The following is a 111,733-nucleotide window of genomic DNA, read 5'->3' as shown; positions in this document are numbered from 1 at the left end:
GTGTTACTCACCCGTTCGCCACTCGAGTACCCCGAAGGGCCTTTCCGTTCGACTTGCATGTGTTAAGCACGCCGCCAGCGTTCGTCCTGAGCCAGAATCAAACTCTCCAAACAAAGACAACCCACACCCCGCAAGGCGCAGGTGGAATCCGAATCAGAAAAATTCGACCAAGCAACCAGTCAAAACTGGCAATATAAAACAACGACCACCCTCACCAAAGGAAGACGGGGAGTCCCCCACGAGGATGGCCAAAAACAACAAACAAAAACCACCAAACACACTATTGAGTTCTCAAACAACACACCCGGATTTTCAGGCAACCCTGCCAAGATACTTGATCCTGGCGGCTTCGTCAATCCTCGTCCTGCCGGTCTAGGACCGGGGCCGTAGGCACTGAATAGAGACTACATCCCCGATGCCCATACGCCAAAACCGCACGCCAGAGGGCAGTTTTGGCCGAAAAGCTATGCCACGCGCTCGATTTCGGCCCCCAGGGCGACCAGGTTCTCCACGAACAGGGGATACCCGCGATCGATGTGGAAGACGTCGTGCACCTCGGTGTCGCCGTCGGCGACGAGTCCGGCCAGCACCAGGCCGGCGCCAGCACGAATGTCCGAGGCCCACACCGGCGCACTCGACAACTGGGGGATGCCGCGGACCACCGCGTGGTGACCGTCGGTCCGCGCGTCGGCGCCCAGGCGGATCATCTCCTCCACGAAACGGAACCGCGCCTCGAACACGTTCTCGGTGATCATCGACGTCCCGTCGGCGATGCACGCCAAGCCGATCGCCATGGGCTGCAGGTCCGTCGGAAACCCGGGGAACGGAAGCGTCGCCATGTTCACCGCCTTGGGCCGCTCGTACTGCACGATCCGGAAACCGTCGTCGTGCTGCGTCACCGTGGCGCCCGCATCGTGCAGCTTGTGCAGCACCAGCTGCAGATGTTGCGGATCCACCCCGGTCACCGAGATGTCGCCCCGGGTCATCGCGGCCGCGATCCCCCACGTCGCCGCGACGATGCGATCACCGATCACGCGGTGTTCGGTGGGGTACAGCCGGTCGACCCCGGTGATGGTCATCGTCGGCGACCCGGCGCCCGAGATCTGCGCGCCCATCTGGTTCAGCATCGTGCAGAGGTCGACGACGTCGGGCTCGCGAGCCGCGTTGTGGATCGTCGTCACGCCTTCGGCGAGCACGGCCGCCATGAGGATGTTCTCGGTGGCACCCACCGACGGGAACTCCAACTGGATCTCCGCGCCGCGCAGATGGTCGGCGTCGGCCACGACGCACCCGTGTTCGATGTTGCAGCGGGCCCCCAGCTGTCGCAGGCCGGCCTGGTGCATGTCGAGGGGCCGCGATCCGATCGCGTCACCCCCCGGTAGCGCAACCTTGGCCTTCTTGCACCGCCCCACCAGGGGACCCAGCACGCACACCGACGCTCGGAATTGCCGGACGGCGGCGAAGTCGGCGTCGTACTTCAGCTCGTCGGGCGAAGTGATCCGTACGGTGTCGCCCTCGATGTCCACCGTGGCGCCCAACCCGCGGAGCACCTCGGCCATCAGCGGAACGTCCAGGATGTCGGGAGAGTTCGTGATGGTGCTGGTGCCCTCGGCCAACAGCGCCGCGGCCATCAACTTCAGCACGCTGTTCTTGGCACCGCCGACGGCAACTTCGCCCGCTAACCGGGTACCACCGGTCACTACGAATCGCTCGCTCACGCGACCAAGTCTAAACAGCGCAGCCCAGCTCGAATCGTTTCCGCCAGTCAGCCCGGTACGGTTCTGGCATGGGAGTCCACCTCACCCGCATCTACACCCGTACCGGCGACGACGGATCGACCGGGCTGAGCGACTTCAGCAGGGTCTCCAAGAACGACCCCCGCCTGGAGGCCTACGCAGATTGCGACGAAGCGAACGCGGCGATCGGTGTCGCCGTGTCGCTGGGCTCCCCCGACGACCGACTCCTCGTCGTCTTGCGTCAGATCCAGAATGACCTCTTCGACGCCGGTGCGGACCTCTCCACCCCGGTCGTCGAGAATCCCGAGTACCCGCCGTTGCGGGTGACGCAGGAGTACGTCGACCGACTGGAATCGTGGTGCGACGAGTTCAACGAATCGCTGCCCGCGCTGAATTCGTTCATCCTGCCCGGTGGCACCGCGTTGTCGGCGCTGCTGCACGTCGCGCGGACGGTCACCCGGCGCGCGGAGCGTTCGGCGTGGCGGGCGCTCGACGCGCACGGCGAGTCGGTGAGCGTGCTGCCCGCCAAGTACCTCAACCGGCTCTCGGATCTGCTCTTCATTTTGTCGCGGGTCGCGAACCCCGAGGGTGACGTGCTGTGGCAGCCGGGCGGCGCAAACGCCTAACTCTGCCGCCGGCGGGCGCGCGGCGACGGCCGCGACTCCAGCCAGGAGGTGAACGCGGTCAGTGCGCCGCGGTCCAACGCGATCTCATAGCCTCGTCGACTGTCGGCGCCAGTGTCGCGGATTTCGAGCACCACGATCTCACCGCTCATGATGTCGAATTCGTCGCCACGCGGGGGCCGCCGGGACACCACTTCGATGCCCCGTCGGGACAGCCGTCGATCGGGCCACCACCGCAGGCTCGACAGCCGATAGAACCCGGCTTCGCCGCCGCGGTAGCGCACCACTCCGTGCCGCCAACCGTGGCCGCCTATCGCGGGGACGTCGCGCAGGATGGCGGCAGAGCCGCCCACCTGGCGCAACTTCCACAACCGGTAGGTCAGCGCGGCGACGACCAGCAACAACACACCGACCAGCGCGACCATGGTGATCATGGACGCGCTCACGCCGAATCAGTCCAGCTCGCCGAGGGCGCGCAGCCGCGCCCTACCCCACGCCGCCGTCCGCTCGTCGTCGGATTCCGAGTCCTGCTTGGCTTCGTCGGCGTTGATCTCCGACTCCAGTTGCGCGTTCTCCACCAGGATTCGGACGGCCTCGTCGGTGACGGAGAGGAATCCACCGTCCACCGCGATGCGGAGGTCGTCCTCGCCCTCCCGCTCGACACGCACGATGGCGTCGTCGACCAGTTGGGCTACGAGCGGGATGTGCCGGGGCAGGATGCCGATTTCGCCGGCCGTGGTGCGGGTGAACACGAATGTCGCGTCACCCGACCACAACTCGCGCTCGACGGCCACGATCTCGACGTGGATCTCAGAAGCCATGAATTACAGCTTCGCGCCGAACGACTCGGCCTTCTTGGCCAAGTCGTCGAGACCGCCGATGAGGAAGAACGCCTGCTCGGGCAGGTGGTCGAACTCACCCTTGGTCAGCTTGTCGAAGGCCTCGATGGTCTCCTTCAGCGGCACGGTCGAGCCAGGCTGACCGGTGAACTGCTCGGCTGCCATCATGTTCTGGCTCAGGAAGCGCTCGATGCGACGCGCCCGGTTGACCAGCTGCTTGTCCTCCTCGGCCAGTTCGTCGACGCCGAGGATCGCGATGATGTCCTGAAGGTCCTTGTAGCGCTGCAGAACTCGGATGACCTCCTGCGCGACGCGGTAGTGCTCGTCACCGACCACGGCCGGGTCGAGGATCGTCGAGCTGGACGCCAGCGGATCCACCGCGGGGAAGATGCCCTTGGAGAACACCGCACGGGAAAGCTCCGTCGTGGCGTCCAAGTGCGCGAACGTGGTGGCCGGGGCCGGGTCGGTGTAGTCGTCGGCGGGCACGTAGACGGCCTGCATCGAGGTGATCGAGTGACCACGGGTCGAGGTGATGCGCTCCTGGAGCTCACCCATCTCGTCGGCCAGCGTCGGCTGGTACCCCACGGCGGACGGCATGCGGCCGAGCAGCGTGGACACCTCGGAGCCGGCCTGCGTAAACCGGAAGATGTTGTCGATGAACAACAACACGTCCTGGTTCTGCTCGTCGCGGAAGTACTCCGCCATGGTCAGCGCCGACAGGGCGACGCGCATACGCGTGCCTGGCGGCTCGTCCATCTGACCGAACACCAAGGCCGTGTCCTTGAGGACGTCGGCGTCGGCGAGCTCGACCCAGAGGTCGTTGCCCTCACGGGTGCGCTCCCCCACGCCGGCGAACACCGAGGTGCCACCGAAGTTGCGGGCGATGCGGTTGATCATCTCCTGGATGAGCACGGTCTTGCCGACGCCGGCACCACCGAACAGGGCGATCTTTCCGCCACGCACGTACGGGGTGAGGAGGTCGACGACCTTGAGACCCGTCTCGAGCATCTCGGTCTTGGGCTCGAGCTCGGAGAATGGCGGCGGGTTGCGGTGGATCGACCAGTGGTCGAAGTCCGTGCCGTAGCCCGGATCGTCCAGGCAGTCGCCGAGCGCGTTGAAAACGTGACCCTTGACGCCGTCGCCGACGGGGACCGAGATCGACCTGCCGGTGTCGGTCACCTCGACGCCGCGCACCAAGCCGTCGGTGGGCTGCATCGAGATTGTGCGCACCAGGTTGTCACCGAGGTGCTGGGCGACCTCGAGCGTCAGCGTCTTGGCCATCTGCTCGTAGGTGATCTCCGCGTGCAGCGCGTTGAACAGCTCGGGCACCGAGCCACGGGGAAACTCAATGTCGACGACCGGGCCGGTGATGCGGACCACGCGACCAGCGGTCTTGGAATCTTCTGCGGTGGCAGTCATTGTCTCTTCGCTTCTCTTCGCTTCCGGGGTTTTGGGATCGAGGGCTACTTGGCGTCGGCGAGCGCGTTGGCGCCACCGACGATCTCGCTGATTTCCTGGGTGATCTGGGCCTGACGCTCACGGTTGGCTTCCAGCGTCAACGCCTTGATCAGATCGTCGGCATTGTCGGTCGCCGACTTCATGGCCCGGCGCCGCGACGCGGACTCGGAGGCCGCCGCCTCCAGCAGGGCCGAGTACACGCGGGTGGCGATATAGCGCGGCAACAGTGCGTCGAACAGGTTCTCGGCATTCGGTTCGAAGGAGAACAGCGTCCGCGGACCGTCGTCGGAGTCCTCTCCGACGTAGTCGATCACCATCGGGGCGACCCGCAACGCCGCGGCCGACTGCGAGAGCATCGACTTGAACTGCGTGAAGACGATGTGGATCTCGTCGACGCCCAGAATGCCATCGTCGCCGGCGTTCTCGTCGTCGTCGTCGACCCCGGCCATGAAGGCCGACACGAGCACGTCCGCGATCTCACGGGCTTGCTCGTAGGTCGGCCGCTCGGAGAAGCCGGTCCAGGATTCCTTCACCTCACGCTGACGGAAGCTGTAGTAGCCCAGCGCCTTTCGGCCCACCGCGTAGATGACGGGGGTCTTGCCCTCCTCCCGCAGCAGTGCGAAGAGTTCTTCGGACTGCCGCAGGACGTTGGCGTTGTAGGCGCCGCAAAGACCACGGTCGGAGGACACGACGAGCACCGCTGCGCGCTTGGGCGACTCACGCTCGACGAGCAGCGGGTGGTCCAGCGCACTGGCACCCGCGAGCTCGGTGAGCATGTTGGTGATTTCTTCCGAGTACGGCCGAGCCGCCTCGACGCGCGCCTGCGCCTTGGCGATTCGCGACGTGGCGATCAACTCCTGGGCCTTGGTGATCTTCTTGATCGACCCGGCGGAGCGGATGCGCCCGCGTAGCTCGCGCAGTGTGGCTGCCATGTCTGCTTCCTAGTTCTTCTTCGGCGCCGGCTTGCGGACCTTGACCGATTCCTTCTCGACGTCTTCTTCGTCCATCGCCTCGGTGTCGGCTTCGTTCACCGCGACGGAGCTGCCGTCGGTGGCGGCGAACCCCTTCTTGAACTCGTTGACGATCTCGGTCAGCTTGTCCTGCGCCTCTTCGGGGAACTTCTTGGTTTCCCGGATGCCGTCGTAGATGTCGCCGTGGCTCGCCTTGACGTGCTCGAGGAACTCGGCCTCGAAGCGCTGCACGTCTTCAACGGGCACCGAGTCGAGATGGCCCTTGGTGCCCAGGAAGATCGCGAGGACCTGCTCCTCGACCGACAGCGGGCTGTACTGCGGCTGCTTGAGCAGCTCGACCAGCCGACTGCCGCGCTCGAGCTGGGCCTTCGACGTCGGGTCGAGGTCCGAGGCGAAGGCCGCGAAGGACTCCAGCTCGCGGTACTGCGACAGGTCCAATCGCAGCGAACCCGCGACCTCCTTCATCGCCTTGATCTGGGCCGCACCGCCGACGCGCGACACCGACACACCGACGTTGATGGCCGGTCGCACGCCCTGGTTGAACAGGTCGGACTCCAGGAAGCACTGGCCGTCGGTGATCGAGATGACGTTGGTCGGGATGAACGCCGAGATGTCGTTGGCCTTGGTCTCGATGATCGGCAGCCCGGTCATCGATCCACCGCCCAGCTCGTCGGACAGCTTGGCGCACCGCTCCAGCAGGCGCGAGTGCAGGTAGAAGACGTCGCCGGGGAACGCCTCGCGGCCCGGCGGGCGGCGCAGCAGCAGCGAGATGGCGCGGTAGGCGTCGGCCTGCTTCGACAGATCGTCGAAGACGATGAGGACGTGCTTGCCGTCGTACATCCAGTGCTGGCCGATGGCCGAACCGGTGTACGGTGCGAGCCACTTGAAGCCGGCCGGGTCTGACGCCGGGGCCGCGACGATGGTGGTGTACTCCATCGCGCCGCCGTCTTCGAGAGCGCGCTTCACGCTGGCGATCGTGGTGCCCTTCTGGCCGATCGCGACGTACACGCAGCGCACCTGCTGCTTGGGGTCGCCGGTCGCCCAGGCTTCGCGCTGGTTGAGGATCGTGTCGACCGCGACGGCCGTCTTGCCCGTCTTGCGGTCGCCGATGATCAGCTGACGCTGGCCGCGACCGATGGGGGTCATCGCGTCGATGGCCTTGATGCCGGTCTGCAACGGCTCCTCGACGCCCTGGCGCTGAACCACCGACGGCGCCTGAAGTTCGAGCGCACGGCGGACGTCGGTCTGGATGTCGCCCTGCCCGTCGATCGGCTGACCCAGCGGGTTCACCACGCGGCCCAGGAAGCCGTCACCCACGGGCACCGACAGCACCTCGCCGGTGCGCTTGACCTGCTGGCCCTGTTCGATCTTCTCGAACTCACCGAGGATGACCGCGCCGATGCTGTGCTCGTCGAGGTTCAGCGCGACGCCGAGCACGCCGCCGGGGAACTCGAGGAGCTCCTGGGTCATGACCGAGGGCAGGCCCTCGACGTGGGCGATGCCGTCGCCGGCGTCGATGACCGTGCCGATCTCTTCGCGCTCGGTGTCGGCGGAGAACGAGGTTACGTACTCCTCGACGGCACCTTCGATGTCAGCAGCGGAGATTGTCAACTCTGCCATGTTCTGGTCTTCCTACCTCTTGATTGGATTGTGGTTGTCACAGGGCGTCGATTCCTCGCGCAAGCGCTCGTCAGTCGGGCAGCTGGGTCTGAGCGGCCGCCAGCCGGGATGCGATGGAGCCGTCGATCACCTCGTCGCCAACGGTGATCGACAGACCACCGAGCACTTCGGGATCGACGTTGAGCTGGACCGCCACCGGGTGTCCGTAGATGCGGGTCAGCAGTTCGCCGAGCCGGTTGCGCTGGGCATCGGTCAGCTCGGAGGCCGCACTGACGTGGGCGACCACTTCGCCGCGCCGGGCCACGGCCAGTTCGGCGAGGTCCACCACGGCCTCGTCGGCACGTTCCCCGCGCAGGTGACGGATCGTCTGCGTCAGCAGGGCGGCGGCAGTGCCGTCGACTCCCGATCCGTCGACGATCTTGTTCAGCAGCGCGAGTCGACCGTCCAGCGGAGTCGTGTAGTCACTCAGCAGGGCCGTCAGACGCGGTTCGCCGTCCAGCACCCGGCCGAATCGGAACAGTTGCTCCTCGACCTCGTCGACCTGGTTCTCGATCTCGGCACGCTTGAGCAGCGCCAGCCGAGCCAAGTGTTCGATGCCGTCGACGAAGTCCGCCTCCGCCGACCACCGCTGTGACACGGCGGTCCGCAGGAGCTTCAGCGTGTGTTCGTCCACCTTGTCCGCGAACAACCGGTCGACCAGACGCACCTTGGCGTCGGCGTCGTCGTTGTGCTCGGTGAGGTGCCTGGTGAGGGTTGGCTCGGCGACCAGCACGCCCACCACGGCGGAGAGTTCGTCGGCCACGGTCGTCAGACCCTCGGGCTGCAGGTCGGCCGCGACGTCGTCGAACGCCTTCGTGAGTTCCTCGAAGGCCGCACGGCTGGCGGCGCGAAGCCGGGCCGAGACACCCGTCTCGATGGTCACCGAGGACGGTGCCATCTGGTCGAGTTCGTCGAGGAACCGGTCCACCGTCGCCGACTGGGCGGCTGGGTCGGCCACGTGGGCTCGCACCAGCTCGTCGGCCTTGTCGACCGACTCCTTGCCGAGGCCCTGCCGCAGCTGCCGGATGAGCTGCTGCCGCATGAGCTGAACCTGTTGTGCGCCTTGGGCTTTGAGGCGCTCGGCTTCGACGACCGCTTGATCCTCGAGCTGGCTGACGATGCGTTCTGAGTCCTGCCGAGCCTCGTCGGTCACCTTGGACGCCTGCGCCTCGGCGTCCTTGAGCGCCTTGGCGTGCATGGCGTCGGCTTCGGCGAGTTTCTTCGCCGCCGCCTCACTTTCGGCGAGCGCGGTGCGTACGGCGTCCTGTTGCTTCTGCATCAGCGCCTTCACCGGTGGCACGACGTAGCGCCACAGGATGAAGACGATGACCGCGAAACCGATCAGCTGACCGATGAATGTCGACATTTAGCGGCTCCCGCCTGAATTCACGTCCACGCCGAGGATGCGACTCGCCAGCGTGGCCGACAGGCCGTCGACCGACGAGTCGAGCGTGGCTTGAGTCGACGAGCGTTGTTCGGACAGTTGTTGGTCCGCCTCTCGCACCGTCTCGGCAACCTCTCCGCTGGCCTCGGCCCGCTTCTCCTCGATCACCGCACGGCCGGCCGTGCGGGCCTCGTCGCGAATCGACGACGCCTCGGTGCGGGCTCCGGCCATCTTCTCGTCGTAGTCGGCTTGTGCCGCCGCGACCTGCTCGGCCGACTTGCGGCTGTCTGCGGCGGTCTTGGCCAGCATCGCCTCCCGCTCGGCGAGAACCTTGCTGATCGGTGGCACAACCCATTTCGTGATCACGCCGAGCACGATCAAGAAGATGATCAGAATGACGAAGAAGGTGCCGTTGGGGATGAGGAAGTTGTTGCCCCCACCCTCACCGCCCTCCGCCGCCAAGATGTTGATGCCGTCCGCAAGGACAGTCGAACCGAGTTCACCCATGCCGACGGACTACGACAGACCCGGCGTGGCGAAGACGAACAGCGCCATGAAGGCCAGGTTGATGAAGTACGCGGCCTCGACGAGACCGACGGTGATGAAGAACGGCGTGAACAGGCGTCCCTGCGCCTCGGGCTGCCGGGCGATGCCGGAGATCAGTGCGTTACCGGCGATACCGTCGCCGATACCCGCGCCGATGGCGCCGCCACCCATGATCAGTCCACCGCCGATGAGAGCACCGGCCGTGATGAGGGCGTTTGGATCCATTCCTTTTTCCTCCTTGTGAGCTGGTGGGGGTTGCCACCAGGACTGCTGGTCCTACGGGGTCGAGCTGGCTAGTGGTGCGCTTTCTCGTTGTCGTCTTCGTGGTCGTGGTCGAGCTCCATCGACTGGCTGAAGTACAGAATCGTCAGCAGCGCGAAGATGAAGGCCTGAATCAGACCGACGAAGAGGTCGAACGTCTTCCAGATGGCATTGGGTGCCCACTGGATGTACCAGGGGAACATCGCGATGAGCGCCACGAGGATGCCACCGGCGAAGATGTTGCCGAAGAGTCGCAGTGCCAACGAGATTGGCTTGGCCAGCTCTTCGATGATGTTGATCGGCGCCATCAGCGTGACGTGGCCCTTGACCAACTTCTTGGCGTGACCCCAGGCGCCGCGGCGCCAGACGCCTGCCGCGTTGTAGCAGATGAAGACGAAGGCTGCCAGCGCCAACACGTAGTTGATGTCCGCCGCGGGTGCCTTGATCAGTTCTCCTGCGGCACCGTCGGAGCCGCCGTACTGCACGGGCAGCACCGCGAGCCAGTTCGAGATCAAGATGAACACGAAGATGGTGACGGCGAGAGGAAGCACGAACGGCGCGATCTTCATGCCGATCGCGGCCTCGACCTGCTGACGCATCTGGATGGTGATGGCCTCGAAGAACAGCTGCACACCGCCGGGCACGCCGGTCGAGGTCACCTTGGACTTGAGGAAGAACGCGAGCGCGATCACGATCACCGCGGCGATCAGCGTCGAGATGATGGTGTCACCGTTGAACGTCATGCCCAGGAACTGGAACACGTATTCGTGGGTTCCGACGTGAATCGGGGCTCCACCCTCGGCGGCGAGGAAGGTCTCATTCATTGCCGTCTGCTCAATCCTTCGATTCCGATGCGGGCATTGCTGCGACGTCGAGTCCGCTCGAGCGGATCTTCTTCATGACGGGGATGCTCGTGCTCATGACGAGCACGGCCTGGAAGATCGCGAGGCCGAATAGCACGCCGAGTCCGTCGTTGTTCTTGAACACCGTCTTGGCGCCGATGGAGATCGTCAGCGCGATGGCGGTGATGACCAGCAGGCGCATGGCCGAGTTGACGGCCATCTTCTTCTTCAAGGGATGGTCCGAGGCGGTGATCGACTCGACGGCCTTGCGTACCAGCAGAGCGTTGACCAGACCGAGACCGAGGCCGACGCCGAAGAAGACACCGAACAGGACGTGACCGGTGAAGGCGGAGGCGGCGACGGCGAGTGCGGTGAGCGCCACGCACACGATCAACAGTCGAACCGGACGAAACGCCACGGATGGGAACACCAACGGCGCGTCCTGCGCTGGCGTCGTCACTGACTCACCTCAATCCACGCTCTCACGGAAGCTGTCCCCTTTGACGAGCAATGATCCGGCGCGTGCCCGACGAGCGTATCGGAGGGCGGTGGTCGCGCTGGAATCACCCAAGGGGTTGCTCCCTTTGTCGGTCGTACATCGGCATCGAACGGCGCTTTCACACCGCCGGGCCGGGCCGGCAACCCGCGAGGTCTTTCGGGTTCTGGCAGTACCGTATCACATGGTAGGCACCCTAAAACGGGGTCCTACTACTTTGCGTCGTACCACTCAGTCTGATAGCTGGCTGGGAGCTCCGCGGCTTCTCCGCAGGAGCGGGATGAGCGTGATGACGACCGCCACGACGATTGCCGCGAGCATCACCGCACCGGTGTACCGCGGGTCGAAGAAGATCGTGCTGGCGGCCCCGAGCGCGACGATGCCGACCCACATGTAGATCAGCAGGACGACCCGGCGGTGCGAATGACCGATCTGCAGGAGCCGATGGTGCAGGTGCATCTTGTCGGGACTGAACGGACTGCGGCCCGCACGCGTGCGTCGCACGATGGCCAGCAACATGTCCAGCGCCGGCACGAACATCACCGCCACCACCAGAAGGAACGGCGAGAGCAACGCGAAGACGTCGCGTGCGCCGTAGGCGTTCTGTGAGATCGGCCCGGCGGCGGTGGTCGACGCCGCCGCCAGCATCAGCCCGATCAGCATCGAGCCGGAATCGCCCATGAAGATCTTGGCCGGGTGGAAGTTGTGCGGCAGGAAGCCGAGACAGGCGCCGGCCAGCACTACGGAGATCACCGCGGGCGGGTAGAACAGCACGTCACCGCCGTGGTCGCGAAGCAACCCGACCGAGAAGATGCAGATCGCCGCGGCCGTGATGAGGCCGAGCCCGGCGGCGAGACCGTCCAGCCCGTCGACGAAGTTCATCGCGTTGACGATCGACACCGTCAGCGCCAGCGTCAGCAGGATCGACGTCACCTGGTCGAGCACGATGGTGCCCACGCCGCCGATCGGGATGTAGAGCACGCTCCACGCCACGCCCATGGTCACCAGGACGCTGGCCGCGGTGATCTGGCCGGCGAACTTGGTCAGCGCGTCCAGACCCCAGCGGTCGTCGATCAGTCCGATCACCATGATCAGTCCGCCCGCGACGACGACGGCGGGCATGCCCGACGAGTACACGAACCCGCGGTTGAGGGCGGGCAGCTGGGAGGCCAGAAGGACCGCCGCGACGACGCCGACGTACATCGCCAGGCCGCCCATTCGTGGTGTCGGTTGAACGTGGACGTCGCGCTGGCGGGGATAGGCAACCGCGCCGAAGCGGGTGGCCAGCGTGCGCACCCACCCCGTGGCGAAGTACGTGATGATCGCCGCGGTGAGGCCGACGAGGGCGAGCTCCCGCAACGGGACGCCGGCACCGCGGTCCGACAACGCGAGCAGGCCTTCCACGCGCTGAAATGTACTGGACCTACCTGAGACCTAGGTCGGCGTCACGCCCGTCAGGGTCTCGGCGTCGACGCCCAGCACCGTCGCGATGCTGGCCGCGGAGACCGGTCCCTCTCGCAGAATCCGAGGTTGGGCGCCGGTCAGGTCGACGATCGTGGACGCTGCGCCGTTGGCCGACGGACCTGCTTCCAGGTACACCTCGACCAGGTCGCCGAGTTGATCGCGGGCGTCGGCGGCGGTCACGGCGGCGGGCCGACCGGAGATGTTGGCGCTGGAGACCGCCATGGGTCCGACCTCGCGAAGCAGCTCGATGGCGACGGGGTGCAGCGGCATCCGCAACATCACCGTGCCCTGTGCGTCGCCCAGGTCCCATTGCAGGGAGGGGGCCTGTTGCACGACGAGGCTCAGCGCCCCCGGCCAGAACGCGCGGATGAGTTCGCGGGCCGAGTCGGGGACGGAGTACACCAGGCCGTCGATGGTGTGCCAGGACCCGACGAGGACCGGCACCGGCATGTCGCGACCTCGGCCCTTGGCGGCCAGCAAGGCGGCGACGGCGGTGCCGTCGAAAGCATCGGCACCGATCCCGTAGACCGTGTCGGTGGGCAGCACCACGAGGCGGCCGCCCTTCAACGCGCTGATCGCCGAGGCGACCCCTCGCGCCCGCTGGGTCTCGTCCGCGCAGTCGAACGTCTCACTCATGCGCGATCCCGCTCCGCTTCTCGCTCGTCACTCATGCGCGATCCCGCTCCGCTTCTCGCTCGTCACTCATGCGCGATCCCGCTCCGCTTCTCGCTCGTCACTCATGATCCCTAGCCTGAACCCTTCCTCCTCGCCGTGACGAACCGGGGCCGCCCGGCGAGATCCCGCCGCGACGTCACGTCGCAGAACGCCCCGGATCGTTCGAACAGCGCGACGGTCGTCGCCGCCGTCTCGTCGTCGTGCTCGACGCCGACGTGGGCACCGGGGCGCAGCAGCCGGGCCGCCAGGGCCACGATCGGCTCGATGATTCGCATGCCGTCCGGGCCGCCGAAGAGAGCGTGGGCCGGGTCGTGGTCGGCGACTTCGGGATCGAGCTCGGCGCCCTCGGGGATGTACGGGGGGTTTGACACCAGGAGGTCGACGGTGCCGTCCCGATCGGTCAGCAGGCCCGGGTCCGTGACGTCGGCGTGCAGGAGTTCGACGTCGAGCCCCGTGACGTTGCGCCGGGCGTAGGTCAGCGCGTCGGCCGAGTCCTCGACGGCGACGACGTGGGCCGTGGGCGTCGCATCGGCCAGTGCTGCGGCCAACGCCCCGGACCCGGTGCACAGGTCCACGATGACGGGCGCAGCCGGAAGTGGTTGCTTGCATGCCCATTCCAGCAGCGCCTCGGTCTCGGGCCGCGGAATGAAGACCCCGGGGCCGACGGCGAGCAGCAGCGGGCCGAACGCGGCGGTGGAGGTGAGGTGTTGCAACGGGATTCGACGAGCGCGCGCGTCGACGACGGCACGGTAGTCGTCGTAGAACCCCTCGTCGGGATCCTGGAACCGAAGCAACCCGCGGTCCACTCCGGCGACGTGTGCGGCGAGCAGCTCGGCGTCGACGTATGCGCTGTCGACTCCTGCGTGGGCGAGCGTGCGTGCCGCGTCGTCGATGGCCCGCCGCAGACGCGTCATGTCTCTTGAAGCCTGGCTTGTCTGTCGGCAGCGGCCAGTGCGTCGAACATCGGGTCCAGATCCCCGTCCAGTACCTGGTCGAGGTTGTGCGCCTTGAAGCCCACCCGGTGGTCGGTGATCCGATTCTCGGGGAAGTTGTAGGTCCGGATGCGTTCGCTGCGGTCGACGGTGCGGATCTGGCTGGCACGGTCGGCCGACGCGTCGGCGGAGGCTTGTTCCTCGGCGAGGGCCTGCAGCCGGGCGGCGAGCACGACCATCGCGCGGGCCTTGTTCTGCAGCTGCGACCGCTCGTTCTGGCACGTGACCACGATGCCGGTGGGCAGGTGGGTGATGCGGACCGCCGAGTCGGTCGTGTTGACGCCCTGTCCGCCCTTGCCGGAGGACCGGTACACGTCGACGCGGAGGTCGGACTCGTCGATCTGGACGGCCTCGACGTCTTCGGGCTCGGGGTAGACCAGGACGCCGGCCGCCGAGGTGTGGACACGTCCCTGGGACTCGGTGACGGGGACGCGCTGGACGCGATGCACCCCACCTTCGAACTTGAGACGCGACCAGACGCCGTCCGCGGCGTCACCCTTGCTGGCGATGGTCAACGTGGCGTCCTTGTAACCGCCGAGGTCGGAGAACGTCTCGTCGAGCACGGTCACGTTCCAGCCGTGCCGCTCGGCGTACCGGATGTACATTCGCGCGAGGTCGGCGGCGAACAGTGCGGACTCCTCGCCGCCCTCCCCCGACTTCACCTCCATCACGACGTCGTCGGCGTCGTGGGGATCGCGGGGAGCCAGCAGATCGCTGAGCTGTTGCTCGAGTTCGGCGACGCGCGTGGTCAGCTCCGGCACCTCGGCGGCGAAGGACGAGTCCTCTGCCGCGAGCTCCTTGGCGGCCTCCAGATCACCGCGCGCCGTCTCCAACTTGCGATGGGTCGCGACGATGGGCGCCAGCTGCGCGAAACGACGGCCGACCCTGCGGGCCGCGCCGGCGTCGGCGTGCAGTGCCGGATCCGAGAGTTGGGTCTCGAGGTCGGCGTGCTCGGCGAGGAGCGCGTCGACCCTCGTCGCCGAATCGGTGGCCGCCATCGTGTCCTCTCTCCTTCGAACGTGACCGGAAACGCAATCGGCGCCCTATCCCGTCGACGAATGCGACAGGACGGGCGCCGATCGTTCGGCTACTTGTCGGCGGCAGCCTTGTCGGCGGCACCGGCGCGCTTGCCGTAGCGCTTCTCGAAGCGCGCCACACGACCACCGGAGTCGAGGATCTTCTGCTTACCGGTGTAGAAGGGGTGGCACTGGGAGCAGACCTCGACCACGATGTGGCCGCTCTCCTTGGTGCTCCGAGTCTGGAAGCTGTTTCCACAGCCGCAGACCACGGACGTCTCTACGTAGTTGGGGTGAATGCCCGATTTCATGATGGTCCTCTTCGTATCGTTGGCCGCCGGGTCGCCCGAGATCCTGACCTGAGTCTCTGGACGTGAACCGGAACCGAGGGGTCGACGGACGATTATGCCAGGTCAGCCGTCAGAGTCATAAACGCGCGCGCACCGGGCCCTATTCCGCCGACGTCAGCGGTCCACCGGGACGACGGGCGCGAAGCCGGTGCGGTCCCGTCGCCACAGCACGCGACCCGTCGGGTCGACGCCGAGGGCGACCAACTCGCGCTTGAGGATCTTGTTGGTCGCCGTGCTCGGCAGGTCTTCGGCGATCCAGACGTACCGGGGCCACGCCTTCGGCGACAGGTCCGGCTGAACGGCGAGGAACGCCTCGAACTCCTCTGGCCTCAGATCGGCCCCGTCGCGCAGGACCAACGCGACCATCACCTGGTCGCCCACGTGTTCGTCGGGCACGGGGTAGACCGCTACCCGACTGATGACGTTGAGCCGCAACAGAATTCGCTCAATGGGTGCGGACGTCAAGTTCTCGCCGTCGACGCGCATCCAGTCGCCCGTGCGCCCGGCGAGGTAGATCCACCCGTCGGCGTCGCGATAGGCCAGGTCTCCCGACCAGTACATGCCGTGGCGCAACCGCTGGTCGGTGGCACCGGGGTCGTTGTAGTACCCCCGGAACAGCCCACTGCCGGTCGTGTTGACCAACTCCCCCGTCGCGTCGTCGGCGTTGACCAACGCGCCGGTGTCGTCGAACCGGGCCACCGCGCACTCGGTGACCGTCTCCGGGTCGTAGACGGCCACCCCGGGGAAGCCCTGGCCGATCGACCCAGGGGGACACCCGTCGGGCCGGGTGATGATCACCGCCGTCTCGGTCGACCCGAAGCCGTCCCAGACGGCACAACCGAAGCGTCGCCCGAACTCCTCGATGTCGCGGTCGGCCGCCTCGTTGCCGAAGGCGACGCGCAACGTGTTGTCGTGGTCGTCGGCGCCCTCGGGCGTGGCCAGGATGTAGGCCAGGGGCTTGCCGACGTAGTTCATGTAGGTGACCCCGTGGCGGCGCACATCGGCCAGGAATCGCGAGGCCGAGAAGGTGGCCGGGACCATGGCCGCACCCGCACCGACGGCCACGCTCCACCCGGCGTACACCGCGTTGGAGTGAAACAGCGGCATCGCCAGGTAACAGACGTCAGAGTCGTCGACGCCGAAGCGCTGCACCAGTGCGCTGCCCGCGAACAGGACCATCGCGTGCGGCACTTCGACGGCCTTCGGTTCACCACTTGTGCCCGAGGTGAAGATCATCATGAAGGTGTCGTCGGGACCGACCTCCCGGTGTGGCACCAGCGCAGGCGCGGCGCTCACCCGCTCGGTCCACTGCGCGTCGTCGACGTCCAGCACCACCACGCCGGGCAGTTCGAGACCGTCGAGCAGGCCCCGGTGCGACGCGTCGGTGAGCAGCAGTTGGCAGTCGACGCGCGCGACGTCACGGGCGAGTGCGTCGCCGCGGCGCGTGGTGTTGACGCCGCACAGCGTGTAGCCGCCCAGCGCCGCGGCCGCCAGCGCGGTCAGCATGCCCGGGGTGTTGCCCATGAGCGTGCCGACGTGCATCGGCCGTGACGGGTCGGTCTCGGCGATCACGGCGGCGGCATGGCCGCTCGCGGCGGCGACGTGCTCGCGCCAGGTGCACACCCGATCGCCGTACTTGACGGCGATCGTGTCGAGGTCGGCCCGGGTTCGCAGGAGTCCTTGCAGTGTCTCCGCCATCGTTGGCTACCTCGATCCGTGTGTGAACAGAAACAAAGATGTGTCTACTGCCGACCGGCGCCAACGGTACCGTCTGCCACCGGGCAGAATGCACTGGTCTCACCCATTGGTCACGAAGAGAACAGGAGCCCCGCCGTTGACGAGCGCCACCGCACCCCGGCCGGCAGCCAAGAGCGTCCGGGACCGGCTGATCGACGCGGCTGAGGTGTGCCTGCGCAACAAGGGGATTCGGTCGACGACGGTGTCCGAGGTGGCCGAAGTTGCCGGGGTGTCGCGCGGGTGGTTGTACCGACACTTCCCCGACAAGAACGCGTTGCTCGGAGCGGCGATCGTGCGGCTCAACGAGGCCTACTGGTCCGATTCGCACGCGATGCTGGAACGCATCGAGGGGCTCGACGCACAGATCGCCGCGGGCATCCGGCACGGGCGTACCGCCTACGCCGATCCGGGCGCCATCCTGATGAAGCTTCGCATGGAGGAACCCGAGGAGTTCGCCGCGTGCGCAGGCGCAGGCGTCCAGGGTCTGGTGCCGGATCTGGGCGAATTCTGGTCGCGCTACCTCGTCGCCGCCGTGGATCGCGGCGAGATCCACGCGAAGACGAATGTCGCGGAAGCCTCGGAATGGGTTGCCCGCGCGCTGCTTTCACTGGCGACGGTGCCGGGGCACGAACTCGACCCCACCGATCACGACGCGGTGCTCGGCCACGTCCGCCGTTACGTCATGCCGGGGTTGCGCGAGGACCCGACCCAGGCCTAGAGACGCGAAAGGCCCCCGACGCCGGATGGGCGTGCGGGGGCCTTCGCGTCGAGCGGGTTAGTCCGACTCGGTCCCCGGCGTGTTCTTGGAGACCTGGACGAGGAACTCGTAGTTGTTCTTCGTCTTCCGGAGCTGGCTCATCAGCAGGTCGATCGCCTGGTGCGAGTCCAAGCCCGAGAGCACCCGGCGCAGCTTGTGCACCACGGCGAATTCGTCGGAGGACAGCAGCAGCTCGTCCTTGCGGGTGTTGGACGGGTTGACGTCCACCGCGGGGAAGACCCGGCGCTCGGCGATCTTGCGGTCGAGCTTGAGCTCGGCGTTGCCGGTGCCCTTGAACTCCTCGTAGATGACCGTGTCACCCATCGAGCCGGTCTCGACCAGCGCCGTGGCGATGATCGTCAGCGAGCCGCCGTTCTCGATGTTGCGGGCCGCGCCGAGGAAGCGCTTGGGCGGGTAGAGCGCCGTGGAGTCCACGCCACCGGAGAGGATCCGGCCGGAGGCAGGCGAGGCGTTGTTGTACGCACGGCCGAGTCGGGTGATGGAGTCGAGCAATACGACGACGTCCTTGCCCTGCTCGACGAGACGCTTGGCACGCTCGATGGCCAGCTCCGCGACGGCGGTGTGGTCTGACGGCGGCCGGTCGAAGGTCGAGGCGATGACCTCGCCCTTGACCGAACGCTGCATGTCGGTGACCTCTTCAGGTCGCTCGTCGACCAGCACCACCATCAGGTGGCACTCGGGATTGTTCACGGTGATCGCGTTGGCGATGCTTTGCAGCACCATCGTCTTACCGGCCTTGGGCGGGGAGACGATCAGGGCGCGCTGCCCCTTGCCGATCGGCATGATCAGGTCGATGACGCGGGTGGTCAGCAGTTCGGACTTCGTCTCGAGGCGCAGACGCTGATTCGGGTAGAGCGGCGTCAGCTTCTGGAACTCGGGACGGTTCCTGGCGTCCTCGACCGGTCCGCCGTTGACAGAGTCCAACCGCACCAGTGGGTTGAACTTCTGCCGCGGGTTCTGGCTGTTGTTGTTGCCGCCGCCCTCGCCCTCACGGGCCACGCGCACGGCGCCGGTGATCGCGTCACCGCGGCGCAGACCGTTCTTGCGGACCATGTTCATCGAGACGTAGACGTCGTTGGTGCCGGCCAGGTATCCGGAGGTGCGGACGAACGCGTAGTTGTCGAGCACGTCGAGGATGCCCGCCACGGGCTGGACGACGTCGTCCTCGCGCAGTTCGGTGTCGCGGTCGTTGTTGCCGCCGCCGCCCTGGCCGTCGCCACGCTCGCCGCGACGCCGGCGGTCACGGAACCGGCGACCGCGCCGGCCGCCCCGACCTTCGTCGTCGTCGTCATCGTTGTTGGCGTTGTTGTTCGCGTTGTTGTTGTTGTTGTTGGCGTTGCCGCTGTTGGCGTTGTTGTTGCCGTTGTTCGCGTTGTTGCCGCGGTTGTTGGCGTTGTTTCCGCCACCGTCGTTGCGGTTGTTCTGACGCTCGCCACCGCCGTCGTTGCGGTTGTTCTGACGCTCGCCACCACCGTCGTTGCGGTTGTTCTGACGCTCGCCGCCGTTCTGACGGTCGTTGGTGCGTGCGGGGGCCTCGGACTGCGCCGAGTCCTTGCGGTCGGTGTCGTCGGCGGTCTTGGCCGCCTTCTCGCCATTCTCGACGGCGGCCGGCTCCTGCGCGGCCTTCTGCTCGGGGGCGGCGGAGGCCTGGGGGGCCTCGGAGGACTTGGTCTCCTGCGTCTCGACCGCGGAAGTCGCCTCGGCGGCCTCGGTGGTCTCGGTGGCGGCACCGGCGCTGCGGGATGCACCGCGTCGTTCACGGCGGGCGCGGGCGGGTCGCTCGGTGGCGCCGGCGGCGGCTACGTCGATCGCCGGGGCGGCCGCGTCGGCGGCAGCGGCAGGTTCAGCGGCCGGCGCGGGGGCGGCCTTGGCGGCCGCACCGTTGGCGTCGCCGCGATGCTCGCGGATGGCGGCGATCAGCTCGCTCTTGCGCATGCCCGACGAACCCTTGATGCCGAGCTGGCCGGCGAGGGCACGAAGATCCGGAAGCACCATCGCGGTCAGGGCGGTGGGGCGGTCGCCCGAGGCGACCACGGTGGTCACCGCTGCCGGAGCAGCCGAAACCGCTTCCGTGGACGGTGAATTCGGGGGGCTCGGCAGGTCGACGCCGTCGTTGCTGTCTTCAGCCGTGATGAGGTCCGTATCAGACACGGATTTCCTTTCTTTCCCTCGCTGATCCGATTCTGCGAAGGTTCGTCGCATTCAGCTGATCCGCCGAATGCCGGCTACCGGATGCCTCGTGTCCCCTGATTGCCGGTGCGCAAACCATCGCGCGTGCAACGGTGATCGCCGGGATTCTCCGCCATGCGGGGAAACGTCAGCCACGAGAAGGATGGGTAGTCGTCCTAGTGTAGGCGCAGGCACAGAAGGTGCGATTGCTGGACGAGAGCGAGAATAACCCGCATCGTCGCTGGAAGCAAGAATCGCCGGTCGGTCCCGTGTGGCGCCTGTCGATCATTCGGTCGCGGTGGCGACGGGGACGTCGCGTTCGACTGCGTGGGCGGCCGCCCAGCGGACGCCCTGCCCTACCGCCATCTCCCCCACGGCGAACCCGTGGGCGAGGCCGTATTGGACGGCCTCGGCGGGCAGTTCCGGCTCCGTGCTGAATGCGATCACCGCAGGCCCGGCGCCAGAAAGCACCGCTGCCACTCCACAACGGCGCAGCACCGCGAGAAATTCCGCCGAGGCCGGCAATGCCGCGGCCCGCTGGGGTTGATGCAACCGGTCCTCGGTGGCAGCCATGAGCAGGTCGGGGCGTTCGGTCAGGGCCACCACCATGAGCGCAGCGCGGCTCAGGTTGAACCGAGCATCGGCGTGGCTGACGTGACCGGGCAGCACCGCTCGCGTCTCGGCCGTGGACGAGCGGATCTGTGGCACGGCGGGAAAGAGGTGGACGTCGGGATGCAGCCGTAGCCGCGCCGCGCCGTAGCGGGCGTGGGGACCGTCCCCCTCGGTCCACGACACGACGCCGCCACCGAGGACCGCCGCCGAGGCGTTGTCCGGGTGACCTTCGAATTCCGACGACAGCTGAACGAGATCGTCGTCCGACAAGATCGCCGAATCAGTCTGCGCCACAAGGCCGTTGGCCGCCGCGAGACCGCCGACCACGGCCGCGGCGGAGGATCCGAGCCCACGCGAATGCGGTATCGCGTTGCGAGACCGCACGATCAGGCCGTCGGCCCGCACGCCCGCCGCCTCCAGGCCACGCTCGACGGCGCGGACCACGAGGTGCGTGGCGTCCAGCGGTACCTGACCCTCGCCTTCGCCCTCGACCTCGACTCGAATTCCCGAACTCGTTGTCTCGACGTGTATTTCGTCGTACAGACTCAACGCGAGACCAAGGCTGTCGAAACCAGGGCCGAGGTTGGCGCTGGAGGCGGCCACCGTCGAGGTGGCCGCCAGTCCGGCGGAGAGTGTCTGCATCAGCGGAGCGCCATTCGGTTCAGGCCAGCCCGAGCTCGGCGGCCACCGCCACGGGGTCCACGGCGATCGCGGTGACCGGCGGCAACTCCTTGAGGGCCGTGTCGGGATCCTTGAGGCCGTTGCCGGTGACGGTGCACACCACGGTGGAACCCCGCTTCACCCAGCCGTCGTCGATCGACTTGAGCAACCCGGCGATACTCGCGGCCGAGGCGGGCTCCACGAACACTCCTTCGCTGCGCGCGACGAGGTGGTAGGCGGCGAGAATCTCCATGTCCGTCGCCGCCAGGAACCGGCCGTTGGACTGCTGCTGGGCCGCGACGGCGGAGTCCCACGACGCCGGGGATCCGATGCGGATGGCGGTGGCGATGGTCTCGGGCTTGAGAACCGGCTCGCCCGACACCAACGGTGCAGCGCCGGCAGCCTGCGTGCCCAACATCCGAGGCAACTTCTGCGCCAGCCCGTCGCGGTGGTACTCGGTGTAGCCCTTCCAGTACGCGGTGATGTTCCCGGCGTTGCCCACCGGGAGCGCGTGCACGTCGGGTGCCTCTCCGAGCGCGTCGACGATCTCGAAGGCCGCCGTCTTCTGACCCTCGATGCGATAGGGGTTGACGGAGTTGACCAACGACACCGCCGGGAAGTCGGCGGTCAACTTGCGCGCCAGCTCCAGGCAGTCGTCGAAGTTGCCGTCGACCTGAATGATCTTGGCGCCGTGCATGACCGCTTGCGCCAGCTTGCCCATCGCGATCTTGCCCTGCGGAATGAGCACCGCGCAGGTGATGCCGGCCCGGGCGGCGTACGCCGCCGCGGAGGCCGAGGTATTACCGGTCGAGGCGCAGAGCACCGCCTTCTGCCCGCGGGCCACCGCCTCGGTGACGGCCATCGTCATCCCGCGGTCCTTGAACGAACCGGTCGGGTTGAGTCCCTCGACCTTGAGGTAGACCGTGCACCCGGTCTCCTCGGACAGCCGCGTGGCGTCGATGAGCGGCGTGCCACCCTCGAGCAGGGTGATCGGCGTCCAGCCGGGCTCGACCGGAAGCCGGTCGCGGTAGGCGTTGATCAGCCCGGGCCACGGTCGATGCACGGGGACGTGCTGGTGGGTCATTCGTTGGTTCCTTCCAGCCGCAGCACGCTGTTGATGCTGGACACGACGTCGAGATCGGCGAGAGCCTCCACCGTCTCCGAGAGCGCCGCGTCGGTGGCACGGTGCGTCACGACCACGATGCGGGCCCCGCACCGCAGTCCCTCGTCGTCGACCATGCCTTCCTGACGGACCTCGGCGATGCTGACCTCGCGCTTGCCGAACTCGGCGGCGACGGAGGACAGCACACCCGGCCGATCGGCGACGTTCATGCTCACGTAGTAGCGGGTCGGGATGAAACCGATGGGCGCGATGGGCAATTCGGCGTACTTGCTCTCACGGGGACCGCGACCGCCCTGAACCCGGTTGCGGGCTGCCATGACGAGGTCACCCATCACCGCCGACGCAGTCGGCGCACCGCCGGCACCCTGGCCGTAGAACATCAGCCGACCGGCGGCCTCGGCCTCGACCACGACGGCGTTGAACGCTCCGTTGACCGATGCCAGCGGATGCTCCAGCGGCACCAGCGCGGGATACACCCGGGCCGACACGCGTTGCTGGCCTTCGTCGTTGATGATGCGCTCGCAGATGGCGAGCAACTTGATGGTGCAGCCCAACGCCTTCGCGGAGTCGAAGTCGGCGGAGCTGACCTTGGTGATGCCCTCGCGGTAGACGTCGTCGGCGGTGACCCGGGTGTGGAACGCAATCGAGGCGAGGATCGCGGCCTTGGCCGCCGCGTCGAAGCCCTCCACGTCGGCGGTCGGATCGGCCTCGGCGTACCCGAGCGCGCTCGCGTCGGCCAGCGCGGAGCCGTAGTCCGCACCGGTCTCGGCCATAGCCGAGAGGATGTAATTGGTGGTGCCGTTGACGATTCCGGCGACGCGCAGCACGGTGTCACCGGCCAGCGACTGGGTGAGCGGACGGATGACGGGGATGGCGCCGGCGACCGCCGCCTCGAAGTACAGGTCGGCGTGGGCGGCTTCGGCGGCCTGGGCCAGCTCGCCCGTCGACACTGCCATCAGGGCCTTGTTGGCGGTGACGACCGACTTGCCCCGCTCCAGCGCCGCGAGAATGGCCTTGCGCGCCGGCTCGACCGGCCCCATGAGTTCGACGACGACGTCTACGTCGTCGCGGGACACCAGGGCGTCGACGTCGTCGGTCAGCAGGCCGAGCGGGACTCCGCGGTCGTCGGCGACCCGGCGCACGCCGACTCCCCGAAGTTCCAGCGGCGCACCGATTCTGGCCGCAAGATCGGGAGCGCTGGCTTCGATGATGCGCACTACCTCGCTGCCGACGTTGCCCAGCCCCAGCACCGCCACGCCGACTGGCTTCACCGCGTTGTCGTTGACCATCAGTTGCCTACCTCCAAGCTCAAGAGATCCGCCACCGTCTCGCGGCGCAGAATCAAACGCGACACTCCGTCACGCACCGCCACCACGGCCGGACGGCCGAGCAGGTTGTACCGGCTCGACATCGAATAGCAATACGCCCCGGTGGCGGCGACCCCGATCAGGTCACCGGGCGCGACGTCGTCGGACACCCAGGTGTCGCGGACGACGATGTCACCGCTCTCGCAGTGCTTTCCGACGATGCGAGTCAGGACGGGTGCTCCGTCGCTGGCTCGCGACACCAGTCGGGCGTCGTATTCGGCCCCGTACAGGGAGGTCCGAATGTTGTCGCTCATGCCACCGTCGATGCTGACGTAGCGTCGATGGGCACTCTGACTGACGGCGACGTCCTTGACCGTGCCCACCTCGTAGAGGGTGACGGTGCCCGGACCGGCAATGGCGCGGCCCGGTTCGACGACGAGTTTGGGGGCGGGCAGCCCGACGGCCGCCGACTCGTCGACGACGATGGCACCGATCTTGGCGGCCAGGTCCTCCATGGGCGGCGGATCGTCCTGCGGCAGATACGAGATACCCAGTCCCCCACCGAGGTCGACGATCGACATCTGCGCGGTCTTCTCGACGCCAAACTCGGCGACCACGTCGGCGAGCAGGCCGATGACGCGGTGGGCGGCCAGTTCGAAGCCCGCGACGTCGAAGATCTGCGAGCCGATGTGGCTGTGCAGGCCGACGAGGCGCAGGTGGTCGGCGGCGAACACCCGCCGGATCGCCTCCATAGCCGCGCCGCTGGCCAGGGAGAGACCGAACTTCTGGTCCTCGTGGGCGGTGGAGATGAATTCGTGAGTGTGGGCCTCGACGCCGACGGTGACGCGGACCAGGACGTCTTGCACCACGCCGGCCTCTCCGGCGATCGCGTCGAGGCGGTCGATCTCGGTCAGCGAGTCCAGCACGACGTGGCCGACCCGGGCGTCGACGGCCATGGCGAGTTCGGCGACGGACTTGTTGTTGCCGTGCAGGGCAATGCGTTCCGGTGGGAAGTCGGCGTTCAACGCCACCGCCAGCTCGCCGCCGCTGCAGACGTCGAGCGACAGCCCTTCCTCGTCGACCCAGCGTGCGATCTCCGTGCAGAGGAAGGCCTTCGCGGCGTAGCGGACGTGTTCGCCGTCGCCGAAGGCCGACGCGATGTCGCGGCAGCGGGACCGGAAGTCGTCCTCGTCGACGACGAACAGCGGCGTCCCGTACTCCGCGGCCAGCCGGGTCACGGGCACCCCTGCGACGGTAACCTCGCCGCTGGGAGTGCGAACGGCGTTGCGCGGCCACACGTTCGGCGCCAGCGCCAGCAGCTCGTCGGAGTTCTGCGGGCAAGCGGGCGCCGTGCCTTGACGGGCGTCCTCGGCGTGACGGGGACCAGCGGGATGTGCCATTACATGCGCTCCGGGGCACTGACGCCCAGGATCTGCAGACCGTTGGCGATCACCTGGCGGGTGGCCTGACACAGGGCGAGCCGGGCGGCGTGCAGATCGGTCGGATCCTCGTCGCCCTGGGGCAGCACCCGGCACGAATCGTAGAACCGGTGGTAGTCCTGCGCGAGCTCCTCGAGATAGCGGCACACCCGATGCGGTTCGCGCAGCGAGGCCGCGGTCGCCAGCACGCGCGGGAAGTCGCCGATGCTGCGCATCAGCGTGCCCTCGCGGTCATGGGTGAGCAGTTCGAGGTGCTCGGTGCTGGCGGCGATGCCGAGGTCGGCGGCGCTGCGCGCCAACGCGGACAGCCGTGCGTGCGCGTATTGCACGTAGTAGACTGGGTTTTCGCTCGACGCGCTTGACCACAGGGCGAGGTCGATGTCGATCGGGCTGTCGACCGAACTGCGGATCAGCACGTATCTGGCGGCGTCGACGCCGATCGCGTCGACGAGGTCGTCGAGGGTGATGACGGTGCCTGCGCGCTTGCTCATCCTCATGGGCTGACCGTCGCGCACCAGGTTGACCATCTGTCCGATCAGCACCTCGACGGTGGCCGGGTCGTCGCCGAGGGCGGCCGCGGCGGCCTTGAGCCGGGCAATGTAGCCGTGATGGTCGGCACCGAGCATGTAGATGCACAGGTCGAAGCCGCGTTGCCGCTTGTCCAGGTAGTAGGCGAGGTCACCGGCGACGTAGGCCGGGTTGCCGTCGCTCTTGATCACGACGCGGTCCTTGTCGTCACCGAAGTCGGTGGTGCGCAACCACGTTGCGCCGTCCTTCTCGTAGATGTTGCCGGTCTCGCGAAGCTTGGCGATGGCCTGGTCCACCCGGCCGGAGGTGTGCATCGAGTCTTCATGGGTGTAGACGTCGAAGTCGGTGCCGAAATCGTGCAGCGACTTCTTGATGTGGTTGAACATCAATTCGACGCCGATGGCGCGGAAGGTCTCCAGGGTCTGCTCGGGAGGCCGGCTCAGCACGTCGGGTTGGGCGGCGACGACCTGCTGGGCGATCTCGGCGATGTAATTGCCCGCGTAGCCGTCCTCGGGGGTCGGCTCACCCTTCGCCGAGGCGATCAGCGATTTGGCGAATCGGTCGATCTGGGTGCCGTGGTCGTTGAAGTAGTACTCCCGCACGACCTCGGCGCCCTGGGTGGACAGCAGCCGCCCCAACGCGTCGCCTACCGCGGCCCAGCGGGTGCCGCCGATATGGATGGGCCCGGTGGGGTTCGCGGAGACGAACTCGAGGTTGACCTTCTCCCCGGCCAGCTCGGCCGAGTCGCCGTAGGCCGAGCCGGCGGCGATGACGTCGACGACCACCACGGCCTGGGCGGAGGCCTCGATGCGCAGGTTGACGAAGCCGGGGCCTGCGACGTCGGCGCCCGCGATGCCGTCGGTGCTCGCGAGCGCCTCGGCCAGCCAGCCGGCCAGCTCGCGGGGGTTGGCGCCGACCTTCTTGGCCACCTGAAGCGAGAGGTTGGTGGCGTAGTCGCCGTGCTCGGGATTGCGTGGCCGCTCGACGACCACCGTCTGCGGCAAGGCGGCAGTGTCGAGCCCACGCTCCGCGAGCACCGCGGCGGCGGTGGTCTTGAGCAGCTCGGCCAGATCGGCGGGGGTCACGGGGCATCATCCTATGGTCTGGGGTGGTCTGGCCCCGAATCGTTTACCGGCGGGCAGGAGCGCAGCGACCGGGGAATGTCACTGCAGGTGCACGGGCCACCCGGGCGGCGGTGGGGCCGTCAGGCATGCGTTAGGCTGTGCAAGCCCAATCGGCGCTGCAGTTCTTGCATGCGCCCCCGTAGCTCAGGGGATAGAGCGTCCGCCTCCGGAGCGGAAGGCCGCAGGTTCGAATCCTGCCGGGGGCACACATTTCATGACGTCTGACCTGGTCGGACTCGCAGCGGACTGTCGACCGCAGGATTCTGGAGTGGTCCGTGACCGACGGGTCAGCGTGCTTCGAGGCGAATCTTCCACACGCCTACCTTCATCCCGTTGCAGTCCCGGCAGATGCCCTCCACGACGCCCGATTCGGCCTCGTCGGCGACGGCGCGCGCAATACGTGCCACCTCGGCGCCGACGTGGCCGTCGAAAGCCGCATTGTCAGTGTCGATGGCCAAGGCCATGGAGAGCGACATCTGCCTGCAACTCCCTCCACGAATCGCCTACGTGGGTGTGAGCGCTACTCGCCCCACAGCGACGTTGGGTGAAGTATCACCGGCGATCCAGGCCGAGGGCGCTCGACACGCGATGCGCACCGTGTGACCTGCCGCAGAGTGCGCCAGTGGAGCGGCTGTGCCGACTACCCGTTGTCACGCCAGGCGAGTACTGCCTTCAGGGAGTCGAGGTCATAACCGTCGTCGGCGGTGAGCTCGGTCTGGAACAGCGTGACGCCCGCCTCACGGAAGGCATCGGCGCTCTCACCGTCTACCCACAGCGTCGAGCGTTCGATGTCGGCGCCGCTGCGGCCGAAACTCGCCGCCAACTCGTCGACGCGGTCGGATGACTTGCGGAAGCCGTCGAGCTCTTGGAACGCGTGCCAGATGTCGGCGTGCCGCGCGACGGCCGGTAGCGAGCGCTTGGGGCCGGTGCCGCCGATGAGGATCGGCAGCTTGCGGATCGGCGGCGGAATCAGCGCCGCGAGCCGGTTCTCGATGCGGACCAGGCTCTCGTCGAACAGGTCGAAGCGGGAACCGAAGGTGCCGAATTCGTAACCGTATGTGGTGTAGTCCTTTTCGTACCATCCCGCGCCGAGACCCAGGATGAGCCGTCCGCCGCTGATGTGGTCGACGGTGCGCGCCATGTCGGCGAGCAGGTCCGGATTGCGGTAGCCGACGCCGGTGACCAGCAGCCCGATCTCGGCGTGCGAGGTGATCTCCCCCCACGAGGCGAGCGCGGTCCACCCCTCGAAGTTGGCGACGTCGGCCTGCTCGTCGGACATGATCGGCTTGCCGTCGACGATGCCCTCGATCGCGGGCCGGTGGAAGTGGTCGTATCCGAAGATCACGTCGACGCCGAGGTCGTCGGCGGCCACGACGGCGTCGCGCCACGTGCGGTAGTCGGGCGCACCGCCGGGCTGAATTTGCACGGCAACGCGGATGGGACGAGTCATGAAGGCTCCTGACGCGGGGAGGGGGTGACTCCTTCAGCCAAGTTCACCGGGTACGCAATTTATTCCGCATGACCACCGATCGCTACATCCAGCCGCCGGACGCGTCCATGGTGGCGCCGGTGACGTAGGAGGCGTCGTCGGACAGTAGGAATGCCGCGATGGCGGCGATCTCGGCCGGCTCGGCCATCCTCCCGATCGCGTTCATCGACCGGATCACCGCGTCGGCGGGAACGTCGCGCAGGCTCTGCGGCGTGTAGCGCTCCCCCACCTCGGCAGCCATGTCCGTGGCGGTGCCGCCCGGCGCGATCGCGTTGATGGCAATGCCCCGCTCGGCGAGTTCGGGCGCGAGGTTCAGCACCATCGCCGACACCGCGGCCTTGCTGGCCGCGTACAGGGTGTGTTGGTAGACCCCGATGCGGGCGCTGACCGACGACGTCAACAGGATGCGTCCACCGTCCGTCATCGCCGCGGCCGCCGCCTGGGCGACGAACAGTTGACCCGCCACGTTGACGTGGAACACCTCGTCGAAGTCGTCGAGGGTGATCGACTCCAAGGGACCGAAGTGCTCGACGCCCGCATTGCTGGCCACGACGTCCAGGCCGCCAAACTCCGAAACCACTTGCGCCACCATCTTCTTCGTCTGGGCTGGATCACCGACGTCGGCCTGGACGGCGAAGGCGCGGCCGCCGCCCCGACTCAGTTCGTCGACGAGCGCGGTGGCCGAGGCCGAGTCGGCGACGTAGTTCACCGCGACGTCCGCTCCTCTCGCCGCCAGTTCTCGAGCGATGGCGGCGCCAATGCCGCGGCTACCTCCGGTCACCAGTGCTCGCTTGCCGGTCAGTGTGGTCGCCTTGGACATGTCCTTCTCCTCCTATTTCGTTGCTGCAGTGACGATGTGGCCGCTGCGCGTGACCACGTGGTGCTCTGAGTGCGCGTCGACCGGCCGCGCGGATACGCGCGCGGCCAGCCAGTCGGCCATCTCCGAGCGAAAGAACGGCCCGAGTGCCGCCGCGGGGCCTTGTAGCGAGTGGCGGCACCCTTCGTACATCAGCGTCGACGCCGGGGCGGGACAGCGGCTCGCCAGGTCGTAAACCCATGTGGATGAACACAACTCGTCGTCCAGCCCGCCGAGCACGAACCACGGAGCGGACATCTGCGTGATTTGGTCGCGCAGGTCGTAGCCGGTGACGAGCTGGTCGAAGGCGACTTCGTCCCGCTCCAGGCCGGCCATCCACATGTGCCGGGACTTGTACGAGGGTGCCGCGACGTCGAAGATGGTGCGGCCCGCAGGTTCCAAGCACTGCAGCGCGACCGCGCAGCCGCGCAACCGCGGCGTGTTCGCGGCGACCGACGTCATGAAGTAGCTGCCAAAGCTCACCCCGGTGACCACCGCCCGGTCCCCGTCGAGGTCGGCCCTGGTGTCGGCCCACGCCAGGACCGCGTCGCCCACGGTGGTCCACGCCTCCGGGCTGGTGTAGATGCCACGCAGCACGGCCTCGGACTGGCCGGGCCCGTCGAGGGCGAGGACCGCCATGCCGTGGGCCAGGAACTCGTCGCCCACCCGGTTGACCAGACTCTCCTTGCCGCCGTCCATGCCGCTGACCGCGATGGCAATCGGCAGCCGACCGTCGTGATCACCCGCCGGCAGGTGCAACCAGCCCGGCAGCGCGCCGTCGCCGAACGGGACGTCGACGCGCTCGACGTGGTGGGAGGCGACACTCGCCCATCGGGCGAACGCCGCGGTCTTGCGCTCGTGCAACTCGACCAGCTCCGGCGTGGTGTCCCACAGCGGGTAGGCGGCCAGGAGCCAGAGCTGCGCAGCGGCGAACCAGTGCGACCCGGCCGACGTTGCGTCGCCGCGGTCCTCCAGCCGCTCCGCGAGGCGCTCGTGCCGCTCGGCGTGAAACCTGCTCAGCGAGGTGAGGTCGGCCAAGCTGTGCGTCGTCGACCGCAGGATCGCGATGTCGGCGGCCGAGCTCTCGTCGCGCACCGGCCCCAACGAGTACGCCAGGCGGTTCTGGTCGAACTCGATGCCTGCGGTCTTGATCTGCTGGTCGAACAGCCAGCCGTGGTCGCGCCATCGCTGGCTTCGAAGCGCCGTGGTCATGTCGTCTCTCCTGTCATCGCCGGATGCCGATGACTCCATCTCGCCACGGAACCGTCATCGAGTCCAACGAACGTTTCGAATGCCTGCGATCGATTTCTCCGATACCTTTGGGCTCGTGGACGTGCGCGAGCTCCAGTACTTCGTCGCCGTGGCCGAGGCGCGCAACTTCACCAAGGGTGCGAGCCGGGTCGACGTGGTGCAGTCCACGGTGTCGGCCGCGGTCAGCCGCCTCGAGCGCGAGGTCGGCCAGCCCCTCTTCGTTCGCGGCGGCCGGACCGCGGAACTGACCGAGGCCGGCCGGGTACTGCTGCGCCATGCGCGGACCGTGACCGCCCAACTGCGGGTCGCCCACGAGGAGTTGGCCAACCTCCAGGGAGACGTGACCGGAACGGTCACGCTCGGAACGGTGCTCTCGACCGGCGACCTCGACCTCACCGCCACCCTCGTGACGTTTCGTCAGCGGTACCCGAATGTCGAAGTGCGCGTGCGGCTTACCCCCGGCAACGACGGTCAGCATGCCGAGGCCATTGCCGAAGGACTCGTCGACCTCGCGCTCCTGCCGCATGACGGAGAGCGCCCCGGCGTCAAAAGCACGCCCGTCGGCCACGTACAACTGGGCCTGGCAACCACGGTGGACGATCCTCTGGCCGCGGCCGAGAACGTCGGCTACGACGCCGTGTCCACGCGGGCCTTCGTCGACTTTCCGACCGACTGGGGCAACCGACGAGTGGTGGACGCGATGTTTCGGTCAGCCGGCGTTCAACGACGAATCAGCGTGGAAGTCAACGACGTCGACACCGCGGTCCGCTTCACCGCCGCCGGGATCGGGCTGTGTTTCCTGCCGACGACGGTCATCGGCGCCGCGCCGAGGCTCGCCCTCGTCGACTTGGCCCAGCCGCCGCCCCGCCACGTCTTGGGCGTGATGGTCGCAGCCGACCGCCCCGCTTCCCCGGCGACTCAGGCGCTGCATCGAGCCCTGGTGAACGGTCGTCACCGCCACTGAGGTCAGCGTTGCCGGATCGCCAGCCCAAACCGAACCTCACATAATTGATGTTTTGATGTGATGTTCGGTGATAGATTCGCAGGAACGCACGCGAATGAGGGGGGGGGGGGATGGCGATGGCGCAGTCGCCGCGGATCAGCGGTCACGTCCACCGCCGCTCCGAGATCGTGGCGTTCGTGACCTCCCGTGGCGGCGCCCGCATCGACGAGCTCGCCGACCGGTTCGGCGTGAGCACCATGACCATTCACCGCGATCTCGACCAACTCGACGCCCAGGGCATGCTGCGCAAGGTGCGCTCCGGCGCGGAGGCCCCGCCCAGTGAGGCATTCGAGCGCAGCGTCGAGATGCGGCGCGGGCTCAACGTCGCCGAGAAGGAGGCGGTGGCCCGGGCCGGCTACCAGTGGGCGGTCGGACGGGTCGACATGCAGGCCGTCGCGGTCGACGACAGCACCACGGCACTGCGCATATTGCCCGCCCTTCGCGCGCACCTGCCGCTGACCGTGGTGACGAACTTCCTGCCCGCCATCAACGAATTGGCGACCGACCCGGATGTTCGGCTCAACGCCGTCGGCGGCGACTACGTGGCGGACTTCTCGTCATTCGTCGGCCCGCAGTCGGTCCGGACGTTGCGCGACATGCACTACGACGTCCTGTTCATGTCGGTGCCCGCCGTGTCCCGCGGTATGTGCTTCCATCCGTCAAGTGCCGCAGCAGATCTGAAGCGCGCCTTCATCGAGAGCGCCGAGTTGAGCGTCCTGCTCGTCGACCACACCAAGTTCACTCGACGCGCCGTTCACCGCATCTGTGACGTGGAGGAGTTCGACGCCGTCGTCGTCGACGACGGTCTCGAACCCGACGCCGTGCAGCGACTGGAGGACGCCGGCGCGAACGTCGTGGTCGCCGTCAGATCGAGTACGGCAACGCCATCCGAGGAGGTGCTGCCGTGAACTCCCCACTGGTCATCGCCGTCGACTGCTCGACGACGGCAGCCAAGGCCATCGTCGTCGACCGCACCGGCCGCGAGGTCGGGGCTGGCTCCTACGCCCTCGACACCGCGACCCCCGCCCCACACTGGTTCGAGCAGCACGCACCCGACTGGTGGACGGCCACCGATCACGCGGTGCGACGAGCCCTCGCCGACGTCGACGACCTGGCGTCGGTCGCCGCCATCTGCGTGACCCATCAGCGCGAGAGCTTCGTCTGCCTCGACAGCGACGACGAGCCGGTACGACCGGCCATGCTCTGGATGGACGGCCGCGCGCACGCCGAAGCGCGGCGTTACGGCACAGACCGCGTCGAACTGCTGTGCGGCAAGCCCGCCGACATCACCCCCGGGCTCTACAAGCTGCTGTGGTTGCGCGACCACGAGCCCGAAACACTCTCCCGCAGCGCGCACATCGCCGACGTGCACACCTATCTGGTGCACGCCATGACCGGTCGTTGGACGTCGAGCACCGCCTCGGTCGACCCCCTGGCGCTGGTGGACCAGGCCACCGGTGACTACTCCGAGGAATTGCTCGAGCTGGCCGGGGTGCGCCGCGACCAACTGCCCGATCTGGTGCCCACCGGCACACCGCTCGGGCCGCTGCGCGCCGAGGTCGCCGACGGGTGGGGTCTGGGTCCCGACGTCGCGGTGATCGCCGGCACCGGGGACGGCCAGACGGCTGGCCTTGGCCTCGGCGTGACGGATCCGGGCAGCGCCTACCTCGTGCTGGGCACCGCCGTGGTGATCGGCAGCGAGACCACCGCGTACCTTCCGGCGCGGGCGTACCGGTCGATGATCTCGGCGATGCCGGGGCAGACCACCGTCGAGACGTTCAGCTCGTCGGGCACGTATCTCTCGACGTGGTTCCGCCAACGGTTCGGCGATCCGGACTTGGGCGGCGCGCCGGATCCGGCGCTCGAGCGCGACGCCGCCGAACTCCCGATCGGCAGCGAGCGCCTGCTGACCCTGCCGTACTGGAACGCCGCGCAAACGCCACACTGGGACAGCCAGGCCTCCGGGGTGACGGTGGGCTGGCAGGGTTGTCACACCCGCGCGCACTTCTACCGTTCACTGCTCGAAGGCATCGCGTTCGAATTGCGCTCGCAGCTCGACGGTTTGGAGGCCGCCCGCGGAGAACGCGTCGAGGTGCTGCGTGCGATGGGCGGCGGGGCGCGCAGCGCGCTGTGGACGCAGATCCTCGCCGACGTCTTCGACCGACCGTTGGAGGTGCGCGCCGCCGGCGAAGTCAGTGCCCTCGGCGCGGCCGCCATCGCGCTGACCGCGATCGGCGAGTACGCCTCGCTGCCCGAGGCCGCGGCTGCACTGGCCAGCACCGACGCCGTCGTCGAACCGCGGCCGTGGGCAGCCAAGGCCTATGCCGACCTGCGGACGGTCTACACCCGCCTCTACTCCACCACCAGAGACCTGCTTCACGACCTGCACGACCTATCGCTAGGAGACCAACGATGAGAGCGGCCATGTTCTACGGGCCAGGCGAATTGCGGCTGGAGGACGTCGCGTCCACCGAGCCCGCACCGGGTGAGGTGCTGGTGGAGGTCCGCGCCGCCGCGACGTGCGGCACCGACCTCAAGTCGTTCCGGCGCGGGCACCCGAAGCTCTTCCCCACGCTGCCAGCCCGTTTCGGCCACGAGTTCGCCGGCGTCATCACCGCCGTCGGGGACGGCGTCGACCAGTTCGCCGTGGGCGACCGCGTCACCGCGGCCAACACCGTGCCATGCGGGTACTGCTGGGCGTGCATCCGCAATCGCGAGAGTTTGTGCGAGAACCTCGAATTCCTCAACGGCGCCTTCGCCGAGGAGGTGGTGATTCCCGCCGCGATCGTCGCCCGCAACACCTACAAGCTGCCCGACGACCTCGACTTCGCCGACGCCGCCCCGTTGGAACCTCTGGCCACCGTCGTGCACGGAATGGCCGAGACCGGCATCGAATTGGGTGACACCGTGGTGGTCCACGGGGCCGGGCCCATCGGCCTGATGTTCGCGCGCCTCGCCACGCTGCGCGGGGCGAACGTCATCTCCGTCGACCAGTCCCCGTGGCGGCTCGAACAGGCGAAGCTCGCCGGCGCGGTGGACGTCGTCGACCTGTCCGACACCGGCGACTTCGAAGACCGCGTCGCGCTCATCAAGTCGCGCACGCCACACGGACGCGGCGCCGACGTCGGCATCGAAGCCGTTGGCCTGCCGCAGGTCTGGGAGCAGACCGTCCGCACATTGCGGCCCGGTGCCACCGCGGTGCTGTTCGGCGGCACTCCCAAGGGCGCACCGTTCTCGGTCGACTCCAGCGCGATGCACTACGAGGAGTACACGCTCAAGGGCGTCTTCCACCACACGCCGAACTACGTGCGCACCGCCGTCGAACTGTTGGCCAGCCGCAAGGTCGACGGGTCGATGCTGGTCACCGAACGCCGCCCGCTCGACCAACTGGTGCCGAGCCTGGAAGACATGGCGGCAGGCCGCGGTTCGAAGTACATCCTCGAACCATGAGCCTCCGTCTGGAATCCGAGCGCAGGCAGGTCGTGGAATCCTGCCTGTCGTTGAGCCGCTCCGGTCTGGTGGTCGGCACCGCGGGCAACGTCTCGATCCGGGTCGACGACCTGGTCGTGATCTCACCCAGCGGCGTCGACTACGAGGCGATGGCGCCCGGTGACGTCGGCATCCACGACCTCGACGGCCGGCCGGTCGACGCGGTCCTGGAACCGTCCAGTGAGCTCGCGCTGCACCTGGCCGTGTACCGCGAGTCGAGCCACACCGCCGTGGTGCACACGCATGGCCCGGCGTCGACGGCGCTGTCCACCGTCGTCGACGAAGTGCCTGCCTCGCACTACTATTCGGCTCTCTTCGGGGGCGCGGTCCGAGTGGCGCCGTACGCCACGTTCGGCACCCCCCAGCTGGCCGACAACGTCGTCGCGGCCTTGCGCGACCGGACGGCCGCGCTGATGGGCAACCACGGCGCCGTCCTCGTCGGAGCGGCGCTGCCCAAGGTGCTGAGCATGGTGGCCTACCTGGAGTACGTGTGCGACGTCCAGCTGCGCGCGATGGCCAGCGGCGCCCCGGTGCGGGTGCTCTCCGCAGAGGAGATCACCGAGGTCGGCCGCCGGCTCTCGGGTTACGGGCAGCAGTCGGCGTCCACTTAGATCGGAGCGAGCGCCCGTAGCCGCGCGTGCGTACCCGAGTACGGATCCGATTGCGGCAGTAGCGACTTCGCGATCTTGGTCACCGCGCTGTAGTTGACGTCGACGACGTTGGCCAGCGGGGACTGACACAGCTGGCTGCACACCTGGTAGGCATCCATCGGGCCCAGACCGTACAACTCGGTCAGCCACCGCACCATCTCCACCTGCGAACAGCGCCACGCGTCCTCCAGCGGCCGTGCGGAGCCGACGGTCAGCAGGGCGTCGTCGTGTTCGAGCCGGGGCCAGGCGGGCGCGCCGCCCTTGATCAAGTCGACGACGATCGTCACGTTCATCGCGCCCTCGAGCGCGGTGCCACACGTCTCGCCCTCGCCCTGGCGGTAGTGCCCGTCCCCGACGGAGAACAACGCACCGTCGACGTTGACGCCGAGATAGACCGTGGTTCCGGTCCGCAACTCCGGGGTGTCCATGTTGCCGCCGAAGTAGTCCGGCACCAACGTCGTGCGCACCTCGCGCAGCGCCGGTGCGACGCCGACGGTACCCAGCATCGGCGCCAGCGGCATCGTCATGGTGAAGTCGGTCTCGTGGCCGACGAACGTGGCGTGCCCCGCCGCCCGGTCGACCTGATAGATCCACGTCAACTCGGGCAGCGGCGGTTGCAGGCCGGCGGTCCGGTCGGTTCCGGTCAGGGCGCCGAAGAGCGGAATGGTGGTCGACGCCGCCCAGTCTCGCGCGGGCTCCAACGCCACCACGTGCAGTGCCAGGGTGTCGCCCGGCTCGGCGCCGGTGACGTAGAACGGACCGGTCTGGGGGTTGAGCTCCTTGGGGTTGAGCACCTCGCTGGGCTTGTCGGCGCTCGAGGTGACGCGACCGGCGAACGCGTCCTCGGTCCACAGCCTGAGCACCGTGCCCGGCGCCACCTCCATGACCGGCTCGGCTCCCCCGAACGTCCAGACGTACTGCTCGGGGGTCGGCGCGAACTCAACGGTCGCCATGCAGTGCTCCTGCCAACGGTCGAGCCGCACCCAGGCGCACCGCGCGGGGCAGCATCACCACGAAGCCCGAGGCGATGACGAACCACAGGATGGCCTGGGCCAGCAGGGAGTCGATTCTGAACTCGCTCAACACCTCTGCGGGAAATCCCGCGAACACGATGTCGCCCCCGGGCCCGGTCATGGGTCCTGGCACCTCGTGGAAGGAGGGCATCAGCATGACGACCGTCGCCGTGGCCGCGAGGTAGCCCACCGTCGCGAGGATCCCGGACGTCCAGCCCCCGACTCTTGGCACCAGTCGCAAGCCGACGGCGACGGCGACCGTCGCCAGCGTCACGGACGCCACGACGACGGTCAAATACGCGCTGGTGCGGTCCCCGATGGTGTCCTCGAGGCCGACGCCGGGCGGATTGGGCGGGTAGGCCAGTGCCGGGACAAGCGTGGTCGACACGAAGGCGACGGCCGCGAGCAGAACCGCCGCCGCTCGGGGGTCGACCGCCACACCGCGCCGACGCAGCGCAGCCAGGAGGACGCTGAAGGCCACCGCGAACAGCGCCCCCATCACCAATCCGAAGACCAGGGTGCCCACCCCGGCGCCGACGTTCTCCTGCAGCGCCCTCGTGAAGACCTCGTGTTCGTGACCGTGTTCACCGGTCAGCGACGACTCGGCATGGGCACGACCCTCCTCGTAGCCGATGGCCTCCTCGATCAGCGGCGAGATCTCCAGGCGTGCGTAGCCGAACGAGGCCAGCCCCGCGATCAGGCCCGATCCCACCCCGAAACCGATGTACTTCTTCTCCATGTCGAATCCCGTTCAGTGGCAGGGGAAACCCAGCAGGTGCCGGGCGTCGTGGACGAACTCGTGCACGTGGGTGTCCGCGCCGAACACCGACACCGCACCCTGGTCGTAGCCCAAGAAGTAATAGGCGATCAAGGCGAGCACCGTCGTCCCGGTCAGCCACAGCGCCGTGCCGACCACCGTGCCGTCCGGGGTCTCGATGGCGTCGCTCCAGCGCGCCGCCGACTCGTGGGAAGCAGTCATCTCCGGTCCTCCTGAGTGAGATAGTTCCATCGCGCAACTATTGCGCGTAGCGGTGAGTCTTGGCCAGGCGGCGGTCCGCGTCAACCCCGGCGGTACGTCGGACGCCGTCCGAAACTCGTTCTTAACAAAGGGCGTTGGCTGCTGTAAATCCTGCGTTACGGCCTGGTCGTAGCGATTGCGAAGTGCGGCACGAGTGGGTTTAGTTGCTCATTGGAAGTATTTCCAGCCATAACTAACGATCGGAGACCACCGATATGCACGGTCCACACGACGTCGGAGGCCGCGACGGTCTCGGACCCATCGCCACCGAGTTCCTCGAACCCGGCATCCCCGACTGGCGCTACCCGTTCGAGGGTCGGATGCACGCGGTCACCGCGATGGCCATCGCCAAGGGCGCGTTCAACCTCGACGAGCAGCGCCACGGCATCGAGCTGATGCGGTGGAGTGACTACACCGACTCCACCTACTACGCGCACTGGCTGTTCTCGGTGGAGAAGCTGCTCAACGACAAGGGGTACATCTCTCACGACGAGATCGACAAGCGGATGGTCGAACTCGGCGCACCGAGCATGACGCCGCACCCCGAGAAGCCGGCGACGCTGTCCCCCTTCGCCGAGAAGATGGTCGACGTGCTGTGGAAGGGCACTCCCCACGATCTGCCCGCCGAGGCGCCGCCCGTCTACGACGTGGGCGCCACCGTGCGGGTGAAGAACATCCACGAGTCCAGCCACAACCGGCTGCCCGGGTACCTCAACCGCGCCAGCGGCGTGATCGCCAAGCAGTACGGCGCCTTCCACGACCCGGCGGCCAGTGCGCACCAGCAGACCGACGTGCCACACCAGCTCTACATGGTGCGGTTCACCTCGACCGAACTGTGGGGCGACGCCGCCCCCGAGGAATTCGACCTGTACGCCGACCTGTTCGAGGACTACCTCGAACCCACCACGTAGTCCCACACGACGAGAACGAGGAGATGAGACGATGGACTGGCTTTCACTAAGCGACGTCGAAGCTCGGGTGAACGCACTCGAGTCGCTGATGGTCGAGAAGGGCCTTGCCGAACACGAGGCCGTCGACGCGGTGGTCGCGTCATTCGAGAACGACATGGGGCCCGTCAACGGCGCCAAGGTCGTCGCCAGGGCGTGGACCGACCCGCAATACAAGGAATGGCTGCTGCGCGACGCCACCGCCGCCATCGCCGACATGGGATTCACCGGACTGCAGACCGAGCACATGGTGGCCGTCGAGAACACCGCGGAACGACACAACGTCGTCGTCTGCACGCTGTGCTCGTGCTACCCCTGGACACTTCTCGGCATCCCGCCGGCATGGTTCAAGTACCCCCAGTACCGCGCCAGGGTGGTGAAGGAACCCCGAAGCGTCCTGGCCGAATTCGGTGTCGACTTGCCCGAGGACGTCAAGGTCGACGTCTGGGACAGCAGCGCCGAGATTCGATACCTGGTGATCCCCCGTCGCCCCGAGGGCACCGACGGCTTGAGCGTCGACGACCTCCTCCCGATGATCAGCCGCGACTCGATGGTCGGCACCGCGCTGGTCGGGACGGGGTCCTAGATGACCACGGCCACGGTTGACCTCACCGGGTTCGACGACTGGCAGGGCGCCTCGGCCCTTCCGAGATCGAACGGCGAACTGGTCTTCGACGCCCCCTGGCAGGGACGCCTGTTCGGACTCGTCGTGCACCTCTGCAAGGCCGGCGCCTTCGAATGGGACGAGTTCAAGGAACACCTGATCGCGGTGATCGACGAGTCGGGTGTGACCGACGTGTGCGATCCGGCGGTGTACTACCGCCAATTCGGGGAGGCGTTCTGCCGGCTCGCGGCGACCAAGGAGTTCTTCGACGCGACGGCTCTCGACGAGCGGACCGCCGCCGAGGCGGCGTTGCTCGCGCACGACGACCACGATCACGACCACCCGCATCACCACTAGGAGCCCCGACATGAGCAAGGCCACCGCGCTTTCCCTCAGCGTCGGATTGTTCGGCGCCCTGTCCACGTGGCTGACCGCGACGGTCTGGCCGCTTCCTGTATGGGTGCTGTTCCTGGCATGGGCGTCGTTCTTCTTCGTCGGGTCTGGCCCCGCGGGCCTGGTGAAGTCCGTCGCCTGCAACTGGGCGGGCATCGCCATCGCCACGTGCACGTTGCTGGCCGCCAGCGCCACTTCCAGCGCCGTCCTGCTGGCCGTCGCGGTCGGAATAGGCAGCCTGACAATGGTTCAGGTGTCCCGGCTCCCGTGGCTGTCGGCCACCCCGGCGATCGTGTTCGGCTTCGCGATGACCGTCGGCACGATCGCCGCCACCGGACACGGCATCCTGACCACGGGGGTGTCGCACCCGGCGTTGATCGCCGCCGCCACCGCCTTGGTGGGTGCATGCTTCGGGATCGCGTCGGAGTGGGGAGCCTCGGTGATCGCCAGACTGGCGGGCGTCCGCGCCGTCGAGTCGGGGCAACCCGCGTGAGTTCGGCATCCGGCGACGACGCCGGATATGCTGGCCGGAAACACAATTGGCAATGACGACGAGCGTGTCGAGAGGAGGGGCCGTGCCCACCACCACGAGTCTGGACAGCGTCTCCGAGGTCTTGTTCCGGGTGGGCCGCTGGTGGACTGAGGCATTGTCGACCGGGCTACTGGACGCCGAGGTGAACGGCATCGAGGGGTGGCGGGTGCTCGGGGCGCTGCGCGACGGCAACGGGCTCCCGATGAGTGACATCGCCACGGCAATGTCGGTGGCGCCGCCGACGCTGACGCGAATCGTGGACAAGTTGGTCGACGGTGGATTGGTCGTCCGGCGCGTCGACGCGACGGACCGGCGACGCGTGCTCGTGTACCTGTCGGCGAAGGGTAAGACCAAGGTGCGCAAGCTCCTACGGCAAGAGGCATCCCTTCGGAGCGCACTGGTCGACGAGTTCGGCGAGGACACCGCCGCTGCGCTGCTCGCGACGTTGGCCAGACTCTCGGAATTGCCGGTTCCCGGTCGCTAACACCCACGACATGCCGTGGTAACTCTCGGCGGTCACGATCCATGGGGCGCACGAGCGGAGGAGGTGACACGTGTACGGCCAGTCTCCCGTCGACCCGGCACGTGACACGCTCGACGTCGCGCTGGTGGTCCCCCAGAGCGGATCTGCCGGCATCTACGGACCGTCGTGCGAAGCCTGCGCGGAGTTGGCGATCGCCGACGTCAACTCCCGTGCGGGTCTGCTCGGGCGCCGGGTCAACCTGACTCCGGTCGACGGCAGCCGCGCACCGGCAGCAGTGGCCGCCGAGATCGCCGCGCTCATCGAACTCGGTGCCGTGGACGCCGTCACCGGATGGCACATCTCGCCGGTGCGCCAAGCGGTCGCCAAGGTCACCGCCAACCGGGTGCCCTACGTCTACGGCCCCCTCTACGAGGGTGGGGAACGCACCCCCGGACTGTTCCTCACCGGCGAGACTCCGGCCCGCCAGCTCCTCCCCGCGATGGACTGGATGAACACCGAGTACGGAGTCGACCGCTGGGTGGTGATCGGCAACGACTACGTGTGGCCGCGCGAGACGGGCACCGCCGCACGCCTGCATGCCCAATCCCGCGGGCGCCCACTGGTGGGAGAGTTGTACCTCCCGCTGGGCACCTCCGACTTCGGCGCAGCCATTCGGCACGTCGAGACGACCGGGGCCTCAGGGGTGCTGCTCCTGCTGGTCGGTGGTGACGGTGTCGAGTTCAACCGTCAGTTCGCCGCGGCCGGCATGGCGAGTGCGGTGCCACGGCTCAGCCCGCACGTCGAGGAGAACATGCTGATGGCCAGCGGATCCGAGAGCAACGAGGGCCTCTTCGCCTCCGCGGGCTACTTCGAAGCGCTCAACACCGCGGCGAGCATGGACTTCGCCGGGCACTACTACTCCCGCTTCGGACCCGCCGCGCCCGCCCTCAACAGCATCGGTGAATCCTGTTACGAGGCGTTGACGCTGCTCATCAACCTGGCCAGCCGGGCAGGGTCCCTCGGCATCCCCGAACTCACCGCGGCTGCGGAGAACCTCACCTACGTCAGCCCGCGGGGCGAGGTCACGATGCGCGGCAACCAGATGTCGCAGGACATCTACGTCGCCGAGGCAGTGGGCATGGACTTCGAAGTCCGTCAGCGGATCTCGGCCGCCTAGCACCGTCCGCGCGAGGTGCATGCGTCAGATGAAGTCCGCGGCCACGTCGGCGACCCGGCGAAGCTGGTCGACGTCGGCACTGGTCGGGATGAGGTGGACTTCGTCGGTGCCGATGGCCTCGAAGGCCCGCAACACCTCGCGTAGGTCGTCCTCGTCGCCCGTCCACCCCGTCGTGGGGGCCATCGCGTCGACGAACTCGGCGGGAATCCAGTTCATGTAGCGACGAAGGTGCCGGTGCATCTGCGCGCGTGGGCCGTCGCCCTCCCCCATGGCGAACCAAAACGACGTCGCCAGATGGGGTTTCGGCTTGCCGGCCGCACTCCAGGCGGCCCGTGCGACGTCGAACAACGCATTCTGCTGGCCGACGTCGAGATCGAGGGTGGTGCCCGCCATCCCGTCGGCCCACTGGGCTGCGCTGCGCACGGTCTTGGGACCGATCGTCCCGACCAGCAGCGGTGGGCCGCCGACTCGTGCGGGTGGGGGGCCAACGGGCAGAACCGATTCGGTGACCTTCTCCCCGGCCCAGACCCGCTTCATGATCGCGACCCGCTCGGCCATGCCGCGCATGGTCTGGGTCGCGATGTCGGCACCTACCGCGTCGTAGTCCTCCTTGCGGCCGCCGACGCCGATGCCGACGGTCAGCCGTCCACCGCTGAGCATGTCGCCCGTGGCGAGGGCCTTCGCCAACATGACGGGGTCGTGCAACTGCGGCACCACCACCGTCGTCACCAGGCGGACGCGGTCGGTCCACGCCGCCACCGCCCCGAGCAACGTCGACGAATCCGGATTGCCGAACGCGATGCGTTCACCCCAGCACAACGAACTGAACGGGCCGTCGTCGACGATGCGAGCCCATTGCTTCAGCGTGGCGCCGTCGAGATCGGGCTCCATCACCGGCAGGGTCATTCCGATGTGCACGACCGGATTCTGGCATGCCGACCGTCAGCACCGCGGCAGACTTCAGCGAGTCAGACCGGCCACCTTGAGCAGCTCCGGGCGGCGCAGCACCATGCCGACCCACATCAGCACCCCGAGGTAGACGGCGAAGAGGGTGGTGCTGACCAGCGGCGCCTCGATTCGCATGTTCGCGGTGACGGCCCCGCCCAGGTAGGCCGTGATCCCGAGCGCTCCCAGCACCGCGGTACGTGGGATCGCGTAGACCACGACGCACACCGCGAGCACCACGCCCATCACCAGAGCCTGGTGAGCGGGAAAGCCCAGCGCTTCGGTCCCCTCCTTGACCTGCGCGAAACCGACGAGCTTGCCGATGACGTCGACGGCTAGGAAGGCGCCGACCAACACGCTGATGACGACGCCGGTCACGGTCCTGCGCCGCGACGTGGTGGCGGGGGCGTTGGTGCTGCTCGTTGGGCTGGGGGCGTCGACGTTCACGGAGGGCTCCTCGCTGTGGGTTGCTTTTCTACCGGAGCAGACACGACGAGTGCACGAAACTCATCGGGGCGGGGGTTATCCCCCGTCGACGTCGCGGGAAAACGCCATACCGCCCGAGCGCCCCGACTCCCTAGGTTGAAGGCATGGTTACGACGACCCTCGACATGCCGCCTGCACGCCAGGACGATCCTGCGCCCGTCCGCCGCCTCGGCGTGGTCCCGTCGGCCTCCATGCTGACCGGTGCCGCACTGGGCGTCGTGTGGTTCTGGATTCCCCTGCTCGTCGCCGTCGTCGCCATCTCGTCGATCCCGTCCGTCGTCGGATTCGCCGTCGGCGTCGTGATATTCGTCTACCTCGTCCGCGGAATCGAACGGGTGGAGCGCATCCGGAGCGAGGCGGTGTTCGGGTTCGGCATTCCCGTTCCCCCACGCCGAATCTCACCGTATGACGGCTTCCAGCACTGGGCCCATCAGCTGTGGCTCGACATCGGCAGCGCCCGCTTCTGGAAGGTGGTCGGCCACCACTATCTGCGACTGACCGTCGACGTCCTCGCCGCCGGCGTCGCGTTGGCACTGCTGGCCTTCGCCGTCGTCGGCCCCGCGGTCGCGACGGCGGCCCGGCGCAGTGACGTGGGCCTGAGATTCGGTTTCGTCTCACCGCCCCTGGCGTGGGTGCTGGCCGTCGTCGCCTTAATCGCCGCCGTCGGCATCGTCGTGTTCGGCCCGATCGTCGACGCCGCCGTGGACCGGTGGTTGCTGCCGCCGTCGGCGACGGCCGCACTCCAGCACGAGGTCAGCGCTCTCTCCCACGCCCGTCGCGGCGCGGTCTCCTCGGCGCACACCGAACGCCACCGCATCGAACGGGACCTGCACGACAGCGTGCAGCCGCGACTGGTGTCCCTGGCCATGACGATCGGCCTGGCCCAGACCAAGCTCGACACCGACCTGCCACAGGCGAAGAAGCTCATCGGCGAGGCCCACGAAGACGCCAAGAGCGCCCTGCTGGAGTTGCGGAACGTGGTCCGCGGCATCGCGCCCACCATCCTGCCGGATCGCGGTCTGGATGCCGCGCTGTCCTCGGTGGTACAGCGCATCGAGACGTCCGGGGTGCCGACGACGCTGACGGTCGGCCTACCCCGACGACTGCCGGAGGAAGTCGAGGCGTGCGCGTACTTCGTGGTCGCCGAGGCGCTGACCAACGTGGCCAAGCACGCCCGGGCCACCCAGGCCGTCGTCACGGTCCGCCTCGACGAGGCGTCCGACGCGCTGTTCGTGTCGGTGTACGACGACGGGATCGGCGGCGCGACGGTGACCGCCGACGACGACGCCACGGGGCTGCGGGGCCTCGGGGAGCGCGTGACGGCGGCCCGCGGCACGTTCGAGGTGTCCAGCCCGGTCACCGGTTCGACGATCGTGACGGCGGTGCTGCCATGCGGATCGTGATCGCCGAAGACTCCGCGTTGCTGCGGGCCGGCATCGAACGCATCCTGACCGACGCCGGGCACGAGGTGGTGGCCGGCGTGGCCGACGCGACCGACCTGTTGCGGATCGTCAACGAACTGCGGCCCGCGCTGGCCATCCTGGACGTCCGGATGCCGCCGACGTTCACCGACGAGGGCATCCGCGCGGCGGCATTGCTGCGCAGCCAGAATCCAGAGTCCGCGGTGCTGGTCCTGTCGCACTACGTCGAGGAGCGCTACGCGGCCGACCTGATCGCCTCGGACACCAGGGGTTTCGGCTACCTGCTCAAGGACCGTGTCGCCGACGTGCCGTCGTTCCTCGACACCGTCGAGGTCGTGGGCGGTGGCGGCACGGTGCTCGACCCCGAGGTCGTCTCCCAGATTCTCATCCGGTCGCGGCAGCGTTCCACCCTCGAGTCGCTGACCCCCCGCGAACTCGAGGTGCTGCAACTCATGGCCGAGGGCCGGGCCAACTCGGCGATCGCGGCGTCGCTGCACGTGTCGGTCGGCAGCGCCGAGAAGCACATCGCGTCGATCTTCACGAAGTTGAACCTGACGCCCGACGAGAGCGAGAACCGCCGCGTCCTCGCCGTCCTCCGCTACCTCGAATCCTGAACCACTGAAAGGCATTCCACCGTGACCACCTTGGCTCCCCCGTCGGCTCCACCACCGCTCACCCCTGGAAATCGCACCGCGCTGCGTGTCCTGCTCGTGATCGCCGCGACGGTGATCGTCGTCGCCTTCGTCGCCGCGCTGGTGGCGGCGGCCCTCGGCATCGCCTCGCTGAGGGTCACCAACGACGGCAAGGATCTACCTGGCGGCACGACAGCGCTCCTCATCGACGCGTCGGACGTCTCCGTCCGGGTGACGTCGGATCCGGCGGCGAGCACTGCCCGCGCCGACTTGCGCACCGTGGGTTCCTCTCGGGGCGCCCGACCCGCCCTCGACGTGACCACCGACGCCGGTGAGACGCGAATCCGCGTCACGACGGGGCCGGGTCGGATCGTCGACTTCGGCGGCCCGAGTGAGCTGGTCGTCACCCTGCCGCCGGCGGTGGCCGCTCGCCTGTCGGTCACCACTCGACAAGACGACGGGACGTTGACCGTCGACGCCGACCTCGCACGGCTGGTGGCCCGCAGCGCCGACGGCGACGTCATCCTCAACGGAGCCGTGCACGTCGTGGACGTCACCGCGCGCGACGGTGACGTGAGATCCCGAAAGCCGTTGTCGGTCAACGAATCCTTCTCGGTCGACTCCGTCGACGGTGACGTCGCGGTGACGTTCGCCAACCCCGCCCCGCGCCGGATCACCGCGACGACCGGCAGTGGTGACGTGTCGATCAGCGTGCCGCCCACCGGGCCCTACCTGGTGCGCACACGCTCCCTGGACGCGGCGTCGGTCGACGTCCCGGAGACCACGGACCCTGCCACGGCCGTCTCCGAGGTGACGGTGCGGTCCGACGACGGCAGCGTCTCGGTCGACACCCGTCGGCACGGCTGACGCCGTGTTCATGTGAGCCTGCTATGAATCCGCTGAACGTTCGCGCCCGCCTGGGCACAATGACCTCATGTCGTCAGCGGAGGTACAGCGCTCGGGACCGCGTCGCGCCATCTTGGGCAAGCTTCCGCGGATGCACCGCGCCGACGGGTCGAATCTTCGAACCCTCCTGGTCGACGACGAGCGCGCGCTGACCAACCTCATCCGAATGGCCCTGCGGTACGAGGGCTGGGACGTCGACGTCGCCCACGACGCCGCCGAGGCATTGGAGAAGTTCCGCACGGACCCACCCGACGTGGTGGTGCTCGACATCATGCTGCCCGACCGGGACGGGTTCGCGGTCCTCGAGGAGATCCGCGGCGCCTCTGGATACACCCCCATCCTGTTCCTCACTGCGCGCGACTCCGTACACGACAGGGTCACCGGGCTGACGGCGGGGGGCGACGACTACATGACCAAGCCGTTCAACCTCGAGGAACTGGTCGCCCGGCTGCGCGGCCTCATCCGCAGGTCGGCGTACCTTGCCCCCGCGGCTGACGAAACCCTTCAGGTGGGAGACCTGGTCCTCGACGGCGCCGGCCATTCCGTGACGCGGGCCGGGCGTCCGATTGCGTTGTCCTCGACGGAGTTCGAGCTGCTGCGCTACCTGATGCGCCACGCACGCCGCGCGGTCGGCAGGCAGGAGATCCTCGACCGTGTGTGGAACTACGACTTCGGCGGCAAGTCGAGCATCGTCGACCTCTACGTGTCGTACCTCAGGAAGAAGGTCGACGCCGGGCACCCGCCGTTGATCCACACGGTTCGTGGCGTCGGCTACGTCCTGCGGGCCGACGGGTGAGCGCGTCGCGGGTCTGGAGCTGGCGCACGTGGTCGTTGCGCAAGCAGCTCGTGGTGGGCGTCGCCGGAGTGGTCGCCACCGTGCTGGTGGCCGTTGGCACGATGTCGGTGTTGACGTTGCGCGCGTCGGTGACCGGAATCGTCGACTCGCAATTGGCCGCCGCTGCCGACGGTTTCGCCTATTCGGTCACGAAGTACAGATCCACCGCCTTGCCGTCGGGCGCGCGACCCGAGCCGGATTCGATGAAACCTCTGAGCCAGGTGGTCGGACAGGCACCAGGGAACGTCGTGCTACTGGTGCGCAACGGCGAGGTCGTCGACTCCGCGTTGTTCGGCGACGGTGACGCCGGGCCGGTGCCCGCCGCCGCGATCGCCGAATTGGCCGGCCAATCCTGGGTGGGCGATCGATCGGAGACGGTCTGGCTGCCCGGGCTCGGCCTCTACCGCATGGTCGGCAGGCCCGGCGGGGTTGGCGAGCTCCTCGTCACCGGCGCTTCCCTGCGACCGGCCAGCGCGGCAGCCAGCCGGGAGACCGTCATCGTCGGCGTCCTGACGGCGCTGGCGTCGTTGGTCACCGCGCTCAGCACACTGGCCGTCGTCCGGGTCGCCCTGCGCCCGTTGGGACGTGTGGCCGACACGGCCGCCGAGGTGGCCGCGCTGCCTCTCAATCGCGACCAGTACGCCATCTCGCCGCGAGTCCCGCCGTCCTACACAGATCCACGGACGGAGGTGGGGCTCGTCGGGGAGACGCTGAACCGGCTGCTCGACCACGTCGAGCGGGCGCTGACCGACGTCGCGGCATCCGACCGCCGAATGCGGCAATTCATCACCGACGCCAGCCACGAACTGCGGACGCCGCTGGCCGCGATCCAGGGATACGCCGAACTCACCCGCCAAGACAGCGAAGTCCTGCCGGAGACCACCGAGTACTCGCTCGCGCGAATAGAATCCGAGTCGGCGCGGATGAATTCCTTGGTCTCGGACCTCCTGCTCCTCGCCCGCCTCGACGAGGGCCAAGACCTGGAGTCCACCGAGGTGGACCTCGCCGACATGGTGGTCAACGCCGTCAACGACGCGGCCGTATCCGCTCCCGCGCACCGGTGGGTGGTCGACGTTCCCGAGCATCCGGTCTGGGTGCGCGGTGACCGCGCCAAACTGCACCAGGCCGTGGCAAACCTGCTGTCCAATGCCCGAGTTCACACACCGGACGGAACGACGGTCACCGCGACGCTGAGCACCGACCACATGGCCGAACGGGCGGCGCTGACAGTCATCGACGACGGGCCCGGCATCGACGCCGCGATGCTGCCGCACCTCTTCGAACGCTTCGTGCGCGCCGACAAGTCACGGTCACGCCAGGCCGGCAATTCATTCGGGCTCGGGCTCGCGATCACGTCGGCGATCGTCGAGGCACATCTCGGGTCGATCGTCGCCGAGAGTGCCCGCGGCCGAACGACGTTCACCATAGTGCTGCCGTCCAAGACATCCCAGCTCGCGCTGAGTACCTGACCGGTACTCCGGCCCGTCAGCACGCCAGGTCGACGAGCATGGTCTTGGCCAGCACGGTGACCGCCGGCGAGGACCCGCCTCGCGAATCGGTGGTGGAGTACGTCTGCCCCGGCTGGACGGACCGCACGGCGCATGACGAGAGCTGAGCGGTGCCAACACGATTGACGATGACGTGGTAGCCGTCGGCCTCCAGCGCCCGAACCACCTGCTCGGCCCGCGACGGGCCACCGGGTGCGGCACCGGCGACACCGGCGGAGGCAAGCGCCGAAGCGATGAGGGTGGCGGCGAAAAGTGTTGTGCGATGGATGGTCACGATGAGCTCCCTGGTGTTCCGGGAGCCCGACGCTCCCGATGACCCAACGCTAGGAGCGCGCGACGCCTCGGCCCATGGCGCTTTCCGGAGACATCGGCGGGGGTTTACCCCCGGCCGACCGTCACACCAAGGACGCCATGATGTCGGCCACCGACCCGTCGGCGGCCTTCGTGAATCCGGTGCCCGCCCAGATGTTCGCCCCGTGGGGATCACCGGCGCGAACCGAGGCCGCCCGCACCGGGCTGGTCAAATGATGAATCTCGGGATAGCCCAGCGGCGCCTGCGCGTCGTGTTCGTCGACGAAGCGGTTGCGGATGCCGCGGGCATACCGGCCCGAGAAGCACCGGGTGACCACCGTTTCGGTGAACTGGGGGTCCTTCAGGGCGGCGCGGTGCACCGGACTGCTGCCCGACTCGTCGGCCAGCAGGAAGGCCGTACCAAGTTGCGCCGCAACGGCACCGAGCGCGAAGACGTCGGCGAGGTCCACCGCCGTCATCAGGCCACCCGCGGCGATCACGGGGACGTCGAGCGCAATGGTCGTCGAGCGCACCAGTTGGCCGAGCGGCTGCGTCGCCGGGGCCGCGGCCGGATCGAGGGTGCCGCGGTGCCCGCCTGCCGCAGGCCCCTGAACCGCGACGGCGTCGACGCCGCATGCGACGGCACGCTCGGCCTCGGCCAGGGTGGTGACCGTGGCAACGGTGGCGATGCCCGCATCCTTGAGCGCGCTGCATTCCTGCGACGACGGCAGACCGAAGGTGAACGACACCACCTCGGGCTTGAGGTCCAACATCGCGTCCAGCTTCGCCGACCAGTCGTCGTCGTCGTAGCGCGGATCCCCGAGGCGGGCACCGTAGCGCTCCGATTCCGGGGCCAACTCCTTGGCGTACCGCGCGATGGCCTCCGGGCGGGCTGCACTCGACTGCACGACGAACAGGTTCACCCCGAGCGGTCCCGTCGTCAGCGCCCGCGCCGCCGCGACGCGCTCGGCCAGCACCGCCGCAGTGAGGTAACCGGCGGCCAGGAAACCCAACCCGCCTGCGGTGGACGCCGCCGCGGCGAGCTCCGGCGTCGTGGGTCCGCCCGCCATGGGAGCGACGATCACCGGCTTGTCGAGTGAGCGGACGTCGAAACTCATGGGTACATCCTGCAACGGCCCAACCGGGAAGGTTCGTGGATCCGCCCGACCCGAGGCGTCAGCCGTGACCCCGCTCCTCTTCCTGGCCGACGTAGTCCCCGGCGAGGTCGGCGACGTGCGCGGGTAGGTCACCGGTGGCGACGTCGGCGAGGCTGGTCTGCTCCAGCACCGACCGCATGCTCGCGCGAAGCGCGCGCCAGACGTCGGTCAGCGCCGCGGTCGGTCCCGAGTACGGCAGGTCCCCGAGTCCGATGTCACGGACGCTGGCCAGCGGGCCGTCGATGCAGCGCAACACGTCGGCGATGCTGATCTCGGCGGCCGGCTTGGCCAGCGCGTAACCACCGTCACGGCCGCGGTGGCTGCGCACCAATCGATCGGTGCGCAGGTCGGAGAGGATGTCGACGAGGAACTGTGGCGGGATGCCCTGGGACTTGGCCAGATCGTCGGTCTTGACCAGGACACCGTCGGCGACCGTGGCCAGCTGCACCATCGCCCGGACGGCGTATTCCGCCTTGGCCGACATCCGCATAGGCGAATCATGCCACCGACGTGGCTGCGGATTGCGGGCTGGGCAATTTCCCGGGTCGCTTCGCTCCTGCCCTCCGAATGGTCCACCATCGACGGATGACTACCCGCGTCTCGTGCTGTCAGATACCCCTGCACATCGGCGACACCACCGGCAACATGACCTCCGCGCGCACCGCCGTCGAGGATGCCGCGCGCAACGGCGCGCAGATCGTCGTGTTGCCCGAACTGGCGTCCTCGGGCTACGTATTCGCCGATCGCGCCGAGCTCGAATCGCTGGCCGAGACCCGCGATGGACCCGCGATCACCGAATGGGGCAACCTCGCGGAGTCGTTCGGCCTGACCATCGTCGCGGGTTTTCCCGAAGCCGCGGGCGACGCGGTGTACAACAGCGCCGCCGTCGTCGACCCCAGTGGTCTGCGCGGCGTCTACCGCAAGGCACACCTGTGGGACACCGAGAACCGGGTGTTCGACCGCGCCGACGATCTACCGCTGGTGGTGGACACCGACCATGGTCGGCTGGGCGTGATGGTCTGCTACGACATCGAATTTCCCGAGTGGGTGCGGGCGGTCGCGCTGCAGGGCGCGGACCTGCTGTGCGCGCCCGTCAACTGGCCGCTGCTGCCCAGGCCCGACGGCGAGCGACCGACCGAGCAGGTGCGGGCACTCGCTGGCGCGGGCATGAACCGCCTCGCGATCGCCGTGTGCGACCGCTCGGGAATCGAACGTGGTCAGGACTGGGTCGGCGGCAGCGTAATCGTCGACGCCGACGGCTATCCCATGGCGATCGCCGACTACGGCACGCCGGGGAGCATCACCGCCGACGTCGACCTCGCCGCGTCGCGCGTCAAGCGGTTCAACGACAACAACGACGTCCACGGTGACCGGCGCACGGATCTCTACCGCCGCGCGGGCCTACTGGACTGAGCGCTCGGCGAACGCCAGGACCGACGCCGGCACGGGGATGCCCTCGGTGAGGTCCGGCGCGGGCAGGGGTTCACCATAGGTCACGGCCATCGGGACGACGCCGGCCCAGGCGTCTCCCGCGACGTCCTCGTCGGGATCCTCGGGCCAGCCCGCGCTGACCTTCAACGACCAGTTGTCCTCGGCGATGGGCATTCTCAGCACGAGCGTCGCGGCGATCTCCTTGCGGGTGCTGGGTCGCAGCTCGGCGACCCGACCCGGGATGAACGCGCCGGTCAGGGTGTCCAGGAGGGCGGTCTTCTCGTCCCCGGACACCGGCTCGAACACGCCGAACAGCGCCGCGCTGCGGTAACGGAACGACGATTCGAATGCGCTGCGGGCCACGACCACGCCGTCCAGGGCGGTGACCGACACCGCGGCCGGTTGCCCAGTCGACAACGCCCGGAGCCACGGCGAGCCGGTCGACCCGTGGATCACCAGATCGGTTCCCACCCGGGCGAATCCGGTCGGAAAGATCACGGGGTGATCGTCCCGGACTAGCGCGATGGTGGCCAGCGGGGTGCCGTCGAGAAGCGCCTCGAGCGCGCTACGCGACTCGTCTTGCTTCTCGGCGAGTCGGGTGACTCGGGTCGAGGGCTTGGTCATCTGATCATCATCGGGTGGACATGCCCGCAACGCCAACTCGATTGTTCCGGCGTCAGCCGGGGATGCCCGACCCGTCGGGAACCACGATCGCGAACAAATCGGAGAGCGCGGCAAGGCTGGCGGCCTGCAGGGTGGACGCCGTCACGGGTTCACCACCGACTCCTGGCAGCGATCGCGTGGCCGTCGCCGCGGCCACCACCGTCGGCGAGTACCCGGCGTTGAAGGCGCCGCGGGCGGTCGAGTTGACACACATGTGGGTCATGAAGCCCGCGATCACCAGGTTCTCCGCGCCCACCGCCTTCAACTGGTCGTCGAAGTTGGTCTCCACGAACGAGTTTGGATACTGCTTGGTGACGACGGCCTCACCGTCCCGCGGCGCGACACGCGTGACGATGGCGCCGCTCTCTCCGTCGATGTCGTAGAGCGACCCGGGGCCGTCGGAGTGCTGGACGTGGATGATGGGGATGCCGGCCGACCGCGCGCGATCGAGCAAGGCCGCCGCTTCGTCCAATGCCTCCTGCACGCCCTCGAGCTGCATCACACCCTGGGTGTACGTGTTCTGGCAGTCGATCAGCACCAGGGTCGACTCGGCCAGTGGCGCCGGCGTCGATGGAAGTTCGGAGAGTGCGCGCAGCGTCGGATTGCTCATCGCCTCAACTTACTCAGGCGACGGCCGACTCGTCATCGTCTCCAGGATTCGGCTCCACGAGGAGTCGTTCGGGGTGGTGGAGGTAGTTGACGCGGGCTTGGCCCACGTCGAGTTCCGGCGGTGGGATCCACTGAACCACCCCGTCCCGAAGCTCGACCGTCCAGCCGTTTTCGGCCAGGCGATTGTCCCCAGCGCACGCCAGGGTGACGTCGTCGACGTCGGTGAGTCCGTTCTTGGCCCAGCCGGTCATGTGGTGCACCTGCGTGCCATAGCCGGGGACGGTGCAGCCGGGTTTGGTGCAGCCGCGGTCGCGGGCGTGCAGGACGATCCGCTGCCCCGCGGAGGCCAGTCGCTTCGTCCGACCCAGGTACAGGGCTTCGTTCGAATGCTTGTCGAACACTGCCAGGTAGTGATGGGCGTGCGACGCCATTCGGATCAGATCCGCCATCGGCAACAGTGACCCGCCGCCGGTGACCCCGGACCCGGTTCCGGATTCAAGGTCTTGCAACGTCGTCGAGACGATGACGGTGACCGGTAACCCGTTGTGCTGACCCAACTCACCCGAGGACAGCACGCTTCGGCCGATCGCGATCAGTGCGTCGTGGTTGCGCTGGGTCGCGGTGCGGTCGTCGGTGTCGATCTGTTCCTGGGACGGTGTCCCCGACGTGCGGGGCTCGTGATCGGCCGGGTTGCACATCCCGGGCGCGGCGTACTTGGACAGGATCGGTTCGATCGTGGCCCGCGCTTCGGGGTCCAAAAGCCCCGTGAACGGGGTCATCCCGTCGGCTTGCTGCTTGCCCAGCCGGAAGAACCGCTTCCTGGCGCGTTCGACGTCGTCGGGTTTGGGGCCGTCCTGGTCGATGGCGGTCATGAGTTTCTTGGCCGTGTTGCCCAGTCCCGTCGGCTTGCTGCTTGCCCAGCCGGAAGAACCGCTTCCTGGCGCGTTCGACGTCGTCGGGTTTGGGGCCGTCCTGGTCGATGGCGGTCATGAGTTTCTTGGCCGTGTTGCCCAGTTCCTCGGGGCCGGTGCCCGACCCGATGTGCACCAACGTCTTCTCCGAGAGTTCCCGGACTTCGGGGTCCACCCACGTCGGGAGTTTGTCCAGAAAGCCTCGAATCACCGACACGTGTTCGGGCCCCAGCACCCCGTCGGCTTGAGCGTCGGCGGTCGGGGCCAACTTGGGCGCCAGCGGCTGCCCTGTCACGGTCGCCCGCGGCCCGAGATCTTCTGCCTCGTGAAGCCGTCGGCGGACCTCCTTGCCGGAGATCCGAAGTCGCTGGGTCAACACGCTTCCCAACGACTTGGCGCCCAGTTCGGTTGGCGACGCTTCGCGCTGCAGTCGGGCGATCACCCGGTGCCCGACGGTGGGCAGCTGCCAGGTCACCGTCTCCAGTTCCCCGAGCAACTCGACTAGTTCGAGGTGGGTGAACCGATCACAGTCCAGGGTAACGAGTTCGGCGACGGCAGCACGGATCCCCGCGACTGCTGCGGCGACCCGATCCGAACTCATACCCGAACATTAGTACGACCCACCGACAAGACAATCGACGATGTGACCACTGAAACCAAAGTTGGACAAGAGGTTTCAGTGTTCGGTGGTCACCGCCAAGACCGCGTCGGCCAGCTCGGGGCGGCAGACGATGAGGTCGGGCATCGACACGTCGGCCTGGTTGTAGCGCAGCGGCGATCCGTCGAGACGCGAGGTGAACAGTCCAGCTGCCCGCGCGACCGCGACGGGGGCAGCCGAATCCCACTCGTACTGACCGCCCGCGTGCACGTAGGCGTCCGCGACACCCTGCACGACGGCCGCGACCTTTGCTCCAGCCGAACCCATTTCGACCAGGGTTCCGTTCAGGGCCTCCCGCACCGCAAGCGCGACGGCCGGCGGCCGCGTCCTCGACACGATCACGCGCGGCGCCGCAGGCATGGCCGCCGGGGGCGCCACCGTCGGCGTCGCCAACGTCACGCCCTGCGCGGGGAGTGCCACCGCGCCCGCGACCAGTTCGCCGGACTGCCACAGTGCCACGTGCACCGCCCAGTCGTCGCGACCCAACTCGCCGAACTCCCGCGTTCCGTCGAGGGGGTCGACGATCCACACCCGGTCGGCGCTCAGCCGAGTCGAGTTGGCCTTCTCCTCCTCGGTGGCCTCCTCCGACAGCACCGCGTCATCGGGTCGCTCGGTCGCCAGCGCCGTCATCAGAAAGGCGTGAGCTCGCTTGTCCCCGGCGTCCTTTCGCTCGGCGGCGGTGGCGTCGGCCAGCTCGGTACGCACATCGAGCAGCAGCCGACCTGCCTCGGTCGCCAGGCGCGCCGCCAGCTCGTGGTCGGCGCTCACTTCTTCGCGTCGATCATGTCAATGACGTGCTGGGCGAGTTCGGTCACGTCACAATCCGGGGTGAGACGCAGATCCGGGTTCTTGGGCCGCTGATACGGGCTGTCGATGCCGGTGAAATGCGTGATCTCGCCACGCCGCGCCTTGGCATAGAGCCCCTTCGGATCTCGACGTTCGCAGTCTTGCAGCGGGGTGTCGCAGAAGACCTCGAAGAAATCGTAACCCTGGTCTTCGTGAACCTTGCGGGCGAGCGCACGATGCTCCTCCAGCGGGCTGATGGCGGGCACCAGCACGATTTGCCCGGAGTCAGCCAGCAGCGTCGCGATGTGGGCCAACCGTCTCAGGTTCTCGGCTCGGTCGGCCATCGTGAACCCCAGATCGGCGTTCAGGCCGTGGCGCAGGTTGTCACCGTCGAGGACGTATGCGGGACGGCCACTCTCGAGCAGCTTCTGCTCGACGAGCATCGCGACCGACGACTTGCCGGAGCCCGACAACCCCGTGAACCACACCGTGCTCCCCCGCGACAGACGGTCCTCGGCGGTGACGAGGTTCTGGTGGCGAACGGCATTGGGGGTGGCCGAGCGCGTCGCCGCCGGCGTGGTGTCGCGAACCATGCCCGCGGCCACCGTGCCGTTGGTGTCGGGATCGATCAGGATGAACGAGCCGGTGGCGGCGTTGCGGGAGTACTCGTCGAGCAGCAGCGGCATCTGGGTCCGCAGGGTGACCCGGCCAAGTTCGTTGATCTTCAACGCCGTTGCGCTCTTGTCGCGGTGCAGCGTGTTGACGTCGAGCCGGTAGTCGAGAGCCGACACCTTGGCGCGCGTCGTCCGCGTGGTGTGTTTGATGACGTAGTCGCGACCCGGCTCGAGCGCCGCGTCGTCGGACATCCAACAAATGGTGGCGTCGAAGTCCTGGGTGACGTGGGGCTGATTGTTGGGCCGGGCGATCATGTCGCCGCGAGAGATGTCGATGTCGTCGGCCAGGCTGATCGACACCGCCATCGACGCGAAGGCCTCGTCGAGAAGTCCTGCGGGACCTTCGATCTGGGTGATCCGGCTGGTCTTGCCCGCGGGCAGCACCACCACCTCGTCTCCCGTGCGCATCACGCCGCTGGCGATGGTTCCTGCATAGCTGCGGTGGTCGGCATGCTCGCGGGTCTGCGGCCGGATGACGTACTGCACGGGGAATCGGACGTCGACCAGGTTGCGGTCACCGGCGATGTAGACCTCTTCGAGGTGGCTCAGCAGCGCCGGGCCCTCGTACCAGGGCGAGGCGTCGGACTTGGTGACCACGTTGTCGCCGTTGAGCGCCGAGAGCGGGATCGTCGTGACGTCTTGCACGTCGAGGCGGGCGGCGAATTCGTGGAAGTCGTCGCGGATCTTCTCGAACCGCTCTTGGTCCCAGTCGACCAGGTCCATCTTGTTGACCGCCAACACGATGTGCTGAATGCCGAGCAGGGACGCCAGGAAGGCGTGGCGCCGCGACTGTTCCAGCAGGCCGTGCCGCGCGTCGACCAACACGATCACCAGCTGGGCGGTCGACGCTCCGGTCACCATGTTGCGGGTGTACTGCACGTGCCCCGGAGTGTCGGCGATGATGAATTTGCGCTTGGCCGTGGCGAAGTAGCGGTAGGCCACGTCGATGGTGATGCCTTGCTCGCGCTCGGCACGCAGACCGTCGGTCACCAGAGCCAGGTCGGTGTAGTCGTGACCGCGCTCCTTGGAGGTGCGCTCGACGGAGGCCAGCTGGTCCTCCATCACGGCCTTGCTGTCGAACAGCAGCCGCCCGATGAGCGTCGACTTGCCGTCGTCGACGGAACCCGCAGTGGCCAGCCGTAGCAGAGTAGCCATGTCTATTCTCCCCGTCGCTTCGCTCGCCCCGGCATCAGAAATACCCCTCGCGCTTGCGGTCTTCCATCCCCGCCTCGGAGATGCGGTCGTCGGCGCGCGTCGCGCCGCGTTCGGTCAGGCGCGAGACCGCGGTCTCGGCGATCACCTCGGACACCGTGCGGGCGGTGGACTCGACACACCCGGTGCAGGTGACGTCGCCAACGGTGCGGAAGCGCACCACCTTGTCGACCACCTTCTCGTCCTTGCGGGGTTGCATGTACTTGTGGACGGCCAGCAGCATGCCGTCGCGCTCGAACACCGGTCGCTCGTGGGCGTAGTAGATCGACGGCAGCGTGATCTTCTCGGCGCCGATGTAGGACCAGATGTCGAACTCGGTCCAGTTCGAGATCGGGAATGCCCGGATGTGCTCACCCTTGTGGTGGCGGCCGTTGTAGAGGTTCCACAGTTCGGGTCGCTGCGCCTTGGGGTCCCACTGACCGAACTCGTCGCGGAAGCTGAACACCCGCTCCTTGGCGCGGGCCTTCTCCTCGTCGCGCCGGGCGCCACCGAACGCGGCGTCGAACTTGTTCTCGCGGATGGCGCGCAGGAGCGTGAAGGTCTGCATCGGGTTGCGCGACGGGATGGTTTCGACGACTCGCCCCGCGTCGATGTCGTCCTGCACCTTGGCGACGACGAGGCGCACGCCGGAGGACTCGACGAGCTCGTCGCGGACGGCCAGCACCTCGTCGAAGTTGTGGCCGGTGTCGACGTGCATCACGGGAAACGGCAGCCGACCGGGTCGAAAGGCCTTGAGCGCCAAGTGAAGCATGACGATCGAGTCCTTGCCGCCGGAGAACAGCAACACCGGCTTCTCGAGCTCGGCCGCCACCTCGCGGATGATGTGGATCGCCTCGGCTTCCAACGACCGCAGATGGCTCAGCTCGTACTTGCCGGCCGCGCGGTCCAAATCCTGCGTCGCGGTCACGCCTTCACCACTATCTTGGTGAAGTTAACCAGAATTGCAATCATGCCCAGGAATGTAACCGGCACCGGCAAGACGTGTCAACGAAGATCTGACGCCAAACTCCCCCATCGCGTGTGCTGGGAGATCGCGAGACCAGCAGGATTCGCGATCCCACAGCACACTCGACGAGGGGAACCCCTAGAGCGTGACCTCGGCCAGCTTGCCCGTGGCCACGTCGAAGACGAAGCCCCTGGACGACTCGTGCTTGGTGACGAATGGGCTGGCCTCGATGCGGCGCAACGACTGCCGCACGTCCTCCTCGAGATCGGTGAACGCCTCGGCCGCCCACTCCGGCTTGAGGCCCGTCTCGTCCTGGATCTGCTGCTTGAACCCGTCGTCGGTGAAGGTCAGCATGCCGCAGTCGGTGTGGTGGATCAGGATGATCTCGCGCGTACCGAGCAGCCGCTGGCTGATGGCCAGGGAACGGATCTCGTCGTCGGTCACCACGCCGCCCGCATTGCGAATGACGTGCGCCTCCCCCTCGGCCAAGCCCAGGATTCGGTACACGTCGAGGCGGGCGTCCATGCAGGCGACCACCGCGGCGTGCTTGCTCGGCGGTAGTGGCAGCGGTCCGCTGAAGCCCGCGGCGTACGCCTCGTTGTTCTTGAGATACTCGTCGGTCACGGACATTGGGACCTCCTATGCGGGCAGACGGCAGTACCGACGCTAGCTGCCGTCCGCCCGCACATCGAGGGTCAGGATCGCGGTGATTGCAGGTCGTAGACGGTCGTCCCGCCGACGTCGGTCTTGGTGAAGGTCTTCTCCACCCACTGCGTGATGTCACTGGCCGAACCGGTGCGATGACCGAACGGCCCACCACGGCCCGAGTCGGCCAGGAAGTAGCGCACCTGCCCGTCGGCCACGTACTGCTGGAACTGCCCCAGCGTCGGCGACGGATCTCCGCCGGTGAAGCCACCGATGGACATCAGCGACGCACCGGTCTTCAGCTCCAGATCGCCCACCGACATCGAGCCGATACCCGCTGCCGCCCAACGGGTGTGGGTGCCCTCGATGAGCGCCTCGAGCTGTGCGGAGTCACCGCGCGCCCCCGGACCGCCAGGTCCGCCCGGTCCGCCGAACCCGCCCGCCTTCTGCGGTCCCGACATCGTCCCGGGCCCGTTGTGAGCACTTACCACGTTGTAGATCGAGAACGCCGTGGGGCCGGCAAGGCCGACGACGGCCGTCGCCACCACCACGGCCACCGATGCCTTGCCCAACCGGTTGGCCCGCAGCGCGATCAGCAGTGCCAACACGATCGAACCGGCGAGCACGATCCACCGGATGGCCGGCCACCAGTCCGGCGTGCGATCGAGCAACACGAAGGACCACACGCCCGTGGCCACCAGCATCGCGCCGAGCACCAGACGCGCGACCAACTTCTCTCGGCGCGCGACGAGCTGCGCGACGGCGATGCCGACCAGTGCGGCCACGGCGGGCGCGAGCGCGACGTTGTAGTACGGATGCACCGTCCCGGCCATGAAGCTGAACACCGCGCCGGTCACCAGAAGCCAACCGCCCCACAGCAATAGACCCGCACGAACGCGGTCGGTGCGCGGCGCTCGCAGCGTCGTCCAGGCCAGCACGACGATGCCGATCAGAGCGGCGGGAAGCAGCCAAGAGGCCTCGGCACCCATCGAGGCGCCAAAGAGCCGGCCGATGCCCGGGTCGCCGCCGAAGAACAAGTTCATGCCTCCACCGCCGGGACCGTGCCCGGGGCCGGGGCCGCCCCCGCCACCGGGGCCGCCGCCCTCGTTGCCCGCGATGCGCTGAATACCGTTGTAGCCAAGGGCCAACTGCAGCAGGCTGTTGTCAGTCGACCCCGCGATGTAGGGACGGGAATCGGCCGGCCACAGGCTGACCAGCGCGATGTACCAGCCGGCCGACACGATCATCGTCGCACCGGCGACCAGCAGCGCACCCAGCCGCCGCCACACGCCGAACGGCGCCGCCACCAACACGGCCACCGCAAGGCCGGGTACGACGAGGAAGGCCTGCAGCATCTTGGTGAGGAAGGCGAAGCCGACGGCGCACCCGGTCCACGCCATCCACATGGTCATCCGTCGCGCAGTGTCGGCCTGGATGGCCCGCACTGTGCAGTACGCCGCGACCAGCAGCAGAAGCACCAGCAGCGCGTCGGGGTTGTTGAAGCGGAACATCAACGTCGCCACCGGTGTCAACGCCAGCACCAGGCCGGCGATCAAGCCCGCCGAGGGCCCGCTGGTGCGCCGCACCACGAGGTACAGCATCGCGACCGCACCGACGCCCATCAAGGCCTCGGGCAGCAGCATGGTGAATTCGTTGAAGCCAAACAGCCTGCCGGACAACCCCATGACCCACATCGCGGCGGGCGGCTTGTCGACGGTGATCGCGTTGCCGGCGTCGAAGGACCCGAACAGCCACGCCTTCCAGTCCTGCGTGCCAGCCTGGGCGGCCGCGGCGTAGTAGCTGTTGGCCCAGCCCGAGGAGCCGAGCCCCCACAGGTACAGCACGCCGGTGCCCACCAGCAGTGCCCAGAACGCCGGACGCGTCCAGCGGGGCGCGGATGGTGTTCCCTGTTCGTCGATGACGGCGTCGTGGGTGACGTCGTCGGCAGTCAGTGTCATGGAACGGTCCTCGTGAGTGTCGTGGTCGGAGTCAGTGGTTGCGACGGGGGTGGAACACCCAGCCGCGCAGCAGGACGAAGCGGACGGCGGTCGCCAGCAGATTGGCCAGCACCAGCACCGAGAGCTCGAGCGCCTTGTGTGGTTGGTCGACGAAGGCGTGCAGCCCGGCCAACGCGCCGCTGGTGATCGCCAGCGCGATCGCGAAGACGATGAGCCCCTCGACGTGGTGGCGGCCCGCCTTGCGCGTGCCCGACACCCCGAACGTGAAGCGGCGGTTGGCCGCGGTGTTGGCGATCGCGGTCACCAGGAGTGCGACGAAGTTCGCCACCTGCGCACCGATCAACGGGTGCAGGGTCATGAACAGCAGCAGGTAGGCCACCGTCGACAGGACGCCCACGGCGCCGAACCGCACCACCTGGCGGAACAGCGAGTTCGGTTCGGCCGTCGACGACTGCGACGGAGCCAGTTGCGCGGCAATGGCGTTGACCGGGATGGAGCCGCTCGCGAAGCCGCGCAGCAACCGACCGACGCCCTTGAGGTCTGCGGTCGCGGTGGCGATGATGTCGACCCGGCTGTCGGGGTCGTCGACCCAGTCGACCGGTACCTCGTGGATCCGCAGACCGCTGCGCTCGGCGAGCACCAGGAGTTCGGTGTCGAAGAACCACCCGGTGTCGGCGACGTGCGGCAGCAACCGGTCGGCGACGTCGGCGCGGATCGCCTTGAAACCGCACTGGGCGTCGGAGAACCGGGCCTGCAGCGTCGAGCGCAGGATCAGGTTGTAGCAGCGCGAGATGAACTCGCGCTTCGGTCCGCGCACGACGCGGGACCCGCGACCGAGTCGGGTGCCGATCGACAGGTCCGAGTGTCCGGAGATCAGCGGGGCGACGAGCGGGCTGACCGCGGCCAGGTCCGTCGACAGGTCGACGTCCATGTACGCCAGGACCATCGCGTCGGAATGCGACCAGACGTGGTGAAGGGCGCGTCCGCGACCCTTCTCCTCCAGCCGCACCGCGCGGACGCCGTCGAGTTCTTCGGCCAGCTCCGCGGCGATGCGCGGGGTGTCGTCGACGCTGGCGTTGTCGGCGATCGTGATGCGCACCTGGTAGGGGAAGTTGTCGCTGAGGTAGCGGTGCAGCCTGCGCACCGAGTCGGCGAGCGCGGTCTGCTCGTTGTAGACCGGGATCACCACGTCGAGCACCGGGACGCCGAGCCGCCGGGCCTCCTGCGCGGCGTTGGGCCGCGATCCGAACGCCGTGGCCCTGGGAACCATCGCGACCTCCGTGAGGTCGGCTTCCTGAATGTCGGTCATGTCTCCATCGTCGTTCGGTTGCTCGTGGCGACCGTTTGCGCAAGCTATGCGTCGGCTATGAGTGATGAGGCACCTCTGTCAGGTCGTAGAGGACGACACCGTCGACCGTGACGGGCGAGTAGTGCGCTTCGACCCATTCGCCGATGTCAGCGGCGTCGCGGCTGCCGGTCGTGCCGCGCCCCATCGGCATGCCGAACATGGAGTGGGCGGTGATGAAGTAATGGATTCGGCCGTCGGCGACGTCGCGCTGGAACTCCGACAGCGTCGGCGCTGGGTCGGTGCCGTTGAACCCGCCCACCGCCATGACCGGCACACCGGCGGAGAGTTGATAGCCCGCGGCATTGCTGGAACCCACCACCGCGGCCGCCCATCGGAAGCCCTCGGCGCCGTCGGAGAGCAGTTGGACCAGCCCCGGCCCCGCCTTCGGGATGTCAAGGAAGCTGCCGGGTCCTCCCGGTCCGCCGAAGCCTCCGTGGCCCCGGGCCGGCCCGACCGACGGAATGGCTCCGGAGTGCGGGGTGGCGGCCGTGGCGAGTGAATAGGCCGTCGGCGCGGCCAGACACGCCACGATGGCCAGCCCCGCCACCGCGGTGCCCACCCGTCGGGGCAACCGCCCGATGACGAGGAGCAGCACGGCGGCACCGATGCCGGCGACGGCAATCGCGGTGCCGAGCCACGGCAGCCAGTCCTGGCGGCGCGCCAGCAGAACCGCCGCGAGGATTACCGTCACCGCGACGGTGCCGGCCAGCGCGACGGCGGATCGGACGTCATTTCTGTTGCGCCACAGCATGATTGCACCGATCCCAATGCTACCGCCAATCGCCGGGGCGAGGGCGACGGTGTAGTACTGATGCAGGATGCCGTTGGCGAAGCTGAAGACGACGGCGGTCACCACCAGCCAGCCGCCCCAGATGATCAGGCCTGCCCTCGCCGGATCGGTCCTCGGGGCGCGGCGGGTGAGGATCAGCCCGGCGGCGACGCAGATCACCGCGGCCGGAATGAGCCATGCGCTGAAGGTGCCCATCGACACGCCGAACAGCCGGCCCCAGCCAACGTCGAAGTTCATGTTGCCGAGGCCGCCGGTCTCCTCACCGGTGAGCCGGCCAATCCCGTTGTAGCCCAAAGCGAGTTCGACGATGCTGTCGTCCTGGGATCCACCGATGTAGGGCCGCGACGACGCCGGCCACAGCTCGACGAGCAGCAGATACCACCCGCCGCTGAGCACCATTGCCGCCAGCGCTGCGATCAGCCTCACCAGCCGGGTCCGCAGCGGCACGGCGGCGGCGACGAGGTAGGCCAGCCCGAACGCGGGCAACACCAGGAAGGCCTGCATCATCTTGGCCAGGAAGCCGATGCCGACGGCTGCGCCCGCGCCGATCAGCCACCACCGGTTGGCATCCCGCTCGCACGCCCGTTGGACGCAGTAGGCGCCTGCGACGAGGGCGAGCACCAGCAGGGAATCGGGGTTGTTGAAGCGAAACATCAACGCCGCCACGGGCGTGAGGGCGAACACGGCGCCGGCGAGCAACGCGGCCGACGGACCGGCCGCACGACGCACCGCGGCGTAGAGCAACCCGACCGCGGCCACGCCCTCCAGCGCCTGAGGCACCAGGATGCTCCACGAGTTGAGCCCGAACAGCCTCACCGAGACGTCCATCACCCACAGTGCCGCTGGCGTCTTGTCGACGGTGATCGCGTTTCCGGCGTCGCTGGATCCGAACAGCATCGCCGTCCAGTCGTCGGCACCGGCCTGCACGGCCGCCGAGTAGAAGCCGTTGGCCCATCCGCTGGCCGCGAGGTTCCACAGATAGAGCAGCGCCGTGGCGATCAGCAACACACCGAGGGAGATCCGCTCACCGCGCGTCGCGCGTGGGTGCCGGTCGGCATGGTCGTCGGCGCCGTCGGCGGCGTGCGCGGGGCGCGTCAGTACGGCAGTCACCTCATTCATCGTCGTCACGTCGGCTAGGCAACGGATGGGCTCGAGCTGTGGGCGGGCTGTGAGACTTCCGTGTACGTCGGCAGTGTGACGACGAACTCGGTCCGGCCCTCGTCGCTGCGGACGGCGATGGCGCCCTCGTGCGCCTTGACCACGGCGGCGACGATCGCCAGACCAAGACCGGTACTGCCCCCGGCTGGCGCGGCACCCGATCGCGAACGTGACGAATCGCCCCGGGCGAAGCGCTCGAAGATCTCCGGCAACAGGCTCGAGGCGATGCCGGGTCCGTCGTCGGTCACGGTCAGGACGGCCGTGTCGCCGTCGCGGGCCAACGACGTCGTGACCGACGTGCCCGGCGGCGTGTGAATCCTGGCGTTGGCCAACAAATTGACCAGCACCTGCTGCAGCCGCGCCTCGTCACCGACCACCGTGACCGGTTCTTCAGGCAGGTCGAGCGCCCAGTCGTGGTCGGGACCGGCGACGTGCGCGTCGCTGACGGCGTCGACCACCAGTCTCGACACGTCGACCGGTTCGCGCACCAGGGCTCGACCCGAATCGAGTCGTGCCAGCAGCAGAAGGTCCTCGACGAGGTGGGTCATGCGACCGGTCTCGGACTCGACTCGGCTCATGGCATGGGCGACGTCGTCGGGAAGTTCGCGCCGCTTGCGTTGCGCGAGTTCGGTATAACCACGAATTGCGGCCAGGGGGGTGCGCAACTCGTGGCTGGCGTCGGCGACGAACTGACGCACCCTCGTCTCGCTGGCGTGACGCGCCGACAGGGCCCCGGCCACGCGGTCGAGCATCGTGTTCAGCGCAGTGCCGAGCTGACCGACCTCGGTGTGGGCCCCGTCGGGGGCGACTCGGACGATCTCGCTGGGCAGGTTGACCTCGCCCTTGTCGAGTTCGAGCCCGGCGACGTCGCGCGCCGCCTCGGTGACGCGTGACAGCGGCGCCAGCTGCCGTCGGATGACGACGATGCCGACGGTGGTGGCGGCGACCAAGGCGATCACCCCCAGGATGCAGAACATGCCCACCACCCACAGCACGGTGTCGTCGACCACCGACATCGGAAGTCCCGTCACGATCGTCTGGCTGCCGTGGCGGGCGTGCAGCGCGATCACCCGGTAGCGGCCGAGCCCGTCGATGTCCATCGTCAGCGGGGTGCGCGTCGGCGGCACCTTCGCCAGCGCAGCGGACGCCGCCGAGGTCACCTCGGCGCGGCCGCCGTCCAGGGTGATGACCCCGGCGTCGACCGCACCGTCGCTGGACACCACGGCACCGACCATGCGCGTCGCCTGCCCGGGAGCGTTGAGGAAGCCCGGACCGGGGCCCACCTCCGGATCGAACACCCGGTCGGGGAATTGGCTCGGCATGAACCTCGGTGGCGGCAGGTCGAAGATCGCCGCGGACCGCTTGCCCGCCTCCACCAACTGCGAGTCGAGCTGACGCATCAGGAAGCGTTCCAGCGCGAATTCCGTCGCGATTCCGATGCTGGCACACACCACGGCGAGCAACACGATCTGCGTGAGCAGCAACCGCGCCCGCAGCGACCACGTCCGCGGCTCGAACAGCTTGCTGTGTGGTTCGGACCGCACGGCGGCAGCTGCGCTCATCGCGGAGGCTTGAGCACGTACCCGGCGCCGCGCAACGTGTGGATCATCGGCTCGCGGCCGCTGTCGATCTTCTTGCGGAGGTACGACACGTACAACTCGACGATGTTGGACCGACCGCCAAAGTCGTAGCTCCACACCCGGTCCAGGATCTGGGCCTTGCTCAGCACTCGCTTCGCGTTGCGCATCATGAACCGCAGCAGCTCGAATTCGGTCGCGGTCAACGTGATCGGCTCACCCGCACGGGTGACCTCGTGGCTGTCCTCGTCGAGCACCAGGTCCCCGACGACGATCTGCGCGCCGCCCGTCTCGTCGGCAACCCCGGTGCGCCGCAGCAGCGCGCGCAGCCGCAGCACGACCTCTTCGAGGCTGAAGGGCTTGGTGACGTAGTCGTCACCGCCTGCGGTGAGCCCGGCGATGCGGTCTTCGACGGAGTCCTTGGCCGTGAGGAGTAGCAGCGGCAGGCCGGGAATCTGGGCGCGCAACTCGTGCAACACGTCGAGCCCGCTCATGTCGGGCAGCATGACGTCGAGCACCACCACGTCGGGCGGGTTCTCCTTCGCCACGGCGATGGCCGTCTGTCCGTCGCCAGCGGTCGAGATGTCCCACCCCTCGTAGCGCAGCGCCATGGACACCAACTCCGCGAGTACCGGTTCGTCGTCGACGACCAGCACGTTGATCGGCTTGCCGTCCGACCTGCGCATGACGAGCCGGGCGGGGTCGGCGTGCTCGCGATCGGCGCCGTTCATGGTGGTCACGTCCTCATTGTCGATCTGCGCCATGGGCGACTCCTGTGCCGACCCTATGCGCAAGCTGTGAAGACCAGCTCACAGCTGGCGCATAGCCTCGACCGGCACAGTGGTCGTCGTGAACACGTGGGGAATGCGCAAGACACTTGGCGCCGTTGCGGTGGCGGCGGCCGTCGCGGGCGTGGGTGGGGCGGCGATCAGTGCGGCGACGGCGACGAGTTTCCACGGTGGGGCCGGCGGATTCGGAGGCTTCGGCGACTTCGCCGGTTTTGGGGGGCCCCAGGGACCCCCGCCGGGAGGCCACCGCGCCGAGACCGATCCGGCGGCTCTGCACGGGGAGTACGTCGTGCCCGACGATCATGGGGGCTACTCCACGGTGCTCGAGCAGACCGGCATCATCACGGCGATCTCACCCAGCGCCGTGACCGCCCGCAGCGCGGACGGCTTCACCGAGAGCTACGTCATTCGCGAGCCGGAGGAAACCGCGGCGAAGCCTCCCTTCGCCACGGGCGACACCGTCGTCATCAAGGCCACGCGAAACGGGGAGGCCGCCGTGGTCACCACCATGGGGCCTCCCCTGTCGCCTGGTCACTGAGCCAGGATCTACAGCGCGCCTTCCTGCTCCGGCGGCAACGCCGCCGGGCCCTCGATCTCGGGCACCGCCGACGACGTGGTCGGGGTGGTGGGCGGTGCTGTCTCGGTCGTGGTCTCGCCGATGGTGGCCTCTTCGGTGGGCACCGGGCCGGGGGTCGACGGCTCGGGCTCGGCCCAGCTCGTCGATGCGGCGGTCAATGCGCCACCAGCGATCACAGCGCCTGCGCCGACGCTCGCGGCAATCACCTTCATGTTCTTGCGGTTCATCACGGTTCCTCCCAAATCGGGGCTGTTCGGATGTGCCGACGTTCGGCGCCCCCGCTGCCTCCTCGGGTAACCCCAGCAGACGCGCATCAAACACCAAGCCCGTTCCCAGCCAATCCGGCCACGAGCCGACGACGGCACGTCGGGGTTCATCTCCTACCCTGTGGCCATGCAGTTTCCGACGGGCGCCCCATGACGCGCTTCCTCGCCCGCCGGGCCCTGAACTACGTCGTGCTGCTGTTGCTGGCGTCGTTCCTGACCTTCGCGCTCGCGTCGTGGTCGTTCAAACCGCTGGACAGTCTGGAAGGTCGCAACCCGCGGCCCCCCCAGTCGGTGATCGACGCGAAGGCTGCCGAGCTTGCGCTGGACAAGCCGATTCCCCTCCGCTACGTGCACTGGGTGAGCGAAGCCGTGCAGGGCGACTTCGGCACGACGGTGGCCGGGCAGCCGGTGTCCGACGAACTGGGCCGGCGCATCGGGGTGAGCCTGCGGCTGGTGTTCCTGGGCTCGGTGCTCGGCACCGTCATCGGGGTGGTGGTCGGCGCGTGGGGTGCGGTCCGGCAGTACCGGGTGTCGGACCGCGTGATCACCGTCCTGTCACTGCTGCTGATCAGCATGCCCACCTTCGTCGTGGCCAACCTGCTCATCCTCGGGGCGCTGCGCAGCAACACCGCGCTGGGCTTCAATCTCTTCGAGTACACCGGCGAGTCGTCCCCGACCGTCTCCGGCGGGGCGGGCAGCCAGTTCCTCGACCGCCTGCAGCACCTCGTCCTGCCGACCACCACCCTGGCGCTGTTCTCGATCGCCGGCTTCAGCCGCTATCAACGCAACGCCATGCTCGACGTGCTGGGGCAGGACTTCATCCGCACTGCCCGCGCGAAGGGGCTGACCCGGCGGCAGGCGTTGTTCAAGCACGGTCTGCGCACCGCGCTGATACCGATGGCCACGCTGTTCGCCTACGGCGTCGGCGGACTCGTGACGGGAGCGGTGTTCGTGGAGAAGATCTTCGGATGGCACGGCATGGGCGAGTGGGTGGTCCAGGCCATCGCCACCCAGGACACCAACATCATCGCCGCGATCACGGTCTTCACCGGTGCCACCATCCTGCTGGCCGGGTTGCTCTCCGACGTCATCTACGCGGCGTTGGACCCAAGGGTCAGGGTGGCGTGACATGACGCGCACGCGAGGAGCGATGTGGTGACCGAACCCGTGACCACGGAGGCGTCGACGACGGCCCGATCGGGCGTGGACGCAGGCCACTTCGCCTCTCGCCGCGCGCTGACCACACGCCGCTTCCTCGGCAACCGCCTCGCGGTGGCCGCCCTCATCGTGCTGGCGGTGATGTTCGTCGGGTGCTACGCGCTGCCACCACTGCTCCCGTGGAGCTACACCGATCTGGACTTCCTGGCGTTGCAGCAACCGCCGAGCACCAGCCATTGGTTCGGCACCAACGGCCTTGGCCAGGACCTGCTGGCCCAAACTCTGCGCGGCATGCAGAAGTCCCTGCTCATCGGCGTCTGCGTGGCGTTCCTCTCCACGGTCATCGCGGCCACCGTCGGTGCCGTGGCCGGCTACTTCGGTGGGTGGCGAGACCGCACGGCGATGTGGGTGGTCGACCTCCTGCTGGTGGTGCCGAGCTTCATCCTCATCGCGATCGTGACACCGCGGCTCGGCGAGTCGGGCCGGGTGTTCTCGTTGATCCTGTTGCTCGCGGCGTTCAGCTGGATGATCAGCGCGCGCATCGTCCGCGGTATGACGATGAGCCTGCGCGAGCGCGAATTCGTCACCGCCGCAAGGTACATGGGCGTATCCAACCGGCGGATCATCGTGCGCCACGTCCTGCCGAACGTCGCCTCGATCCTCATCATCGACACCACCTTGAACGTGGGTGTGGCCATCCTGGCCGAAACCGGGCTGTCATTCCTGGGTTTCGGCATCCAGCCGCCCGACGTCTCACTGGGCACGTTGATCGCCGACGGCACCCCGTCGGTGACGACCTTCCCATGGGTGTTCCTGTTTCCGGCAGGCATCCTGGTGCTGATCGTGTTGTGCGCCAACGTGATCGGTGACGGTCTGCGCGACGCGATCGACCCCGGCTCGAAACCCCGCCGGCGGCGGCGCTCGTGAGCGAACTCCTGAGGGTCGAGGACCTGCGCGTCGGCTTCAGCACCGACGCCGAGGACGTCGAGGCCGTACGCGGCATGACCTTCGACGTGTCGCCCCGTGAAGTCGTGGCGTTGGTCGGCGAATCCGGTGCGGGCAAGTCGGCGACGGCCATGGCGGTCGTGGGCCTGCTCCCGGAATACGCACGGGTGTCGGGATCGGTGCGATTGCACGGCGACGAACTGATCGGCCTCGACGACCAACGGATGTCGCGCATCCGCGGACGCGTCGTCGGCACCGTCTTCCAAGATCCGATGTCGGCGCTCACCCCGGTCTACCCGGTCGGTCAGCAGATCGCGGAGGCACTGCGCGTGCATCAGCGTGACCTCGGCCGGGCGGCCGCCGCGACCCGGGCCGTGGAACTGCTGGAGCTGGTGGGCATCTCGCAGCCGCAGCGCCGCGCCAAGTCGTTCCCCCACGAGCTCTCCGGCGGTGAACGACAGCGCGTGGTGATCGCCATCGCCATCGCGAACGATCCGGACCTCATCATCTGCGACGAGCCCACGACGGCGCTCGACGTCACGGTGCAGGCGCAGATCCTCGACGTGCTGCGGACCGCCCGCGACGTGACCGGTGCCGGTGTCCTGATCATCACCCACGACCTCGGGGTGGTCTCCGAGTTCGCCGACCGGGCGCTGGTGATGTACGCCGGCAAGGCCGTCGAGACGGCTCCCGTTACGGGCCTCGGCGAGCGCCGGGTGATGCCCTACACCGTCGGCCTGCTCGGTTCGGTGCCGCGCCTCGACGCCGCGCAGGGCTCGCGCTTGGTGCCGATTCCCGGCGCCCCACCGTCGATGGCGGCGCTGCCCCCCGGGTGCCCGTTCGCGCCGCGGTGCCCGATGGTCGTCGACGACTGTCTCACCGTAGAACCCGAGCCGGTCTCCGTCGGACCCGATCACACCGCGGCCTGCATCCGCACCGACGACGTCGCAGGCCGCTCGGCGGCCGACGTGTACGGCGTGTCCACGGCGCCCCCGGACGTTCGGGCCGACTCGGAATCCCCGGTCGTGCTGCACGTGCACGAGCTCGTCAAGACCTTCACCCTGACGAAGGGAGCGGTGTTCCGGCGCCGGATCGGCGAGGTACGCGCCGTCGACGGGGTCAGCTTCGACCTGCGGCAGGGCCAAACCCTCGGCATCGTCGGAGAATCCGGGTCGGGAAAGTCGACGACCCTGCATCAGGTCCTGGAGTTGACTGCGCCGCAGAGTGGTTCCATCGAAGTCCTCGGCCACGACGTCGCCACCCTCGACCACCGCGCTCGCCGGGCGTTGCGCGGTGACCTGCAGGTGGTCTTCCAGGATCCCGTCGCCTCGCTGGACCCGCGATTGCCCGTCTTCGACGTCCTGGCAGAACCGTTGACCGCCAACGGCTTCGACGGCAAGCTCATCGACGAGCGGGTCGCCGAGCTGTTGACCACCGTCGGCCTTCGGAGGGAGGACGCCGGTCGGTATCCGGCCGAGTTCTCCGGTGGCCAGAAGCAGCGCATCGGGATTGCCCGGGCGTTGGCGCTGCAGCCCAAGATCCTTGCGCTCGACGAACCGGTGTCCGCCTTGGACGTGTCGATCCAGGCAGGGATCGTCAACCTGCTCCTGGACTTGCAGGAGCGCTTCGGCCTGTCGTATCTGTTCGTCTCCCACGACCTGTCGGTGGTCAAGCACCTCGCCGACCAACTGGTGGTGATGTACCAGGGGTCGATCGTCGAGTCCGGTGACGCGGCGGAGATCTTCGCCCGGCCGCGGCACGAGTACACCAAGAAGTTGCTGGCCGCCGTCCCGCAGCCGTGAGCGGTTAGAGTCTGTCCCATGCAGATCCGTCGTGCCGCCAGTGCACTTCTCGTCGCCGGACTCGTACTCACCGGGTGCTCCGGTGGCAACCAGGAAGCACCGTCGGCGGGCGGCAAGGCCGAGATCGGCTCCACCAACGACGTGAATCCGCAGGATCCCGCCTCGCTGCAGGAGGGCGGCAACCTGCGCATCCCCCTGACCAACTTCCCCGACAACTTCAACACGATGCACATCAACGGGCCCACCGCCGACGCGGCCGCGATCTCCAGGGCCACCATGCCCCGGGCGTTCCGCATCGCCGCCGACGGAACCGCCTCGGTGAACACCGACTTCTTCACCAACGTGGAGCTGACCAAGACGAATCCACAGGTCGTCACGTACACGATCAACCCCAAGGCGGTGTGGAGCGACGGCACGCCGGTCACCTGGGAGGACATCAAGTCTCAGATCGACGCGACCAGCGGCAAGAACAAGGACTTCGCCATTTCGGCCCCCAACGGCAGCGACCGGGTCGCCTCGGTGACGCGAGGCGTCGACGACCGACAGGCGATCATGACCTTCGCCAAGCCCTATGCCGAGTGGAAGGGCATGTTCGCGGGCAACACCGTGCTCTCACCGAAGAGCATGACCGCCACCCCGGAGGCGTTCAACACCGCTCAGCTGAACGGCCCCGGCCCCTCGGCGGGTCCGTTCATCGTGACCGCACTGGACCGCACGGCGCAGCGAATTACCTTGAGCCGCAACCCCAAGTGGTGGGGCACGCCGCCCCGGCTGGACACGATCACGTTCCTGGTCCTCGACGACGCCGCGCGACTGCCTGCGCTGCAGAACAACGCCATCGACGCCACCGGCCTCTCGTCGCTCGACGACGTGACGATCGCCCGGCGCACCGCGGGAGTGACGATTCGGCGAGCGCCGAGCACCAGTTGGTATCACTTCACCTTCAACGGCGCGCCGGGGTCGATCCTCGCCGACCCGAAGCTGCGCAACGCAATTGCCAAGGGCATCGACCGCCAGACCATCGCCAACGTGGCCCAGCGCGGACTGGCCGACGAACCGGTACCGCTGAACAACCACGTCTTCGTGGCGGGCCAGAAGGGCTATCAGGACAACAGCGGTGTCGTGGCCTTCGACCAGGAGGCGGCCAAGAAGGAGCTCGACGACCTGGGCTGGAAGATGAACGGCCAGTTCCGGGAGAAGGACGGCAAGCAGCTCGTCATCCGCGACCTGTTCTACGATGCGCAGAGCACCCGCCAGGTCGGCCAGATCGCCCAGAACAGTCTGGCCCAGATCGGGGTCAAGCTCGACCTCCAGGCCAAGGGTGGCAGCGGCTTCTTCACCAATTACATCACCGTCGGAAACTTCGACATCGCCCAATTCAGCTGGGTGGCCGACGCGTTCCCGCTGTCGGGTCTACCGCAGATCTACGCCTCGCAGGGCGACAGCAACTTCGGCAAGATCGGCAGCCCCGAGATCGACGCCAAGATCGAGCAAACCCTCTCGGAGCTCGACGCCGACAAGGCCCGCGCGTTGGCCAACGAGGTCGACGAGCTGGTGTGGGCCGAGGGCGCGAGCCTGCCGCTGTTCCAGTCCGCCGGGAACGTCGCGGTCCGCAGCAATTTGGCCAACTTCGGTGCGGCCGGGCTGGCCGACGTGGACTACACCGCGATCGGCTTCATGAAGTCGTGACGTTGCGGACCGCACGCGGTACCGCCGACGGCAGCACCGATTCGGCGACGGCGGCCGCGGTGATCGCCCGCCTGAGCAGGCGCACGCTGAGCAGGCTCGGCACGGCGTCCAGTTCGGGTGACCGGCTGGGCAATTCGGTGATCTCGCCCGCGTAGACGGCGTGCACGATGTCGAGCGCCGACCGTTCCTTGGTGTCGATGACGCTGTGACCACTGCTGGGCATCTCGACGAGCACCGCGTTGGGAATCAACTCGGCGATCCGGCATGCCACCGCACGCGGAGTGGTCAAGTCCCGGCCGCCGGAGATGACGACCGTCGGCCACGTGAAGGAAGGCATCTCGGCGATGAGGTCATAGGGTTCGGCGACGAAGTCGACCTCCCCGGTGGCCATGTCTCGCAGCGCCACGGCCGGGTCGAGCGGGTGACCGTCGGGCACTGCCCCGTAATTCAGCTCGCGGTAGCCGATGCGGCCGACCAGGTCCGGCTCGTTGTGGAATGGCGTCTTGCGCTCGACGATCAGGCGTGTGCCCAATCCCACGGCGCCCCAGACCCAGTCGTGATCGGAGAGCAGCAGGTCGAGCTGACGACCGAGCAGCTCGGACCCCCCGAGGCCGTACATGTCGGCCGCCAGTTGGGTGGCGGCCGGGGTAAGCACCCCGTCGGCGACCAACTGACGCACCTTGGCGGCGAGTTCGTCGGTCTCCCCCTCGACCCCGTCCCACAGCACTCGGCGCACGGCCGCCCGGACGACGTCGACGTCGTCGGCCGACAGCAGTGGCGAATCCAGGATCATCGCGTGGATCCGATGCGGATGGCGGACGCCGAGGCCCGCGGCCAGATACGTGCCGTAGGACGTTCCGTACACCACGGCCGACTCGACGCCGGCGTGTTCGAGGACGGCGTCGAGATCGGCGACCGCCGCCTCGAGGGTCATCGCCTCCAGCGGTAGATCGGCGCCGTCGTCGTCGTGGCGCGACATCCCGACCCCACGATGCTCCACCATGATCACGTCGAGCCCGTCGGCGACGGCATGTTTGCGAAGCCCGCGGTAGAGCGCGATCGACGCCGCGCCAGGCCCGCCGGGAATGAACAGCAGCGGGTGGTCGGACTTCTCCCCCACTCGCACGTAGAACAGGTCGAACTCCTCGGACCCGCCGTCGAGGATGGGCCTGCGCACCGAACCGACCCCTGGCAACGCGGTCAGCTTGTCGTGCACTCGCCGGCGCCCGGCATTCATCGTCATCGTCCTCCATTGTGCCCTGGTTCGCCGTTCTTAGGTTCGGGGTGAGCCAAAGCAGTGCCGCCGCACGAGGCCTTGCGTAGAAACGACGACATGACCACCGTCGAGAACAACGCCCGCATTCTTCCCGGCTCACCGCAGTGGGATGAGCTGCTCGGTCGCATCGCCGCCGGAGCCAAGGACCGAGACCTGAACGACGAGAACCCCTTTGACGAGGTGGCGGCCCTCAAACGCGCCGGTTTCGGCACGCTGCGCCTACCCCCGGAGCTCGGTGGCGCAGGATTGACTGTGCCGCAACTGTTCTCGGCGGTCATCGACGTCGCGCGGGCCGATCCGGTTGTCGCCCACATCTTCCGTACGCACTTCTGGTTCACCGAGGAACGGCTGCGGACTGCCGCTTCGGGCGACCCCGCGTCATCTCAGTGGCTGCGCAAGGTGGCCGACGGCCAGCTGTTCGGCAACGCGTTCAGCGAGAAGGGGTCCAACGCCGTCGGCAGCCTGGTGTTCAACACGCGACTGCTGCCCGATCCGGCGGGCGGTTACCGCCTCGAGGGCGAGAAGTTCTACAGCACCGGCACCCTGTTCTCGGACTATCTGACCGTCACCGCCACCACCGACCACGACTCCGTGGCCACGGTCGTGGTGCCGGCCGACCGCACCGGGGTCAAGCTGATCGACGACTGGGACGGTTTCGGCCAGCGGCGCACCGGCACGGGCACCACCGTGTTCAAGAACGTCGCGGTCACCAGCGACGAGATCCTCGCCGACTCACCCTACGATGCCGAAGCGGTGCCGTCGGTTCAGTACGCGTCCCTGCAACTGTTCATCCACGCCGTGGTGGCCGGCATCCTCGCCGGCGTCGTGGACGACGGGGTGACCCTGCTGCGATCGCGGGACCGCACCTTCAGCCACGCCCCCACCGATCGCCCCACCGACGACCCGCTACTGCAACGACTGCTCGGCGAACTGGCCAGCACGGCCTACATCGCGAAGGCGGCGGTGCTCGACGCCGCCGAGGCAATTGCCGTCGCCACCGCGTCTGCGTCGACCACGGCCGACGGCAACCCCGACGCTCAACTGGCTCAGGACGCCCAGATCAAGGTCGCCAAGGTCAAGGTTCACCTGGACGCCGTCGCCCCGGAAGCCGCGACGCGGCTGCTGGAACTCGGGGGTGCCAGCGCGGCCAGCCGACAGAAGGGTCTGGACCGGCACTGGCGCAACATCCGCACCATCACGCTGCACAACCCGGTGGCCTACAAGGCCGTCGCGATCGGTGCCAACCTGCTGCACGACACCCCATTGCCCGCCAACGCCTACTTCTGAGTCGCGATTCGTGCACCCTGACCCGCGCTCACCGCGGGTGGGGGTGCACGAATCGCGGGAAGCGAGAACACCGTGACGCGTCAACTTCACCTGGGCGGATTCCAGATCGCCTCCCAGGTCACCCACTCCCACGCCGCGTGGCGGCACCCCGGCAGCGACACGGGTTTCACCACGCCGGAGTACTACCACCGCATCGGGCGGATCCTCGAACGCGGCAAGTTCGACTTCGTGTTCTTCGCCGACCTGCTGGCCGCACCCGCCCGCTTCGGCGACGACGTCACCGAGCCGCTGCGGCGCGGGACGCAGGCCACCGCGACGCTGGATCCGTCGATCGTGGCGGCCAGCATCGCCGCAGTGACCTCGAAGCTGGGCGTCGCGATCACCAAGTCCGCCACGTACTTCCACCCCTACGAGTTGGCCCGCATCTTCGCCAGCCTCGACCACGTCAGCCGCGGCCGGGTCGCCTGGAATATCGTGACCTCGCTGACGCAGAGCGAGGCGCAGAACTTCGGCTACGACGAGCACCTCGGACACGACTACCGCTACGACCGTGCCGAGGAATTCGTCCGCACCGCGGTGGAGCTGTGGTCGAGCTGGGACGCCGACGCGCTGGTGCTCGACAAGGAGGCCGGCGTGTTCGCCGACCCCGACAAGGTCCGCCGGGTGGACCACGACGGGGAGTACTTCCGCACCCGCGGACCGCTCAACGTGCCGCGGTCACCGCAGGGACGTCCGGTCCTGATTCAGGCTGGATCGTCGAGTACCGGGCGGGACTTCGCCGCGCGCTGGGCCGAGGCCATCTTCGAGATCGACCCCACCCCCGAGGGCCGCAAGGCCTACTACGACGACATCAAGAGTCGGGCGGAGAACTACGGCCGCGATCCCGACGGCGTGCTGATCTTTCCGGCCTTCATTCCGTTCATCGGGGAGACGGAGTCCATCGCCCGCGAGAAGCAGGCCTTCCACAACGAGCTCGCCGATCCGATCTCGGGACTGATCACCCTGTCGGTGCACACCGACCACGACTTCTCCCGCTACGACCTCGACGCGCCCGTCGAGGACATCGCCGTCACCGGCACCCAGGGGCTCTTCGACACCGCGCGGCGTGTGGCCCAGCGCGACAACCTGACGCTGCGCGACATCGGCAAGTGGTACGCCCAGGGTGTGCTGCTGCCCCAGTTCGTCGGCACGGCCACCCAGGTCGCCGACCAGATCGAGGCGTCGTTCACCGAGGGCGAGGCCGACGGGTTCATGGTCTCGGCGGCTCAATCGCCGGGCACCTTCAACGACTTCGTCGACTCGGTGGTGCCAGAACTGCAGCGGCGCAAACTGTTTCGCGAGGACTACACGGGCACCACGCTGCGCGACCACCTGGGACTTCCGGCGGCGACATTCGACTCACCGCGGCGGCGCGACGTCTCAGTCGCGAGCTGAGCGGATGAGGTCGGCGGCCTTCTCGCCGATCATCACGCTCGGTGCGTGGGTATGCCCGCGGATGATGGTGGGCATGATCGACGCGTCGGCCACCCGGAGCCCAGCCACGCCGCGAACCCTGAGCTGAGGATCGACGACGCTGGCGTCGTCACTGCCCATGCGGCAGGTGCCCACGGGGTGGTACAGCGTGTGCGAGACCGTCTCCAGTGCCCGCTCCAGCGTCGACTCGTCGAGTCCGGTCGCGTCCCTTGGGCGGACGACGTCGCCGAGAAGTCGCCGCATGGTGGGCGTCTGCGCGATGCGGGCCGTGATGCGCAGGCCCTCCATCAGGGCGGCGCGATCGGCCCCATCGGCGTCGGTCAGGTAACGCGGGTCGATGACCGGCTTGGTCAGCGGATCGGAGGACCGAAGCGTGACGCTGCCGCGGCTGCGGGGCTTGAGCAGAATCGGCCCCATCACCACGGCATGTCCCGGATGGCCCCCGCCGATGCCCTCGTCGAAGAAGGGCGCCGGAGCGAAGATCAGCTCGAGATCCGGCAGTTCGAGATCGTCGCGGCTGCGGACGAATCCATACGCCTCGCCGACGTTGGAGGTCAGCATGCCCCGCCTGCGGACCAGGTATTGGACGAGCTGGCGTGGTTTCTCGGCGGCGTACAGGGTGTCGTCGTGCGCGTCGAAGCCGACCGGCACGCACAGGTGATCCATCAGGTTCTGGCCAACCTCGGGCGCGTGGCGCACCGTCTCGATGCCGTGATCGGCGAGCCGTTCGCGGTCACCGATGCCGGAGAGCATCAGCAGTTGCGGCGAGTTGACGGCACCACCGCTCAGCACCACCTCGCGGCGCGCCCTGGCCACGTGGGTTCGCCCGTCGTGCCGGTACTCCACGCCGACGGCGCGGCCGTCGTCCACCACAACCCGCGTGACCATCGCCCCGGTGAGCAGCCGGAGGTTGGGCCTGCGCAGGGCGGGTTTGAGGTAGGCGTCGGCGGTACTCCACCGCGCGCCCCGGCGCTGCGTGACCCTGGTCTCGCAAAAGCCCTCCGAGGCAGCCAGATTCGGCGCCTCGGTGCGGTAGCCGCATTCCCCGGCCGCCGACAGCCACGACGCGGTCGAGCTGCGCGGGCTGCGCTGCGGGGACACTTCCAGCGGTCCGCTCTCGATGCGCGCGAGGTACTTCTCGACGCTGGCATAGCTCCACGACTCGTCCGCCGCGGCTCCCCATTCGTCGTAGTCGGCGGCGAACCCGCGCACCCACATCATCGCGTTCATCGACGACGATCCGCCGAGCACCTTGCCGCGGGGCCAGTAGATCTCGCGGCCGTCGAGTTCCTTCTGCGGTTCGGTCGAGTAGTCCCAGTCGGCCTCGGACTTGAACAGCTTCGAGAACGCCGCCGGAATGTGGACGAACTTGTCCTTGTCGCGCGCGCCGGCCTCGAGGACCAGCACCTGCACTGCGGAGTTCTCGCTGAGACGGTTGGCCAGAACCGCGCCGGCCGATCCGGTTCCCACGACGATGTAATCGGTGTCCACGACGGGTGAGTGTATTGAGCTCGGCGAGCCTAGGCGCTCAATTCGAGGTGCTGCGCGTCCACGATCCCGGCGTACCGCTCCGGACTGCACGTCAGCACGATGACCTGTCCGTCCCCGCCCACGGCGTCGAACACCTCGCCCATCCTGGCCAGACGGTCCGGATCGCTGAAGCCCAGGGCGTCGTCGATCAACACGGGCACGCCGTCCTCCTTGGCCACCAGCGCCGCACTGGCCAGACGGGCGACGATGCCCAGCTGCTCCTTCGCACCGCCGGACAGTGAGTCGAACGGCACCGTGCAGCCGTTGAGGGTGCGACTGAGGATGCGAAGGTCGCCGTCGATCTCGACCTCGAAGTCGACGCCGAACACGATGCGGCCCAACCGTTCCACCTCCGTGCGGAACGGCTCGACGTAGCGCAGGCGCGACTGGTCACGGTGCCGCGCCATCACCGAGTGCAACAGCTGTGCTGCGGCCGCCCGGCGCTGCACGCCGTCGTGCTCGGCCGCCGCACGCTCCTGCTCGGTCAGCGCCGCGTCCAACCGTCCCCGTCGCCCCTCGGTGCCGTAGACGCGCAGCTGCGCCGCCACCTCGCGAAGGTCACCGGTCACCGCGGCGTGGCGCTCGTCGAGCGAGGCAGCGGCGGCCTCGGCATCGGCCAATTCGGCAGCCACCGCCGCCGGGCCGAGTGCGGCGAGTTCTGCCTCGATCGCCGTCACTCCCGCCACGACTGCCTTGGCCCGCTCCGCGTCGGCCTCGACCTGGATGACTAGATCGTCGTCGGACTGCGTCTCACGTTGGCGGGCAAGGCGATCTGCTGCACTGGCGACCTCGGTGCGAGCGGTCTCCAACTTGGACCGCAGCACCGTCGCGGCACCGGTGGCGCGTACCGCCGCGGCGGTGGCGGCGGTGGCGGCCTCGCGCTGGGCCTCCTCGTGGGCCCGCGCGAGTCGGTGGGCGTCGGTCGCGGCTGCGAGCTCGGCGCGGATCACCTCGGCGCCCGGGTCGTCGACGGCGCCGGCCGCAGCCAGGTGGTCCTGCAGGTCGGTCAGGCGGGCGCGCAGGTCGGCGACGGAGTCGTCGCCCAGCAGCGCCTCGCCGATGGCGCGCAACCGGCCCACCGATGCCGACAGCTCGTGCCGGCGGGCGTGGACCACCCTCGCCGCCGCCACGTCCGGTACGCCCGCCTCCTCGAGCAGCGCGGCCAGCATCTCGCGCGCCCTGTCCAGTGTGTCCTGCGAATCCACCGCGGGCGCACCGGGAATGAGCCGCACCGTCATCACGCCGGGCAGTTCGAACGTGGCCGACGTCGTCACGTGCTGGGTCCACCCGACCCCCGGTTCGAGCTGCACGGGCTGGCCGTCGATCAGCACCTCGACCTGCGCCACCGCGTCGAGTTCGACACGCGCCGAGGCACGCTCGGCCTGGAAGGCCGCGCGTTCGGTCGCCAGGGCGGCCATCTCGACGTCGCGCATCACCTCGTCGGTCAACGAGATCAGAGCCAACTCCGCCTCGACCTCGGCGAGCTCCGCGGCGGTGGCGTCGACCTTGGCCAGCGTGGCGGCCAGCCGCGTCGCCTCGTCGCGGTGGGCGATCCGGTCGGCGGTTCGGCGCACGACGTCGACGTGGGCCGCCGCGTCGGCGACCTCGGCGCGCGCCACGTCCGCCGCTGCTGCGGCGGCGACGGCAGCCTCGCCGGCGGTGACCTCGTCGGCGGCGGCAGCCAGCACCGCGGCGTCGAGCTCGGCGATCACCGCGGTCCGCTCGGTCAGGTCGGCGCGCAGCCTGCGGCGCTCACCGAGCGCGGCTTCCGATGCAACGCGGGCCATCTCGGCCGGTTCGGCCAGTGCGCGTGCGCTCGCCAGCCGGTCTTCCAGCTGCGCGACGGCGGCTGCCGCCTCGGCCGCCGCGCGCCGCCGCGTCGTGGCCGCCACTCGCTGCTGCGAGAGCCGGACCACGTCGTCCGATAGAGCGGCGTGGGTGACGACGGCCTCGTCCACCTCGTCGACCGCGGCCTGATACAGCTCGACCTGCACACGTGCCTCGCGCACCCGGGCCACCGCCGCGGCGAGGGGGCCTGCCGCACGGCCCGTGGCGGTGAAGTACTGGCGGTACTCCGCGTCGATCCGGTCGACGAGCAGCGGCTCGGACCCGGACGTCGTGACCGCTTGGCCGGCCGCCGCGTCGAGCGCGCGGGCCAGCGCGTCGCACCCCGAAAGGTCCACCGAGGCAGTCGAACCGGACTGAAGGACCCGTTGCGCCTGCCACAGCTCCGCATCGACGGTCTCGGCGAGGATGGCGAGCACCCGCTCGTGGGCCTCGTCACCGGTGAGCTGCTCACGCTGGGGCGCCAAGATGGTCAGCCGCGTCTCGGGCCGCTTGTGGAATCGCTTGTGGTACTCGAACCGGTAGGGACCGGTGGACATGACGGCCGTGATCTCGGCGCCCTCGTCGACGTTGGTCGGCTTGACCTGCTTGACCTCCTTCTTGGTCGAGCGGTCCTTGGACTCCACCAGCAAGTCGAGCGCCTCGATCATCGAGGACTTGCCAATCTCGTTGGCGCCGGAGACCACGACCACGCCGCGGTCGGGGAACTCGACGTCGCGGTGGGCGACGCCCCGATAGTTGCGCAGGGTCAGGCGGTGCAGCTTCATGCCACCCCCCGCTCGGTCAGCCGCAGGAGCAGCGCCAGCGCCGCCCTCGCGGAGTCGGCCTGCGCGGTGTCGGTGCGCGCTGTCGCCACCAACTCGTCGACGGCCGCGGCCGCGAAACCACCGATGCCCAGATCGTCGAACTCGCCGTCGGCAGGCATCACGGCGATGTCGGTCTCCTTGTCCCACGTCCCGAGAGAGGCGAACAGCCGCGCGTACTTGTCCAGGCAGGCGTCCAGCGCCGCCTTGTCGGTCACCGTCAGCGTGCCCGTCAACGCGATCTGCACGACGGTTCGTTCCTTGTCGGGCAACTGGTCGAGGTTGATGTCGAGGTCGGCGACTTCCCGTGAGCCGTCCACGGATCGCCGCAACGTCACGAACTTCCAGCGACCGATCCGCCGGGCGTCGACGCGAACCCCGCGGTCTGGGTCGTGCTCGTCGACGTCGACGACGAGCACGTGGCCGGGATCGGGCTCGACGTGGTCGTAATTGGTGACCTCCTGGGATCCCGAGTACCAGATGCGACCGGTGGACCCCACCTGGGTACGAGAGTGCTTGTCGCCGAGGGCGACGTAGTGCACGGCGCCGCGGGCGAGTGCCGCCTCCACCGACGCCAACCGGATCAGGGACGGCTTGTCGCGATCGGGTTCGAAGAGATCCATGCCCCCGTGACCGACGGCGATCCGGGTGACGCCGTCGGCGGGAATCCCGTCGAGCACCTCGCCGAGCAGATCGGTGGTCGGCTTCTTCGAACGCCAAGGCGCCGCGACGATCTCGAGCCCTGGGCGCACCTCGAAAGTTCCTGCGCGGTCGAGGACCACGACGTTGTCCGGCCGCTCGGCGGTGAACAGCGCGCTGGTGTAGACCGACGACGCGTCCAGCGGATCGTGGTTGCCGGGAAGGAGATACACCGGCACGCCGATCGCCCGCATGGCCTCCAAGGACTGGCTGACGTCGCGTGGGGCGAGTTGATTGTGCTCGAAGACGTCTCCGGCGACCACGACGAACTCGGCGCCCGTCTCCGCGGCGACGGCACCGAGACTGGCGACCGCGTCGCGACGCGCTGCCGAATAACGGGGCTGCGCCTCGCCGTTGAGGAAGTGCCGAGTCATGCCGAGCTGCCAGTCGGCGGTGTGCAGGAAACGCATCCGGACTCCTCGGCTCTCTACTCGTGGGTCGTCGTGTTGACGGGCATGGCGAGTGTAGGTCGGCACTCCGACAAGTCAGCGGACCTCGGTCGGCATGTGGGTAACGTGATGTCGATGACGAGCCCCGAGCGCACCCTGATCCTGCTGCGGCACGCCAAGTCGGACTACCCCGACGGGGTGGCCGACCACGACCGGCCGCTCGCCCCGCGTGGCATCGGGGAGGCGGCGCTGGCCGGCGAGTGGATCCGGGCCAACGTCGCGCCGGTCGACGCCGTCCTGTGCTCGACGGCCACCCGCACCCGTGAAACGTTGGCCCGCACCGGGATCGAGGCCGTCACCCGGTACGAGGACTCGCTGTACGACTCCCGGCCCGGCATCGTCCTCGACCTGGTCAACGGCGTCGCCGACGACGTCCGGAGCTTGCTGGTGGTCGGCCACGAGCCCACGACGTCGAGTCTGGCCTTCGCACTCGCCGGGCCCGGATCGAACCAGGACGCACTCGAACGCATGACGCAGAAGTACCCGACCTCGGCGATCGCGGTGCTGACGACCGCGCATCCGTGGTCGAACCTCGAGCTAGCCGGTGCGACCCTCGTCGACTTCCACGTGCCGCGCTAGTCGGCTCCTCGCGCGAGCGCTCGTCGGTGCTAGTCGGCTCCTCGCGCGAGCGCTCGTCGGTGCTAGCTAGTTGTTCGTGTTGAGCGTCAGCTCCATCAGCTTGATCGCCATGCCGCACGCGTCGACGCCTGGCACCTGCGGGTTGACCCACCACCCGACCACGCCGGCCGCGTCACTGGCCACGCCGCATGCGCCGCTGGCGTCGTTGGGCTTCATCACGATCGACTGCACGCCCGCGACCGAGCGGCTCTCGACCTGATACTTCAGGAAGTCGGCGACCTTGCGTTCGTTGTCGAGGCTGCCCTGCTCGAACCAGAACCGGGTGATGTCGATGAGTCCCGCGGGATTGAGCGCCTGCCACCGGCACAGCGCGCCGACGAAGGTGCTCTGGATGTCCAGCGGATCGGCACCGACGGTCTTGGCGAGGACGTCGGTGGTCAGGACGTCGCATTCCTTCAGCAGGTTGGGGTAGGTCTTCGCGGAGTTGTCGTTGCGAGCCGTGCCGCCCCCGGCACCTGCCTTCACGGCCTGTCCCGTGACGTCACGCGAGCAACCGACGAGCATCGTGATCGTAGCGAGGATGGCGACCAGCGCCGCCAGGACCCGGCGGAGGGCAGGAGCGTAGCGACCGGGGAACTGATACCGAGGCGCGCTCACTTGGAGTTCACGATCGACTGGCGGGTGAGTTCCTTGGCGACGTCGCACGCATCCGGGAACGGCTTCTCGGTGAAGTTCACCGACCACTCGATGAAGTCGTCGTCGAACTGAATGCCGATCTCGCACAGTGAGGTGCCCAGTTGGGGATCGTCGTTCTTGGCGATGAACCCGTCATGACCTTCGATGTTGATGTCCTCCACGCTGGTGCGCGACAGCTCCTCGGTCTTGCGTTCGCGCCCGATGGGGCTCCCGCGATACCAGTTGAAGGAGAAGTGGGGACCGAGGATGCCGCCGCCGAGCAGCCACTGGCAGCCCACCGACGTCTTGGCGGTGTTGACCAATCCGTTGATCTTGGTCTGCTGCGCCATGGTCTCGTCGGTGATGCCGCCACACTCGGGGAACATGTTTCCGTGCTTGGCGTCGCCCGCGGGTGCGGGTGCCGACGAACTGGCGGGACCGCTGGCCTGGTCGGAGCTGCCCGAACACGCCGCAACCAATGCGATCACGGCGGCCGCGAGCAGCGCCAGCGCCTTCGTGTTGCGTCCGCCGAGGCGGTGGCCGCGTCTTCCCGTCACGCCCGACACTGTAGCGGCAGCCTCTGGGCACAACCACCGACATGCCGACTGACCTGGAGCTTTCTAAGGAAATCCACGGGTGTCGGCGCAGCGGCCCGGGTGTGCGACAGTTGCGGAATGCTCTGGGCGTTGCTGCGACGGTATGCGGGGCCCTACCGCGGGGCGGTCGCCGTCGTCGCCGCGCTCCAGATGGTCAGCTCGCTGGCGTCGCTGTACCTGCCGACGATCAACGCCGCGATCATCGACGACGGCGTTGCCAAGGGCGACACCACCAGGATCGTCGAACTCGGCGCCATGATGCTCGGCGTCACCGCGCTGCAGGTGCTCTGCGCGATCGGCGCCGTCTACTTCGGTTCACGCGTGGGCATGGGCTTCGGCCGCGATCTGCGGTCGGCGATGTTCGGTCACGTCGTCGGGCTGTCGGCCGAGGAGACCGCTCGCTTCGGCGCCCCGACGCTGCTGACCCGCACCACCAACGACGTCCAGCAGATCCAGGTGCTCCTGCAGATGACCTGCACCATGCTCATCGCCGCACCCATCATGTGCGTCGGCGGCATCGCCATGGCAATCCATCAGAACGCCGGCCTGTCCTGGCTGCTGATGGTCAGCGTGCCGCTGTTGGGGTTGTCCAACTGGATCATCGTCTCGAAGCTGCTGCCGATCTTCCGTCGCATGCAGCGACTGATCGACGGCATCAACCGCGTGCTGCGCGAGCAGCTGGCCGGCATCCGCGTCATCCGCGCCTTCGCCAGGGAACCGTTCGAGCGCACCAGGTTCCGCGAGGCCAACGAGGCGCTGGCCGACACCGCGATGACCGTCGGCCGCCTCCAAGCGCTCATGCTGCCGTTCACCACACTGGTGATCAACCTCTCCAGCGTCGCGCTGATCTGGTTCGGTGGGCTGCGCATCGACGCCGGGGAGATGCAGGTCGGTTCGCTGATCGCCTTCCTGTCCTACTTCATGCAGATCCTGATGGCGGTGCTGATGGCGACACTGCTGCTGGTGATGCTGCCGCGCGCCTCGGTGTGTGCCGAGCGCATCAGCGAGGTGCTCGCCACCACGCCCGCGATCTCCAGTCCGGCGGTACCCACCCGCCCTGCCGTCGCCCGCGGCGCCGTCGAGATCGTCGGCGCCAGCTTCCGATACCCGGGCGCCGACCGCCCTGTGCTGCAACGAGTCTCGCTGAGTGCCCGGCCCGGCACCACCACCGCGGTGGTGGGGTCGACGGGGTCGGGCAAGTCCACGCTCATCTCCCTGATCTGTCGACTGTTCGACGTCACCGAGGGCGCCGTGGCCGTCGACGGGGTCGACGTCAGGGACTACGACGTCGAGACCCTGTGGTCGACGATCGGACTGGTTCCCCAACGGGGCTACCTGTTCTCCGGAACCGTCGCCGACAACCTGCGCTACGGCAAGGCCGACGCCGGCGAGGACGAGATGTGGGCTGCGCTGCGGGTCGCCGCGGCCGACGACTTCGTCGGCGCCCACCCCGACGGGTTGCATATGCGGGTTGCCCAGGGCGGCATCAACTTCTCCGGTGGTCAGCGGCAGCGGTTGGCCATTGCCCGCGGGGTGATTCGTCGCCCGGCGGTCTACCTCTTCGACGACGCGTTCTCCGCCCTCGACGTGCGGACCGACGCACGGGTCCGAGCCGCCCTGGCCGAGGTGTCCGCCGAGTCGACGGTGGTGATCGTCTCCCAACGCATCTCGACGGTGATGGACGCCGATCAGATCGTCGTGGTCGACGACGGTGCCGTCGTCGGAGTCGGGACGCACGACGAGCTGATCCTCGAGTGCCCCGTGTACGCGGAGTTCGCCGATTCTCAGGCCGTCGCGACGGGGGACCGCCGGTGACCGGGCCGGTCGGCCGTAGGCTCAACGCCGGTCTCGACGCACCCACCGAGCGGTCCAGGGACTTTCGTGCCACCGCGGTGCGGTTGCTGAACAGGCTGACGCCGCAACGACTTCCGACCGTCACGGTGCTGCTGCTCGGCGTCGTGGGCATCGCCATCGGCGTGGTGGGACCGTTGATCCTCGGGCACGCCACCGACCTGCTGTTCAGTGGTGTGATCGGCCGCGGCCTGCCCGCCGGCCTCACCAAGGAGCAGGCGGTCGAGGCGGCCAGGGCGCGGGGTGACGGCACGTTCGCCGACCTGCTGTCCGGCATGGACGTGGTGCCGGGACGGGGCGTCGACTTCGGCGCCGTCGGCCGCACGCTGCTTCTGGCCCTGCTGTTGTATCTGGTGGCCGCACTGATGGTCTGGATCCAGGCCCGCCTGCTCAACGTCATCATCCAGAAGACGATGGTGGCACTGCGGTCCGACGTCGAGGACAAGGTCCATCGACTGCCGTTGTCGTACTTCGACTCTCGCCAACGCGGTGAAGTGCTGAGCAGGGTCACCAACGACGTCGACAACATCCAGTCGTCGCTGTCGTTGACCATCAGCCAGCTGCTGACCTCGATCCTGACCGTCGTGGCGGTGCTGGCGATGATGCTGTCGATCTCCCCGGTGCTCGCCGCGATCACCGTGTTGACGGTGCCGTTGTCGCTGTGGGCGACTCGCACGATCGCCCGTCGCAGCCGGGATCAGTTCGTGGCGCAGTGGCGCAACACCGGGCGCCTCAACGCCCACGTCGAGGAAACCTACAGCGGGTTCACCGTCGTCAAGACCTTCGGGCACCGCGCCATCGCCGAGGAGCGGTTCCAGGAGCTGAACGGCGAGGTGTACGAGGCCAGTTTCCGGGCGCAGTTCCTCTCCGGGCTGGTGTCTCCGGCGACGACGTTCGTCGGCAATCTGAGCTACGTCGCGGTCGCCGTCGTCGGCGGGCTGCAGGTCGCGACGGGGCAGATCTCGCTGGGCAACATTCAGGCCTTCATTCAGTACGTCCGCCAGTTCAACCAACCGTTGACGCAGGTGGCGTCGATGTACAACACGTTGCAGTCCGGAATTGCCAGTGCAGAGCGGGTATTCGAGCTCCTCGACACCGAAGAGCAGACACCGGATCCCACCACTTCCGCCCCCGAGCGACGAGGACCGGGGCGGGTGGCGTTCGAGCACGTCGGGTTCGCCTACCGCCCCGGCACGCCGATCATCGAGGACCTGTCACTGGTGGCCGAGCCGGGCAGCACCGTGGCGATCGTAGGGCCCACCGGGGCCGGCAAGACGACCCTGGTGAACCTGCTGATGCGGTTCTACGAAGTCGACTCCGGTCGCATCACGGTCGACGGCGTGGACGTGACCGCGATGAGCCGCCATGCCCTGCGCTCCAGCATCGGGATGGTCTTGCAGGACACCTGGCTCTTCGGCGGCACCATCTACGACAACATCGCCTACGGCCGCCCCGACGCCGACGAACGGCGGGTGGTCGAGGCTGCCCGGGCGGCGCACGTCGACAGGTTCGTCGCGACCCTGCCGAACGGATATCAGACCCGCATCGCCGACGACGGAAGCAACATCAGCGCGGGCGAGAAGCAGCTGATCACCATCGCCAGGGCGATCCTGGCCCAGCCGAGCCTGCTGATCCTCGACGAGGCGACCAGCTCGGTGGACACCCGCACCGAGCTGCTGATTCAGCAGGCGACGGCCGAACTACGCCGGGACAGAACGAGTTTCATCATCGCGCACCGGCTTTCCACGATTCGCGACGCCGACGTGATCCTGGTGATGGAGGCCGGCCGCATCGTCGAACGCGGCACTCACGACGAGCTGATGGCCCGCCACGGCGAGTACTGGGAGATGAACCAGGCCTAGAGCTTCGGGCCCTCGGTGCGCAGGTCGTCGACGGTGGTCATGGCCTCGCGCAGCTTGCCGAGCCACTCGTCGGCATGCTCGCCGACCAGGCGCACCGACCACGCCAGCGCATCGGAGCGCGACCGGGCCACGCCGGCGTCGACCAGCGTGTCGAGTACCTGCCGCTCCGGCTGACGAAGACGCGTCATGACCGGTACGGCGATGTGGGTGAACAGGATTCGTTCCGACCCGACCTGGACGCCCCAGGCCACCTTGCGGCCGTAGCGGTGCTCGGCTTCGTCGGCGATCCGCATCCGCTCGGATCGGGTCTCCTCCCGGAAGCGCGCGGCGCGACCGGAGGCACGGGCGTCACTCTCCTGGCCGTCGGCGTCGGGAAGGTGCCCGACGACGGTGATCTCCTCGCGGTCGACGACGACCGTCGGGTCACCCGAGAACCAGCCCTCGGGTAGGCGTCCGGCGATCCATTCGGGAGCGTCGGTGGCGTCGGGCTGGTGGGACTGTTGCCAGCCGCCGGGGCGGCCGCGGTGATGTTGTTTCATGATTACATGATTACCTTGTAAGAGATGGAACGGAGCAGAATCCTCCCAGGGCGAACGGGCACGGTCGTCAGCGCAGCTTGCGCGTGACCGCGACACCGCCCCCGACGACCAACGCGATCAGCAGCAACACCGCCCATCCCGGGCCCGCCAGCCACCACACCGCGGCGAGGGCGACGATCCCCGGCGAGGCGAGGAACAGGACCATTCCGGGATGCTGTTTGACCACCTCGACGGCACTGCGGGCACGGGCCGGGTCGATCTCCTTGGACATCGCCCCAGCATGCCAGGACGCGCCCCGGCACCAGAGGCAGTTGGCCTAGGGTCTGGTCAGGAGATGCGACGTCGACCCGAGGAGTGACACGGTGACTGGACCCGGACAAGGAAGCTGGCAGCCCGATCCCGAGGGCCGCTTCGACTACCGCTGGTGGGACGGTCGCGGATGGACCGACCAGGTGTCTCATCAGGGTCAGCCAGGCCGGGCCCCGCTCGGTGGCGCCCCCGCGCCGCAAGCCCAAGCCCAAGCCCAAGGCCAGACCCAGCCGCCTCAGGCGTCGGTGTACGACCCCGGCCAGCCCGCCGGTGACGGATTCGCCGGTATCACGGGCGATCTCGTCGACGGTCGGTTCAGCGAGAAGGAATCCACGCCGATCGCCAACCAGAATTCGCGGATGCTCCGCGTTCGACTCGGCGAGCCGTTCATGGCCCGACAGGGGTCGATGGTCGCCTATCAGGGTGACGTGGACTTCGCGTTCGAGGGCGGCGGTGCGTCGAAGTTCATCAAGAAGGCGCTCACGGGCGAGGGCGTCCCGCTGATGCGCTGCCAGGGCCGGGGTGACGTGTTCCTCGGCGAACTCGCCCATGACGTCCACCTGCTGCACCTGACCGACTCCGGGTTGTCGATCAGCGGCAAGAACGTACTGGCGTTCTCCGCCAACCTGAACTGGAACATCGAGCGGGTCAAGGGCGGCAGCATCGCCACCGGCGGGTTGTTCAACACCACGCTGCGCGGCACCGGCTGGGTGGCGTTGACGACCGACGGGCCGCCGGTGGTGCTCGACGCCGCGGAGGCCCCCACCTACGCCGACACCAACGCCGTGGTGGCTTGGTCGGCGAACCTGCAGACGCAGTTGAAGACCAGCTTCAAGGCGGGCGCGCTGATCGGCCGCGGTTCCGGCGAGGCGCTGCAGGTCGCGTTCCACGGTCAGGGCTTCGTCATCGTGCAGCCCTCGGAGGGCATCCAGATTCCGCCGGCGTGACCGCCGTGGCACCGACGACCTGGGGTACCGAGGTCCAGAAGAGCACCTACGGCGGTCATCCCGGCCTGCTCTACGACCGGGCGCCGAGTGACTTCGCCGCGCTGATGGCAGGCACCGAGGTGTGGACGGACCGAACGTTCCTCGTGCACGGCGAGCGCCGCGTCGGCTTCGCCGGCTTCCGGGCTGCCGTTCACGGCGCGAGAGCGCACCTCGCCGGCCTCGGCATCGCCGCCGGCGACCGCGTGATGGTGCACGGCTACAACAGCCCGGAGTGGGTGGTGGCGCTGTGGGCGCTGTGGCTGTCCGGTGCGGTGCCGGTACTGGCCAACCGGTGGTGGAGCTCGGCCGAGATCGACCATGCCGTCGGCGTTCTCGCGCCCGCGCACGTGCTCAGCGACACCGCGCTCGACGTGCGGGCGCCGGTCGACGCGCTCGGCGACCTGCGCACCGTGTTCGACGGCCCCGCGGTCGAGGACTCCCCCGTCGTCGAATCCGACGGTGACGCCCCCGCGCTGGTGCTGTTCACCTCGGGTAGTTCGGGCATGCCGAAGGCCGTCGAGCTGTCCCGCCGTTCGGTGATCTGCAACCAGCAGAACATCATGGCGCGTACCGGTCGGCTTCCACATCTGCTCGACGACGGCTCGGCGCAGGTGGTCAGCCTGGCGACGACGCCGATGTTCCACGTCGGTGGCCTCTCGAGCCTGCTCACCCACTTCCTCACCGGCGGCAAGATCGTGATGACGGAGGGAAGGTTCGACCCGGGGCAAATCCTGGAGCTGATCGAACGCGAACGCATTCAGGTGTGGGGAGCGGTGCCCACCATGGCAATTCGCCTCCTCGAGCACCCCGACTTCGACTCGCGCGACCTGTCCAGCCTGAAGTCGTGGCCATTGGGCGGGGCACCCGTGACCACCGCACTGCTCGACCGAATCCGCACCAAGCTGCCGAAGCTGCGCGAGCGCGGACTGAGCAACACGTGGGGCATGACGGAGGCCGGCGGGTTCCTCACGGTCGCCAACGCCGGCGACCTCGTGCTGCACCCCGGGTCGGTGGGCAGGCCGTACCCGGTCGTCGAGATCCGGATCGCCGATCCGGACGCCGACGGCGTCGGCGAGGTGCTCGCGCGCTCCCCCACGGTGATGAACGGCTACGCAGGCGTCGACGACGAGGTCAACGCCGACACGGTCGACGCCGACGGGTGGCTGCACTCCGGGGACCTTGGGCACCTCACCGAGGACGGCTACCTGTTCATCGACGGCAGGAGCAAGGACGTCGTCATCCGGGGCGGGGAGAACATCGCCTGCCCGCACGTCGAGGCGGCGATCGCCACCCATCCAGCCGTCGTCGAGGTGGCCGCGCTCGGCGTGCCCCACCCGGATCTCGGCGAGGAACTGGTGGCCGTCGTGGTCCATCACGGTGGGGCCGAGCCGCCGACACCGCAGGAGCTGGCCCGCCACCTCGACGGCGTGGTGTCCTACTTCGCGATCCCGACGCGCTGGGAGATTCGTGCGGAGCCGCTGCCGACCCTGGCCGGGGAGAAGGTCGACAAGAAGCGGCTGGCGGCCACGTTCACCGGTGACTGACGGCCCGCCTACCCATACCCCCTATGGGTATATAGTGGCGGCATGAGCGTCCTGTTCGAAGTGCACGGCATGAGCTGCGCGCACTGCGTCGCCGCGATCACCTCGGCGGTGACCCCGCTGCCCGGGGTGACCTCGGTCGACGTCGCCCTGGCCGAGGGCACCGTGAGGGTCGAGGGCACCCCCGACGTCGACGCGGTCACCGCAGCCATCGAGGACGCCGGCTACGACGCGACCGCGGTGACGCCATGAGCACCGTCACCCTCTCCCTGGACGGGATGACCTGCGCCTCCTGCGCGGCGCGAATCGAGAAGCGGCTCAACAAGATCGACGGCGTGCGGGCCAGCGTCAACTTCGCGACCGAACGAGCCGCCGTCGACTTCGACGCCGGCGTCACCACCGACGACCTGGTGGCGGCGGTCCAGGCCACCGGCTACTCCGCGACGGTCGACCGCCCCGAGCGCCGGTCCACACGCCACCGCGACGACGACGAATACCGACTCCGCCTCGTGGTCTCGGCCGTCCTCAGCGTGCCCGTGCTGGCCGTGTCGATGATCTCGGCCTGGCAATTCACCGGTTGGCAATGGGCCGCCTTGGCGCTCGCCACCCCCGTGGTCAGCTGGGGCGCCTGGCCGTTCCACCGAGCCGCGCTGGTCAACCTGCGGCACGGGGCCACGACGATGGACACCCTGGTCTCCATCGGCGTGCTCGCCTCGTACCTGTGGTCGGCCGGACAGGTGTTCTCCGGAGACACCCATCACCAGCTCTACCTGGAGGTGGCCGCGGTCGTCACCACCCTCATCCTCGCCGGACGCCACTTCGAGGCCAGGGCCAAGACCCGATCCGGAGCCGCGCTGCGGGCCCTGCTGGACATGGGGGCCAAGGACGTCGCGGTGGTCCGGGGCACCACGGCGGGAGACGACTCCCGCGAGGAGCGCATACCCGTCGACCAGCTGACCGTCGGCGACGTCTTCGTGGTGCGGCCCGGTGAGAAGGTGGCCACCGACGGCGTGGTCGTGGCGGGCGCATCGGCGGTCGACGCGTCGATGCTGACGGGCGAATCGGTGCCCGTCGAGGTCGCCGTGGGCGACGAGGTGACCGGAGCCACCGTGAACGTCAGTGGTGTACTTCGGGTTCGGGCGAGCCGCGTCGGATCCGACACCCGGCTGGCTCGGATGGCCCGCATGGTCGAGGACGCCCAGAACGGCAAGGCCGAGGTGCAGCGGCTGGCCGACCGCGTCTCGGCGGTGTTCGTCCCCGTCGTGATCGCCCTGGCCGCCGCCACCTTCGCGGGTTGGCTGCTCACCGGCAACTCCGCCACGGCCGCACTGAGCGCCGCCGTCGCCGTCTTGATCATCGCCTGCCCGTGCGCGCTCGGACTCGCGACCCCGACGGCACTGCTGGTGGGCACCGGCCGCGGCGCCCAACTCGGCATCCTGATCAAGGGGCCGCAGGTACTCGAGTCGACGCGCCGCGTCGACGTCGTCGTCCTCGACAAGACCGGCACGATCACCACCGGCCGGATGACGGTCGTCGACGTCGTCGGCGACGACGAAACCCTTCGGCGCGCAGGCGCCCTCGAGAACGGATCCGAACACCCCATCGCCAGGGCGATCGCCGACCACGCCGCAGGCGCCGGCCCCCTGCTCCCGGTCGAGGGCTTCGTCAACCACGGGGGCAACGGTGTCACCGGCGTCGTGGCCGGCGCGCGGGTCGCCGCCGGCCGCCTGAGCTGGCTGCGCGACGCCGGGGCCGCCGCGCCGCCCGAGAACCTCGTGGCCGCGGCCGAAGACGCCGAATCCGGTGGCCGAACGCCGGTCTGGATCGCCGTGGACGACGAGATCCGCGCCGTCGTCGTCGTCGCCGACACCGTCAAGGACACGGCTGCGGAGGCGATCGGCGACCTGCGCCGGCTGGGGCTCACCCCCGTCCTGCTGACCGGAGACAACGAGCGCGCAGCCCGCGCGGTCGCACGCGAGGTCGGGATCGACCCGGACGTCGACGCGGTGATCGCCGGCGTACTGCCCGCCGACAAGGTGGACCACGTCAAGCGGTTGCAGTCCGACGGCAAGGTGGTCGCGATGGTCGGCGACGGCGTCAACGACGCGGCGGCACTGGCGCAGGCCGACCTCGGACTTGCGATGGGCACCGGCACCGACGTCGCCATCGAGGCCGCAGACCTGACGCTGGTCACCGGCGACCTGCGCGCAGCCGCCGACGCCATTCGCCTCTCCCGGGCGACCCTGCGCACCATCCGGGGAAACCTGTTCTGGGCGTTCGCCTACAACGTCGCGGCGATCCCGCTTGCCGCACTCGGCTTGCTCGACCCGATGATCGCTGGTGCCGCAATGGCATTCAGCTCGGTGTTCGTGGTGAGCAACAGCCTGCGGCTGCGGCGGTTCACTCCCTCGCGGTAGCCCGGCGGACCCGGAACAGCTTGACCTCGTCCTTGATGTTCTTGAGGTGGCGCGCGCCGGCGAATGACCAGGAGAACTCCTCGACGTCGCCGACGGCCTCCCGGGTGGACTCCGACACCAGGACGGCGCTGGGCCGGGCGGCACCCGTCACCCGGCTGGCGAGGTTGACCGAGTTGCCGTACCAGTCGCCCGCCCGGCTGACCGCCATTCCGGTGGCCAACCCCACCCGCAACCGGGGGAAGTCCTCGTCGGCTTCGGTGGCCTCCAGCAGATCGAGGGCGGCGCGGATCATCGCAACCGGATCACTGCTGACGAGCATCACCTCGTCGCCGATGCTCTTGACGTAGCGGACCGGCGGCTGCGCAACCTCGCGCGCCAGGTCGACGAGCCGGTGGGCCAACGCCTCGAGTTCCTCGGGCGGTACGGCTTCCCCCAACCTGGTGAACCCGACCAGGTCGGCGAAGGCGATGGTGACCAGCCGAGCGCCGGGAAGCGGAACACCTTCCGCCCGTTCGGTATTCGTCACGGCCTCGTTCTCCATGACGTGAAGCAGCTGCAGCCGCAGCGTGTCCTCCATCATCGGACCGAGCAGGGGCGCCACCTGCTGCACCAACACCTCGGAGGCCTTGGCGGTCTCCAACTCCGTGGCACCCGGCTTGAGGACGGCCGCCAGCGCGGCATACCGCATCACCTCCGCCGCACGGGTCAAGCCCTCGGCGAGCACCTGCAGGACCAACACCACTTGGTCCTCGCTGATCCCGAGCTCGAGGAAGTGGCGCGCGCTTGCGAACGCGTTGCCGTCGGACTTCGGCAGCACCGCGGCGTCCGGATCGTCCACCCGTGGCAAGCCCACCGCGCGCATCAACCGTTCCAGCAGTTGGAGATCCAGACCGCTGGCCTCACTGATCTGCCTGGCCGACACCAACGTCCCGTCGTCCCCGATGGCGGCACGCGTGGCCAGCAGCATCGGGGCGAAGGACTCCCGAATCTGGTCGGCGGTGTAGCCCCGCGCCGTCAACCACTCGACGAGCTCGGCGCGTTCGATACGCGCGGTCCCTTCCAGGCCGTCGAGCAGGCCGGCCGCGTCCAGGTCATCGAGGTCGTCCACGGGCTCAAGGTATCCGACGGGTTCTCGACTGCGATGAGTTCCGGGCCCACCGATCGTCTACACCGTCGAACCACGCTCGAAGGGAACTGTCATGACCACGCCAACCGGCCGCCCACCCATCGTCGACGCCGCGACGTGGCAAGCCGCCCGCGACGAGCTGCTGATCCGCGAGAAGGCCCACACCCGCGAGGGAGACGCGATCGCCGCCGCCCGTCGTCGACTCCCGATGGTGGAGTTCGACGGCACTGTCCCCGTCGTCGGCCCCCGTGGGCCCGTCCCCTTCGTCGAATTGTTCGACGGTCGCGACGAACTCGTCGTCTACAAGCACATGTGGCACGACGGCGCCCCGCATCAGGGGCAGTGCGGCGGCTGCACCACCACCGCCTGGCATCTCGACGATGCCGCGTACCTCGACGTCAGAGGCGTCTCCTACGCCGTGCTGACCGAGGGCGCGTGGGACGAGGTGGCGCCCTACGTCGACTTCATGGGCTACCGCGAACCCTGGTACTCCTGCCGCGGTCTCGACGGCCCAGCAGGTGGACCGATGGGTCATCTCACGGCATACCTGCGATTCGGCAACCGCACGTTCCTCACGTACTCGACGACCGCCCGAGGCAACGAACGAGTCAACGCCTCGATGGGCCTGCTGGACATGACTCCCTACGGCCGAAGTGAGGAATGGGAGGACGTTCCCGACGGCTGGCCCGCAGGGCGGCACTCGTGCTGGTACTGGTGCACCGACTCCGAGGGCAACCCGACCTGGGGCCCGACCAGCCGGCCGGTGCCGCAGTGGACCCGCCCCGGCGCCACACCGGTGACCACGCTCGGGCGCCGCGACGACGGCTGATCCAGGACCCGTCGCCCGGCTCTGCGAAGATCGACGACGATGACCGAACCGTTGCGAGAAGGCCTGTCGCCCGTCGTCGCCGACGGCACCCGTGTGCTCGTCCTTGGCTCCTTTCCCAGTGAACGGTCGCTGGCCGTCGGCGAGTACTACGCCAACCGGCGCAACCAGTTCTGGCAACTAATGGGCGCCGTCTTCGACATCGACGTGGACATGCCCTACGACCAGCGGATCGAGGCGCTCACGGGTCACGGCGTGGCGCTGTGGGACGTCATCCACAGTTGTCGCCGCGTGGGCAGCATGGACGCCAAGATCGATCAGGCGTCGGTGGTGATCAACGATTTCGCGCCGCTGCTGTCACGGCACCCTGGCATCGAGCGCATCTTCGCCAACGGGTCGACCGCCGCCACTCTGTACGCCGCACGGGTGCACACCGGGATCGAGGCCGTCCGGCTGCCGTCGAGCAGCGGTGCGCTGCCCATGTCGCTGGTCGAGAAGGCCGCGCAATGGCGCGCGGTGGTCTAGATTTCGCCCGCATTGCCGCGACTGCGCAAACAGTGACAGCGGTATAGTCGCCCTACCACGCGTCAATACGTCGGCTGCGGTTAACCCGCAGCTAACCTCGGGTCGTGGGGTGGAGGTAGCGGGTCAATGTCGATCGCAGTGCTCGTCGACCAGCCGGTGAACGGCCCCCTTCGGCGCGCCCTCGTACACGGCGGCGCCGTCAACGTCACGTGCCCTTCGCCCGCGTCGACGGCGCTCGTCATGTTCGCCAGGAAGCTGATCGGCGACGCCTTTGGCGGCCGGGATCCCGAACTCGCCCAGTTCGACCTGCCTGCCGCCGAGCACGACGCCATTCTCGCCACACTGACTTGGCGGTTCGCCCATCACCCCGAGACGACGCGCATCATCGGGGACCTCCTCCTCGAGCGCGGCGCCGACCCCGAGACCACCTACGTCGGCCCGCCGCGCCTGAGCGCGTCCACGGGCAACGTCTCCGGCGCCGACGCATGGCGTCCGTGCCGCGACACGTGGTGCTCGGCTCCTCCGGCGCAACTCGACCACTGGGTGCCGGTGTTCGACGTCGACCCCGACGACGCGATGACGCTGTATCCGAGCTACTTCAGCCGGGCGATCGCGAACGACTCGGCGAGCTACGACCACCACGATCCACGACGCGCCGGGCGACCTCGTCCCGGTCCTACCGAACCCGTCGACCCGTTCTCGGCCACCACGTTCGTCACCTCCGCCGGCGGCGTTCTGCAGTTCTCCGGTCAGCATCTGCGCTCCGACGCCCCGACCGAGTGCGACCGGACCCGGTTCGCCGTCGAGTTCGACAGCGTCGACGTCGGTGACATCCGAGCGGGCCTCGGCGCGCGCAACGTCGACGGCCGCTGTGCCGGCTCCTCGATTCGCGACTTCGCCCGCGCGGTCGACCGTGCACCGATCCCCGACGACGTGTGCGCGGCGCTCGACCGTCGCGGCGAGCCGGCCCCTGACCGCGTGCGGGACGACCGCACCCGACCCGCGTACACGGAGGCCTGAGGAACGGCCACTACGGTGGCCCCATGTCCTGCGTGTTCTGTGCCATCGTCGCCGGTGACGCGCCGGCCATCCGCGTCTACGAGGATGACGACTACCTCGCCATCCTCGACATTCGGCCCATCGTGCGCGGTCACGTGCTCGTCATCCCCAAGGCGCACACCGTGGACCTGACGGACACCCCACCCGAGACAGTGGCCGCGATGATGCGCATCGGGCAGCGGATCGCCAAGGCCGCGCGGGCCTCGGAACTGCACGCCGACGGCAACAACGTCGTCCTCAACGACGGGAAGGCGGCCTTTCAGACCGTCTTCCACATCCACCTGCACGTCGCGCCCCGCAAGACCGGGGACAAGCTGTCCTTCGCCAAGGGGTTGGTGGTCCGCCGCGACCCCGACCGCGAGGCGTCGGGCGCCATCCTGCGCGACGCCTTGGCCGCCCTCGACGCCTAGAGACCAGAGCTAGAGAGCGAGGAAGCGCCGCGCGTTGCGTTCGAGCGTGGCGTCGTCGATGCCTACGCCGTTCGGCAGGTCCTGCGGGCGGGCCACCCCCATGTCGAACGGGTAGTCACTGCCACACATCAGGTGCGATGGATCGGCCTGCGCGCGCAACAACTCCAACGTCGCCGCGTCGTGCGTCAAGGTGTCGAACCACAGGCCCGCGAACCCCTCACGGGGAGAACGGGTTTCCGCGGTGCGCACGTCCGCGCGCTTCTCCCAGCCATGCTGCCACCGTCCCACCAGCGCTGGCGCACACCCACCGCCGTGCAGCATGCAGATCCGCAGGTTCGGCAGCTCCTCCAGCACGCCACCGAGCACCAAGGAGGCTGCAGCGGTGGTGGTTTCGACGGGATTGCCGATCAGGTTGACCAGGTAGTAGGACGACAGTTCCGGCCGCGGCAGCTGCATCGGATGCACGAGCACGGCGAGGTCGCGCTCGGCGGCGGCCCTCAGCAGTTCCCGCATCGGGTCGACGTCGAACGACGTCGACCCCAGCAGCGGCGGCACTGCGATGCCGCGGACCACGTCGGTCGCGGCGATCTGGTCCATCTGAGTGCGCGCGGCGTCCGGGTCGTGCAACGACACCAGGCCCAGCCCGAGAAGCCGGTCGCCACTGTCGCGGCACACCTTGGTCAGCGCCTCGTTGAAGTCGTCGACGTAGTCGGCGACCCCTTCGGCGGCGGCGACGGGAAAGGCGAACGGCGGGGCCGAGAGCACCCTGGTGCCCAGGCCGGCCGCGTCGGTGTCGGCGAGCACCCGGTGCGGATCGGTCATCGCCTCGGTCTCGAAGTACAGCGGCAACTCGCCGAGGTACAGCTGACCGTCGCGACCGTGCATCGGAGGCACCGGCGACCCGGGCGGCAGTCCGAACAACTCCTCGGGGAGCCAGTGCGCGTGAATGTCGATCGGGCCAGTCGTCATGGCTCCACGATGCGCGACGCCGCGGCGCTCGACAATGTCACCCGCTACACATCCACACCAAAAGCCGTGGCTGCGCCGCCACGAGACCGCCGAATGACAGACTGTCGCCCATGAGCACCATTCCCGTCTGGGAGCGCTACCTCGGCATTCCGCTTCTCAAGGTCCACGACGCGATCTACCGCAAGACCAACGGCTGGGTAGGGCACAAGATCCCCGGGCAAGCGCCCATTCTCCTGCTGCACACCGTCGGCGCGAAGACCGGTATCGCGCGCACCAACGCGCTGAGCTATCTGCTCGACGGCGGGTCCTACCACGTCGTCGCGTCCAAGGGCGGAGACCCCAAGGCCCCCGGTTGGTACTTCAACCTCAAGGCCAACCCGACGGTGGAGATCAACGTCGGGCCCAAGAGGATGCCCGCGACCGCGCGCATCATCGGACCCGACGATGCCGACTACGCCCGGTTGTGGAAGTTGGTCAACGAGAACAATTCTCACCGGTACGACGGGTATCAGAAGCGCACGACGCGACCAATTCCCATCATCGCGCTGAATCCAAACTGACGGCCCGCCGTCGCACCCCAGACCTAGAACAGCTCCTTGGCGAGCAGTTCCAACGTCTGGTCGCGCGCGGGCGCGAGCCGGGGGTCGACGCCGCGGAACGCCGACCCGACGGGGTTGACCATTACCTCGTCGACGCCGAAGTGGGTGGCCAGCTCGCGCACCTGGTCGGCCGCCTCGGTGGGCGACCCGACGATGGCGCGCTCCAGGCCCGCGTCGACGATCGCCTCCTGCTGGAAACTGAGCTCGACGCGCTTGGCGTCCTCGACGAGGTCCAGGGCGCGCAACGGTTGACCGGTCCGTAGGAACGCCATCATGTGCTGGTTGGGCAGCATCAGATCCAGCGCCTCCTCCCGGGTTCCCGCGACCGAAGCGTTGACCGTCATGAACGTCGTGGGCTCGGCAAGCAGATCACTGGGCCGGAACTCCGAGCGATAGGTGGCGAGCGCCTCCTCGGTGCCCTGCCCGGAGAAGTGGTGGGCGAAGACGTACGGCAGACCCTTGGCGGCCGCGAGGTGCGCGGAGTACAGCGAGGATCCGAGTAGCCAAAGTCGCGGCTCGCTCTTGGCCGCCGGCGTGGCCTTCAGGACGTAGTTCTGGTCGAGCAGACCCCTGCTGCGCACCGCGACCCTAACACCGGTGGTGCCCATCAACGCGGCCACGTCGTCGAGGTACTGCGGAAAGTTCTCGATGTCGGAATCGTCCCTGCCGGCGGCACCGCGAAGGGCCATCGACGTCACGGGGTCCGAGCCGGGCGCCCGTCCGATGCCCAGGTCGACACGTCCGGGAGCCGCGGCCTCCAGCAGCGCGAACTGCTCGGCGACAGCCAGCGGAGCGTGATTGGGCAACATCACCCCGCCGGAGCCGAGCCGCACCTGCCGGGTCTGACCGGCCAAGTAGGCCAGCACCACCGGCGGGCTGGTCGCCGCGACGGCGGGCATGTTGTGATGCTCGGCCACCCAGTATCGGGTGTAGCCCAGCTCGTCGGCGGTCTGGGCGAGGTGCACCGTCGCCGCGAGCGCATCGGAGGTGGTCTGGTCGCTACGGACCGGGACGAGATCTAGTACCGAAAGTCGCACGCTTCATTCAACCGACGGGCCGCCGGGATCGTTCCCCGTTGGACTAATTCGCGATCGCCACGGCGGTGCTGAACACGTCGTCCAGCATGGCCGGGGTGAGGCGGCCGGTGAAGGTGTTCTGCTGACTGGGGTGAAAGCAGCCGATCAGCGACACCTCCCCCACGCCCGAAGCGAGCGGCGCGAGCACGAGGTGACCGAATTTGGGTTGCGGGCGCGGGACCGTCCCACCGCCGGCCCGCACCATGTCCAGCGCGACCTTCCACGCGAACCCGCCGAGCGCCACGATCGCGCGCACGCTGGGCCGCACCAGCTGCCATTCGGCGGCCAACCACGGTGCGCACGTCTCCCGCTCCTGCGGCGTGGGCGCGTTGTCCGGCGGCGCGCAGCGCACGGGCGCGACGATGCGGGTGCCCACCAGCACGAGACCGTCGGCGGCGTCGACGCTCAGTGGTGAGCTGGCAAGGCCGGCGCGGTGCAGGGCGGCGAACAGCACGTCGCCGCTGCGGTCACCGGTGAACACCCGGCCGGTTCGGTTGGCGCCGTTGGCCGCCGGCGCCAGCCCCACCACCAGGATGCTCGGCGCGGCGGCACCCAGACTGGGGACCGGCCGCCCCCAGTACGGCTCGCCGGCGAACGACCGGCGCTTCTCGACGGCCACCTTCTCCCGCCAGGCGACCAGCCGCGGGCAGGCCCGGCACACGCTGACCTCGGCGTCGAGCTCGGCGACCTCGCGGGCCCTGGCGGCCAGTCGACGGACCTTCGCCGCCGTCGTGGCCACCACGGTGTCGGGGCCCGCCGGATCACCGGGCCAACCGGTCCCGGGGGACACCGGTGAGTCGAAGGGCTCGCCGGTTCGCGGATGCTCGAGCGTCATTCCCCCACTGTGCCCGCGGCGGGAAGGTGTTGGCCGAGCGGGCGGACCCGCTGTTACATTCAGCCGCGACGCACCATGATCACCACCAACCGACGCCCCCTGTTCCTGATCTTCTTCGCCGCGCTGACCGCAGGGGCAGGCAACGGCATCTCCCTGGTGGCGTTTCCCTGGCTGGTGTTGCAGCGCAACGGTTCTGCGGTCGACGCGTCGATCGTCGCCATGGCGGGCACGTTGCCGTTGTTGGCGGCGACCCTGATGGCAGGGGCCGCGGTCGACTACCTGGGCCGTCGGCGGGTGTCGATGATCTCCGACGCGTTGTCCGCCGTCTCGGTCGCCGCGGTGCCGCTGATCGCGCTGACCTTCGGCGCCGGCGCGGTGAACGTGGCGGTGCTCGCCGCGTTGGCAGCCCTCGGCGCGTTGTTCGACCCGGCGGGAATGACGGCCCGCGAGACGATGCTCCCCGAGGCGGCCCGGGAGGCGGGGTGGACGCTCGACCGTGCCAACGGGGTGTACGAGGCGGTGTTCAACCTGGCCTACATCGTCGGCCCCGGCCTCGGCGGCCTGTTGATCACCACCCTGGGCGGCGTCGAGGCGATGTGGGTGACCGCCGGGACCTTCCTGCTGTCCATCTCGGCGGTCGCAGCGCTTCGGCTCGACGGGGCGGGCGTGCCCAACCGCGAGCACGTTCCGCAGGTGTGGGCCGGCGTGGTCGAGGGGTTGAAGTTCGTGTGGAACACGCCCGTGCTCCGCACGCTGGCCATCGTCGACCTCACCGCCACCGGTCTGTACATGCCGATGGAGAGCGTGCTGTTCCCCAAGTACTTCACCGACCGCAACGAGCCTGCCCAGCTGGGCTGGGTGTTGGTGGCGTTGAGCGTCGGCGGACTGGTCGGCGCCCTGGCCTACGCGGCGCTGTCCAGGCACTCGGAGCGGCGGACGATCATGCTGGTCGCCCTGCTGGTGCTCGGGGTGTCCATGACGGTCATCGCCTTCCTGCCGCCGCTGCCGGTGATCCTGGTGTTGTGCGCCGTCGTCGGGTTCGTCTACGGCCCCATCGCGCCGATCTACAACTACGTCATGCAGACCCGAGCGCCGGCACATCTGCGCGGCCGGGTGGTCGGCGTGATGGGCTCGCTGGCCTACGCGGCGGGCCCACTGGGGTTGGTCGTCGCCGGGCCGCTGGCCGACACCGCGGGGTTGCACGTGACCTTCCTGGCGTTGTCGTTGCCCATGCTGCTGCTCGCGGTGGCGGCGATCTTCGCGCCCGCCCTGCGTCATCTGGACCGTGATCCGGAGACCCCGGTTTTCGACTGATCGATGGGGGTAGTCACAGGACGAATGTGACGCACACCACAATCGAGGTCCGCCGTGTACCAACAAGTTCTCGACCCAGTCGCCGGTTCTCTCGCCTGGAGCGCAGTGGTGGCGGCCATCCCATTGCTGCTGCTCTTCGTGCTGCTGGGCGCTCTGAAGATGACGGCATGGGTGGCGTCGCTGATCTCACTGGCGGTGTCGCTGGCCATTGCCGTGGTGGTCTACGGCATGCCGGTCGGTCAGGCACTCCTCGCCGGCACCGAGGGCGCGGCGTTCGGCTTCTTCCCCATCCTGTGGATCGTCATCAACGCGATCTGGGTGTACCAGATGACGGTCGAGACCGGTCACTTCGACGTGCTGCGGCGCTCGTTCGCGAGCGTCAGCGACGACCAGCGGGTGCAGGCCATCATCATCGCGTTCTCCTTCGGGGCGTTGATGGAGGCGCTCGCCGGCTTCGGCACCCCGGTCGCGGTGACGTCGGTCATGTTGATGGCGTTGGGTTTTCAGCCGATGAAGGCGGCCGTGCTCGCCCTGGTCGCAAACACCGCGCCGGTTGCCTTCGGCGCGATGGCCACCCCCATCGTCACCCTCGGCCGGGTCACCGAGCTCCCGGTCGACACGCTCGGCGCGATGATTGGTCGCCAGACGCCGCTGCTCGCGCTGTTCGTCCCGCTGGCTCTGGTGGCGATCGTGGACGGTCGGCGCGGTCTGCGGCAGACCTGGGCGGTGGCGCTGGTGTGCGGCGTGGTGTTCGCCGCCGCGCAATACGCCACGTCGAACTTCGTCTCGGTCCCGCTGGCGGACGTGGTCGCCGCCTTGGTGTCGGCGGCCGCCGTGGTCGCGATGGTGCGAATCCGGCGCCCGGCTCGCACCGCCGACGTCCCCGCACGGGTCGGCGCAGCGGGCTCTACCCAGATGCCGGACGACGCCGAGGTCGACGACTCCCGCGCCGACGTGGTTAAGGCCTACGCGCCCTACGGCATCATCATCGCCGTCTTCGTAATCTGCCAGATCAGTGCGGTCAAGAAGCTGCTGGACCGCGCGACGATCTCCTTCGCCTGGCCCGGCCTCGACGTGGTCGACGCCGACGGCGATCCGCTGAACTTGGCGAAGTTCACCCTCAACCTGCTGACCACACCAGGCACCCAGATGCTGGTCGCAGGACTGCTGACCATGGTCGCACTTCGGCTCTCGGCGCCAAGGGCGCTGAAGGCCTACGGTGCGACGCTGCACCAACTTCGGTGGGCGATCGTCACGGTGATGCTGGTGCTGGCGCTTGCGTTCGTGATGAACGTGTCCGGCCAGACCATCACCCTGGGCACATGGATGGCCGGGGCGGGAACGGCATTCGCGCTGCTCTCGCCGATCCTGGGTTGGCTGGGTGTCGCGGTCACCGGGTCGGACACCTCGGCGAATTCCTTGTTCGGTGCCCTGCAGGTGACCGCGGCCAACCAGGCCGGGCTCTCGGAGGTGCTGATGGCCGCCTCCAACAGTTCCGGTGGCGTGTTGGGAAAGATGATCTCGCCTCAGAACCTGGCCATCGCCGCGGCGGCGGTGGGACTCGACGGCAAGGAGGGCGAGATCTTCCGCCGGGTCGTGCTGTGGAGTCTGGGCTTCCTGCTCGTCCTCTGCGCGCTGTCGGCGCTACAAGCCTCGCCCATCTTGTCGTGGATGGTGCCATGACACTCGTAGCATCGACCTCGTGAGAGCGGACATGCTGGCTGACCTGATCTCCGAACTACCCGACGGCACCGTCGTCGTCGACCCGGACATCCTCGCGTCCTACCGGCAGGACCGCGCGGCCGATCCCGACGCGGGCACGGCGCTGGCCGTCGTCCGGCCGCGCACCACCGAGGAGGTGCAGGCCGTGATGCGGTGGGCCACGGCCTACCGGGTGGCGGTGGTACCCAGGGGCGCGGGTACCGGCCTGTCCGGCGGCGCAACGGCCCTCGACGGCGGCATCGTGCTGTCGACCGAACGGATGCGCGACATCACCGTCGACCCGGTGACACGCACGGCCGTGACCCAACCCGGACTGTTCAACGCCGAGGTCAAGAAGGCCGTCGCCGAGTACGGGCTGTGGTACCCGCCGGATCCGTCGTCCTACGAGATCTGCAGCATCGGTGGCAACATCGCCACCAACGCCGGCGGACTGTGTTGCGTGAAGTACGGCGTGACGACCGATTACGTACTCGGCCTCCAGGTCGTCCTCGCCGACGGCACCGCCGTGCGCCTCGGCGGGCCACGACTCAAGGACGTGGCCGGCCTGAGCCTGACCAAGCTCTTCGTGGGCAGCGAGGGCACCCTCGGGATCGTCACCGAGGTGACGCTCAAGCTGCTGCCGACCCAGCATCGGGGCTGCACCGTCGTCGCCTCCTTCGACGACGTCGCCGCGGCCGCCGACGCCGTCGTGACGATCACCGGCAAGATCCGTCCGTCGATGCTCGAGTTCATGGACTCGGTCGCCATCAACGCCGTCGAGGACAAGCTGAAGATGGGGCTGGACCGCACCGCCGCCGCCATGATGGTCGCGGCGTCCGACGATCGCGGTCCCGCCGGGTCGCAAGACGCGGAGTTCATGGCGAAGGTCTTCACCGAAGCCGGTGCGACGGAGGTCTATTCGACCTCCGATCCCGACGAGGGTGAAGCCTTCGTGGCGGCGCGGCGCTTCGCGATCCCGGCGGTGGAGGCCAAGGGGTCACTCCTGCTGGAGGACGTCGGCGTGCCGCTGCCGGCGCTGGCCGACCTGGTCGCGGGCGTGGAGAAGCTCGCCGAGCAGCACCAGTTGATGATCTCGGTGATCGCGCACGCCGGGGACGGCAACACCCATCCGCTGATCGTGTTCGACCCGACGAACGCCGACGAGGCCGAGCGCGCGCAGACGGCCTTCGGCGAGATCATGGACCTCGCCGTCGGCTTGGGTGGCACCATCACCGGAGAGCACGGTGTCGGTCGGCTCAAGCGGCCCTGGCTGGCCGGGTATCTGGGCCCGGAGGCGATGGAGCTCAACCGTCGCATCAAGGCGGCGCTGGATCCCGACGGCATCCTCAACCCCGGCGCTGCGATCTAGTTCGCATCGCCGACCTCCAGCTGGCCCCAAGGGCAACTCTGACCCCGGAACCGTCACGCCCTGGGGTCCACACGGCGACGACTGGAACTGCGGGACTTCGCTGAGCACCTCAACGGTGGAGGTTGCGGCACCTGGCCGCATGATTTGCGGTCGAAATTATTTGGCGAATTCAACGATCTTGTAAAGCCCCGGAGCGAGAATTTGCCGAGCCGCCAATAAGCCATCCCGGGCACGCCATGGCAAACAAAATTTCCTGCATAGCTAACTTCTTTAGCATGCCGAACGAATTGATCGTGACTTTGCTACATCTGCAGAGTCGTGTCGTAAACACGGGCCAGACGGTGTAATTGAAACGATATAACCGCATGTCACAGGCAATTTACATGGTCTGTATGTGATTAGGGTCTCGCTTGCCCGGGAACCACAACTGCGTGAACCGCCAACGTTCCGAGACGGATATGTAGACACCACCCACCAAGGAGCAAGTCATGTGGCAAAGCAACACGCAGGGCGACCAGCCGGCATTCGCGAAGTATCTGGTGGTCGGCATGGCGACGGTAGCCGTGTCTGCCTTCGGCGCAGCCGCGATGACACCCGGTTTGCGCACGGTGTCGACGGACGTTGCCGAGACGGCCGCGATCGACCCGTCCAACACGACCGTTGGCATCGCTGACTCGGACATCTACTTCGAATCGCACGCCCAGATCGACGCAGCGCTCGACGAGATGCAGGCCATGGGCGTGAACACCGTCCGAATTGGCATTCCCTGGGCCGGCGTCAATCCGATCCCCGGTTACTACGACTGGTCGCAGTCCGACTACCTGATCAACGCGGCCGATCAGCGGGGTATGGGCATCCTCGCGGTCATCACCACGACCCCCGGCTACCAGCAGAACGGCTCCGGGGTCTACAGCGCGCCGAACGATCCGGCAGCATTCGGGCAATTCGCCGGTCTCGCCGCCCAGCGCTACGCCGGAAAAGTAGGCGCGTATGAGATCTGGAACGAGCCCAATGCGGCGCCCTTCTACGGACCGGCACCCGATCCGGCCGGTTATACGGAGCTCCTGAAGGCGGCGTATCCCACGATCAAGGCGGCCGACCCGAACGCGACGGTGATCGGCGGCGTGGTCGGCTCCACCGTCACCTACCAGAACCTGACCCTCGATCCGGTGACGTTCGTCGACCAGATGTATCAGGCGGGTGCGCAGGGCTACTTCGACGCGCTGTCGTTTCACCCGTACCAGTACACGATGCCCTTCTCGCAAGGTGGCGCGTACCCCACCTCTCCGATCAACCAGCTCGACGACATCCACGACCTGATGGTGGCCAATGGCGATGGGGGCAAGCTGATTTGGGCCAGCGAGTACGGCGAACCCACATCGGTTGCCAGTGAAGCTCAGCAGGCGGACTACCTGCGGGACATGCTGACCACGTGGCGCACGATCGGCTACACCGGCCCGGCGTTCGTGTACACCCTGCAGGACACCGACAGCAGCAGCACCGACCCGGAGGCCACGTTTGGCCTCATCCGCAGTGACGGCACCTGGAAGCCGGCGGCCTACGTCATCCAGGAATTGGCACAATCACAGACCACCACGCCGGAGCTGGCCCGGATGGCCCTTGCGCTGCCGCAAGCGGACACAGCCGCTCCCGCGGATCTCGCAGCGCTGCAGGCGATCGCCGGCCCCACTGACACGACCACGGATCCGCAACTGGCGTCGGCCACCACTCAGATGGCCGCGACTGCACCCACGGCAACGGTCACCGATCCGGCCGCGCCAGCAGTGGTTCAGCCGGCCGTGGCGTCGCCCGTCATCGCACAGCCCGTCCTCGCGACGCCTGTCCTCGCAACGCCCACGCTGGCCGAGCCGACGGTGGTGACACCGACGACGACGCAGGCCACACCGGTGACGCAGCCGGCGACGGTGGTGACGCAGCCCGCTGCGGTGGCGCCGCAACCCGCGACGGTGGCGACGCAGCCCACTCCTGCTGTGACGCAGCCAGTCTCGACGTCACCCACCTTGGCGGCGCCGACCCTCGTCACCCCGACTGTCGTCCAGCCGACCGTCGCCGAGCCGACCATCGCGGTGGCCCCGACTGAGCCCACGTCGATCCCGTCCCCGACACTCTCCCCCTCGACGGTCACGGCCCCGTCGCCATCGAAATCCACCACCAGCGGCACCACCACGGGCACGGCCAGCGGCACGACCACCGGCACCACCACTGGCACGACGAGCGGCGCGACCGCCGGATCCACCGGTACGACGAGTGGTTCCGCGTCGACCGGCGGTTCGACCAAGACCAGGACGACTGCCGATCAGCCCAAGAAGGCGCGCACCCGGTAAGCAATCAGGACGTCAGGAGCTCGAGCTCCCTTCCTATCGGAGGGGGGAGAAGGCAGTGGGGTCCAGCAGGGTGGTCTGCACGTCGAGGATGTCGGTGATGTCGAAACCGTCCATGTCGGCGGCGAATTGCGGGCTGGCCATCACACGTTGGGTGACCTCATCGGGGTCGGCGCCAGCCTGGTAACTGATCAGCGCGATCAGCCGGTGGGCGTCGAGGCCGTATTCGGTCCACACCCCGTGGGTGGTGACGCCGAAGGCAGCGAAGGTTGGCAGATGACGGGCCCAGTGCAGTTCGGCGTAGCGCCGCAATGCCTCGGGTGACCGCAGGGTGTAGATCCGTAGCTGAAACATGATGCTCCTTCGACCGTGTCGTGCTGGCTGGGTGGAAGCGGGCGGGCGGATCACATCATCAAGACCGCGGCGGAGGCGGCTACCGCAAGTCCTTGCAGAAGTGCACGGACGTCGATGACCGAATCCCACTTGCGTTGCAGCGCACGCCCATTGGGCAACTGTCGGCCATCCTTGGCCGCGGCGGTCAGCTGCTTGTTGATGGGGGCGCTCACACGCGCGTAGATCAGCAGCCAGCTCAGCAGCGCAGCAAGGGCGACCCCGGCCGCCACGGCCTGCCAGTCATGGCCGGCCCACGTCGCGGCGGCGACGCTCACCGCGGCGGCGACGATGCCGAGCACCCCGGGTATCGGCATCCGCCGATCGCCAAAGAAATGGATCTGGCCGGTCACCGCCACCAGAGTCTGATCGTCGACGCGGGCCAGAGCGGGGCGCAACACCATCGCGCAGAACACGTCGGTGCCGTAGACCACGCCGGTCGCGAGCACCGTGGCCAAGGCTGCAGCGTGGATGAGTCGTTCGCTGTCCATGGTGAATTCCTTCCCGAGGATTTAGTGCGTTAGCGAAGCTAACCCTGAGTGTAAGCGAAAAGTTAGCAGCGCTATTCCCGGTCGGGGCGACGACGTCGGATGACCACCGAATACCGCGCGGGGCCCCCGCCGACAACCTTCAGGCGGAGTGGCGCATCACTTCGTCGCCGGCAGACGATCGGTCAGGCCACGGGCTGGAGCGCAGCTTGTTTCGGCAGTCGCTTCTTCAGGCGGGCGGTCTTGCGCATCTGGATGATGAGGTTGGTGGCGGTGAACATGGGGATGAATCCGAGGAATGTGCGCTCGGAGGCCTGATGGCCGTGCAGGTATTCCAAGCTGCCGAGGACGTAGAAGATGCCCATCGTCATGAACGCGAGGGGGACGGTGTATGCCAGGGGGGATCGGCGGATGTCGATGATTCGCCTGGCGAGGTTCACTTCGTCGTCGGTCATGGGCTCGTTCTTGCGCAGCTTCCGCAGCGCCTTCTGATAGCTGTTGAGTTCTTCCGCACCCGGGAGGGCCCGAAGAGCCAAGAGCCGTCGGACGTAGACGAACGCGAGGCTCGCCAAGACGACTTCGACGCCGAGTGCGACGAACATCAGCAGGCCCCACAAGCCGAGGCCGGTCGTGTGCGTACTGGTGTCGATGCTCATCGCGTCACTCCGTGGAAGTCGGTGGGTTCGGTGAGGCGGCGAGGGCGCGTGCGCACCAAGGTGGGCCACCAGAACCACGGCCCGAGGAGCCTGATGAGCGCCGGCACGAAGAACGTGCGCACGATCAAGGTGTCCAAGAGCAGGCCGATGCAGACCGTCGACCCAACTTGGGCAATGGTCTTCAAATCGCTGGCGAGCATCGCCAGCATCGTGAACGCGAACACCAGGCCCGCCGAGGTCACCACGCCGCCGGTGCTTCCGAGCGCGCGGATCAGCCCGGTGTGCAGTCCGGTGGTCTGAACTCCCTCGCCGATCTCCTCCTTCACTCGGGCGATCAGCAGCAGGTTGTAGTCCGAGCCCACCGCCACCAGGATGACGAAGGTGATCGGCAGGACCAGCCAGTGTAGGTGTAGTCCGATGAGGTGCTGCCACAACAGGATTGACAGTCCAAACGCCCCGGCGAAGGAGAAGGCGACGGTGCCGGGGATGACGAGGGCGGCCATCAGGCTTCGCGTCAGGATCAACATGATCAGGAAGATCAACACGAACGCCGCGATGGCCACGATGGTCAGGTCCGATTCGGCGTACTGCTTGATGTCCTTGTTCTGCGACGCTGCGCCACCGATGTAGATCTTCGACCCCGCCAGTGAGGTCTCCTTCAGCGCGGCCCGTATCGCGTCGGGGAACTGGTTGACGTGATCGATGCCCTCGGGTGCCATGGCGTTGCCCTCGTGGGTGACGACGAACCGCGCCGCCTTGCCGTCCGGGGACATGTTCAGCCTCAGGTCGGTCTTGACGTCGTCGTTGTCGAAACCTTCTCTTGGCATGTAGAAGTAGTCGTCGCTGCGGGATCTGTCGAAGTCGTTGCCCACGTTGACCTGGTCGAAGTAGGTCTGGTCGGTTTGCGTGGACTGCAGATGCGCTGGGCCGTAATTGTTCACGATGACGGTCTGCAGCGCCTGGGCCTCGTCGCGGGTGACCTTGAGCTGGGCCACCATTTGGGGCATCAGCGCGTCGACGGCCTGCAGGTCGGTCACCGTGTTGTGGATCTGTTCGTCGAGCGCGTCGATGCCGTCGAGCGAGTCGAACAGGGACCTCATCGCAAAGCACACAGGGATGTCGTAACAATGCGGCTCGAAGTAGAAGTACGCCTTGAGGGGTCGGAAGGTGTCGTCGACGTTCGAGATGTCCTCGTTGACCTCGTCGGTGACGGCCGCCAGGTTCTCCGCGGTGAGCGTGGTGGCATGCAGATCGTCGGCCAGCTGCTGGGTCAAGGCGATGGTCTTGCCGAGGGTGTCCACGGTTTGGGCCTGAATGTCGGCCTGCTGATTGGTGTTGTCGTTGGCGTGTTCGTTGAACGGCAACTGTTGACCGGCCGCGCCGCCTTGGACGGTGAACAGGTAGGGCACGTTGGCATGGTCGAGTGGTCGGCCCAGTGGTCGCGTGACGCTCTGCACCATGGCCACTCCGGGAAGGCGGACCAACTCCTTGGCCACTCGATCCAGGGAGATGAAGTCCGCGGAGTTGCGCATGTCGTGGTCGGATTCGACCATCAGCATCTCGGTGAACAGCTTGCTCGGCGAGAAGTGCCGATCCGCGGCGGCGAAGCCCTCGTTGGCTGCACCCGTCGGCGGCTGGTAGGCCCGGTCGTCGTAGCTCACGCTGTACGTGGGTACGAAGATCGCCCCGATCAGGACGACCGCCATGCTCGCGACGAGGATCGGCCCCGGCCAACGCACGACGCTGGCCCCGATCCGCCGGTACAGCCGGCCGCGGTGGGCGGTCTTCGGATCGAATAGCCCGAACAGCGAGCCCAGGGTCAACAGCGCCGGAGCCAAGGTCAGCGCCGCGGCGATGGTGAACAGCATGCTGATCGCGACCGCCGGGCCCATGGTGTGGAAGTAGTCCAGCCGTGCGAACGTCAGACAGAAGCACGACCCGGCGATGGTCAACCCGGACCCGATGATGATCGGTGACACCGCGCGATACGCGGTGTAGTAGGCCTCTTCTCGGCTCTCCCCCAACCGTCGCGCCTCGTGATAGCGACCCATCAGGAAGATGCCGTAGTCGGTGCCGGCGCCCAGGGTCAACGACACCACGATGTTCACCGCGAACGACGACATGGGGATGAACCCGTAATGCCCGAGGGTCGAGACGAGGCCCTTGGCGATGAGGATCTCGAACAGCACGCTGTACATGGGTACCGCGACGTTGGCCAGCGAGCGGTACACCAGAAGCAGCATCACCAGGATCAGGACGATCGTGACGATGGTGATGTTGTTGAGACTGTCGTTGGCGATGGACAGGGTGTCCGAGGCCATCGGGGCCGACCCGCTGACGAAGACCTTGAGGCCTGGCGGCGGAGGGTCGTTGGCGATGATGTCGCGCACCGACTTCACCGACTCGTTGGCCTGAATCTGGCCGACGTTGCCCGCCAATCGCAGCAACAGATACGTCGACTTGCCGTCGATGCTCTGCGCACCGGCGGCGGTCACCGGGCTGCCCCACAGGTCCATCGCGTACTGCACGTGCGCCTTGTCGTCGTTCAACCGCACGACCAGGTCGTCGTAATACCTGTGTTCGGCCTCGCCGAGGGGATGGTCGGCTTCCAGCACCACCATCGTCAGGCTGGTCGAGTTCGATTCCTTGAACTTCTCACCGATGTGCAACAGCGCGGCCTGCGACGGCGCGTAGGTGGGTACTTCGGGGCCGGCGAGTTCGGTGGCGACGTCCTCGACCTTGGGCACGAAGGTGTTCGTCGTGATTGCGAACAACGCCCAGAAGATGATGATCGGAATCGCCAGCAGGCGAACCATTCTGGGGATGAACGGCCGCTTGGCCTGATGCGCGCTCACGCGGACTTGACCCGGCAGGTCACGTCGGCG

Annotated in this window: 107 protein-coding genes, 1 tRNA gene, 1 rRNA gene and 2 pseudogenes (1 of these 111 running past the window's edge); 44 read left to right on the top strand and 67 right to left on the bottom strand. The window is 68.2% G+C overall.

Annotation, left to right across the window (positions count from 1 at the left end; all coding sequences use genetic code 11):
- Positions 1 to 113, bottom strand: a 16S ribosomal RNA gene (locus tag H7K45_RS05370); the annotation flags it as partial.
- Positions 114 to 141: 28 nt separating this feature from the next.
- Here H7K45_RS05370 and H7K45_RS05365 point away from each other — a divergent pair.
- The gene (locus H7K45_RS05365) at positions 142 to 390 is read left to right on the top strand and encodes a hypothetical protein (protein ID WP_263994728.1); all 249 of its coding nucleotides are present in this window, start codon (positions 142 to 144) and stop codon (positions 388 to 390) included.
- Positions 391 to 464: 74 nt separating this feature from the next.
- On the opposite strand, the gene murA is transcribed toward H7K45_RS05365, so the two are convergent.
- Positions 465 to 1,718 (bottom strand): UDP-N-acetylglucosamine 1-carboxyvinyltransferase, encoded by a 1,254-nt coding sequence (gene murA / locus H7K45_RS05360; protein WP_263994727.1) that lies wholly within the window; start codon positions 1,716 to 1,718, stop codon positions 465 to 467.
- 68 nt (positions 1,719 to 1,786) lie between these two features.
- Between murA and H7K45_RS05355 the strand changes: the two genes are divergently transcribed.
- Positions 1,787 to 2,362: a cob(I)yrinic acid a,c-diamide adenosyltransferase gene (locus H7K45_RS05355; RefSeq protein ID WP_263994726.1), complete on the top strand. Its 576-nt coding sequence runs from the start codon at positions 1,787 to 1,789 to the stop codon at positions 2,360 to 2,362.
- On the opposite strand, the gene H7K45_RS05350 is transcribed toward H7K45_RS05355, so the two are convergent.
- The 16 genes from H7K45_RS05350 to fadD1 form a co-directional block, all read right to left on the bottom strand.
- The gene (locus tag H7K45_RS05350; RefSeq protein ID WP_263994725.1) at positions 2,359 to 2,805 is read right to left on the bottom strand and encodes a DUF2550 domain-containing protein; all 447 of its coding nucleotides are present in this window, start codon (positions 2,803 to 2,805) and stop codon (positions 2,359 to 2,361) included. The genes H7K45_RS05355 and H7K45_RS05350 overlap by 4 nt on opposite strands.
- Positions 2,806 to 2,811: 6 nt before the next feature.
- Positions 2,812 to 3,180 carry a F0F1 ATP synthase subunit epsilon gene (locus H7K45_RS05345; protein WP_263994724.1) on the bottom strand — a complete coding sequence of 123 codons (369 nt, stop codon included), beginning with the start codon at positions 3,178 to 3,180 and terminating at the stop codon, positions 2,812 to 2,814.
- 3 nt (positions 3,181 to 3,183) lie between these two features.
- A complete protein-coding gene (gene atpD, locus H7K45_RS05340; RefSeq protein ID WP_263994723.1) occupies positions 3,184 to 4,617 on the bottom strand; it encodes a F0F1 ATP synthase subunit beta in 1,434 nt (477 codons plus the stop codon).
- 44 nt (positions 4,618 to 4,661) lie between these two features.
- Complete coding sequence (locus tag H7K45_RS05335; protein ID WP_263994722.1) at positions 4,662 to 5,588, bottom strand: F0F1 ATP synthase subunit gamma; 927 nt, start codon at positions 5,586 to 5,588, stop codon at positions 4,662 to 4,664.
- 9 nt (positions 5,589 to 5,597) lie between these two features.
- Positions 5,598 to 7,247, bottom strand: coding sequence for a F0F1 ATP synthase subunit alpha (gene atpA, locus H7K45_RS05330; protein ID WP_263994721.1), 1,650 nt, complete (start codon positions 7,245 to 7,247; stop codon positions 5,598 to 5,600).
- 70 nt (positions 7,248 to 7,317) lie between these two features.
- Positions 7,318 to 8,652, bottom strand: a complete 1,335-nt coding sequence (locus tag H7K45_RS05325) for a F0F1 ATP synthase subunit B/delta (RefSeq protein ID WP_263994720.1) — start codon at positions 8,650 to 8,652, stop codon at positions 7,318 to 7,320.
- Complete coding sequence (locus H7K45_RS05320; protein ID WP_263994719.1) at positions 8,653 to 9,177, bottom strand: F0F1 ATP synthase subunit B; 525 nt, start codon at positions 9,175 to 9,177, stop codon at positions 8,653 to 8,655. It abuts the gene before it with no gap.
- Between the two features lie 9 nt (positions 9,178 to 9,186).
- Entirely contained in the window at positions 9,187 to 9,441 is a 255-nt protein-coding gene (locus H7K45_RS05315; protein WP_056559889.1) for a F0F1 ATP synthase subunit C, read from the bottom strand.
- A gap of 68 nt (positions 9,442 to 9,509) precedes the next feature.
- The gene (gene atpB, locus H7K45_RS05310; RefSeq protein WP_263994718.1) at positions 9,510 to 10,301 is read right to left on the bottom strand and encodes a F0F1 ATP synthase subunit A; all 792 of its coding nucleotides are present in this window, start codon (positions 10,299 to 10,301) and stop codon (positions 9,510 to 9,512) included.
- Between the two features lie 10 nt (positions 10,302 to 10,311).
- Positions 10,312 to 10,779, bottom strand: coding sequence for an ATP synthase subunit I (locus tag H7K45_RS05305; RefSeq protein WP_263994717.1), 468 nt, complete (start codon positions 10,777 to 10,779; stop codon positions 10,312 to 10,314).
- 267 nt (positions 10,780 to 11,046) lie between these two features.
- Positions 11,047 to 12,219, bottom strand: a complete 1,173-nt coding sequence (locus H7K45_RS05300) for a glycosyltransferase family 4 protein (RefSeq protein WP_263994716.1) — start codon at positions 12,217 to 12,219, stop codon at positions 11,047 to 11,049.
- A 30-nt stretch (positions 12,220 to 12,249) separates the two neighbouring features.
- Complete coding sequence (locus H7K45_RS05295) at positions 12,250 to 12,915, bottom strand: L-threonylcarbamoyladenylate synthase (RefSeq protein WP_263994715.1); 666 nt, start codon at positions 12,913 to 12,915, stop codon at positions 12,250 to 12,252.
- 110 nt (positions 12,916 to 13,025) lie between these two features.
- Positions 13,026 to 13,868, bottom strand: a complete 843-nt coding sequence (gene prmC, locus H7K45_RS05290) for a peptide chain release factor N(5)-glutamine methyltransferase (protein WP_263994714.1) — start codon at positions 13,866 to 13,868, stop codon at positions 13,026 to 13,028.
- A complete protein-coding gene (prfA, locus tag H7K45_RS05285) occupies positions 13,865 to 14,944 on the bottom strand; it encodes a peptide chain release factor 1 (protein WP_263994713.1) in 1,080 nt (359 codons plus the stop codon). Before prfA ends, prmC begins: the two co-directional genes overlap by 4 nt.
- 89 nt (positions 14,945 to 15,033) lie before the next feature.
- A complete protein-coding gene (rpmE, locus tag H7K45_RS05280) occupies positions 15,034 to 15,273 on the bottom strand; it encodes a 50S ribosomal protein L31 (RefSeq protein ID WP_263994712.1) in 240 nt (79 codons plus the stop codon).
- A 153-nt stretch (positions 15,274 to 15,426) separates the two neighbouring features.
- Positions 15,427 to 17,010 carry a fatty-acid--CoA ligase FadD1 gene (gene fadD1 / locus H7K45_RS05275; protein ID WP_263994711.1) on the bottom strand — a complete coding sequence of 528 codons (1,584 nt, stop codon included), beginning with the start codon at positions 17,008 to 17,010 and terminating at the stop codon, positions 15,427 to 15,429.
- A 136-nt stretch (positions 17,011 to 17,146) separates the two neighbouring features.
- Here fadD1 and H7K45_RS05270 point away from each other — a divergent pair, with 136 nt between their 5' ends.
- Positions 17,147 to 17,767 carry a TetR/AcrR family transcriptional regulator gene (locus H7K45_RS05270; RefSeq protein ID WP_263994710.1) on the top strand — a complete coding sequence of 207 codons (621 nt, stop codon included), beginning with the start codon at positions 17,147 to 17,149 and terminating at the stop codon, positions 17,765 to 17,767.
- 57 nt (positions 17,768 to 17,824) lie between these two features.
- Here the strand turns inward: H7K45_RS05270 and rho are convergent, their stop codons facing one another.
- The 6 genes from rho to argS all read right to left on the bottom strand — a co-directional run bounded on the left by rho (position 17,825) and on the right by argS (position 26,750).
- A complete protein-coding gene (rho, locus tag H7K45_RS05265) occupies positions 17,825 to 19,978 on the bottom strand; it encodes a transcription termination factor Rho (protein ID WP_263994709.1) in 2,154 nt (717 codons plus the stop codon).
- 303 nt (positions 19,979 to 20,281) lie between these two features.
- Positions 20,282 to 21,253 carry a homoserine kinase gene (gene thrB, locus H7K45_RS05260; protein WP_263994749.1) on the bottom strand — a complete coding sequence of 324 codons (972 nt, stop codon included), beginning with the start codon at positions 21,251 to 21,253 and terminating at the stop codon, positions 20,282 to 20,284.
- A 16-nt stretch (positions 21,254 to 21,269) separates the two neighbouring features.
- Complete coding sequence (gene thrC, locus H7K45_RS05255; RefSeq protein ID WP_263994708.1) at positions 21,270 to 22,352, bottom strand: threonine synthase; 1,083 nt, start codon at positions 22,350 to 22,352, stop codon at positions 21,270 to 21,272.
- Positions 22,349 to 23,680 (bottom strand): homoserine dehydrogenase, encoded by a 1,332-nt coding sequence (locus H7K45_RS05250; protein ID WP_263994707.1) that lies wholly within the window; start codon positions 23,678 to 23,680, stop codon positions 22,349 to 22,351. The genes thrC and H7K45_RS05250 overlap by 4 nt, the downstream gene beginning before the upstream one ends.
- A complete protein-coding gene (gene lysA / locus H7K45_RS05245) occupies positions 23,680 to 25,098 on the bottom strand; it encodes a diaminopimelate decarboxylase (protein WP_263994706.1) in 1,419 nt (472 codons plus the stop codon). The genes H7K45_RS05250 and lysA overlap by 1 nt, the downstream gene beginning before the upstream one ends.
- A complete protein-coding gene (gene argS / locus H7K45_RS05240; protein ID WP_263994705.1) occupies positions 25,098 to 26,750 on the bottom strand; it encodes an arginine--tRNA ligase in 1,653 nt (550 codons plus the stop codon). Before argS ends, lysA begins: the two co-directional genes overlap by 1 nt.
- 172 nt (positions 26,751 to 26,922) lie before the next feature.
- On the opposite strand from argS, the gene H7K45_RS05235 reads away from it, so the two are divergent.
- Positions 26,923 to 26,995: transfer RNA gene (locus tag H7K45_RS05235), tRNA-Arg, on the top strand.
- 81 nt (positions 26,996 to 27,076) lie between these two features.
- On the opposite strand, the gene H7K45_RS05230 is transcribed toward H7K45_RS05235, so the two are convergent.
- The 4 genes from H7K45_RS05230 to H7K45_RS05215 all read right to left on the bottom strand — a co-directional run bounded on the left by H7K45_RS05230 (position 27,077) and on the right by H7K45_RS05215 (position 30,346).
- On the bottom strand, positions 27,077 to 27,253 hold the full coding sequence (locus H7K45_RS05230; RefSeq protein WP_263994704.1) for a hypothetical protein: 177 nt from the start codon (positions 27,251 to 27,253) through the stop codon (positions 27,077 to 27,079).
- 176 nt (positions 27,254 to 27,429) lie between these two features.
- On the bottom strand, positions 27,430 to 28,239 hold the full coding sequence (locus H7K45_RS05225) for an LLM class F420-dependent oxidoreductase (protein WP_263994703.1): 810 nt from the start codon (positions 28,237 to 28,239) through the stop codon (positions 27,430 to 27,432).
- Positions 28,240 to 28,321: 82 nt separating this feature from the next.
- Positions 28,322 to 29,098, bottom strand: coding sequence for an SDR family NAD(P)-dependent oxidoreductase (locus H7K45_RS05220; protein ID WP_263994702.1), 777 nt, complete (start codon positions 29,096 to 29,098; stop codon positions 28,322 to 28,324).
- 12 nt (positions 29,099 to 29,110) lie between these two features.
- The gene (locus H7K45_RS05215) at positions 29,111 to 30,346 is read right to left on the bottom strand and encodes an alpha/beta hydrolase family protein (protein WP_263994701.1); all 1,236 of its coding nucleotides are present in this window, start codon (positions 30,344 to 30,346) and stop codon (positions 29,111 to 29,113) included.
- Positions 30,347 to 30,461: 115 nt separating this feature from the next.
- On the opposite strand from H7K45_RS05215, the gene H7K45_RS05210 reads away from it, so the two are divergent.
- From H7K45_RS05210 to H7K45_RS05190, 5 genes are all read left to right on the top strand, one after another.
- Entirely contained in the window at positions 30,462 to 31,349 is an 888-nt protein-coding gene (locus H7K45_RS05210) for a LysR family transcriptional regulator (RefSeq protein ID WP_263994700.1), read from the top strand.
- A 116-nt stretch (positions 31,350 to 31,465) separates the two neighbouring features.
- Complete coding sequence (locus H7K45_RS05205; RefSeq protein WP_263994699.1) at positions 31,466 to 32,296, top strand: DeoR/GlpR family DNA-binding transcription regulator; 831 nt, start codon at positions 31,466 to 31,468, stop codon at positions 32,294 to 32,296.
- On the top strand, positions 32,293 to 33,804 hold the full coding sequence (locus H7K45_RS05200) for a xylulokinase (protein ID WP_263994698.1): 1,512 nt from the start codon (positions 32,293 to 32,295) through the stop codon (positions 33,802 to 33,804). The genes H7K45_RS05205 and H7K45_RS05200 overlap by 4 nt, the downstream gene beginning before the upstream one ends.
- Positions 33,801 to 34,838, top strand: coding sequence for a zinc-dependent alcohol dehydrogenase (locus H7K45_RS05195; RefSeq protein ID WP_263994697.1), 1,038 nt, complete (start codon positions 33,801 to 33,803; stop codon positions 34,836 to 34,838). The genes H7K45_RS05200 and H7K45_RS05195 overlap by 4 nt, the downstream gene beginning before the upstream one ends.
- A complete protein-coding gene (locus tag H7K45_RS05190) occupies positions 34,835 to 35,488 on the top strand; it encodes a class II aldolase/adducin family protein (RefSeq protein WP_263994696.1) in 654 nt (217 codons plus the stop codon). The genes H7K45_RS05195 and H7K45_RS05190 overlap by 4 nt, the downstream gene beginning before the upstream one ends.
- On the opposite strand, the gene H7K45_RS05185 is transcribed toward H7K45_RS05190, so the two are convergent.
- Genes H7K45_RS05185 through H7K45_RS05175 form a run of 3 tightly spaced genes read right to left on the bottom strand, consistent with a single transcriptional unit; the run spans position 35,485 to position 37,519 of the window.
- Positions 35,485 to 36,480: an acetamidase/formamidase family protein gene (locus H7K45_RS05185; protein WP_263994695.1), complete on the bottom strand. Its 996-nt coding sequence runs from the start codon at positions 36,478 to 36,480 to the stop codon at positions 35,485 to 35,487. The two genes, H7K45_RS05190 and H7K45_RS05185, sit on opposite strands and share 4 nt — an antisense overlap.
- Positions 36,467 to 37,279 (bottom strand): CbtA family protein, encoded by an 813-nt coding sequence (locus tag H7K45_RS05180; protein WP_263994694.1) that lies wholly within the window; start codon positions 37,277 to 37,279, stop codon positions 36,467 to 36,469. The genes H7K45_RS05185 and H7K45_RS05180 overlap by 14 nt, the downstream gene beginning before the upstream one ends.
- 12 nt (positions 37,280 to 37,291) lie before the next feature.
- Complete coding sequence (locus H7K45_RS05175; RefSeq protein ID WP_263994693.1) at positions 37,292 to 37,519, bottom strand: CbtB domain-containing protein; 228 nt, start codon at positions 37,517 to 37,519, stop codon at positions 37,292 to 37,294.
- 254 nt (positions 37,520 to 37,773) lie between these two features.
- Between H7K45_RS05175 and nthB the strand changes: the two genes are divergently transcribed.
- From nthB to H7K45_RS05145, 6 genes are all read left to right on the top strand, one after another.
- Positions 37,774 to 38,469 carry a nitrile hydratase subunit beta gene (gene nthB, locus H7K45_RS05170; RefSeq protein WP_263994692.1) on the top strand — a complete coding sequence of 232 codons (696 nt, stop codon included), beginning with the start codon at positions 37,774 to 37,776 and terminating at the stop codon, positions 38,467 to 38,469.
- Between the two features lie 31 nt (positions 38,470 to 38,500).
- A complete protein-coding gene (gene nthA, locus H7K45_RS05165; protein ID WP_263994691.1) occupies positions 38,501 to 39,091 on the top strand; it encodes a nitrile hydratase subunit alpha in 591 nt (196 codons plus the stop codon).
- A complete protein-coding gene (locus H7K45_RS05160; protein WP_263994690.1) occupies positions 39,092 to 39,466 on the top strand; it encodes a nitrile hydratase accessory protein in 375 nt (124 codons plus the stop codon).
- A gap of 10 nt (positions 39,467 to 39,476) precedes the next feature.
- Positions 39,477 to 39,995, top strand: coding sequence for a DUF1097 domain-containing protein (locus tag H7K45_RS05155; protein ID WP_263994689.1), 519 nt, complete (start codon positions 39,477 to 39,479; stop codon positions 39,993 to 39,995).
- 82 nt (positions 39,996 to 40,077) lie between these two features.
- Positions 40,078 to 40,518, top strand: a complete 441-nt coding sequence (locus H7K45_RS05150; RefSeq protein ID WP_263994688.1) for a MarR family winged helix-turn-helix transcriptional regulator — start codon at positions 40,078 to 40,080, stop codon at positions 40,516 to 40,518.
- A 70-nt stretch (positions 40,519 to 40,588) separates the two neighbouring features.
- Entirely contained in the window at positions 40,589 to 41,674 is a 1,086-nt protein-coding gene (locus H7K45_RS05145; RefSeq protein WP_263994687.1) for a substrate-binding domain-containing protein, read from the top strand.
- A gap of 24 nt (positions 41,675 to 41,698) precedes the next feature.
- Here the strand turns inward: H7K45_RS05145 and H7K45_RS05140 are convergent, their stop codons facing one another.
- Positions 41,699 to 42,580, bottom strand: a complete 882-nt coding sequence (locus H7K45_RS05140) for an LLM class flavin-dependent oxidoreductase (protein WP_263994748.1) — start codon at positions 42,578 to 42,580, stop codon at positions 41,699 to 41,701.
- A gap of 54 nt (positions 42,581 to 42,634) precedes the next feature.
- A complete protein-coding gene (locus H7K45_RS05135; protein WP_263994686.1) occupies positions 42,635 to 43,066 on the bottom strand; it encodes a DoxX family protein in 432 nt (143 codons plus the stop codon).
- A 143-nt stretch (positions 43,067 to 43,209) separates the two neighbouring features.
- Between H7K45_RS05135 and H7K45_RS05130 the strand changes: the two genes are divergently transcribed.
- The 5 genes from H7K45_RS05130 to H7K45_RS05110 all read left to right on the top strand — a co-directional run bounded on the left by H7K45_RS05130 (position 43,210) and on the right by H7K45_RS05110 (position 48,368).
- On the top strand, positions 43,210 to 44,508 hold the full coding sequence (locus H7K45_RS05130) for a sensor histidine kinase (protein WP_263994685.1): 1,299 nt from the start codon (positions 43,210 to 43,212) through the stop codon (positions 44,506 to 44,508).
- Positions 44,496 to 45,140 (top strand): response regulator transcription factor, encoded by a 645-nt coding sequence (locus H7K45_RS05125; RefSeq protein WP_263994684.1) that lies wholly within the window; start codon positions 44,496 to 44,498, stop codon positions 45,138 to 45,140. The genes H7K45_RS05130 and H7K45_RS05125 overlap by 13 nt, the downstream gene beginning before the upstream one ends.
- A gap of 21 nt (positions 45,141 to 45,161) precedes the next feature.
- The gene (locus tag H7K45_RS05120) at positions 45,162 to 46,025 is read left to right on the top strand and encodes a DUF4097 family beta strand repeat-containing protein (protein WP_263994683.1); all 864 of its coding nucleotides are present in this window, start codon (positions 45,162 to 45,164) and stop codon (positions 46,023 to 46,025) included.
- A gap of 67 nt (positions 46,026 to 46,092) precedes the next feature.
- Positions 46,093 to 46,860: a response regulator transcription factor gene (locus H7K45_RS05115; protein WP_276069531.1), complete on the top strand. Its 768-nt coding sequence runs from the start codon at positions 46,093 to 46,095 to the stop codon at positions 46,858 to 46,860.
- A complete protein-coding gene (locus H7K45_RS05110; protein ID WP_263994682.1) occupies positions 46,857 to 48,368 on the top strand; it encodes a sensor histidine kinase in 1,512 nt (503 codons plus the stop codon). The genes H7K45_RS05115 and H7K45_RS05110 overlap by 4 nt, the downstream gene beginning before the upstream one ends.
- 16 nt (positions 48,369 to 48,384) lie before the next feature.
- Here H7K45_RS05110 and H7K45_RS05105 read toward each other — a convergent pair whose 3' ends face one another.
- The 3 genes from H7K45_RS05105 to H7K45_RS05095 all read right to left on the bottom strand — a co-directional run bounded on the left by H7K45_RS05105 (position 48,385) and on the right by H7K45_RS05095 (position 50,345).
- Positions 48,385 to 48,681 carry a hypothetical protein gene (locus tag H7K45_RS05105; RefSeq protein ID WP_263994681.1) on the bottom strand — a complete coding sequence of 99 codons (297 nt, stop codon included), beginning with the start codon at positions 48,679 to 48,681 and terminating at the stop codon, positions 48,385 to 48,387.
- 121 nt (positions 48,682 to 48,802) lie between these two features.
- Entirely contained in the window at positions 48,803 to 49,816 is a 1,014-nt protein-coding gene (locus tag H7K45_RS05100) for a nitronate monooxygenase (RefSeq protein ID WP_263994680.1), read from the bottom strand.
- Between the two features lie 58 nt (positions 49,817 to 49,874).
- Positions 49,875 to 50,345, bottom strand: coding sequence for an Rrf2 family transcriptional regulator (locus H7K45_RS05095; RefSeq protein WP_263994679.1), 471 nt, complete (start codon positions 50,343 to 50,345; stop codon positions 49,875 to 49,877).
- A gap of 95 nt (positions 50,346 to 50,440) precedes the next feature.
- Here H7K45_RS05095 and H7K45_RS05090 point away from each other — a divergent pair, with 95 nt between their 5' ends.
- Positions 50,441 to 51,268, top strand: a complete 828-nt coding sequence (locus H7K45_RS05090) for a nitrilase-related carbon-nitrogen hydrolase (RefSeq protein WP_263994678.1) — start codon at positions 50,441 to 50,443, stop codon at positions 51,266 to 51,268.
- Here the strand turns inward: H7K45_RS05090 and H7K45_RS05085 are convergent.
- The 13 genes and pseudogenes from H7K45_RS05085 to H7K45_RS05025 all read right to left on the bottom strand — a co-directional run bounded on the left by H7K45_RS05085 (position 51,257) and on the right by H7K45_RS05025 (position 65,907).
- Positions 51,257 to 51,910, bottom strand: coding sequence for a pyridoxamine 5'-phosphate oxidase family protein (locus H7K45_RS05085; RefSeq protein ID WP_263994677.1), 654 nt, complete (start codon positions 51,908 to 51,910; stop codon positions 51,257 to 51,259). The genes H7K45_RS05090 and H7K45_RS05085 overlap by 12 nt on opposite strands.
- Before the next feature lie 52 nt (positions 51,911 to 51,962).
- Positions 51,963 to 52,559, bottom strand: coding sequence for a cysteine hydrolase family protein (locus H7K45_RS05080; RefSeq protein WP_263994676.1), 597 nt, complete (start codon positions 52,557 to 52,559; stop codon positions 51,963 to 51,965).
- A gap of 13 nt (positions 52,560 to 52,572) precedes the next feature.
- Positions 52,573 to 53,463: pseudogene (locus H7K45_RS05075) on the bottom strand (HNH endonuclease signature motif containing protein); the annotation flags it as partial.
- Positions 53,464 to 53,656: 193 nt separating this feature from the next.
- Positions 53,657 to 54,070 (bottom strand): annotated as a pseudogene (locus H7K45_RS31655) (DUF222 domain-containing protein); the annotation flags it as partial.
- 75 nt (positions 54,071 to 54,145) lie between these two features.
- On the bottom strand, positions 54,146 to 54,895 hold the full coding sequence (locus H7K45_RS05065) for a 3'(2'),5'-bisphosphate nucleotidase CysQ (protein WP_263994674.1): 750 nt from the start codon (positions 54,893 to 54,895) through the stop codon (positions 54,146 to 54,148).
- On the bottom strand, positions 54,892 to 56,784 hold the full coding sequence (gene cysN / locus H7K45_RS05060) for a sulfate adenylyltransferase subunit CysN (RefSeq protein ID WP_263994746.1): 1,893 nt from the start codon (positions 56,782 to 56,784) through the stop codon (positions 54,892 to 54,894). The genes H7K45_RS05065 and cysN overlap by 4 nt, the downstream gene beginning before the upstream one ends.
- A complete protein-coding gene (gene cysD, locus H7K45_RS05055; RefSeq protein ID WP_263994673.1) occupies positions 56,777 to 57,706 on the bottom strand; it encodes a sulfate adenylyltransferase subunit CysD in 930 nt (309 codons plus the stop codon). Before cysD ends, cysN begins: the two co-directional genes overlap by 8 nt.
- Positions 57,707 to 57,883: 177 nt before the next feature.
- On the bottom strand, positions 57,884 to 58,375 hold the full coding sequence (locus tag H7K45_RS05050; RefSeq protein WP_263994672.1) for a beta-class carbonic anhydrase: 492 nt from the start codon (positions 58,373 to 58,375) through the stop codon (positions 57,884 to 57,886).
- A gap of 65 nt (positions 58,376 to 58,440) precedes the next feature.
- Positions 58,441 to 60,348 (bottom strand): ArnT family glycosyltransferase, encoded by a 1,908-nt coding sequence (locus tag H7K45_RS05045; RefSeq protein WP_263994671.1) that lies wholly within the window; start codon positions 60,346 to 60,348, stop codon positions 58,441 to 58,443.
- A 31-nt stretch (positions 60,349 to 60,379) separates the two neighbouring features.
- Entirely contained in the window at positions 60,380 to 61,657 is a 1,278-nt protein-coding gene (locus H7K45_RS05040) for a bifunctional glycosyltransferase family 2/GtrA family protein (RefSeq protein ID WP_263994670.1), read from the bottom strand.
- Between the two features lie 55 nt (positions 61,658 to 61,712).
- The gene (locus tag H7K45_RS05035; protein ID WP_372512504.1) at positions 61,713 to 63,605 is read right to left on the bottom strand and encodes a glycosyltransferase family 39 protein; all 1,893 of its coding nucleotides are present in this window, start codon (positions 63,603 to 63,605) and stop codon (positions 61,713 to 61,715) included.
- A gap of 14 nt (positions 63,606 to 63,619) precedes the next feature.
- Complete coding sequence (locus tag H7K45_RS05030; RefSeq protein ID WP_263994669.1) at positions 63,620 to 65,206, bottom strand: sensor histidine kinase; 1,587 nt, start codon at positions 65,204 to 65,206, stop codon at positions 63,620 to 63,622.
- A complete protein-coding gene (locus tag H7K45_RS05025) occupies positions 65,203 to 65,907 on the bottom strand; it encodes a response regulator transcription factor (protein WP_263994744.1) in 705 nt (234 codons plus the stop codon). Before H7K45_RS05025 ends, H7K45_RS05030 begins: the two co-directional genes overlap by 4 nt.
- 163 nt (positions 65,908 to 66,070) lie before the next feature.
- Here H7K45_RS05025 and H7K45_RS05020 point away from each other — a divergent pair, with 163 nt between their 5' ends.
- The gene (locus H7K45_RS05020) at positions 66,071 to 66,547 is read left to right on the top strand and encodes a hypothetical protein (RefSeq protein WP_263994668.1); all 477 of its coding nucleotides are present in this window, start codon (positions 66,071 to 66,073) and stop codon (positions 66,545 to 66,547) included.
- Positions 66,548 to 66,555: 8 nt separating this feature from the next.
- On the opposite strand, the gene H7K45_RS05015 is transcribed toward H7K45_RS05020, so the two are convergent.
- Entirely contained in the window at positions 66,556 to 66,813 is a 258-nt protein-coding gene (locus H7K45_RS05015) for a hypothetical protein (RefSeq protein ID WP_263994667.1), read from the bottom strand.
- 189 nt (positions 66,814 to 67,002) lie between these two features.
- Between H7K45_RS05015 and H7K45_RS05010 the strand changes: the two genes are divergently transcribed.
- The 4 genes from H7K45_RS05010 to H7K45_RS04995 all read left to right on the top strand — a co-directional run bounded on the left by H7K45_RS05010 (position 67,003) and on the right by H7K45_RS04995 (position 72,446).
- Entirely contained in the window at positions 67,003 to 67,980 is a 978-nt protein-coding gene (locus tag H7K45_RS05010; RefSeq protein ID WP_263994666.1) for an ABC transporter permease, read from the top strand.
- A gap of 75 nt (positions 67,981 to 68,055) precedes the next feature.
- Complete coding sequence (locus H7K45_RS05005) at positions 68,056 to 68,937, top strand: ABC transporter permease (RefSeq protein WP_263994743.1); 882 nt, start codon at positions 68,056 to 68,058, stop codon at positions 68,935 to 68,937.
- Positions 68,934 to 70,757 (top strand): dipeptide ABC transporter ATP-binding protein, encoded by a 1,824-nt coding sequence (locus H7K45_RS05000; protein WP_263994665.1) that lies wholly within the window; start codon positions 68,934 to 68,936, stop codon positions 70,755 to 70,757. Before H7K45_RS05005 ends, H7K45_RS05000 begins: the two co-directional genes overlap by 4 nt.
- A gap of 18 nt (positions 70,758 to 70,775) precedes the next feature.
- Positions 70,776 to 72,446, top strand: a complete 1,671-nt coding sequence (locus tag H7K45_RS04995) for an ABC transporter family substrate-binding protein (RefSeq protein WP_263994664.1) — start codon at positions 70,776 to 70,778, stop codon at positions 72,444 to 72,446.
- On the opposite strand, the gene H7K45_RS04990 is transcribed toward H7K45_RS04995, so the two are convergent.
- Positions 72,433 to 73,689 carry an alpha/beta fold hydrolase gene (locus tag H7K45_RS04990; protein ID WP_263994663.1) on the bottom strand — a complete coding sequence of 419 codons (1,257 nt, stop codon included), beginning with the start codon at positions 73,687 to 73,689 and terminating at the stop codon, positions 72,433 to 72,435. The genes H7K45_RS04995 and H7K45_RS04990 overlap by 14 nt on opposite strands.
- A 90-nt stretch (positions 73,690 to 73,779) precedes the next feature.
- Here H7K45_RS04990 and H7K45_RS04985 point away from each other — a divergent pair, with 90 nt between their 5' ends.
- Together H7K45_RS04985 and H7K45_RS04980 are read left to right on the top strand one after the other, a co-directional pair.
- On the top strand, positions 73,780 to 75,009 hold the full coding sequence (locus tag H7K45_RS04985; protein WP_263994662.1) for an acyl-CoA dehydrogenase family protein: 1,230 nt from the start codon (positions 73,780 to 73,782) through the stop codon (positions 75,007 to 75,009).
- Between the two features lie 72 nt (positions 75,010 to 75,081).
- A complete protein-coding gene (locus H7K45_RS04980; protein WP_263994661.1) occupies positions 75,082 to 76,443 on the top strand; it encodes an LLM class flavin-dependent oxidoreductase in 1,362 nt (453 codons plus the stop codon).
- Here the strand turns inward: H7K45_RS04980 and H7K45_RS04975 are convergent.
- Genes H7K45_RS04975 through H7K45_RS04965 form a run of 3 tightly spaced genes read right to left on the bottom strand, consistent with a single transcriptional unit; the run spans position 76,429 to position 81,769 of the window.
- On the bottom strand, positions 76,429 to 77,973 hold the full coding sequence (locus H7K45_RS04975; RefSeq protein ID WP_263994660.1) for a GMC family oxidoreductase: 1,545 nt from the start codon (positions 77,971 to 77,973) through the stop codon (positions 76,429 to 76,431). The two genes, H7K45_RS04980 and H7K45_RS04975, sit on opposite strands and share 15 nt — an antisense overlap.
- A gap of 29 nt (positions 77,974 to 78,002) precedes the next feature.
- A complete protein-coding gene (locus tag H7K45_RS04970; RefSeq protein ID WP_263994659.1) occupies positions 78,003 to 80,624 on the bottom strand; it encodes an AAA family ATPase in 2,622 nt (873 codons plus the stop codon).
- Complete coding sequence (locus tag H7K45_RS04965) at positions 80,621 to 81,769, bottom strand: metallophosphoesterase family protein (RefSeq protein ID WP_263994658.1); 1,149 nt, start codon at positions 81,767 to 81,769, stop codon at positions 80,621 to 80,623. Before H7K45_RS04965 ends, H7K45_RS04970 begins: the two co-directional genes overlap by 4 nt.
- A gap of 114 nt (positions 81,770 to 81,883) precedes the next feature.
- Here H7K45_RS04965 and H7K45_RS04960 point away from each other — a divergent pair, with 114 nt between their 5' ends.
- Positions 81,884 to 82,387, top strand: coding sequence for a SixA phosphatase family protein (locus H7K45_RS04960; RefSeq protein WP_263994657.1), 504 nt, complete (start codon positions 81,884 to 81,886; stop codon positions 82,385 to 82,387).
- A gap of 66 nt (positions 82,388 to 82,453) precedes the next feature.
- On the opposite strand, the gene H7K45_RS04955 is transcribed toward H7K45_RS04960, so the two are convergent.
- Both H7K45_RS04955 and H7K45_RS04950 read right to left on the bottom strand, forming a co-directional pair.
- Positions 82,454 to 82,951: a DUF3558 domain-containing protein gene (locus H7K45_RS04955; RefSeq protein ID WP_263994742.1), complete on the bottom strand. Its 498-nt coding sequence runs from the start codon at positions 82,949 to 82,951 to the stop codon at positions 82,454 to 82,456.
- 89 nt (positions 82,952 to 83,040) lie between these two features.
- Positions 83,041 to 83,619 (bottom strand): DUF3558 domain-containing protein, encoded by a 579-nt coding sequence (locus H7K45_RS04950; RefSeq protein WP_372512503.1) that lies wholly within the window; start codon positions 83,617 to 83,619, stop codon positions 83,041 to 83,043.
- A 117-nt stretch (positions 83,620 to 83,736) separates the two neighbouring features.
- Between H7K45_RS04950 and H7K45_RS04945 the strand changes: the two genes are divergently transcribed.
- Both H7K45_RS04945 and H7K45_RS04940 read left to right on the top strand, forming a co-directional pair.
- A complete protein-coding gene (locus tag H7K45_RS04945) occupies positions 83,737 to 85,473 on the top strand; it encodes an ABC transporter ATP-binding protein (RefSeq protein WP_263994656.1) in 1,737 nt (578 codons plus the stop codon).
- Positions 85,470 to 87,371, top strand: coding sequence for an ABC transporter ATP-binding protein (locus tag H7K45_RS04940; RefSeq protein WP_263994655.1), 1,902 nt, complete (start codon positions 85,470 to 85,472; stop codon positions 87,369 to 87,371). The genes H7K45_RS04945 and H7K45_RS04940 overlap by 4 nt, the downstream gene beginning before the upstream one ends.
- Here the strand turns inward: H7K45_RS04940 and abmR are convergent.
- Together abmR and H7K45_RS04930 are read right to left on the bottom strand one after the other, a co-directional pair.
- Positions 87,368 to 87,910 carry an ATP-binding transcription factor AbmR gene (gene abmR / locus H7K45_RS04935; protein ID WP_263994654.1) on the bottom strand — a complete coding sequence of 181 codons (543 nt, stop codon included), beginning with the start codon at positions 87,908 to 87,910 and terminating at the stop codon, positions 87,368 to 87,370. The two genes, H7K45_RS04940 and abmR, sit on opposite strands and share 4 nt — an antisense overlap.
- 67 nt (positions 87,911 to 87,977) lie before the next feature.
- Positions 87,978 to 88,181 carry a hypothetical protein gene (locus H7K45_RS04930; protein WP_263994653.1) on the bottom strand — a complete coding sequence of 68 codons (204 nt, stop codon included), beginning with the start codon at positions 88,179 to 88,181 and terminating at the stop codon, positions 87,978 to 87,980.
- Between the two features lie 91 nt (positions 88,182 to 88,272).
- Between H7K45_RS04930 and H7K45_RS04925 the strand changes: the two genes are divergently transcribed.
- The 4 genes from H7K45_RS04925 to H7K45_RS04910 are packed head-to-tail and all read left to right on the top strand — an operon-like array spanning position 88,273 to position 93,163.
- Positions 88,273 to 89,166, top strand: a complete 894-nt coding sequence (locus H7K45_RS04925; protein ID WP_263994652.1) for an AIM24 family protein — start codon at positions 88,273 to 88,275, stop codon at positions 89,164 to 89,166.
- A complete protein-coding gene (locus H7K45_RS04920) occupies positions 89,163 to 90,749 on the top strand; it encodes a class I adenylate-forming enzyme family protein (RefSeq protein ID WP_263994651.1) in 1,587 nt (528 codons plus the stop codon). Before H7K45_RS04925 ends, H7K45_RS04920 begins: the two co-directional genes overlap by 4 nt.
- A 42-nt stretch (positions 90,750 to 90,791) precedes the next feature.
- Positions 90,792 to 90,998, top strand: a complete 207-nt coding sequence (locus tag H7K45_RS04915; RefSeq protein WP_263994650.1) for a cation transporter — start codon at positions 90,792 to 90,794, stop codon at positions 90,996 to 90,998.
- The gene (locus tag H7K45_RS04910; RefSeq protein WP_263994649.1) at positions 90,995 to 93,163 is read left to right on the top strand and encodes a heavy metal translocating P-type ATPase; all 2,169 of its coding nucleotides are present in this window, start codon (positions 90,995 to 90,997) and stop codon (positions 93,161 to 93,163) included. The genes H7K45_RS04915 and H7K45_RS04910 overlap by 4 nt, the downstream gene beginning before the upstream one ends.
- Here the strand turns inward: H7K45_RS04910 and H7K45_RS04905 are convergent.
- On the bottom strand, positions 93,147 to 94,271 hold the full coding sequence (locus H7K45_RS04905) for an adenylate/guanylate cyclase domain-containing protein (protein ID WP_263994648.1): 1,125 nt from the start codon (positions 94,269 to 94,271) through the stop codon (positions 93,147 to 93,149). The two genes, H7K45_RS04910 and H7K45_RS04905, sit on opposite strands and share 17 nt — an antisense overlap.
- A 91-nt stretch (positions 94,272 to 94,362) precedes the next feature.
- Here H7K45_RS04905 and H7K45_RS04900 point away from each other — a divergent pair, with 91 nt between their 5' ends.
- The 4 genes from H7K45_RS04900 (at position 94,363) to H7K45_RS04885 (ending at position 97,109) form a co-directional block, all read left to right on the top strand.
- Positions 94,363 to 95,118, top strand: a complete 756-nt coding sequence (locus H7K45_RS04900) for a DUF899 family protein (RefSeq protein WP_263994647.1) — start codon at positions 94,363 to 94,365, stop codon at positions 95,116 to 95,118.
- Positions 95,119 to 95,157: 39 nt separating this feature from the next.
- Complete coding sequence (locus H7K45_RS04895) at positions 95,158 to 95,640, top strand: DNA-deoxyinosine glycosylase (RefSeq protein ID WP_263994646.1); 483 nt, start codon at positions 95,158 to 95,160, stop codon at positions 95,638 to 95,640.
- A 126-nt stretch (positions 95,641 to 95,766) separates the two neighbouring features.
- Complete coding sequence (locus tag H7K45_RS04890) at positions 95,767 to 96,660, top strand: hypothetical protein (RefSeq protein ID WP_263994645.1); 894 nt, start codon at positions 95,767 to 95,769, stop codon at positions 96,658 to 96,660.
- Positions 96,661 to 96,683: 23 nt separating this feature from the next.
- Positions 96,684 to 97,109: an HIT family protein gene (locus H7K45_RS04885; RefSeq protein WP_263994644.1), complete on the top strand. Its 426-nt coding sequence runs from the start codon at positions 96,684 to 96,686 to the stop codon at positions 97,107 to 97,109.
- A 9-nt stretch (positions 97,110 to 97,118) separates the two neighbouring features.
- Here H7K45_RS04885 and H7K45_RS04880 read toward each other — a convergent pair whose 3' ends face one another.
- Entirely contained in the window at positions 97,119 to 98,078 is a 960-nt protein-coding gene (locus tag H7K45_RS04880; RefSeq protein ID WP_263994643.1) for an amidohydrolase family protein, read from the bottom strand.
- A gap of 110 nt (positions 98,079 to 98,188) precedes the next feature.
- Here H7K45_RS04880 and H7K45_RS04875 point away from each other — a divergent pair, with 110 nt between their 5' ends.
- The gene (locus tag H7K45_RS04875) at positions 98,189 to 98,638 is read left to right on the top strand and encodes a nitroreductase family deazaflavin-dependent oxidoreductase (RefSeq protein WP_263994642.1); all 450 of its coding nucleotides are present in this window, start codon (positions 98,189 to 98,191) and stop codon (positions 98,636 to 98,638) included.
- A gap of 23 nt (positions 98,639 to 98,661) precedes the next feature.
- On the opposite strand, the gene H7K45_RS04870 is transcribed toward H7K45_RS04875, so the two are convergent.
- On the bottom strand, positions 98,662 to 99,714 hold the full coding sequence (locus H7K45_RS04870) for an LLM class flavin-dependent oxidoreductase (protein ID WP_263994641.1): 1,053 nt from the start codon (positions 99,712 to 99,714) through the stop codon (positions 98,662 to 98,664).
- A gap of 43 nt (positions 99,715 to 99,757) precedes the next feature.
- A complete protein-coding gene (locus H7K45_RS04865; protein ID WP_263994640.1) occupies positions 99,758 to 100,588 on the bottom strand; it encodes a uracil-DNA glycosylase in 831 nt (276 codons plus the stop codon).
- Positions 100,589 to 100,663: 75 nt separating this feature from the next.
- Between H7K45_RS04865 and tap the strand changes: the two genes are divergently transcribed.
- From tap to H7K45_RS04845, 4 genes are all read left to right on the top strand, one after another.
- Positions 100,664 to 101,902: a multidrug efflux MFS transporter Tap gene (tap, locus tag H7K45_RS04860; RefSeq protein WP_263994639.1), complete on the top strand. Its 1,239-nt coding sequence runs from the start codon at positions 100,664 to 100,666 to the stop codon at positions 101,900 to 101,902.
- A 54-nt stretch (positions 101,903 to 101,956) separates the two neighbouring features.
- Complete coding sequence (locus H7K45_RS04855; protein WP_263994638.1) at positions 101,957 to 103,585, top strand: L-lactate permease; 1,629 nt, start codon at positions 101,957 to 101,959, stop codon at positions 103,583 to 103,585.
- A gap of 19 nt (positions 103,586 to 103,604) precedes the next feature.
- Positions 103,605 to 104,972: an FAD-binding oxidoreductase gene (locus H7K45_RS04850; RefSeq protein ID WP_263994637.1), complete on the top strand. Its 1,368-nt coding sequence runs from the start codon at positions 103,605 to 103,607 to the stop codon at positions 104,970 to 104,972.
- Between the two features lie 488 nt (positions 104,973 to 105,460).
- Positions 105,461 to 107,317: a glycoside hydrolase family 5 protein gene (locus H7K45_RS04845; protein ID WP_263994636.1), complete on the top strand. Its 1,857-nt coding sequence runs from the start codon at positions 105,461 to 105,463 to the stop codon at positions 107,315 to 107,317.
- 33 nt (positions 107,318 to 107,350) lie between these two features.
- Here the strand turns inward: H7K45_RS04845 and H7K45_RS04840 are convergent, their stop codons facing one another.
- The 5 genes from H7K45_RS04840 to H7K45_RS04820 all read right to left on the bottom strand — a co-directional run.
- Entirely contained in the window at positions 107,351 to 107,668 is a 318-nt protein-coding gene (locus H7K45_RS04840) for an NIPSNAP family protein (RefSeq protein ID WP_263994635.1), read from the bottom strand.
- Positions 107,669 to 107,718: 50 nt separating this feature from the next.
- The gene (locus H7K45_RS04835; protein ID WP_263994634.1) at positions 107,719 to 108,195 is read right to left on the bottom strand and encodes a DUF1772 domain-containing protein; all 477 of its coding nucleotides are present in this window, start codon (positions 108,193 to 108,195) and stop codon (positions 107,719 to 107,721) included.
- A gap of 182 nt (positions 108,196 to 108,377) precedes the next feature.
- The gene (locus tag H7K45_RS04830; RefSeq protein ID WP_263994633.1) at positions 108,378 to 108,848 is read right to left on the bottom strand and encodes a hypothetical protein; all 471 of its coding nucleotides are present in this window, start codon (positions 108,846 to 108,848) and stop codon (positions 108,378 to 108,380) included.
- Positions 108,845 to 111,664 carry an MMPL/RND family transporter gene (locus H7K45_RS04825; RefSeq protein WP_263994740.1) on the bottom strand — a complete coding sequence of 940 codons (2,820 nt, stop codon included), beginning with the start codon at positions 111,662 to 111,664 and terminating at the stop codon, positions 108,845 to 108,847. Before H7K45_RS04825 ends, H7K45_RS04830 begins: the two co-directional genes overlap by 4 nt.
- Before the next feature lie 35 nt (positions 111,665 to 111,699).
- Positions 111,700 to 111,733, bottom strand: partial view of an MmpS family transport accessory protein gene (locus H7K45_RS04820; RefSeq protein WP_263994632.1) — the final stretch only. Its footprint extends 410 nt past the window's final position; the window shows 34 of its 444 coding nt (coding positions 411–444); its start codon lies beyond the right edge, outside the window — the gene reads right to left on this strand; it ends in the stop codon at positions 111,700 to 111,702.

Source organism: Mycobacterium yunnanensis (assembly GCF_025823185.1).
Lineage (GTDB): Bacteria > Actinomycetota > Actinomycetes > Mycobacteriales > Mycobacteriaceae > Mycobacterium > Mycobacterium yunnanensis.
The sequence above is the reverse complement of the archived record's forward strand: the minus strand, read 5'-3'. Positions and strand labels throughout refer to the sequence as shown.

Bases quoted from the DNA above. Each gene is read 5' to 3' on its own strand.
- H7K45_RS05355 (WP_263994726.1), top strand. From the start codon at position 1,787: ATGGGAGTCCACCTCACCCGCATCTACACCCGTACCGGCGACGACGGA.
- H7K45_RS05345 (WP_263994724.1), bottom strand. From the start codon at position 3,180: ATGGCTTCTGAGATCCACGTCGAGATCGTGGCCGTCGAGCGCGAGTTG.
- atpD (WP_263994723.1), bottom strand. From the start codon at position 4,617: ATGACTGCCACCGCAGAAGATTCCAAGACCGCTGGTCGCGTGGTCCGC.
- H7K45_RS05335 (WP_263994722.1), bottom strand. From the start codon at position 5,588: ATGGCAGCCACACTGCGCGAGCTACGCGGGCGCATCCGCTCCGCCGGG.
- atpA (WP_263994721.1), bottom strand. From the start codon at position 7,247: ATGGCAGAGTTGACAATCTCCGCTGCTGACATCGAAGGTGCCGTCGAG.
- H7K45_RS05325 (WP_263994720.1), bottom strand. From the start codon at position 8,652: ATGTCGACATTCATCGGTCAGCTGATCGGTTTCGCGGTCATCGTCTTC.
- H7K45_RS05320 (WP_263994719.1), bottom strand. From the start codon at position 9,177: ATGGGTGAACTCGGTTCGACTGTCCTTGCGGACGGCATCAACATCTTG.
- H7K45_RS05315 (WP_056559889.1), bottom strand. From the start codon at position 9,441: ATGGATCCAAACGCCCTCATCACGGCCGGTGCTCTCATCGGCGGTGGA.
- atpB (WP_263994718.1), bottom strand. From the start codon at position 10,301: ATGAATGAGACCTTCCTCGCCGCCGAGGGTGGAGCCCCGATTCACGTC.
- H7K45_RS05295 (WP_263994715.1), bottom strand. From the start codon at position 12,915: ATGAGTGAGACGTTCGACTGCGCGGACGAGACCCAGCGGGCGCGAGGG.
- prmC (WP_263994714.1), bottom strand. From the start codon at position 13,868: ATGACGCGTCTGCGGCGGGCCATCGACGACGCGGCACGCACGCTCGCC.
- prfA (WP_263994713.1), bottom strand. From the start codon at position 14,944: ATGGCGGCCACCGATTCGGCGACGAGGGTCGACGCGCTCCTCGCCGAG.
- rpmE (WP_263994712.1), bottom strand. From the start codon at position 15,273: ATGAAATCGGGCATTCACCCCAACTACGTAGAGACGTCCGTGGTCTGC.
- fadD1 (WP_263994711.1), bottom strand. From the start codon at position 17,010: ATGGCGGAGACACTGCAAGGACTCCTGCGAACCCGGGCCGACCTCGAC.
- thrC (WP_263994708.1), bottom strand. From the start codon at position 22,352: ATGACCCACCAGCACGTCCCCGTGCATCGACCGTGGCCCGGGCTGATC.
- H7K45_RS05250 (WP_263994707.1), bottom strand. From the start codon at position 23,680: ATGGTCAACGACAACGCGGTGAAGCCAGTCGGCGTGGCGGTGCTGGGG.
- lysA (WP_263994706.1), bottom strand. From the start codon at position 25,098: ATGGCACATCCCGCTGGTCCCCGTCACGCCGAGGACGCCCGTCAAGGC.
- H7K45_RS05230 (WP_263994704.1), bottom strand. From the start codon at position 27,253: ATGGCCTTGGCCATCGACACTGACAATGCGGCTTTCGACGGCCACGTC.
- H7K45_RS05225 (WP_263994703.1), bottom strand. From the start codon at position 28,239: ATGACTCGTCCCATCCGCGTTGCCGTGCAAATTCAGCCCGGCGGTGCG.
- H7K45_RS05220 (WP_263994702.1), bottom strand. From the start codon at position 29,098: ATGTCCAAGGCGACCACACTGACCGGCAAGCGAGCACTGGTGACCGGA.
- H7K45_RS05215 (WP_263994701.1), bottom strand. From the start codon at position 30,346: ATGACCACGGCGCTTCGAAGCCAGCGATGGCGCGACCACGGCTGGCTG.
- H7K45_RS05205 (WP_263994699.1), top strand. From the start codon at position 31,466: ATGGCGCAGTCGCCGCGGATCAGCGGTCACGTCCACCGCCGCTCCGAG.
- H7K45_RS05195 (WP_263994697.1), top strand. From the start codon at position 33,801: ATGAGAGCGGCCATGTTCTACGGGCCAGGCGAATTGCGGCTGGAGGAC.
- H7K45_RS05190 (WP_263994696.1), top strand. From the start codon at position 34,835: ATGAGCCTCCGTCTGGAATCCGAGCGCAGGCAGGTCGTGGAATCCTGC.
- H7K45_RS05185 (WP_263994695.1), bottom strand. From the start codon at position 36,480: ATGGCGACCGTTGAGTTCGCGCCGACCCCCGAGCAGTACGTCTGGACG.
- H7K45_RS05180 (WP_263994694.1), bottom strand. From the start codon at position 37,279: ATGGAGAAGAAGTACATCGGTTTCGGGGTGGGATCGGGCCTGATCGCG.
- H7K45_RS05175 (WP_263994693.1), bottom strand. From the start codon at position 37,519: ATGACTGCTTCCCACGAGTCGGCGGCGCGCTGGAGCGACGCCATCGAG.
- nthB (WP_263994692.1), top strand. From the start codon at position 37,774: ATGCACGGTCCACACGACGTCGGAGGCCGCGACGGTCTCGGACCCATC.
- nthA (WP_263994691.1), top strand. From the start codon at position 38,501: ATGGACTGGCTTTCACTAAGCGACGTCGAAGCTCGGGTGAACGCACTC.
- H7K45_RS05160 (WP_263994690.1), top strand. From the start codon at position 39,092: ATGACCACGGCCACGGTTGACCTCACCGGGTTCGACGACTGGCAGGGC.
- H7K45_RS05155 (WP_263994689.1), top strand. From the start codon at position 39,477: ATGAGCAAGGCCACCGCGCTTTCCCTCAGCGTCGGATTGTTCGGCGCC.
- H7K45_RS05140 (WP_263994748.1), bottom strand. From the start codon at position 42,580: ATGACCCTGCCGGTGATGGAGCCCGATCTCGACGGCGCCACGCTGAAG.
- H7K45_RS05130 (WP_263994685.1), top strand. From the start codon at position 43,210: ATGGTTACGACGACCCTCGACATGCCGCCTGCACGCCAGGACGATCCT.
- H7K45_RS05125 (WP_263994684.1), top strand. From the start codon at position 44,496: ATGCGGATCGTGATCGCCGAAGACTCCGCGTTGCTGCGGGCCGGCATC.
- H7K45_RS05115 (WP_276069531.1), top strand. From the start codon at position 46,093: ATGTCGTCAGCGGAGGTACAGCGCTCGGGACCGCGTCGCGCCATCTTG.
- H7K45_RS05100 (WP_263994680.1), bottom strand. From the start codon at position 49,816: ATGAGTTTCGACGTCCGCTCACTCGACAAGCCGGTGATCGTCGCTCCC.
- H7K45_RS05095 (WP_263994679.1), bottom strand. From the start codon at position 50,345: ATGCGGATGTCGGCCAAGGCGGAATACGCCGTCCGGGCGATGGTGCAG.
- H7K45_RS05090 (WP_263994678.1), top strand. From the start codon at position 50,441: ATGACTACCCGCGTCTCGTGCTGTCAGATACCCCTGCACATCGGCGAC.
- H7K45_RS05085 (WP_263994677.1), bottom strand. From the start codon at position 51,910: ATGACCAAGCCCTCGACCCGAGTCACCCGACTCGCCGAGAAGCAAGAC.
- H7K45_RS05080 (WP_263994676.1), bottom strand. From the start codon at position 52,559: ATGAGCAATCCGACGCTGCGCGCACTCTCCGAACTTCCATCGACGCCG.
- H7K45_RS05050 (WP_263994672.1), bottom strand. From the start codon at position 58,375: ATGTCCGTGACCGACGAGTATCTCAAGAACAACGAGGCGTACGCCGCG.
- H7K45_RS05045 (WP_263994671.1), bottom strand. From the start codon at position 60,348: ATGACACTGACTGCCGACGACGTCACCCACGACGCCGTCATCGACGAA.
- H7K45_RS05040 (WP_263994670.1), bottom strand. From the start codon at position 61,657: ATGACCGACATTCAGGAAGCCGACCTCACGGAGGTCGCGATGGTTCCC.
- H7K45_RS05035 (WP_372512504.1), bottom strand. From the start codon at position 63,605: ATGAATGAGGTGACTGCCGTACTGACGCGCCCCGCGCACGCCGCCGAC.
- H7K45_RS05030 (WP_263994669.1), bottom strand. From the start codon at position 65,206: ATGAGCGCAGCTGCCGCCGTGCGGTCCGAACCACACAGCAAGCTGTTC.
- H7K45_RS05025 (WP_263994744.1), bottom strand. From the start codon at position 65,907: ATGCGCAGGTCGGACGGCAAGCCGATCAACGTGCTGGTCGTCGACGAC.
- H7K45_RS05015 (WP_263994667.1), bottom strand. From the start codon at position 66,813: ATGAACCGCAAGAACATGAAGGTGATTGCCGCGAGCGTCGGCGCAGGC.
- H7K45_RS05010 (WP_263994666.1), top strand. From the start codon at position 67,003: ATGACGCGCTTCCTCGCCCGCCGGGCCCTGAACTACGTCGTGCTGCTG.
- H7K45_RS04995 (WP_263994664.1), top strand. From the start codon at position 70,776: ATGCAGATCCGTCGTGCCGCCAGTGCACTTCTCGTCGCCGGACTCGTA.
- H7K45_RS04990 (WP_263994663.1), bottom strand. From the start codon at position 73,689: ATGACGATGAATGCCGGGCGCCGGCGAGTGCACGACAAGCTGACCGCG.
- H7K45_RS04985 (WP_263994662.1), top strand. From the start codon at position 73,780: ATGACCACCGTCGAGAACAACGCCCGCATTCTTCCCGGCTCACCGCAG.
- H7K45_RS04970 (WP_263994659.1), bottom strand. From the start codon at position 80,624: ATGAAGCTGCACCGCCTGACCCTGCGCAACTATCGGGGCGTCGCCCAC.
- H7K45_RS04965 (WP_263994658.1), bottom strand. From the start codon at position 81,769: ATGCGTTTCCTGCACACCGCCGACTGGCAGCTCGGCATGACTCGGCAC.
- H7K45_RS04960 (WP_263994657.1), top strand. From the start codon at position 81,884: ATGACGAGCCCCGAGCGCACCCTGATCCTGCTGCGGCACGCCAAGTCG.
- H7K45_RS04955 (WP_263994742.1), bottom strand. From the start codon at position 82,951: ATGCTCGTCGGTTGCTCGCGTGACGTCACGGGACAGGCCGTGAAGGCA.
- H7K45_RS04945 (WP_263994656.1), top strand. From the start codon at position 83,737: ATGCTCTGGGCGTTGCTGCGACGGTATGCGGGGCCCTACCGCGGGGCG.
- abmR (WP_263994654.1), bottom strand. From the start codon at position 87,910: ATGAAACAACATCACCGCGGCCGCCCCGGCGGCTGGCAACAGTCCCAC.
- H7K45_RS04930 (WP_263994653.1), bottom strand. From the start codon at position 88,181: ATGTCCAAGGAGATCGACCCGGCCCGTGCCCGCAGTGCCGTCGAGGTG.
- H7K45_RS04915 (WP_263994650.1), top strand. From the start codon at position 90,792: ATGAGCGTCCTGTTCGAAGTGCACGGCATGAGCTGCGCGCACTGCGTC.
- H7K45_RS04910 (WP_263994649.1), top strand. From the start codon at position 90,995: ATGAGCACCGTCACCCTCTCCCTGGACGGGATGACCTGCGCCTCCTGC.
- H7K45_RS04900 (WP_263994647.1), top strand. From the start codon at position 94,363: ATGACCACGCCAACCGGCCGCCCACCCATCGTCGACGCCGCGACGTGG.
- H7K45_RS04895 (WP_263994646.1), top strand. From the start codon at position 95,158: ATGACCGAACCGTTGCGAGAAGGCCTGTCGCCCGTCGTCGCCGACGGC.
- H7K45_RS04890 (WP_263994645.1), top strand. From the start codon at position 95,767: ATGTCGATCGCAGTGCTCGTCGACCAGCCGGTGAACGGCCCCCTTCGG.
- H7K45_RS04885 (WP_263994644.1), top strand. From the start codon at position 96,684: ATGTCCTGCGTGTTCTGTGCCATCGTCGCCGGTGACGCGCCGGCCATC.
- H7K45_RS04880 (WP_263994643.1), bottom strand. From the start codon at position 98,078: ATGACGACTGGCCCGATCGACATTCACGCGCACTGGCTCCCCGAGGAG.
- H7K45_RS04875 (WP_263994642.1), top strand. From the start codon at position 98,189: ATGAGCACCATTCCCGTCTGGGAGCGCTACCTCGGCATTCCGCTTCTC.
- H7K45_RS04865 (WP_263994640.1), bottom strand. From the start codon at position 100,588: ATGACGCTCGAGCATCCGCGAACCGGCGAGCCCTTCGACTCACCGGTG.
- tap (WP_263994639.1), top strand. From the start codon at position 100,664: ATGATCACCACCAACCGACGCCCCCTGTTCCTGATCTTCTTCGCCGCG.
- H7K45_RS04845 (WP_263994636.1), top strand. From the start codon at position 105,461: ATGTGGCAAAGCAACACGCAGGGCGACCAGCCGGCATTCGCGAAGTAT.
- H7K45_RS04840 (WP_263994635.1), bottom strand. From the start codon at position 107,668: ATGTTTCAGCTACGGATCTACACCCTGCGGTCACCCGAGGCATTGCGG.
- H7K45_RS04835 (WP_263994634.1), bottom strand. From the start codon at position 108,195: ATGGACAGCGAACGACTCATCCACGCTGCAGCCTTGGCCACGGTGCTC.
- H7K45_RS04830 (WP_263994633.1), bottom strand. From the start codon at position 108,848: ATGAGCATCGACACCAGTACGCACACGACCGGCCTCGGCTTGTGGGGC.
- H7K45_RS04825 (WP_263994740.1), bottom strand. From the start codon at position 111,664: ATGGTTCGCCTGCTGGCGATTCCGATCATCATCTTCTGGGCGTTGTTC.